Consider the following 115,343-nt stretch of genomic DNA (forward strand, 5'->3'; position numbering starts at 1 on the left):
ATGTCGACCTTGGTCTTTTCCAGGCCTTTGAACCAGCTCAAGTCCATGCCCGGCGCCGCGGCCTGGATCACTGACAAGGGAGGGTTGGAGCGGTAACGGTCGTACAACCCGCCTTTGAGGACCGGCACCGGGTGGCCTGCGATGTCGATCACCGTGGTCTCGGCATGCTTGGGGATGCCGGTGGTGTCCGCCAGGGCGGCGTTCGCAGTGGGCACCAGGAGTGCACTTGTCATGGCGACGACGGTTCCGAGTTTCACTTTTCAGTCTCTCCAGAGAGTTGCATCACGCTTGATGAGTACGGCAAGGCACTTACCTTAACTTTAAACTTAACTTTAATGTCAAGGGCGGAGATAACGGCTTTTTCACCTCGAGCACAGGCGCCCTTTTCGAGGGGCGCCGGCTCACTGGCTATGTCTGGATCGAGGAGGTGCTGGCAGGGGTTGCCAGCAAGGTGGCGTACAACGCCGAGCAAGAAATGAAACGCCGTGGCGCGCGTTACGAAAAGGCCTTGCTGCCGTTTACGTCCAAGGTCGTGGTCGATGGGCGACTGCACATTGGGGCCGCTGTGCAGCCCATCGCAGGCAAGCCAGCTCCCACAGATACCGCGCAGATCTCAAGCTTTGCGCAGTCCCTGTGGGAGCCCATCGCCGGCCAGCTCCTACAGGTACCGCGCAGATCTCAAGCTTTGCGCAGCCCCTGTGGGAGCCCATCGCCGGCAAGCCAGCTCCCACAGGTACCGCGCAGATCTCAAGCTTTGCGCAGTCCCTGTGGGAGCCCATCGCCGGCAAGCCAGCTCCCACAGGTACCGCGCAGACCTCAAGCCTTGCGCAGTTCCTGTGGGAGCTGGCTTGCCAGCGATGGGCCGCACAGCGGCCCCAAATGGCGCTTACCCACGGTTCTTGCGCTATCGCCATAGCCTTGTTCGAGTGCCACCAGCGCGGGCATGTCGAGAATCTCCACGAGCCTGCCACGTAGGCTGACGATGCCTAGCGTACGCAAGCGGGCGACTGAGCGGCACACGGTTTCCAGCCTTAATCCCAGGTATGAGGCCATGTCTTCGCGGGACATGCGCAGCATGAAGCCATGGGCAGAATAGCCGCGGCTGACAAAGCGCCTGGACAAGCCCAGCAGGAAGTTGGCCAGGCGCTCCTCGGCGGTGAGGTTGCAGAGCATCAGCACGCGTTCATGCTGGCGAACGATTTCCTTGCTCATCAAGCGATTCAGGCTTTGCTGCAAGACAGGAAAGTCATGCGCCAGGGCTTGTAGCCGGCGATAGGGGACAGGACAGACCTCACTGTCTTCCAGGGCAATGGCGTCGCACACATGACGCTCGGTGGCGATGGCATCGAGCCCCAGCACATCGCCCGACATCCAGAAGTTGATCACCACGCCTTGGCCTTCAGCCGTATTGAGGCTGGTTTTGAAGCTGCCGCAATGAACGGCATACAGCGTGGTCAGTGGGTCGTTGGCGTTGAACAGCGCCGCGCCTTTGCGAACGCGCATGCGCGGGCCGATAAGCGCGCCCAGGCAACTGTTGTCGTGTATGGGCAACCCGGTGGGCAAGCACAGGCCGCTGACACGACAGTCTTGGCAAAGGGTTGCCAAGGGCTTCAGATGAATCGGGTTTCCCGAGCACGACGGTACCGGCTGGTCGAAGAGGGTGACTTTCAGTTGATCGGGCATCTTCAGGCCTCTCGATGCAAAGCGAAGGCATCCCTGCTGGCAGCGGACTCAGGGGGTGATCGCTACTTTCATCACCCCGTCGCGCTGGTTGGCGAACAACGCGTAGGCGGCTTCGATGTCATCGAGCCGAAACCTGTGGGTGACCAAGGGCGAAACGTCCACCCGGCCACTGGCGACGACCTCCATCAGCCGACGCATGCGCTCCTTGCCGCCCGGGCAAAGGGTAGTCACGATGCGGTAATCGCCCAGGCCGGCGGCGAACGCACCCAGGGGGATGCTGAGGTCGGCGCTGTACACGCCCAGGCTCGACAAGGTGCCGCCCGGGCGCAGCACGCGCAGTGCCGATTCGAAGGTGGCCTGGGTGCCCAGGGCTTCAATCGCCACATCCACGCCGCGGCCATCGGTGAGCGCCATGATCTGCTCCACCACGTTGCCCTGTTTGAAGTCGACCACGTAGTCGGCGCCAAGCCGGCGGGCAACGCTGATTCGCGCTGCAACCGTGTCGACGCCGATGATGGTGGTCGCGCCCAACATTCTGGCACCGGCGATGGCGCACAGGCCGATCGGCCCCAGGGCAAACACGGCCACCGTGTCACCGACGGTCACACCGCCCCGTTCCGCGCCGGAAAAGCCGGTGGACATGATGTCGGGACACATCAGCACCTGCTCGTCAGTGAGCCGGTCGGGAATAGGGGAGAGGTTGGCCATGGCGTCCGGCACCCGAACGTATTCGGCCTGGCAGCCATCGATGACATTGCCTAGCTTCCAGCCACCGATGGCCTTGAAACCATGCAGGGTGCCGGCGCCGTCCTGGGAGGCGCAGCCACACAGGCAGGCATTGCTGTGGCCGCTGGGCGTGATGGCGCCGGCGATCACCCGTTGCCCTTCATGAAAACCCTGGACCTGCGAGCCCAGTTTCTCGATCACGCCCACAGGTTCATGGCCCACGGTCAGGCCTTTGGCCACTGGGTATTCGCCCCGCAGGATATGCACATCGGTGCCGCAGATCGTTGTAGTGGTGATGCGAATCAATGCATCCAGTGGCCCGATGTCAGGGACCGGTTTGTCATCCAGCACGATGCGATTCTTGTCGACAAAAACCGCCGCTTTCATGAGTGCCATGGCATGCCTCCGGGGCATTGCGTGGTGGTGGTTGATTCAGGCTAGCGTGCGCTGGAAATACGTCGAAGCGTTGATCCGCATCAACTTTACGCGCCATTTGCGTGGCCGTTCGTCTGCCGAGCGCTGCAGTTGATAAACATCAAGTTCGGCAGTCGCTGATGGCCGATGATCGAAGCACGCTTGCAAACCGTAGAGGTGTGCCATGGACAACCCGCAAAGACTCCTGCTTCTCGCGTCCCCCCTGATGCGCCGTACCCCGGTCTACGACCGCGCCGCAGCGCTGGCCAAGGCCAAGGGCATGGCGTTGCACATCGTTGCCTTCGACTACCTCGAGGGGCTCGCCACGGCGGGCCTGGTCAATGACCAGGCTCTGGCGGTCATGCGTGACGGGTACGTTCAGCAGCACCGTGAGTGGCTGGAAACCCAGGCGCTGTCGATGCGGCGCAATGGTGTGACGGTTACCACCGAAGTGGTGTGGGTGCAGCATCCGCTGGATGAGGTCCTGGTACACCTGCGCGAGCAGCCGTTCGCCATGCTGATCAAGGCATTCGAGCATGAACCCTGGTGGATGCGCGCCATGTTCACGTCGCTGGACATCCAGCTGTTGCGGGAAACCCGCATACCCCTGCACCTGGTACACAAGGCCAGCAATGCGTTGCCGCGCAAGATACTCGCGGCCGTGGACCTGTCCCGCCCCGAAGACCAGTATGAGGGGTTCAACGACCAGATCATCAGCGAAGCGCTGAAACTGGCGCTGCAATGCAATGCCCAGATCGAATTGTTGTACGTCTACGACCTGGGCTCCATGTATCTGGACGCGGGAGGCAGCCGGGAACACTCGTTCCTGTTCGATTCGAACCTTGCCCAGACGCTTCACGACGTTCAGAGCAATGCCTTCCAGACGCTTGCCGAGCGCAACGGGATCGCCATCGAGCATCGCCATATGCGAGTAGGGGACCCAGCCAAGGTCCTGGCGCTGTTCATGGAGCACAACGATATCGATGTGTTGGTCATGGGCAGCTATCACCACCGTGGCATTGGCTGGTTCATCGGCAGCACCGCGGAGCGGGTGATGCATCGGTTGAGCAGCAGCGTGCTGGTGATTTCGCCCGAGCGTTCCCAGGGCTGAGATGCAAGGCCCGAAGGGGCAATGCCAGTCAATTGGTAGTGCATCGGGCTGGGAAGTGCACGCCGTGGCATTTGCATCACCTGGCCGAGCGCCGCCCGCGAACACCGGCAAAGCCGGTGCCATCCACCGCGCTGGATTCTTCGCGGGCAAGCCCGCTCCTACACAGGTACTGTGCAGGCTTCGGGCTCACGCTACCCGTGTAGGAGCGGCTTTAGCCGCGAACACCGGCAAAGCCGGTGCCATCCATCGCGTTGGATTCTTCGCGGGCAAGCCCGCTCCTGCACAGGTACTGCGCAGGCTTCGGGCTCACGCTATCCGTGTAGGAGCGGCTTTAGCCGCGAACACCGGCAAAGCCGGTGCCATCCATCGCGTTGGATTCTTCGCGGGCAAGCCCGCTCCTACACAGATACTGCGCAGGCTTTGGGCTCACGCCTGTGGGAGCGGCTTTAGCCGCGCGGGCAGCGCTCGATTTGCGCACTCCCTCTTTCAGGTGCGCAGGTCAAGTTCGTGAAGAATCTCACTGACATCGCCACCCAGGTAGCGTGAGGTGAACCCCAGCGCCTTGGTCAGCCGGTGCATGGCGTAGTTGTTCGCCAGGTCCCTGGAGGTCATGCAGTGATAGCCATTGCGCCTGGCGGCTGCGATCAGGTGTTGCAGCAGTAGCTTGCCCAGCCCCTTGCGTTGCCAATCTTCGCTCACTGCCACCGCGCATTCGCAATGCTGGCTGCCGGGCACCCCGGCATAGCGGCTGATCCCGACCTGCCGCAGCTGGCCGTCTTGATGGGCAAGCGCCACATAGGCCATGCGTTGTTGATAATCCACCGGCATCAGCTGCACATCCAGGTTCGGTAAGCCGCCACTGAGCCCGGCGATGAAGCGGAAGCGCCGGGCCTCATAGGCGATCGTGCTCAGGAAGCGCTTGTCCCTCTCGTGGTCTTCCTCACGCAGCGGGCGGATCAGTACCGCAGAGCCGTCCGCAAGGTTCTCTATCCAATGCTCGCCCGCGCTTGGCTGTTCAGTTCGCTGCCCGTTCATGTCGCCTCCCGATTACCCGGTCGATGCTATATGCAGCCGTTTTACCGTGGCGGGCCGGTTCGATTCTGACAATCGTCAAGTTCATGCACGGATGGCGGTTTTCTGATCTGCATCAAGCGGCAAGGGGCCGGACTTCCGAAGATCGTCTACATCATCACGCCCACCGCGCAAGCCTGGAGGCTCACCATGGGGCAATATCGACAACTGCTGGTGCTACTCACCGACGCCGATCGGCATTCGGCTGCCCTGCGCAGGGCCCTTGCCCTGGCGCATGTCAGCGGTGCCAGCGTGCATGTGCTGGGGGTGTTCGAACCTTCGGAGGAACACCTTCTGCGCGAAGAACGGCTGAACGAGGCCGATATCAAGCGCCAGTTCGCGCAATACCGCGAGCGGCTCGCGGGACTACTCGAGCGGCATCGCGGCAACGGCATCTCGCTGACGGTCGATAGCCTGAGTGCAGACGACATTCGCCGCCAGGCCATCGACTACATCAGCGAACTGCAGCCAGATATGGTCATCAAGGACAGCGAAGTGGTACCGGCCCTGACGCGACTGTTCGGTACACCACTGGATTGTGCGCTGATGCGCGGGTTCAACGGGGTCACGCACTTCGTGCCAGCGACGGCGGTGGCGTTGCCCAAGCGCATCCTGGTCGCCGTGGACACCTCACCCAGCGATGCTCCAGGCGCCCAGGCGCTGTTCAATCGCGGGCTTGTTCGGACTGCGCAAGCGCTGGCGCTGCAATGCGACGGGCAACTGCATTTGCTCTCGGCCTACAGCCTGAGCGGGATGTTCGCCGCGGACATGAACGTCAGCCAGGCATGCATCGATGAGATGCGTGACGCCCTCCAGGCGCCTTTCGATGCCTTGGCAGAGGCCGAAGGCGTACCGCTCGATTGCCGGCATTTCGAGGAAGGTGGCCCGGTGCAGGTGCTTCGTCAGCAGGTGGCGGCGCTGGACATTGACGTAGTGGTCATGGGCGTCGTGCAGCTCAAGGGGCTGAACAAGCTGCTGGGCGATACTACCGAGCGCATCGTCAGCCGCCCGCCCTGCAGCGTCCTGACAGTACACCCCCATGTGATCGAAACCTGGGAGCCGCAGCCATGCAACTGACCTTCCTTGGCGGTACCGGCACCGTGACCGGCAGCAAGTTCCTGCTGACCCGTGATACTACCCGGGTATTGATCGACTGCGGGTTGTTCCAGGGTTACAAGCAACTGCGCCTGCGAAACTGGCAACCGTTGCCCGCGTCACTGCGTGCCCTCGATGCCGTGGTACTGACCCATGCCCATCTTGACCACAGTGGGTACCTTCCGGTACTGGCACGGGAAGGCTACGCAGGGCCGATCTATGCAACCCCGGCGACCTGTGCCCTGGCCGAGATCCTCCTGCTCGACAGCGCCCGGTTGCAGGAAGAGCAGGCTGCACATGCCAATCGGCATGGCTATTCCAAGCATTCGCCTGCATGTCCGCTTTATACCGAAGAGGATGCAAAACGGGCGCTGGCGCTGTTTCGCCCTGTGGAGTTGCATCGCACTACGCCGATTGCAGCGGGCATGGACCTGCTGATGCGCACGGCCGGGCACATACTGGGTGCCGCGACGGTACAGATCAGGGCCGATGGCCAGACCTTGCTTTTTTCGGGCGACCTGGGGCGTCCGCAAGATCCGATCATGCGCGCGCCTGAACTGGTCGGCACGGCGGATGTGCTGCTGGTGGAGTCCACCTATGGAGATCGCACGCACCCTGTAGAACTGCCTGAGCAGTTTCTGGCCCGGGTCATCAACCAGACACTCCTGCGCCATGGCATCACCTTGGTGCCATCCTTCGCCGTAGGCCGTGCCCAGCTATTGATGTACTACCTGTACAAGCTCAAGCGCGACGGGTTGATACCGGACATTCCGGTCTACCTCAACAGCCCGATGGCCACCGATGCCACCACCCTCTACCAGCGGTTCAGCAGTGAGCATCGCCTGACACAGGCGGAATGCGCTGCGATGTGCAGGGGCACGCATATCATCCGCTCGGTCGATGAATCCAGGCACCTGGACCAGTTGCGTGAGCCGGCGGTGATCATCGCCGCCAGTGGCATGGCGACCGGTGGGCGGGTATTGCACCACCTCAAGGCGCTGGCACCCAACCCACGTAACAGCATCCTTTTTTCCGGCTTTCAGGCTGGCGGCACACGCGGTGCCGATATAGTCGCCGGTGCGCGTAGTGTGCGCCTGCATGGCGAAGATGTGCCCATCCGGGCGCAGGTGCATGCCATGGAGAACCTTTCTGCACACGCCGATGCCGATGAAATCATGGAGTGGTTGCGCGGGTTCACCCGACCGCCACGTCAGACCTATGTCATTCATGGCGAACCACACGCAGCCGACACCTTGCGGCGGCGGATCAGCATTGAACTCGGTTGGCAGGTTTGCGTACCTGAGTATCAGGAAACCGTGGCCATAGACGCTGTACGCTAGGGTGGGACGTAGATCGAGCGCCGCGCGGGCGGCGCTCGATCTGACAGGCGCTGACACATTCTCCAAACACCGCTCAGGTCAGCGCGAGGCGATGAATGACCTGGGCTGGGTCATCCGGGTCGGTGGCCGTGGTGAACCCTGCCGCCTTGGCCAGGTCGCGCATCGCCTGGTTGGCTGCGGAGTCGATCGAATACATCTGCCGGAAGCCCTTGGCCCGTGCATGGTCGGTCAAGTGCTTGAGGAGCAAGCGGCCAAGGCCATGATGCTGCCAGCTGTCGAGGACCGTGACAGCACATTCGCACTCATCCTTGCCCGCGCACGCGGCGTAACGGGAAATACCCACCTCCTGCAGTTCACCATCCACATGGGCAAGGGCGACGAAGGCAGCCTGTCGGTCCTGATCGACCGTCATCAGTTGGTCGAGCATCGCCTCACCCGGTTCCTTCAGTTGGCACAGGAAGCGAAAGTGCCGCGACTCTGGTGACAGGCGCTCGATGAAGGCCTTTTCGCGCTGTCGATCCTTGGCCTGCAAGGGCCTGATCAGTACATGAGTGCCATTATCGAGTGCTTCGATCCAATGCTCACCCGAAGGCACTGGAAACGAGGGAGCGGCGCTTTGGTGGGTCGTATCGGCGGGAGCCATGGCAGTTTCCTCACATATCGCAACGGAGAATGGAGGTTCAGTTTCAGCGCGCAGCCCCTGGCTGACTTGATAGTTGTCAATTGCTCGGTTTCTTCAGTAATCCAGCCACTCCAGTTCACCAATCAGCTTTTTGCCGGTGATACGCGTCAACACGAAGGTCATCACTTCGATATTGTTGTCGAAGGAACCATGGGATGACGGTATCTGTTGCCCATTGCGTGTGGTGCGAACCCAGGGCGATTTCCAGATACGCAAGCGGTCAGGTTTCGTTGGCCAGTTTGCCTGCCACTTCTGTACAGCGTGCAGGGTGTTTGCATCCCACTGGTCTTTGTCGTTGGCGTAAAGCGGGTCCAGGGCCCGAGCCATGCCCAGCAAGGGCTGTTTGCGAACGTCTTCCAGTGCTCGCGATACCAGGTAAAGCAGTGACTTGCCATACGCGGGTAAGCTCGGTGTCGGCAAACCGTCCGATTTCTCGTTTTCGTCGCTGAGCACATCCAGCCACACCTGATCCAGACCGAGCACACCTCTGGCATGAGCATTCAGGTAATGCTCGATGGCAAAGCCGGATGAACAGGCTGCAGCGAACAACTCGCAGCTCTGAACCTTCAACGGGCGGGCAGGGTTGCTGCCAAGAACGTCCAGTAGATGGCCAAGGAGTATCGACCCGGCGGAATGGCCAACGAAGTGCAGTTCCAGCTTGGCGCCCTGGGCCTGCAAGGATTCGGACAGTGCCAGCAGCGCTTGCGCCACCAGGGCCAGGCCGTGCCCGGGCCGAGTGCTGTCGCGAGCGTTGCTGCGCATTTGTGACCAGATGCCGGTGCCCAGTACATGTGCCAGCGCCTCTATGGCGCGGTCCTTGGCCTCCTCGAACACATCGCCCAGGCCAGTCGCTCGGTCTGTGTCTGCCCCAAACAGTTTGTGCAGCCAGTCTTCCGCCATGCCGGCGAGGGTTTCGCCGGGGCCAGTCTTCCAGGTGATGAACAGCGGGTATACGCCGTTGGCGAGAAAATACGGCGCAAGGACACGAATCCGCTGTATTGACTCGTCTTCATTGTTGAGCCCGCCATGTGCGTAAATCATTAGCCGAAGGGTTTTCTGTTGCGCTTGTGTCTTGAGCCAGTCGAGTGGCCGCTGCTCGACGATCTCTTGCACAAGGCCCGCGCGATCCAGCGGGCTACGGGTGAAGTCGGTAGGTACGATCTCGCCGTCATTGCCGGTGACCAAGGTGAGCTCATAGGCGCGCCGTGTCGTTATCGGTTGATAGCGTGGCTCGTTGAACGGATGGTCGAATGGCCATGGATCATGCGCGGGATTGGCCGCGACCCGAGCCGAGCGGTCGAGGCTGGTGAGAGACCGTCCCGAGCCTACGCGAAACGCCGAAGCGGCCTGCTCATGCAAGGCCGAAGCCGCGCCCTTGAGCGTATCTGGTATGGCCAGCGCCAGAGGGACACCGAGCGCACAAGCCCAGGCATCAGTGCCGTGGACCACCCAGTCCTCATACGGCAGCACTGCGAACCCAGAGCAGCCCCAGCGCTTGCCCCAAGAGTTCTGCACGACGAAGCCACGCTGGTCATAGCCAACCAGGGCGAATGCATGCCGGCCGAGCAGGCCGGGGTGCCGGGGCGCAGGAATGACCGGCAGATGTTCGTGGCCTTTGGGTATTGGCGCAGTGCGTTTACGCATCAGGGTGTCCCAGCCATCATGGACGCTGGCGGACACATAGATGGCGCCAATGTTCAGAATGGCTGCCTGCAAGTCAACGACCGACTTGCGCTCGATTCGATAGTAGACACCCAGGGGCCTGCGCGGTGCATCGGTGTCCCAGCCAGGCAGCGGCCTGATGAATGCGTTGATGGAAAACGGCCAGAGCGTTTCGCTGCATACGCCGTGCTTGTGCCATCCCTTGAGGGCGCCACGGCAGCTTGACCCTTCGTAGTCGTCGCCAGGCCATTCATCGTAGCGCCGGGCCAACTCGTAGAGCATCCTCGGGCTGACCGGTTCGAACCTGCCGCCGTCCTCACCGAGCTCCAGGTGCTGTAGCCACAGCAGGTAGTTGACCACACCGGCAAGCCCAAAGCCGGTACAGGCGCCCTCGGACCCCTGGTTCAGAACCAGACCATGGGCCACATAGCCCTTGATGGCGTCTGTCAGGTTGGCTTGCAGGGGCCAACACGGTGGCAGGGAGCGTAGCGGCGGGGTGTAGAGCAGGTCGCGAAAATCCAGGCGGTCGGGACGAGCATCCAGCAGTCGGCCGGCGATCGGCGTGTGGCTGGTTGGCGCGGCGGGTTGTGGCGGGTCTTTGATTGCAGGTTTGGATCTCGCCGGGTTGACCGCGCTGCTTTTAGCCTTGCCCATGGCAACTGCTCCGTGATGAAACCCATTTGAGTATGGGCAGGAAAGCAGCGAGTGCCAGTGTGGGAGGGCGATTCAAGACGCTATCGAACGGTGGGGCCCCCGCCTCCGGTGAAGGAGGCGGGGGGACCCGCTACTGGACCACTACCTGCGCCGTGCGCACGGTCCCAAGCGACGAGCGGATCGTGGCTGTCGGGTTGGCGCTTGGCACTACTGTCGTCGTAGTGACCGACATCCGCCAGCGGCCGTTGGCCGGTACATTGGTGCTGCCCAACGTTACCGGGCCTGCGGGGGTGGTCACTTCAACGGTGATGGTATTGCCGGTCACGGACGAGGTGGTTCCGGACAGGTCCCAAGTGAAGCGGTTGTTGGAGCGTGCCGTTACCTGGGCGCTGGCCACCACCAGGTTCTCCTGAGTCGCCAAGGGGGTGACTTGCACAGTGACGGTAGCCGGTGCCGACAGCGCACCCTGGGCATCCCTGGCCTGGTAGGTAAAGGTGGCGGTGAAGGGCGCGGTGATGGTTTGCGGTGCGGTGTAGGTCACCACCGTGCCGTCGGTGCTGACACTGCCCTGGCCCGGCGCCGGTTGGGTCAGGTTGACCACGCTCAAGGGCGTGTTGCCATCGACATCGGTGTCGTTGTTCAACACGTTGAGCGTGAGCGTTCCGCCTTGGCTGGCACCGCTGTCGTTGGTGGCGACCGGTGCCTGGTTCGGGCTCACGTTGACCGTGACCACTGCCGGGTCCGACGTCAGGCCTTTGCTGTCGCGGGCGATGTAACTGAAGGTCGCCTGCAGCGGGACATTGGTCGTCGGTGGTGTGTAGGTCAGGCTGGTGGTGCCGTTGAGTGCCACCGTCCCCTGGCCGGCCGCCGGGGGCACGAAGCTGTCGATGGTCAGCGGCAGGTTGTCGTCGGGGTCGCTGTCATTGGCCAGGACGTTGAGGGTGATCGGCACGCCCGAGCTGGTGCTGGCGGTATCGGCCACGGCCACGGGCTTCTGGTTCTCGGCCGGGGGCTCGGCGATACCTGCGACGGCCACTGGCTCGCTGTCCACCCCACCGGCAGCCGACTTCACTGTCACGCTTTCCGGCGGTTGCGCCAGGTCCTGCACCACCAGCGTCCCGTTTGCTGGCAGAGGGCCGAACCCTTGGGCGACAAGGCTTGGGTTGAGCACTTTGTCGCTGGAGCTTGCGCTGATGGTCAGGCGCTGATTGGCCGCATCGTATCGGGCGGTACTGACTTTCACCACATCGACTGGCGTACGGGATACCGAGGTCGGTTTGTTCGCACCGCCCAGTTCGCTGGCGGTCAACACCACCACTGATGGCGGGGCGGCGGGTGTCGCGAAGCTGGTGTAGAAGTAGCCGTTGTTGTCGGTCAGCAGATTCGCGTTGGGCAGGCACGGTCCCGGTGGCGTCCCAGTGGGGGCCAAGGTGTCGCGGTAGCATATTGTCGAAGCGGCTGGCTCCTCTGCCTGTGTACTTGGGTTGGTACGCAGCGAGTCGGCGAATATTTCGACGCGCGAGCCATTGCTGTCACGCTGGTAGGTGATGCGCTCCACCTCTACTGGCGTCTGGGTGCGGTCGTCGAAGATCTTGCCGGAGAGGGTGAACACATTGGTGCGTAGCGTGCCCGCCGGGCCGGAAATCTCCAGATAGTTCTGCGGGTTGCCCTGGGCGTCCAGGACCGGGCTGCCGAGCACCAGGTCATCGATATTCGGATCACCGATGTACTTTTCCTCCAGTTGGGTTTCCGGGTTGGTCTCGGTGAAGTAGCGGGCGATCTCCATGCCCGCTTCGTTGGTCAGGCTATGGGGAGCCGTTGCGCTATACAGGAACGGCCCAAGTGCGCCCTGCAAGGCGCCCGCATAGTTGAGCGTGGCGATGCCGATATCGCTGGTGTCGTTGATTGCCCGCCGCCCGGTCGTGGTCATTACGTACACCTTGGTGCCATACGGATGGCGTACGGTGTACATGCCCGTCGTGGGAACTGCGGCACGGATACGGATGCGGGCGAAGTTGTGTTGTTCCCCATCGATGATCTCGCCTTCGCCGGCCACCGCTTCCAGCCCGGCGACGTACTGCTCGACGCCGAAGGTCCTGTCACCGACTTCTGCTTCGGCGATGAACCAGAAGCTTTCGCCTGGCCAGTTGTTGGGGTAGATGATGGGGTCGGCGGGATTGAAGCCGCCCTCGGCGGGAATGGTGCACATGTAGCCGGGGGCGGCTGCGGTGCCCGGTGCGCGGGAGCTGACGGTCTTGGACGTGCAGAGCTCCAGCTTCACGTTGTTGAAGTCCTGGTACCACATGGGGAATCGGCCGGTGGCGAGGGTGTAGGGCCCCCGGTCGAAATCCTGCAGGGCGGCGTAGGCAGCCCCGTGCATGGCGATGGTCAGGCTCAGCGTGTTGAACATGAAACGTGGCCACTTGTTCATGAAACCTCCTGGCGCTTGCTCCGAATTCGTAGGGGTCATTGGACGATGACCACTTCTTCTGTATCGCTACCGCCGTTCGCCGATGTCACCCGGATGGTCGCCGGTGGAATGGCCCCCACGGTCGGTGACATGGACTTGTCGGCACCGCCGGAGAGCTCACCGATCAGTGCACCACTCTTGCCGGCGTAGGCGGTCATGTTTGGAGGTGCGGTACGGTCGCTGGTCGAAGCCTCGATGGTCAGTCGACCGGTGCTGCGGCTGTATTCGGCGCGGCGGATGGTGACCAGGTCGGTCAGTGGCACTGACACGGTGGTCGGTGGTAGAGCGGTGGGGATTGCCAGATGGTTGTCGGCGGTCACTTGCAAGGTTTTCGGTAGCGACGGGTTGACGGTCGACTGGCCATACCAGCTACCGGTCGAATTGGCTTCGGTCATGGTCACGGCAACCCCGGCGCTGTCGAGGAAGTTGACCGTACCGGGAGGTGGAGGGGCCATGGTGAAGACATCCTGATGCGCGACCACACTACCGGACGAATTTTCCCGCGTGTAGGTGGCCCGCTGGACCAGGGCGGGGGCCGGGAGATCCACGGCGGAGAGCTTGCCGGAAACGGCGAATACGTCGTTGCGGATATCGATGCCGTTGGGCCCCTGGATACGCAGGTAGTTGGTATTGAAGGGGCTGCCGGTAACTTGCTCCTCGATATTCGGGTCGCCGATGTATTTCTCTAGCTGGCCGGTTTCTGGGTTGGTCTCGGTATAGGGGCCATTGAGGCTACGCAGGAAAGGTCCGATGTCACCCTTCAGCGCGCCGGTATAGTCACCGGCCGGGCCGATGCCGATATCGCGGGTCATGTTGATTGCCCGGTCGCCGCCGGTGTCGGCGAACTCCTCTGGCGTGACGTTGAACACGTCGACGCCATACGGGTGGGTGACCGTATAGACGCCGGCAACGGGAACATCCACACGGATGCGAATACGGGCGAAGCTCAGTTGGTGGCCGTCGGCGATCTCGCCGTTGAAGGCTGCTTCGATGGCTGCGACATAGGTCAGGTCGATGCCCCTGGCGGCGTCGGTGATTTCGCCGTCCGCGGCGAACCAGAAGGTTTCATCGGGATAGTTGGTCGGGAAGACGATGGGGGCGGTGTCGTCGAATACCCCCGGTTCCGGGTTGAGGACGCACATATAGGCAGGTGCCCCAGGTGTGGGGGCAACGCGGGAGCTGACGGCCTTGCTCAGGCACAGGTCCAGCGTTCGGCCATGGGTGTCCTGGTACCAGGCGGCATAGCCAGTCTTGTTGCCGCTATCGAGCGGGTAGGGGCGTTCTCCGGGGGTACCCGGGTCCACGGCATAGAGTGCTGCCTGCGGCGCCCCGCCACCGATTGACGCAAGCAGGATCGAGCTTGCCAGTAGGGTCAATCTGTTATGCATGGTTCAGTCCTCTGGAAATGACACCGGCTGGGGGTCGAACGGTGCTGAGACGGCATAAGCAAAAACTGTGTCAGTTCACTCTTGATATTGCTGAACCCCTTGTGGTTAGGGGCTTTGAGCTAGAAATGGGGGGCTGAAACGACACCCCGATTGGGGATTGGCTCTCTTGGAGTGGGGAATTGGGTGAGGAATTGGGTGAGGAATTGGGGGCGCAAATGCCCCACCCGAATAGAGGAGTCATCTTAACCATTTGAATTTAAATACAATTTATTGTGGCTTGGGGTTTGCTTGGCTAGAGGCCAACCACGGTGTTGCTGACCTGGAGGCCAACATGATCTGCGCGCACTTGAATGCTCGACTCGACTTCGATGGCATCCGTCTCTGGTTGAAGAGGCCGGTCAGGGTGGCCTTGCTCACAGGCGTGTGGCTCGGCGGTGGCGAGATAGCCGAGGCAGCGGTGCAATGCCAGCGCACCCTGGTGGCCAATATCGTGGCCATGGACCAGCCGCTGATGTTCAACCGGCTTGGCGCGCACAACCCCAACGGCATGATGTACGCCCTGCGGGGCGATGTGGTCGATAACAATGGGGTATTGATCAGCCAAGGGGGGAATGCGGCACCCGGGCAGGTCACCTTGCGTCCGGACAAACGGCCGCGGCCACTGGTATTGCGCGTCGCCGCCGGCGATTGCCTGCAGGTCAATCTGCAGAACCTGCTGGCGTTCCAGGCCAACCCCAATGGCCAGGACAACGACCATGAGAACGCTGCCAATGGTGAGCTGCACGTCGACGCCCAGGTTGCCGACCGCCATGTGGGGTTCCAGGTCAACGGCCTGCAAGCGTTTGGCTCGATCAACGATATCGCCGCCAACAGTGGGCGCAATGACAACACGTTGCTGGCCCCAGGGCAAAGTCGAACCTACACCCTGTATGCCGAACGCGAAGGCACTTTCGCGGCGACCAGCTACGGTGCCACGTTCGGTAGCGAGGGCTCTTCCGGCAACGTCGGCAACGGCCTGTTCGCCCAGGTGGTGGTGCTGCCCAAAGGTGGGCGGGCCTATCACAATACCGTGACCGAAGAGGACATGCGCCTGGCGACACGCGGGCGCACACCCGCCGGCCAGCCGATCATCGACTACGAGGCGCGCTACCCAGTGCGCGCGCCCTGGATTGCGGAAGGCAAGGCCGGCAAACCGATCCTCAACATGGTCGATGGCAGCGAAATCATTGCCGGCAATGCCGATGCGCTGGTCATGGGGCCCAATGCCGATGGCAGTTTCCCGCCCTCGACCTATCCACTGGAGAGCCATGGCAAGCGCAACCCGAGTCTGCCCAACCGCCTGGAACCGTTCCGCGATTTTGCCGCGGCATTCCACGATCAGTCGGCGGTGATTCAAGCATTTCCAGGGTTCTGGGGCGACCTGGTGTTCGGCCAGGTGCTCGACCCGACCCGCGATGCCTTCATGGTCAACTACGGTTCAGGTGGCATGGGTGCCGAGGTCATCGCCAACCGCGTGGGTGTCGGGCCGATGCATGACTGTCTGTCCTGCGCCTACGAAGAGTTTTTCCTCAGTGCGCATACCACCGGCGATATCGCGATGCTGGTGGACGTGCCGGCCAACACCGGCCTGGAGCTGCTGGGGCCTGGCCAGGTGCCGCCCGCGCAGAGCGTCGGCATCAAGGCAAGCATGGCGCTGTATCCGGCCGAGCCCTCCAACGTTGCCCACAGCTACCTGGGCGACGCGGTGAAGTTTCGCAATATCAGCGTGGGCTACGAGCAGCATGTCTTCCACCTCCACGGGCACCAGTGGCTGTTCAACCCCAATGACGATAACTCCGACTACATGGACGCCCAGGGTGTAGGGCCAGGTTCGGGGTACACCTACGAGATCGCCAACGGAGGCTCCGGCAATCGCAACCGGGTGGTTGGCGATGCGATCTACCATTGCCATTTCTACCCGCACTTCGCCCAAGGCATGTGGGCGATGTGGCGTATCCATGATGTGTTCGAGGAAGGCACGCGCCTGGCGGTGACCCAGGAGGGTAGCGACGGCTTCCACGCCGAGCCGTTCGCCCTGCGCAGCGGTTTGCCGGCCCAGGGCGCCCGGGCCTTGCCTGATGGCGAGATCGTCGCCGGTACGCCGATCCCGGCGATCGTGCCCTTGCCGGGCAAGGCCCTGCCACCGATGCCGGGCAAAGTGGTGGTGGTGCCGAAACTCAGTGGTGAAACGCTGGCGGCAGGTCAAGAGCCGGGCGATGACAGTCAAGCGGCGAACGGGCTGCGGGCTGTCGGGTCCCTGGCCCTGGTCGACCGCAGCGAAGCCAACCGCAACGTCGATGGCAGCCTGAAGAACCCCGGTTATCCATTCTGGATCGGCGGCGTGGAAAGCACCGTCGGCCAACGCCCACCCACGCCACCGCTGGACATGCTCGATGCACAAACGGCCACGGCCTTGCGCGACAGCGGCAAGGCATTGTGGGCGGCGCTGGACCCTGCCCAGGCCGGAGGCTGGGATGGCGGCCTGCCACGTCACGCCCTGGACGGCTGGGCGGCAGGCGGCGAGGCGCAGGTGACCACCAGTGTGCTGGACATGAGCAAGACGCTGGAACGCGCCAAACCGGTGTATTTCCCGGAGGAGGGCACCGAGGTCGAACAGGCGGCCATGGCTTTCCATGCCAAGCCCGAACATCCCAGCTACGCGGTGCTGCCCAGTGGCCAGTTGCAGCCACGCAGCTTCCTCACCAACGGGGCGCCCCCGGTGGCCGGCGCGCCATTTTTCGAGCCGTGCATGGACGATCGGCAAAAGCGTCTGACTCGTAGCGCCGGGGCAGGTGTCTACAACAGTGGCGAGCGCCTGGATGCCCAGACGTTCAGCGGTGCTTCACCGTTCAGTGCCGACCACCCGCGCGTCTACAAAGGTGCCAACATCCAGTTCGACGCGGTCTTCAACAAGGTCGGCTACCACTTCCCGCAAACCCGCATCCTTACCCTGTGGGAAGATGCGTGGCCGGTGATCAACAAACAGCGCCCGCCTGAGCCCCTGGTGATGCGCATGAACACCTTCGACTGCACCCAGTACCAGCACACCAACCTGGTGCCTTCGGTCTATGAGCTGGATGACTACCAGGTACGCACGCCCACCGACGTCATTGGCCAGCATATCCACTTGCCCAAGTGGGACCTGACCTCCGCCGACGGTTCGGCCAACGGCTGGAACTATGAGGATGGCGTGCTATCGCCGGGCACCGTGGTCGAGCGCATCCATGCCATTCGCCGTTTCAACGGCTGTAGCGAGGGCGACCCACGTGAAGGCACCGCGGACTGCCCGGTAGCCAAGTCGCACCCTTACTTCGGGCAGTTCCAGCGGCCCGACTGGCTTGGGGCACGCACTACGCTGCAACGCTGGTTCGCCGACCCGGTGTTGAACGTGCACAACATCGATCGTGGCCTGGGCAATATCTTCACCCATGACCACCTTGGCCCTTCGACCCACCAGCAGGTGGGCATGTATGCCACGGTGCTCGCCGAGCCGGCCGGCTCTAGTTGGTTCCACGCCGAAACCGGAGAGCCCTTGTACAACGGCAGCGGGCGCCAGGACGGTGGTCCGACGTCCTGGCAGGCCGTGATCGCCACCGGTGACCGCGATGGCGACAACAAGGACGACAGTTTCCGCGAGTTCTTCCTTGAGTTCAGCGACTTCCAGCATGCCTATGAAGCCGGTGTCTACGTTGGCGCCGGCCCCGATGGCAGGCCCGATGCGGGGGCCTACCCAGCCACGCCGGACAGCTTCCGCTATGCCATCAACCCGCCAGCGAGAAAGGCGGCGGCCAACTTGCTGGAGTCTGTCCTGGAGGTGGGCGACGGGCAATTGCTGACCTGCCCGACGCGGCCCTGCCCACAAGCGATCTCGGCCTCGGACCCGGGTATCTTCGTCGTCAACTACCGGCATGAGCCGCTGGGCCTGCGCATCTACGACCCCAACAAGGTGGCACCGGACGGCAAGCCCGGCATGCAGGCCGACGGTTTGGCGGGGGATCTCGCCTACGCCCTGCAAAGCCGCACCGACCGTGCGATCCCGGCGCTCAACCTGGCCCCCAGCGCCGTCACTGCGGCGACCGGCCCTACCGGCGGGGTCACGTTGCTGCCCAAACATATCAACCGCGGTGACATGCCGGGCGATCCGTTCACCCCCATGCTGCGTACCTATACCGGCGACAACGTGCGCCTGCGGGTCAATGCCGGGGGGCATGAAGAGGAGCACAACGTGACGTTGCACGGCGTGAAATGGCTGCATTCGGGCAGTGGTTTCGGCAATAGCTCCAACACTGGCTGGAAGTCCTCGCAAATGGTGGCGATTTCCGAGCAGTTCGGTTTCATGGCGCCGGTGGCGATGCTGTCCAGTGCGGCCAGCGAGGCCGGTGACTATCTGTACTCCATGGATGCCTCCTTGGAGGGATACTGGAGCGGCCTGTGGGGCATCATGCGCAACTATTCCCAGCCCCGCGCCGACCTGTTCCCGCTGCCCAGCAACCCCAGGCCGGTGGTCGCCCGCAACACCACGAGCTTCAATGGCGTGTGCCCGCGCACCACTCCCAACCCCACTGGCATCGGTACCCGGCCGACGGTGCAGCGCAACTATGAGGTAGCCGCGGTACTGGCCAACGATGTTCTCGCCAACCCGCTGGGCCTGACTATCGGCGACCCGGCAGGTGTCGGCCAGCATGTTGGCGGACCGCTCGATCCGCTGGGCGGCACCTTGGTCTACAACCCAAGGCCGGTAAGTGTGCCGCTGGTGACGATCGTCGACCCTGAGGATGGCGAGACCTTCACCATTGGCGGTCAGGCCGGCCCGCTGCATGACCCAACCGCCATTCTCTACGTGCGCAAGGCGGACCTGGACCCTGTCACTGGCAAGCTCAAGGCCGGGGTACCGGTGGAGCCGCTGGTGCTGCGTGCCAACGCGGGGGATTGCATCAATATCACGCTGGAGAACCGCCTGCCGCTGGTGATGCCGGACCTGCCGAACTTTGCGGTGATGCAGGGGACGGTCAAGCGCGACCGCTACAGTGCGCAAGGCTCGACCACCTTCAACAACAACCTGATGCGCGCCTCCAGCCACGTTGGCCTGCACGCCCAATTGCTGGCTTACGATGTCACCAAGTCCGACGGCTTCAACGTCGGCAGCAACCTGGTGCAGACCGTGCCGCCACGGGTCGGCAACAGCGGCGCCTGGCCCAGCCGGACTTACCAGTACTACGCCGGCCATCTGCAGCGCGCCGGCCAGCCGAGCGCTTCGCAACTGGGCCGTAACGTCGACGTGATCGAGGCTACTCCCATCGAGTTCGGTGGCCTCAACCTGATGCCGGCCGACCCGATCAAGCAACCGCAAAAAGGCCTGGTGGCGGCCATGTCGGTGCTGCCAGCGGCGGCGACCTGGCAGGAGGATGGCGCATCCCGAGCGTCGGCAACGGTACAGCCGCGCGACGGTGCCAGCTATCGCGACTTCGCCATGGTCTGGCAGAAGTCTCTGAACATGCGCTGGGCCAGTGGCGCGCCAGTGGAAAACATGTCGTCCGAGGGGCCGGGGGTACCCAATGACCCCAAAGACAACTCGGACATGGCCATCAACTACAAGAGCGAGCCGCTGTGGTACCGCTTCGCCCGTGCGCCGGACACACCGTTCGGCCAGGTGGGCGGCAATGGCCTGGGCGCGGTTGCCAACGCCCACATGGCCTACAGCAATGCCCTGGTTGGCGGTGACCCGGTGACGCCGATACTGCGGGTCAAGCCTGGGCAGCCGTTCCGCACCCATGTGCTGATGCCCTCGGGGGGCAGCCGTGGCGCAACCTTCCAGCTGGACGGGCATGTCTGGGCATTCAACCCCTTCCAGGCAGAGCGCGTGGACCTCTACGGCTTTCCACTGAAAGATGCCGGGATCGGCTCGGTACGTTTCGGCTACAACCCCCTGGCCATGTATATCGGCTCTCAGGAAAGCGTACTGCCGGCTGCGCATTTCAGCTTCATGTTCCCCAGCGCCGGCGGCGCCAACGCGGTACCTGGCGACTATCTGTACCGGGACTATGCGGCCTTCGGCAACTTGGGGGGGATGTGGGGGCTGCTGCGGGTCAGTGATGAGCCTGTGCCGACAGTGGCGCAATAGCGGGGTAACCGGGCAAGGAGGGCGACAGGATGGAACGCAGAGGCAAAGCGTACTTGCTGGTGGCACCAGCGTTGCTGGCCGTGCTGGTCGGAGCAGGGCTGTACTTCGAGACGCGTGGTTCACAGCAGGACGCCATGGTGCCCCCGGTTGCCGAAACGGTAGCGTCGAGTGAACGCCAGCGGGTGGTCCGCGATGGTGTTGTGATTGAGTTCGAAGCCTTGCCGGTGAGCGGCGATGGACCATTGGTCGAGGGTAGTCTGGCCGATGTTCGCTTTCACATCCGCGATGCGGCCAGCGGCCAGCCCCTCAGCGGGGCAGCGCCCGGTGCCTGGCTGGACCCGGCGCAAGCGGCCGTCGGCGGTGATGACCGCCAGCTGGGGTGCAAGGCGCGCATCGGTGTGTACCTCAAAGGCGTGATGGGCGCGCGGCCGTTACTGGATCTCAACAGCTATTACCTGTTGCTGTTGAACCAGGACCCGAGCATCACGGTGATCGACCCGTCCATCTCTGTTGGCGGTATCACCAGCACCCTGAGCCGCATCCCGCTCAAGCGATCGCCCATGGACTGGGCGGTCAGCGCCAAGGACAAACGTCTGTATGTGTCGCTGCCCGATGCCGGGGAAATCGCCGTGGTCGATACCGACAGTTTCCGGGTACTTCAGTATGTGGCGGCAGGGCGCCAGCCGGTGCGGGTGGCACTGCAACCGGACGGCCGCTATCTGTGGGTCGGCAACGACGACAGCGATGGCAGCAGCAGCGGGGTGACGGTCATCGATACGCAAACCCGGGAGCGCGTTTTCAGCTACCCGTCGGGGCAGGGCTTTCACGAAATCAGCTTCAGCGACGATTCGCAGCGTGCATTCGTAACCAACCGCGACAGCGGCACGCTGAGCGTGTTCGACATCGCCAACTTGCGTCATGTGAGTGATATCGCCACAGGTCCACAACCGCTGTCGGCAGCCTATTCAGCGCTGGCCCAGGCCGTGTACGTGAGCGACGGCAAGGCCGGTACCGTCAGTGTCATCGATGCCCGCAACTTGGCGATACGCAAGGTGATCGAAGTGAGCCAGGGGGTGGGGCCGATGCGTTTCACCCCGGACGGGCGCTTCGGTTTGGTCCTCAACACTGCGCAGGACCGGCTGTTGGTGATCGATTCGAGCAATGACCAACCTGTGCATGAGTTGCAGGTCACTCCCGAGCCTTATCAACTCACCTTCACCCGGGCGTTCGCCTATGTGCGTGGCCTGGCGTCTTCCCAGGTAAGCATGATCAACCTGTCCTCGCTGGGGGCGGGCAAGCAGCCGATTGTCCAGTCCTTCGAGGCGGGCCCGGCAGCCCCCAAGCTGGCCGGCAACCTGCCGTTGGCAGACAGCTTGGCCCCGGCGCGGGACGAGGCGGCGGTGTTCGTGGTCAACCCGGTCGACAACACGGCTTATTACTACATGGAAGGGATGAACGCACCGATGTCCGGCTACCTCAATCGTGGCCATACCGCACGCGCAGCCACGGTGGTCGATCGTAGCCTGCGTGAGGTGCAACCGGGCGTTTTCGGTGGGCGGATCAAGCTGCCGGCGGCGGGGGCGTTCGACATGGCGTTCATGCTCAACCAGCCGCAGGTAGCACATTGCTTCACTGTCGACGTGCGGGAGACCCCCTCGCTGACCAGGTCCCGCGCGGCTGCGCAGGTGCAGTTCATGTTCGATGCAGCCACCGTGACCGCGAGTAGCGAGCCGATAATGGCGCGGTTTCGCGTGCTTGAAGGCGGTACCGGCACACCTTGGCGTGGCCTTCAGGATCTGCAGGTCCGTTATTACCAGGTGCCTTCTTCCTGGCAGGCCACCGTGGCGGCCCGAGAGGTCGAAGAAGGCATCTACGAAGCGCCGTTGCAGCTCGAGCGCGCAGGTGCCTATTACCTGCAAGTGCGCTCGACCTCGGCACGGCTGGGCGGCAATGGGCAGAGCTTTGCCAGCTTGCGTGCATTGCCGTCGCCGCAGCCCTGAACAAGGCCTTCGCAGCCCTGGAGACGGCGCACGCCTGAGCTGATCGTGGAGTCAGTGCATCGCGCCAGCGAGGAGCGCCAACAGGGCGTTGGCGTCCAGCTTGGCGCTGACCTCACCGCCCTCCAGCAGGCTGTCGGCCAGGTCTCGTTTGCGCGCATGCAGGGCGACGATCTGTTCCTCGATGGTGTTCTCGGCTACCAGCCGGTAAATGGTCACCGGGCGCTGCTGGCCAATGCGGTAGGCACGGTCACTGGCCTGATCTTCCACCGCTGGGTTCCACCAGGGATCGAGGTGGATCACATAGTCGGCGCTGGTGAGGTTCAGGCCACTGCCGCCAGCCTTCAGGCTGATGAGGAAGACTTCACCTGCTCCAGCCTGGAAGGCATTGACTCGGCTTTCCCGATCCTTGGCGGGTACGCTGCCATCGAGGTACTGGTAGGCGATGCCTTTTTCAGCGAGCCAGCCACGGACGATGCTCAGGTGATCGACGTACTGGCTGAAAACCAAGGCTTTGTGGCCATTGTCCAAAAGCTCTTCAACGATGGCAGTAAAGGCCTGGAATTTGCTGCCTGGCAGGGCCGATTCCGGCACTACCAGTGTCGGGTGGCAGCAGAACCGGCGCAGACGAGTGATTTCGGTCAATATCTGAAAAGACTTGCCTGCTCCGGGAGACAAGTCGGAGACATTATTTACCGCTTGCTGGCGAAGGGCTTCGTAGAGGTGAGCCTCCTCGTCGGAAAGCGGTACTTTGTAGGTGATCTCTGTGCGTGCGGGCAGTTCGTCGAGGACCTGGCTTTTGAGGCGGCGCAGGATAAAGGGCTGGATGAGTGCTTTCAGAGCCCGTCGGGCTGCTGCATCGCCCTGTTCGATGGGGGTGGCGAAACGGCTGTTGAAACTTTCCTGGTTACCGAGCAGGCCCGGATTGATGAAGCGGAACAAGTTCCACAGCTCGCCCAAGTGATTTTCCAGTGGGGTGCCGGTGGCGACCACGCGGAAATTGGACTGCAAGGCCATTACGGCTTGGGAGCGCTTGGTCTGGGCATTCTTGATCGCCTGGGCTTCGTCCAGCACGACGCTGTTCCAGCAACGGGCGGCGAAGGCTGCACTGTCCTGTTGCAACAGGCCATAGCTGGTGATGACCAGGTCGCCGGGGCCGAGGTCGGCCAGATTGCGCTCTTGCTGGTACAGATGCAGTTTCAGTTGCGGGGCGAAACGCCGGCTTTCAGCCTGCCAGTTGAGGGTTACCGAAGTCGGCGCCACCACCAATTGCGGGCCGTCGGCGGCGCGCTGCAGCAGCAGGGCCAGTATCTGTACTGTCTTGCCCAGGCCCATGTCGTCGGCCAGGCAGGCACCGACACCCCATTGAGCCAGGCGTGCCAACCAGATGAAACCCTCATGCTGGTAGGCGCGCAGGTCTGCCTGCAGGGTGCGGGGTAGCTGAGGTTGGTAAGTGCGCATCGACTGCAGTTTTTCGAGGTGCATGCGCCAGCTTTCATCGGCATTGAACTCGCCCACCTCTGTGGCCAACTCGGCCAGCAGCGGTGTGGTCAACGGGCTGAGGCGAAGGCCTTGGTCGGTGACCCGGTCAGCCAGATGCGCCAGTTCATCCAGGCGTTTGCGCAAACTCTTGTCCAGTGCCAGCCAGTCGCGCTCGTTGAGCTTGAGGAAGCGTCCCGGGCTGGCCTTGAGCAGTTGCAGAAGCTGGCGCAGCTGCAGCACCTTGCCGTCATCGAGTGCGACTTCACCTTGCAGGACGAACCACTCGCCCTGTTTGCGCAGGCCCACCTTGAGTTCGTTCAACTGCAGGCGGCCTTTTATGCGCAAGCGTTCGCCTTCTGGCCAGACGCAGTGCAGCTGGTCGCCATCCAGTGCATGCAGTTCGCCGAGTACCTGCAAAGCATCCTGGGGCTGATCCAGTTGCCATTCCTGGCCATCGCTGCTGGCGTTGGCCAGGCCGGGGCAGGCCTGCAGCACCTGTTGCAGTGCCTGGCGTTCGCCCTCCAGGTCGCGGCACACCTGCAATGGCTTGCCGTTGCGCTCGCCGAGTACGTTTTGCGCGCCTTGGCCTGGGCGAAACCAACTGCTCTCGGCCAATGGGCGCACCAGCAGCTGCAAGCGAAAACCCTCGGCAAGTGGCAACAAATGGGCGTACAGGCGCGTATCGGCAAGTTCTTGCTCGAGGTGCACCGCAAGTTCGGGCAGGTCCGAATGGACGGGCAGCAGCGGGGCGATGGCAGCGATGGCTTCGATCAGTTGCGCCTTGCCCGATTGCGGTACGCGCAGGCCGTCGCCGATGATCTTGGCGATCTGCCGCAGATCGCCGTTGACCGGGTATATCTGCAGACGGGTCGGCGTTTGCCGGTGCAGGTAGTAGGTGTCGTCGGTGACGATACCCTGTGGCTCGAGGTGCAGATGAATCTGCCCCTCCTGCGTCTGAAGGTGCAGGCTGACTTGGCCTGTCTGGAGCTCGATACGTGTGTCAGGGGCGTCGTGCCAGAACAACGCCGGATGGCCGACCAACCTGGGCAGGGCCACGCCGAGAGGCAATTCGTACTCGGCGGAATAGAAGTACTTACTGGCCTGGATCACGCTGATCACCTGGTGATCTTGCTCGCAAAGGAAGTCCAGGCTGTCGCCTTCTTCCATCAGCCGTTTGAGCGCCACCGGGCGGCCTTTGCTCCACTGCCCCTTGGCGCCAAGCTTCTGCTCACGTGGCTCAAGCTGGTTGGAGAAGTGATTGAGATCCAACAGCCACGCCAGGCGGGTGCTCTTCTTGCCAGTCGGGCCGCTCTGCGCAGTCGCCGGCCTGAGCTGACTCAGTGCGCTGAGTGCATGCTGCCAGGCTTCCTGGCGCTGATGCTGCGCAACCAGTGGTTTGAGACCTTCGTCGTGATGCAGATCGTGAAGCTGCCGTGGCACGCCGAACTGCACCGCGATCAGGGCGTCGAATTCCGCCGCCAGCCAGTGGTAACCCAACCGATCGAGCTCACCCCGGTAATCTTCCAGGCTTGTGCGCCAATCAGGCTCGCGCGCGAAAGGGGCATCCAGCCAGTACAGTGCCAGGGAAAGCAGCAGGCCATCCAGGCCATTGAGCTCGTTCGATCGCAAGTACGAAAGTTCTGGCTTGTTGCCTTGCAATCGCTCGAACACCTGATAGAGCGCCGGGTAGGCCCTGCCGTAGTTCTGCTTTTCGCCCAGGGCCAGTGCCTGCTTGAGCGCGGCGCGGTGCTGGCTGTCGTTTTCAGCGATGAGCGCCAGGCAATACAGTGCATTGAGCAGCGGTGGCAGGTCGATCTTGCGCTTTTTGGTCTGTCTGCGCTGTTCGGTAAGCCAAGCCCGCAACAGTTGCAGGGCCTCGTGGGGTTGGCCGCGCAGCATCGACTGCAGGCTCTGGGTGGTCAGCGGGTCCTGCCCGCCGTAGTGCTGCAGCGCTTTCCAGTCGCCGCGCCAGAGTGCCTGCAGCAGCAATTGCTGGCCCAGCTTTGGGGACGGCCTGAGCGCCATCTCGTGCTGGGCCAATGCATAGCTGCCAGCGACCGGCCCCAGCAGGCTGTTGTTCAAGCGCAGGTGATCCTCCAGCAGCAGCCGACGCACCGTCTCGTCCAGTTGGCCGATCACTTCCAGGCCGGTCGCGTCGGACTGCAGCAGTTGCATGGGGTGCTGGGCGAGCCATTCGCTCACCGGCAGTAGCCTGCTCGACAGGTGCAGCCACTGCTGCAATCGCTCGCTGTCACCGCTGAGCAAGCTCAGCCAGAGTTCTTGCAGTGCTCGGGGTTTGCCAGGGACTTGCCATTCTCCAAGCGCAGGCAGACTGGCGTTGATCTGCTGCAATCGCAGGCTACCGGCGGTTGTGCCCAGCAGGCTTAGCAATACGCTGTTACGACCGTGTGCAGCCAGGACGAAATATTGCCCTTCGTTGCGCCGCTCAACTTCGACCCAGCCTTGGCTTTGAAGCCTCTCCAGCAAACCGGGCAAGGTGCTGACGTCAAGCAGATTACCGTCGTGGTCACGGATACCCATGATCCGCAGCAGTTTGAGCAGCGACGTTTTACCTTTGCCAGGGAACGACGTTGCCAGTGCATGGAGCACGGCCTGGCAATGGTCAGGCAGAGAATCGGGGCGAAGGGACATCCAGGACCTCGGTGGTACGGTTATGGCGTGGGGGCGGGTGCCATGGTTCAAGTTATCTTGTGGCCGCCCATGTTCCTTATCCGGGGGCGGTTTGTCGAGCTTTGCAATGACAGACTGAGTTTCCTCTGTACCTGTCGTGCAGGCAGCCCACAAGCTGTTGCAGAGCCTTCTGGGAGGTGAGGTTGAGGGCTTTCGACGAGTTTGCCTCGATGCATTACAATAGGCACATGTGCCTACGAGGCTTTCCATGTACCCTAAAGACAAGCTCCTGTGGCTTATTGAGCAATCAGGCGTCACTCAAGCCCAAGCGGCTGAACTCATTGCCCAAGAAACCAAGCGTCCGTGTAGCGTACGTAGTGTACGAGCTTGGCTAGCGGCCTCAGATAAATCCAGCGCAAGGACATGCCCAGCCTGGGCGGTCATCGCATTGGAGAGTCGATTGCTTTTCCTCAAAATGATTGCTTGATGATAGGTATAAGCACCTTGTTGCCGGACAGCACCCAACGGTTTTGGGGGCATCCTATTGCGCCTATGGGTCGGCGCCTGAATGATTGGAGACACCGCCCATGCTTAAGAACCTGACGTTTGAAGGTGTTGGCCCTGCAGAGAGGCTCGCCATCGACTTCACACCGCGCCTGAATTTCCTGACCGGCGACAATGGTCTGGGAAAAAGTTTTGTTTTGGACATTGCCTGGTGGTCACTAACGCGTACTTGGCCCAGAGATGGCATAGCCACTCCGCGTAAGGGCGCCAGTCAGTCGAGCATCGCGTACTGCTATGAAGGAAGCACCGGCGAGTTTGCCTACAAAAGTAATTTTGACCATGAGTCCCAGCAATGGTCGGTCAAGCAGAGTCGTCCGGCGATTCCTGGGGTAGTGATCTATGCAGGTGTTGATGGCAGCTTCTCAGTGTGGGACCCGGCCCGTAACTACTGGAAGGGAGATCGGGGGGAGGCCGCAGCACCGAACCGTCCACGTAGCTTCGACTTTTCACCTGATGCGGTTTGGAATGGCTTGCTTTCCAGCGACGGTAAAACCCAACTCTGCAACGGGCTGATCAGTGATTGGGTTCTGTGGCAGGAAGGTAGCAAGCCCGCTTTCGATGATCTGGTCAAAGTGCTGGATGCTCTATCACCTTCTGGTGTGGAAAAAATGAAGCCAGGGCAGCCGATGCGTGTGGGCGATAGTGTTCGTGACATTCCCTCACTGCGCATGCCTTACGGACAAGATGTACCGTTGACTCAGGCTTCGGCTGGAATGCGTCGTATCGCGGCATTAGCTTACCTTCTGGTATGGACCTGGCGAGAGCATCAACTGGCTTACGAGCGTTATCGGGTTCAACCGGCCAGAGAGATCATCTTTCTCATTGATGAAATCGAGTGCCACCTGCATCCGGAATGGCAACGCCGTATTGTCCCAGCGCTGCTCAATGTCATGAATGCACTGACCGGCAGCCGTGAGGTACCTGTACAGCTATTGGCGGCGACTCACTCGCCGTTGGTGCTGGCTTCGGTCGAACCTGATTTTGACGGTTCGCGTGACTGCATCTGGGATTTCGATCTTGTCGGCACCGAAGTGCAGGCATCGCTCTATCCGTATTCGCGTAAAGGAGATGTGAATGCCTGGCTATCTTCCGAGGTTTTCAACCTGAAGGAGCCAAGTTCTGTAGCTGCCGAAGAGGCATTGGGGCGTGCCCGGACATTCTTGCGGGAAGTCAGCCTACAGAAGGAGCCTTTGACAGCTGAGCAGAAGAGCACACTCTGCGATATTGACTCGGCACTTCGGGGTAGCCTGAGTGATGTCGATTCTTTCTGGATTCGCTGGAGCCATTTTCGCGAGCAGCGGGTGGGCCACGGATGATTCGAGTCGAGCTGGTGGATGAGCCTGAGAGCTTTGATGAGACAGTAAGAAAACCAGGGCTTCGCGCCATTGCCGAACTGGTAGGTGAAGAGGGCTTGTCTGCGCGCAGAGGGCGGCCCAGGAAGGTAGTGGCGCCAACACGGGAAGATATTCCCGCTGACAAGTTTCCAGCTGTGTGGACCAATGCCCTGCCGGACTTGATGGAAGCATACGGCCGTCTCTGCGCTTACATCTGTATCTATATTGAGCGAGTCACAGGCGGTGGTTCAGTGGACCATATGCTACCCAAGTCTTGTTCATGGCAGGATGTATATGAGTGGAAGAACTACCGCTTGGCCTGCACTCTTATGAATGCCCGAAAGAACAACTATCAGGATGTGCTGGATCCTTTCGAGGTCGAGGATGGGTGGTTCCGTATTGAACTGGTCAGCTATCAGGTCATCCCCGGCGAAGGTCTTGACCCGATGACCAAGGCGCAAGTGCTCGCCACTATCGAGCGCCTGAAACTGAACGATCACGATTGTTTGAAAGTTCGTGAGGAATACGCAACAGCATTTTTCGATGGTGACATCAAATTGGACTATTTGCGGCGACGTGCGCCGTTTTTGGCTAGGGAGATAGAGGGGCGTGCTGATGAAAGGATACTGGGCGCCTAACACGTCGGTTGACGCCTCGCTTGGTTGTCAGACGAAGCGTAGCGACAATGCCATGTCTACAAGACAGCTCAATGAGCTCCATCAGGCGAGAACAGGTGCAGTTGAAATGTTTACGGCGCATTGTCTTATCATCGATGCTCCTGCCACCGTTCGAGACCGCCGTGTTCAACTTCCTGGTGATTGTCTTCCCACACTTCAACGCCGCCGCGACCACCGCGTTCGTCGACCCGTTCCGGGCCGCCAACTACCTTAGCGGCGAGAGCCGCTTCCATTGGGCGTTCGCTTCGGTCGAGGGCGGTGGCATCCGTGCCTCCAACGGTATGGACCTGTTCACCCAGTCGCTGGCCAACGTGCGTGATCAGGTTTGGGACCTGGTGATGCTTTCGTGTAGTTGGGCACCTGAGCAGCACCACAGCAGTTATTTGCAGGGGGCGCTGAGAGCCTGGGCGAGCAAGGGTTGCCTGCTCGGTGGCCTGGACACCGGCACCTTCCTGTTGGCCGAAGCCGGGTTGCTCAAGGGGCGGCGGGCCACTGCGCACTACGAACACATAGATGCCCTGCAGGAGCTCTATGCCGATGTCACCATCGTCGAAGACTTGTATGTGTTCGACCAGCAACGCATTACCTGCTGCGGCGGCGCTGCGGCTACCGACACCGCGTTGCAGCTGATTCGCAACCTGCATGGCGAGACCTTGGCCAATGAGGCGGCGCGCTATGTGTTTCATCAGCAGTTCCGGCCAGGCAGCGCCCAGCAGAACCCGGAGGCGCAGCAGCCGCTGGGGCATACCATCCCGTTGCCGGTACGCCAGGCGATAAAGCTGATGGAGCGGCACCTGGAGGAGGTCATCGGCATTCCGGCGCTGTGCGAACAGGTGGGTATTTCCCAGCGCCAGCTCGACCGCCTGTTCCGCCAGGTGGTGCACAAGAGCCCGGCGCTGTACTACCGCGACATTCGCCTGGACCGGGCGCGCGGGTTGGTCACCCAGACCGACCTGGCGCTGACCAAGGTCGGCGTCGCTTCGGGTTTCCCTAATCAGTCGCATTTCTGCCGCGTCTACCGCGAACGCTTCGGCCTGACCCCGCGCCAGGACCGCCAGGAGGGCAGGGTGCCATTCGACTACCGGGCCTGGCCGATGCACCAGCGCGGTGTGACACGGCCATAACGGTCGTTTCCAGGCGGCACTTACCCAAAAACGACAATGTCCAGAACAGAATAAAATACGGCGTATTTTGCACATTTAACCGATCGGCCCCAGACCATCATCAACCCCACAGAACGGGCAAATACCCTTTGCCCGGTACAATAAAAGGGCCGTTGATATGTCTGAGTTGCTGCATCCTCGCCAATTCGAATCGATCAAACAGGGCTACGACCCGGATCCTTTGCTGTCCCAGTCGCTGCGTGCCGAAGCGTACGTTGAACCCGAATGGTTCCGCCTCGACCAGCAGGCCATCCTCGCGAAAAGCTGGCAGTGGGTTTGTCACGTCGAGAAGGTTCGCGAACCTGGCAGCTACACCACCGTCGATATCGCCGGGCATCCGATCGCCGTAGTCCGTGACCAGGACGGCAGCCTGCGTGCGTTCTACAACGTCTGCAAGCACCGTGCTCATCCGGTGCTGCAAGGTGAAGGCAAGACCCGCCGGATCGTCTGCCCTTACCATTCCTGGTGCTATGGCCTGAACGGCAACCTGGTCGCGGCCCCGCATGTCGGCGGCTTGAAAGACTTCAACAAGGAAGAGATCCACCTGACGCCGGTTCAGGTCGAGGAATTCTGTGGCTTCGTCTACGTCAACCTGGACCCACAGGCTGCGCCCCTGCGCGAGCAATCCGGTGACCTGGCCAAGGAGATCCTGCACTGGGCGCCGGACATCGAGAAGCTCACCTTTGCCCACCGCCTGACCTACGAGATCAAGTCCAACTGGAAGAACGTGGTCGACAACTTCCTCGAGTGCTACCACTGCCCGACCGCGCACAAGGACTTCTGCACCCTGGTCGACATGGACACCTACAAGGTGCAGACCCATGGCATCTACTCCAGCCACATGGCCGAAGCCGGCAAGGGCCAGAACTCGGCCTACGACGTGTCCAAGGCTAGCGTGCGCACCCACGCGGTCTGGTGGCTGTGGCCCAACACCTGCCTGATGCGCTACCCAGGTCGCAGCTCGATGATCGTCCTGAATATCGTGCCTATGGGCCCGGACCGCACCTTTGAAACCTATGACTTCTTCCTGGAGACGCCCGAGCCGGACGACATGGAAAAAGAGGCCATTCGTTACCTGGATGAGGTGCTGCAGGTGGAGGACATCTCGCTGGTCGAGAACGTTCAGCGCGGCATGCAAACCCCTGCATTCGATCAGGGACGCATCGTCACTGACCCGAATGGCTCCGGTAAATCCGAGCATGCCTTGCATCACTTCCACGGGCTGGTGCTCGAGGCTTACGCACGCTGTGTGAAGCCATGAGCGGCGGCGGCCTGAACGGGAAGATCGCCTTTGTCAGCGGCGGCACGGGCGGCATTGGCAGGGCTGTGTGCGAGCGATTGCTCAAGGAAGGGGCTGTGGTCTATGCCGCCGACCTTGCGCAGCAGCATCCTGTGCCAGGGGCGACGCCGGTGCCGTTGAATGTCGCCGACGAAGCGCAGGTGCAGGCGGCGATGCAGCAGGTGGCCCGGGAGCATGGGCGGCTCGATGTGCTGGTGAATGCCGCCGGCATCGAGGTCGAGCACAGCATCGAGCACACCACCCTGGAGGTGTGGAACCGGGTATTCGCGGTCAACGTCACCGGTACCTTCCTGGTCAGCAAGCATGCCTTGCCGTTGCTGCGCGAAAGCAACGGCGCCAGCGTGATCAACTTCGGCTCCTATGACGGCTTCATCGCCGACCCAGGGCTGGCGGCCTACTGCGCGAGCAAAGGCGCTGTGCATGCCCTGACCCGTGCCATGGCTTGCGACCACGGCCCCGAAGGGATCCGCGTCAATGCCGTATGCCCCGGTTACATCGACACGCCGATGCTGCGCAGTTTCTTCCAGGGCCATGGCGACATCGCCAGCCTGGAAAGCGCGGTGCGCGACGTACACCCGACCCGGCGCTATGGCACCCCGGACGATGTCGCCAACCTCGTGTACTGGCTGGCCAGTGACGAGGCCCGCTATGCCAGCGGGCAGCTGTGGATCCTCGACGGCGGCCTGACCGCCCAAGTCCAACAAATGAAACTGTGAGCCTCGCCATGCCAAAATCCGTCATCATCACCTGCGCCACCACCGGTGGCGTACACACCCCGACCATGTCGCAATACCTGCCGATCACCCCTCAGCAGATCGCCGATTCGTCCATTGAGGCCGCCAACGCCGGCGCGTCGATTATCCACTTGCATGCCCGTAACCCTGAGACCGGCAAACCCGATCCCCGTCCAGAGCTGTTCCAGGACTTCATGGGGCAGATCCACCGCCAGAGCGATGCGGTGCTGAACGTGTCCACCGGCGGTGGCCTGGGCATGACCCGCGAAGAGCGTCTTCGTGCTGCCTTGGCGGTCAGCCCGGAAATGGCTTCGCTGAACGTCGGCTCGATGAACTTCGGCATCTTCCCGATGAAGGCCAAGTACTCGAACTGGAAGCATGACTGGGAGCCAGCGTTCCTCGACAGCACCCGCGACTTCATTTTCCGCAACACCTTTGCCGACATCGAATACATCGTCAAGGAGCTGGGCGACGGCCATGGCACCCGCTTCGAGTTCGAATGCTACGACCTCGGCCACCTGTACAACCTGGCGTGGGTCATCGACCAGGGCTGGGTCAAGCCACCGTTCCTGATCCAGATCGTGTTCGGCGTGCTGGGTGGCGTGGGCGCGGACCTGGACAACCTGATGCACATGCATACCGTGGCGCAGAAGCTGTTCGGCAAGGACTACGAGTGGTCGGTACTGGCCGCGGGCAAGCACCAGATGGCATTCGCCACCCAGGCGGCGATGCTCGGCGGCAACGTGCGGGTCGGCCTGGAAGACAGCCTGTTCATCGGCGCCGGCGAGAAGGCCAAGAGCAATGCCGAGCAGGTGCTGAAGATCCGCTCGATCGTCGAGAACCTCGGGCTCCAGGTAGCCACGCCCGCAGAAGCCAGGGCGCGCCTTGGATTGAAAGGTCGCGACCAGATCACCTTGTGATTCGTGATTGGGGATACGCCATGCATACCAGAATGTTGATCAACGGCGAGCTCGTTGAAGGCGCCGCTGCGCCCCTGGCTGTCATCGACCCGTCCAGCGGGGAGGAAATCGTCAGCGTTCGCCAGGCTGACGAAGCACAGTTGGACTGTGCCGTGCGCAGCGCGCAGGAAGCCTTCGAGCGCTATTCGAAGACCACCCCGGCACAGCGTGCCGGGCTGTTGCAGGACATTGCCGAGGTGATCGGGCAACATGCCGAAGAGCTGGCTGCGCTGGAAAGCCAGAACGTTGGCAAGCCCTGGCCATCGGCACTCGAGGATGAGATGCCGCTGACCCTCGATACCTTCCGTTTCTTTGCCGGCGCGGCGCGCACCCTGGCCGGTGTGGCGGCTGGCGAATATGTGGCAGGGCACACCAGCCTGATCCGGCGCGACCCGATCGGCCCGGTGGCGGCCATTGCACCGTGGAACTACCCGCTGATGATGGCGGCCTGGAAGCTTGCGGCGCCGCTGGCCGCCGGTTGCAGCGTGGTGCTCAAGCCCTCGGAACTCACCCCGCTGTCGACCTTGCGGCTGGGGCAATTGTTGGCAGAGGTAGTGCCCAAGGGGGTCGTCAATATCGTGCACGGGGTGGGCAGTTCGCTCGGTGCCCGCCTGATCAATGCCGACGGCATCGAAGCCGTGAGCATCACCGGCTCGCCAGCTACCGGCAGCGCGGCCATGCGCGCCGCGGCACAGCAGATGCGCCAGGTGCATGTCGAGCTGGGCGGCAAGGCCCCGGTGATCGTCTATGAAGACGCCGATATCGACAAGCTGGTCGCCACCTTGCGCGCCACGGCGTTCTTCAATGCCGGCCAGGACTGCGCCCAGCCTTGCCGGGTGCTGGTGGCCAGCAAGGTCTATGAGCGGGTCGTCAGTGCCCTGGCCGAAGCCGCCTCGTCGATCAAGGTCGGCGCACCGCGGGCAATCGGCACCGAGATGGGGCCACTGGTGAGCGAGCTGCACCGGCAACGGGTGGCGGGGTTCGTCGACCGCGCCCGGGCCTATGCCGAGGTGGTCACCGGCGGCACGGTGCAGCCCGGCGGCGGTTTCTTCTACAGCCCGACCGTGGTTGCCGATGTCGACCATCACGCTGAAATCGCCACCCAGGAGCTGTTCGGCCCGGTGATTTCGCTGTCGCGCTTCACCCCGGATCAGGACCCGGTGGCGATCGCCAATGCCACCCGTTATGGCCTGGCTTCGTCGCTGTGGACTCGTGACAGTGGCCGCGCCATGGAGGCCAGCAGCCGGCTGCGTTACGGCTTTACCTGGGTCAATACCCACGGCGTTGCCACGCCGGAAATGCCCTGGGCGGCCATGAAAGGTTCAGGCCACGGTTGCGACATGTCGGTGTTCGCGCTGGACGCCTACACCAGTGTCCGCCACGTCATGCTCGCACACGGGTGATCAGCATGGACCAATCAGCCGTGATCGTAACAGGTGGCAGCCGCGGTATCGGCTTGGCCATCGTCGAGAAATTCGTGGCGCTGGGGCGGCAGGTGGTCACCTGCGGGCGTGGCGCCAGGCCCGGGCATCTGGATGGTTCGGTGGAATGGGTGCAGGCCGATGTATCCCGCGCTGCAGATGCCCGCTACATCGTCGAGCGCGCCGAGCAGCGCTGCGGCCGGGTGGGCGTGCTGGTCAACAACGCGGGTGTGCAGGTCGAGAAGACCGTGCTGGAAAGCACCGATGCCGATTGGGACGAAGTCATGGGGATCAATGCCCGCGGCACCTTCAACCTGTGTCGGGCGGTGTTGCCGGGCATGCTCGAACAGGGTGGCTCGATCATCAACCTGGGCTCGATCTCCGGGCAGACCGCCGACCCGTCCATGGCGATCTACAACGCCTCGAAAGCGTTCGTGCATGGGCTGACCCGCTCCATCGCGGTCGACCACGGCCCGCAGGTGCGCTGCAACGCGGTGTGCCCGGGCTGGATCATGACGGCGATGGCCGAAGATGCCTTCGCCATGGCGGCGGACCCGGCAAGCGCCAAGGCCGACGCCCTGGCGCGCCACCCGGCCGGCCGCTTTGGCCAACCTGAGGATATTGCCGAGACCGTGGCTTGGCTGGCCTGCGACGCGGCGCGCTTCATTACCGGGCAGTGCATCGTCGTCGATGGCGGCCTGACCAGTGCATCCCCTCTACAACCGAGGTTTTTCTGATGAGTGAATTTCAAAATGTCGCAGTGATTGGCGCGGGCGTGATCGGTGCCAGCTGGGCTGCGCTGTTTCTGGCATCCGGGCGTAACGTCGCCGTGTATGACCCGTCGCCGACCCTGGAAGCCGATGTGCGTAGCTACATCGACAATGCCTGGCCGACGCTGCGTGAGCTGGGCCTGGCGAATGCCGAACCGGGCCAGTTGAGCTTCCATGGCGATGTCGCCAGCGCCGTACAGAACGCCGATTTCGTGCAGGAAAGCGTACCGGAGCGGATCGCCATCAAGCACGAGCTGTTCGCCAAGCTGGAAGCCGCCCTCAAACCCGGTGCCATCGTGGCTTCGTCCGCGTCCGGCTTGCGCCTGGGCGAGATGCAGGCGGGGTGGAACAACCCCTCGCATTTCATCCTTGGCCATCCGTTCAACCCACCACACCTGATCCCGCTGGTCGAGGTCATGGGCAACGACAAGACCGCTGCGGGCGTAGTCGAGCAGGCCGAGCGGTTCTATGAACTGGTCGGGAAAGTGACGATTCGGGTCAACCGCGAAGTGAAGGGGCATGTCGCCAACCGCCTGCAGGCTGCGCTGTGGCGGGAAGCCATTCATCTGGTCAAGAGCGGCGTCGCCAGCGTGGAAGACGTCGATAAAGCGGTATGGGCGGGGCCCGGCCTGCGCTGGGCAGCGATGGGGCCGACCCTGCTGTTCCACCTCGGCGGCGGCTCGGAAGGCCTCACTTCCTTCTGCCAGAAATACACCGACAGCTTCAACGGCTGGTGGGATGACCTGGGCGATCCACGCCTGGATGCCGAAACGGCCGCGATGCTGGTGGCGGGTGTCCATCAGGAAGCCGGCACCGACAGCTGGGCATCACTCGCGACCCAGCGGGATGACTTGATCACTCACATGTTGAAGGCAACCGCGCCAATGCGGCGCCGTTGAGTTTGGGCCCGAGACGCATACCGTCTCGGGCCAGTTTGCCGTTGCGTGAGGTTTGCCATGCCTGATGACGTTTTGACCTTACAGATAACTGACCTGATTGCCGAAGCCAAGGGCGTCATGGTCATCGAGCTGCGCTCTGCTTCGGGCGAAGCGCTGCCGTCGTTCAAACCCGGCGCCCATATCGAACTGCATTTGCCTGGGGATATCGTTCGCCAATATTCCTTGTGCAACGACTCACGAGAGACTCACCGCTATTGCGTGGGGGTTGGCCTGTCTCCCACCAGTCGCGGTGGTTCCCGGCATGTGCACCGATCCCTTCGCGTGGGCGACACGCTCAAGGTCAGCCCGCCCCGCAACCATTTTCCATTGGAAGAAGATGCGTCGGGTTTTGTGTTCTTCGCCGGTGGTATCGGCATTACGCCGGCGTGGTCGATGATCCAATGGTGTGAAGCCAACAAGCGTCCTTGGCACCTCTTCTATCTTGTGCGCAGCCGGCAGCGTGCGGCCTTCCTGGAGGAGCTTGGTGCTTTTGGCGAGCGGGTGACCTTGCACGCCGATGATGAGGCCGGTGGGTTGTTCGATATCACGGCCGCGATCGGCCAGCAGCCGTCCAATGTTCACTTCTATACCTGCGGGCCCACTCCATTGATGCTTGCCGTTGAAGCAGCCGCGAGCGGCTTTCCTGAGCAGCAGGTGCATTTCGAATGGTTTACGCCGAAGGAGCCGAAAAGCTCAGGAGCGGATAAAGCCTTCACTGTCCAGCTCGCCAGAAGTGGCAAGTCGTTCGAAGTGCCGGCGGACCAAAGCATTCTCCAGGTACTCGAGGCGAACGGCCTTCGCGTGGAAAGCTCTTGCCGGGAGGGCACATGCGCCTCGTGCGAAATCTGCGTGCTGGAGGGTATCCCGGACCATCGCGACAGCGTGCTGACAGCAGCCGAACGCAACAACAACGACGTGATGATGATCTGTGTTTCCCGGTCGCTTTCAGAACGCCTCGTTCTCGATCTCTGAAATGCTCCCATGACTTCTGGAAGGACTTATTCGTGAATAACCTGCTGCTGATTCACCAGGCCACCATCGTTGAAGACTGGATCGATTACAACGGCCACCTGCGCGATGCCTTCTATTTCCTGCTCTTCAGCCATGCCACGGATGCATTGATGGATCACATCGGTCTCGACGTGGAGGGCCGAGCGATCTACGGGCACACGCTGTACACCCTGGAAGCCCACATCAACTACCTGAGTGAAACCCGGTTAGGGGAGCAGGTGCAGGTATTTACCCAGGTGATCGACCATGACAGCAAGCGCCTGCACATCGTCCATCACTTATGTCGCCCCAAGGATGGAGAGCTCCTGGCTGCCAGTGAGCAGATGCTCATGAACATCGCCAGTGAAGCCGGGCGTGCGGCGAAGTTCGCCACGTCCGTCGAAGCGAAGATCAGCGCGATTTTCCAATCTCATCGATCGCTGCCGCGCCCCGGCTACTGCGGGCGTGTGATTGGCATTCGTCGCTGAAGCATCAGCTGCTGCACCTACAACAAGACTGCGTTGCCTCTGAATAACAAGAAACTGCCGCTTCCCATGGCTGCCACAGAGAGGATTTGCGTCATGAAAAATGCACTGCGCGTGATGTTCTGTTCCACCTTGGCCTTTTGCGTAAACAGCTATGCCGCAGAGCCGTCCCAGTGTCGGCTGGTGCGGATGTCCGATCCCGGCTGGACCGATATCCAGACCACCACCGCCATTGCCACCACGCTGCTGAAAAGCCTCGGCTATCAGACCAAGTCCACCCTGGTAGGCGTGCCGCTTACCTTCAAGGCATTGGCCGATGGCAAGAGCATGGATGTGTTCCTGGGCACCTGGCTGCCGACCATGGAGCCGGATCTCAAACCGCACCGTGATGCTGGTGCCATCGATATCGTGCGGGTCAACCTGCAGCATGCCAAGTACACCTTGGCAGTGCCGCAGGCCTTGTGGGACCAAGGGCTCAAGGACTTTGCCGACATCGCGAAGTTCAAGCACCAGCTGGGTGGCAAGATCTATGGCCTGGAGCCCGGGGATGGCGGCAACAATGCGGTGCTCAAGGCGATTGGCGACAACGCTTTCGGCCTGAAGGACGCGGGGTTCTCGGTGGTCGCATCCAGCGAGTCGGGGATGCTGGCCCAGGTCGAGCGCGCGCAGCGGCGCAATCAGGCGATCCTGTATCTGGGCTGGGAGCCGCACCCGATGAACACCCGCTTCAAGATGAAGTTCCTCACCGGCGGCGACGACTACTTCGGCCCTGACTTCGGCGATGCCACGGTCTACACCAGCACCCGCAAAGGCTATACCGACGAGTGCCCGAACGTGGGGCAACTGCTCAAGAACCTGAGCTTCACCCTGGACATGGAGAACCACATCATGGGCTCCATTCTTTACGACAAGATGGAGCCGGAGGCGGCTGCCAAGGTTTGGTTGAAGCAGAACCCGCAGGTGCTCGATGATTGGCTGGCAGGTGTGACGACATGGGATGGCCAGCCTGGCCTTGAGCAGGTCAAGGCGCAGATGGCGCCATGAGCAACCCTGTCGGGGCCTTGCAGGTGCAATGTTTGCCCCGTAAAGGCTCGCTTGATGAGAAGGACAATAAAAAATGAAGATCGAGAAGCGAAGTATCGAGTTCGTACCGCACAGTGAGCGCTACGGCAGGCCACGGCGGTTGTTCACGGTATGGTTCAGTTCCAACCTGCAGGTGACAGCCTTGATGGTCGGTACATTGGGTGTGGCTTCGGGGCTGAGCCTGATGTGGACACTGGCGGGGTTACTGCTTGGCTGCATGCTGGGCACCATCTTCATGGCAGCGCATTCGGCGCAAGGGCCGCATCTGGGCGTGCCGCAAATGATCCAGAGCCGCGCCCAGTTCGGCGTTTTCGGTGCTGCCATTCCGTTGCTGGTGATGGTCACGGCTGCAGTGCTGTTCATGGCCGCCAGTGGTGTGTTGATGCGAGATCCGCTAAAGGCGCTGATCCCGGTCAGCGACAACCAGGCAATTCTGATTGTCGGCATCATGACCTTCCTGATCGGCGTCGTTGGCTATGAACTCATCCACCGCATGGGCGCATGGATGAGTTTGCTGTCGTCATTGGTGTTCGGTGCCGCTCTGGTATTGATACTGGTGCGAGCGAGCGCATCCGGGACCCTCCACGTCGATGCGGGCGGTTTTTCGATGCCGGTGTTCAACCTGGTGATCGCCCAGGCGGCGTCCTGGACGCTGGGTTATGGTCCTTATGTGGCGGATTACTCCCGCTATTTGCCGGCCGATGTTCGCACCAGGGATACCTTCTGGACGACCTATTTTGGCTGCGCACTGGGCTCTCTGGGCATGATGGCGTTGGGGGCGACACTGGCCGCAGTCGTGCCATCGGCGCTCGATGTCGACCCAGGGACGGCGATTGCCAGTCTGTTCGGCCCTTGGGCGAAAGCCGCGTTGTTGGTGGTCGCGCTTGGCGTGATTCAGTACAACGTGTTGTGCCTCTACAGCGCCTACATGTCCACTACCACGATTTTCAGCGGCTTCGCCAAGTTGCTGCATGTTCGCCAGGGCGCCAAGACATTGCTCATGGCGCTGCTCTCGGTGCTGGCCTGTGCCATCGCTGTCCAGACGCAGTATCACTTCGACACGTTCTTTGCCGACATTCTGATTGGCCAGCTCTATTTGCTGATCCCGTGGAGCGCGATCAATCTGGTGGATTACTACGTGGTTCGACGCGGTAGCTACAGCATCGACGATCTCTACGACGCCCAAGGCCGATATGGCCGTTGGAACAGGAAAACCATGATCGTCTATGGCGTCTCGATCATCGGCACGGTGCCGTTCATGAAACTCTCGTTCTTCGAAGGCTACCTTGCCCAGCTGATAGGCGCAGACATCAGCTGGATCGCAGGCCTGGTACTGGCTGGTTTGCTCTACTTCATCTTCCACATGAATCGCGCTCCGGCGGAAAACGGATTGCTGGCCAAGGGGCAGCGAAGTGGTACCAGCACCGCGCCTTGATAGATTCTTCAGGCGGGGTAGCCCGTAGTGCCTGTCAGTTGAGCGATTTGGGGTGGGTAGGTGCCCGCCATAGCAGTTTCAGCGCCTGTGAGATCGAGCGCCGCCCGCGCGGCGCATCGCGAGCTGGCGCTCGCTCCTACGTTTGTTTCGGGCCAGTGAGGCCTGTGGCAGGCGCGCGCGACCGCCTTGTTCGTACGGTGCGATATCGAGCCATGCGCCAAGGCGTTCGCGCGCAAATCCCATAGGAATAATTGGCCTGAAACAAACGTAGGAGCGAGCGCCAGCTCGCGATGCGCCGCGCGGGCGGCGCTCGATCTAGGGCAAAGTACTCATCTACCAGGCCGGCTCGCCTCGAAGCTGATGATCTGATCGCCCTTGCGGGGTTGGCGTCCATGTTGGTAATCACCCGACACCACTACATCCACAAAACCCGCTTCGCGCAACGCGAATGCCAACTCCTCGACACCCCACCAGCGCAAATGAAATAGATCAAGTTCTGCCGACAGTAACGCGCCATCCCGCCAGTGTTGGTAGTGCAGATGAGAAAGGGTCGTTTGTTTGACGTAATCAATCTCGGCTCGATGACCGGTCATCGTCAGTAAATCGCCATTTCCCACCGCCCAACTGCGCGCGGAGCTCGTTTCTCCAACGATGCTTTCGATGGGATCGATGTCCACGATTAGCCTTCCACCCGGTAGCAGATAATCCCAGAACCGCTTGAGCACCGCCCTTGCCGAGGTGGTCTCGGTAATCAACTGAAACGACCCCGCGGGCAGAATGATGGCCGCGAAGCGTCGGTCGTAGCTGAATTGCTCGAATGTCTGGCATGTCAGCGTAGTAGGAAGGCCCCGACTCAGGCATTCCTGTCGACAGTACTCGAGCATGTCTTGTGATGCGTCAAAACCTTCGATGGCCAGGCCCATCTCAAGCATGGGTATGAAGATCCGGCCATTGCCGACCGCAGGTTCCAGGATGGGACCATCACACCCCGTCAGACGCTGCCGGTAGTACTCCAGATCGCCGAAGGAGTGACCAATGGGCTTGTCCAGGTGATAGATCCAGGAAGCGAGCTTTCCGTACCTGTTTTGCATTTTTACCCTCCATGTCAAGTCGAGAAGGCTACCTGATGTGACTTGGACATGAATACAAACCTGGCCGCAGCAAACAGCGTCTTGCTTTGAATAAGGTAGGGCGGCTCACGCTTCATTGCCCTAGGGCGACGGTCGAGGCAGGACCGGCATAAATCCAGTAAAACGTGCCTTATTTTCATTTTATTGAGTTTAAGGCACTAAATATGGGGATTAGCTGGCTTGATCGAAACGCCAATTTGCAAGCATCGCCGACAATCTCTACCCGCAGGTTATTACGCAAGATACCCTGCGCACGATCCAAGGCCGCATCGACCAGAACGTTGCTCTGTTGCGCCAACGTCACACGGGCCGTAGTCGCAGGTGATCATCCCCCATGGCTTCTCTGTGCCCCTGGCGCAGATGCTGCCCCCCGAACCGTGCGTTTGATGAACCGTCTGTTCGGCGCCGAGATGGTGGCCGAAGCGAGTGTTCACGTAATAGAACGCAGAGGGTCATTTTCAGCCCCTACCGCCGGCTGGGTTGTGCAATTACCGTTAACGCCTACCGTCGTCGCGGCAGAGGCCGAGCCATGAACAAGATCCTGGGTGTATACGCAAGCGCTGCCTTGCTCTTGCTCGATTATGCCGGACCAAAAGGTTTCGCACCAACCACGCCCCGTAGAGGCGTCGGGCAGCTGTGGGTCAACCTGCCCATCCAGGGAAAAATGTCATCCCCGCGTTATCAGACCCTCCTCTGAGCGAGAAACCCATGAACAGCGGCACCGAGATCCTGCAGGCGCTCCAGGACTTGCGGGTTGGGCGATTCGGCCAGCGGGACGACTGACGGTCACGGTGCAACCGAGGTGTTCACCTAATCTGATAATCCCCACGAGGGATATGTGGCCGTGTCTGCAGTGATCGGCAGGACGGCCTTCACCCGTGAAAGAGGAACGCATCATGAGTAATTTTGGACAAATCGCCAACTTCAATGGCCAGGTCCCCCGGATCGACCCTGACAATGCCGCGATGCTGTTGATCGATCACCAAAGTGGTTTGTTCCAGACGGTCAAGGACATGCCCATGACCGAGCTGCGGTCCAACGCCATTACCCTGGCCAAGGTCGCCAGCCTGGCCAAGATCCCGGTGATCACCACTGCCTCTGTCCCGCAGGGCCCCAATGGCCCGTTGATTCCGGAAATTCACGAAGCCGCGCCCCATGCCCAGTACGTTGCCCGCAAGGGGGAAATCAACGCCTGGGACAACGCCGAGTTCGTCGCCGCCGTGGAACGGACCGGGCGCAAGCAACTGATCATCGCCGGCACCATCACCAGCGTGTGCATGGCGTTCCCCAGCATCAGCGCCGTGGCGGCCGGCTATCAGGTATTCGCCGTCATCGACGCATCGGGGACCTACTCCAAGATGGCGCAGGAAATCACCTTGGCGCGCATAGTCCAGGCCGGCGTGGTGCCGATGGACACCGCCGCTGTGTGTTCCGAAGTGCAGCAGACCTGGAACCGCCCGGACGCCGCCCAGTGGGCCGAAGCCTACAGCGCTGTGTTCCCGCATTACCAACTGCTGATCGAGAGCTACATGAAAGCCCAGGCTGTCGTGGCCAACCAAGAGCAATTGGATTCCGAGCGCAAGTAACCTTCCTTCTCTGGTAAACAAGGAGCACCATCATGGCTTTCCAATACAAGCGTCTGGACAAGAACAACGCCGCGGTTCTGTTGGTCGACCACCAGACTGGCCTGCTCTCGCTGGTGCGGGACATCGAGCCTGACCGTTTCAAGAACAACGTGCTGGCCCTGTCGGACCTGGCCAAGTACTTCAAGCTGCCGACCATCCTCACCACCAGCTTCGAGAATGGCCCCAATGGGCCGCTGGTGCCCGAGCTCAAGGAGCAGTTCCCCGACGCGCCTTACATCGCCCGCCCAGGCAATATCAATGCCTGGGACAACGAGGACTTCGTCAAGGCGGTGAAAGCGACCGGCAAGAAGCAACTGATCATCGCTGGCGTAGTGACCGAAGTGTGCGTGGCCTTCCCGGCGTTGTCCGCCCTGGAGGAGGGCTTTGATGTCTTCGTCGTCACCGACGCGTCCGGTACCTTCAACGAACTGACCCGTGACTCGGCCTGGCGCAGGATGGAAGCCGCCGGTGCGCAACTGATGACCTGGTTCGGCGTAGCCTGCGAGCTGCACCGCGACTGGCGCAATGATATCGAGGGGCTGGGCGCGTTGTTCTCCAATCACATCCCCGACTACCGCAACCTGATGACCAGTTTCAGCTTGCTGAATGCGTCCAAATAAGTCTGGGCCGAAGCGTCGTATCTTGGCGTATGGCTGCTCGAACCGATGAGTCGGTGAAACGACTTTCAATCGAGGAGTTTCAATGGCTGAGCCTATCGTCCACGCCTCTTATGGAGGCGTGGCGTCAGGCAATACCCGAGGCAACTCCAGCGCGGATGAGTACTGGTTGATCGCCGATTATCCGCTCAGCCTGTTTTGAGGCGCCTGATGGATCCCTTGATTTCCTATTTCAAACTGGCTCTTCACCCAGGCCGTGCGGTGCTGTTCTTCGCCTTGCGCACCATCGTCGCGGGCCTGCTGTGCCTGTACCTGGCGTTCATCTTCGATCTGGAGCAGCCAAAGTGGGCGCTGATGACGGTGATCATCATCAGCCTGCCGCTGGCCGGCATGACCCTCAAGCGCAGCTTCGCCCAGGTGCTGGGGACTGCGGCGGGGGCGGCGGTGGCCGTGGCGATCATGGCGTTGTTCCCCCAGGCCCCGATGCCTTTCCTCGTCTGCCTCGCCCTGTGGCTGGCCTTCTGCACAGCAGGGGGGACCCTGCTGCGTTACACCGACTCCCATGCGTTCGTCCTGAGTGGCTTCACCGCCGTGGTGGTGGCGATGCTGGCGGTCCCGGAGCCGGACGGCATCCTCATGCTGGCCATCACCCGGCTGACCGAAACCCTTCTCGCGGTGGCCTGTGTCGCGGTGGTCAGCCTGTTGACGGCGCGCCCCCAGGCTGTGGCGCAGGGGTATTTCAGCAAGGTCGACAGCTTGGTCAAGCTGATCGCCCGGCATGCCGCCGAAGTGGTTAGGAGCGAGGAAGATGACGGCGCATTCAGTCAGCGTCAGGCTCACCTGATCGCGGAGATTAGCGCCTTGGAAGGCCTACGCCGGCATCTTTATTTCGATGCCCCGCACTTGCGTAGCGCCGACGGGCTGGTGCAGTTGCTGGCCAACCAGTTGGTGTTGCTGGTGTCGCGCCTGCAGGTGTTGCGTCAGCAACGTGAGTTGATCAAGCAGCACTGGCAAGGGCCGTTGCCGGCGGACATCCAGCTCTTGCGTCAGGCTGAGCTGGACAGCCTGGACGCACTCGCCCGTGATGGTGTGGCACTGTCGATGTCGCGTCGCGAGGCGATCCGCGGGTTGCAGCAACGCTTCGACGAAGCCGCCGACCGCGCCGAGTACCTCAACGAGCCGTTGCCCTCGCGCATGCGCCCGTTGGCCTGGGCATTGCGCTGGGAACAGGCGCGCCTGCTGGAGCAACTGGACGAACTGATCGAACTCAACGAAGCGATCCAGCAGGGCCGGACGGCCAGTTGCCCTCAGGTGCAAGGGCAGGTCAGCGCCTTGCACCTGGATTTTCGCCTGGCCGGCATGAATGCGGTGCGGGCCTTCCTGGCGCTGTTTCTCTCCGGCTGGCTGTGGATCGAGACGGCCTGGGACGGCGTGCGTTCAGGCGTGATCCTGATGGGCGTCATGTGCTCGCTGATGGCGACGTTGCCAAGGCCCTTGCTGGCCAGCCAGAACTACAACCGCGGTCTGCTGGTGGCGATGGTGTTGTCGGCCGTCTACCAGTTCGCCCTGCTGCCGCTCTTCACCGATTTCGAAATGCTTGCCCTGTGCCTGGTGCCACTGCTCTATCTGGCTGCCGTGGGCCTTGCCAGCCCTATGACCGCAGGTATCGGCATGGGCATCGGGCTGATTGGGCTGTTGATGATCGGCCCGCAGAATATCGGCACTTACCACAATACGGCCATCCAATGGTTCGAGTTCGCAGGTGGGTACGCAGCTGCCGGTGTGTTGGCCATGGTGGTGTTCGCCCTGGTGTTTCCATTCAACCCGCAAAAGCGTATGGCCCGGTTGTTCGGCCTGCGTCGCGAGGACGTGTACCAGCAGGTGACGGCACCTGCCAGCCTGGTGCGCCAGTTCGATTTCGAGAGCCGTATGCTGGATCGGCTCTCGGCGATGATCGGCGTGCTGCCGGCCACCAGCGACGCCCGCTCCCGGGCATTGTTCGAGTGCGCTCTGGTGTGCCCGGTACTGGCCATTGCGTTGATGCAGGCGCATGCCCAGTGCGCCGCCAGCGAGGCGCTGCCACAAGGCATGAAATCGCGTTTGCGCCTAGTGTTGCAGGAGACGGCGGAGGTAATCGGCGCTCGCCGGCACCTGGACATCGATGCCTTGCTGCAAACGCTGGATGAACTTGGCGAGGCCCTGGACGCGTTGCACCAGATGCATTTCGATGCTGGCAGGGAGGCCCTGCGCCGGTTGTTCATCCTGCGGGTCGCATTGGCAATCGCCGGCCAGTTGCTGCGGCGCTATCGAGTGGTCCTGGCGCCGGGTACAGCGGCAGAAGAGGAGGGCGCCTATGCCCATTGATTTCGAGTTTGGCGGTGTTTACCTGCCGCCGATCGCCCAGGCCTTGTTGCTGGCCTTGCCCCTGTTCCTGATCGCAGACGCCGTGTTGCGCCGGGTCGGCGTGCTGGCGCTGGTGTGGCACCCGGCCCTGTTCCAGGGGGCCCTGTATGCCGCGATCTGCGCGGCGCTGGTGTTGTCGATGGGAGTGAGCCTGTAAAGATGCCTGTGTTGAAACCTGTTCTTTCCAAGGCCCTGACCCTGGCGGTCCTGGTGCTCGCGCTGGTGCTCGGCTGGTTTGCCTGGGATTACTACACCCGTGCACCCTGGACCCGTGACGCGCGGGTGCGGGCGGATGTGGTGACCCTGTCGGCCGAGGTCTCCGGGCGCATCATCGAGCTGCCGGTACACGACAATCAGTTCGTCCGCCAGGGCGACCTGCTGTTGCAGATCGATCCTGCCCGCTATGAGCTGGCCGTGCTGCATGCCGAACGTGCCGTCGAGGTGGCGCGCGCCGCCCTGGGACAGTCGCAGGCTGCCATCGTCGCCAATGAGGCCTTGCTCAAGCAGCGGCGCAGCGAGGAGCAGCGGCGGCGCAAGTTGCAATCGCTGTCGGCGATCTCTGCCGAGGAATGGGAGAAGTCCGGCACCGACGTGGCGGTGGCCCAGGCCCAGCTGCTACGCGAGCAGGCCAATCTCGGCCTGGCCCAGGCCAATGTGCAACTCGCCGATGCCACCCTGAAACAAGCGCGGCTCGACCTCGAGCGTACCCGGGTCAGCGCCCCGGTCAGCGGCTATGTGACCAACTTGTTGACCCGTCAGGGTGACTTCGCCCAGCCGGGTACCCCCGCTGTTGGCCTTGGTGGACAGTGCCTCGTTCCACGTCAGTGGCTATTTCGAAGAAACCAAGTTGCCGAAGATCAAGGTGGGCAGCCGCGCGCGTATCGCCTTGATGAGTGGCGAGGTGCTGGAGGGCACGGTGGAGAGCATCGCCTACGCCATCACTGATCGCGAGAACCAGCCGGGTAACCGCTTGCTGGCCAACGTCAACCCTACCTACACCTGGGTCAAGCTCGCCCAGCGGATCCCGGTGCGCCTGCGTTTGCAACGTAGTGCCGATGCAGTGCCGCTGCGGGCCGGCACTACCGCGACAGTCACCATCTTGGAATGAAATTCATCGCATGTTCGATCTGAATGATCTGTATCTCTACACCAAAGTCGTCGAGCACGGCGGTTTTGCCCCGGCGGGCAGGATCCTCGGCTTGCCGAAGTCGCGCTTGAGCCGCCGTGTTGCCAAGCTCGAAGAGCGCTTGGGGGTGCGATTGATTCAGCGCTCCACCCGCCAGTTCGCGGTCACCGAAGTGGGGCTCGAATATTACCAGCACTGTGTGTCGATGATGGACCGAGCGTTGGCGGCAGAGGATGCAGTCGAACGCAGCCGGGCCGTACCCAGTGGGGTCGTGCGCCTGGCATGCAATACGTCATTGCTGGATTCGCGACTGGCGCCGATGTTGGCGCGCTTCATGGCTCAATGCCCGGTGGTGGAGTTGCTGGTCAAGAGCTTCAACCGACGGGTGGATGTCATCGGTGAAGGCTTCGACCTGGTCCTGAGCGTGCACCATGGCCCGCTTGAGAGCAGCGAACTGGTGATGCGCAAGCTGGCCGAGAGCCGTCATTGTCTGGTGGCCTCGCCACGCTTGCTCGCCAGTCATGACCCTTCGCAGCTGCCTGCGGACCTCCTGGCGCTCCCGAGCCTTGGCTGGGGGGCCGCCGTCCAGGAATACACCTGGGACCTGGACGGGCCGGACGGTGTCGCAACATCCATTCGCTTCCGGCCCCGGCTGGTGTCGGACGACTTGGCCGTACTGCATCAGGGCGCATTGGCGGGTGTTGGGGTGGTGGTGCTACCGGAAGAGCTGGTGCGTGCGGATCTGGCGAACGGACGGCTGGTTCACGCACTGGAGGGCTGGAGTCCGCAAAATGGGGAAGTTGTAGCGCTGTTTCCGTCGCGACGTGGATTGATGCCGGCGGTGCGCAAGCTGATCGACTTTCTGGTGAATGAATTTGACGAGATAACCCGTACTTCATGAATCAGGCATTCAGGCTTGAGCACATTGCGTGTGCTGGACGGTGCAGGTGGTGGTGGGTGGCGATCGGTCCGCTAAATCCGGGTTTATCGATTATGTGAGCCAGAACCTGCTGCTCTCATGAGCCGCACGCTGCCGCAGGCGCTCGCCCATAAAAAACCGCCAGATGCCTGACTCTTCATCTACTGGGCGTATTTCTTGGCCCCGGCAACGCAGATGACAGCGCCTAGCGTCACCACAAGCATCATCCAGCTGACGTGCTCGTGCAGAAGCAACGCTGCTAGTCCAAGCCCCATGAACGGCTGAAAGAGTTGCAGTTGGCCCACTGCCGCAATGCCACCCTGGACCAGCCCTCGGTACCAGAACACAAACCCGATCAGCATGCTGAACAGTGAAACGTAGCCGAAGCTGAACCACGCAGGGGTGCTTACCTTGGCGAAGGCATCAGGCGCTGGAAAATTAGCGATAGTTAGCAGCAGCATGAACGGCAATGCTACAAGCAATGCCCAACTGATCACCTGCCAACCACCCAATGTCCGTGAGAGACGCGCCCCTTCCGCATAACCCAACCCACAAACGACTACCGCAGCCATCATCAGCAGATCTCCCACCGCCGACGCTTCTCCTCCATTCATCAACGCATAGCCGGCGACTAGCCCGGCACCTGTCAACGAGAACAACCAGAACATTGGCCGAGGTCGCTCACCGCCCCGCAGAACGGCAAATCCTGCGGTACAGAGTGGCAGGAGCCCGACAAAGACAATGGAATGAGCAGAGGTGACGTGCTGGAGGGCCAGTGCCGTCAGTAGGGGGAAACCGATAACAACCCCAAGCGCTGTTACCGCCAATGACGACAGATCACCACGTTTAGGTCGGGGCTGCCGTAGCACGATCAAAAAAAGCGCACCCAATATGGCGGCAATCGTTGCCCTGGCACATGTCAGAAACGCAGGTTCGAAGGCCGTCACTGCCACACGGGTTGCCGGCAACGAGCCCGCAAAGATTGCGACGCCTATGAAGCCGTTGATCCATCCGCTTGTTGATTTTTCCATCGGTAAGTCCTCGACAAGTCAGGGCTCAGTACATCACTGACGGGCTCATCAAGGCCATGTACAATCAAATACAGTTTAACCAAACTGTTATGCATATAAGTCCAGCACAGCTGAGGGTGTGATGAAACGGAGCGGAACGCGAATTCGCACGGTCATGGCTGAGATCCAGTCCAGGATAGCCTCTCGAACCTACACACCTGGTACGAGAATTCCTTCAGTCCGGGCAATGGCCCAGACCATGCAAGTATCGGTTTCTACCGTCCTTGAGGCCTATGAGCGGTTGATGGCAGAGGGTGTACTTAGCTCTCGCCCTGGCTCCGGCTTTTACGTAGCTGGGCCAGTGGCGCCGTTGGTACTGACCGAACTCGGCCCCAGACTTGATCGTGACGTCGACCCGCTGTGGATCTCGCGCCAGTCTCTTGAAACCTCCAGCGATGCGTTGAAACCAGGGTGTGGGTGGCTACCTGCATCCTGGATGTACGAAGCGGGCATGCGTAAAGCGCTTCGAAATGTTGCCCGTTCGGACACTATGAAACTGGCTGAGTACGCTTCACCGCTTGGACATCCGCCTCTCAGGCAATTCTTGTCGCGACGACTGGCAGGAAACGGGATCGAAGCCCCTCTGGAACAGATCATGCTCACTGAGTCTGGCACCCACGCCATCGACCTGATTTGCCGTTTTCTGCTGGAGCCGGGAGACACTGTCTTGGTCGACGACCCCTGCTATTTCAATTTTCACGCATTACTGAAAGCACATAGGGTGAACATCGTAGGAGTACCCTACACTGGAACGGGCCCAGACATCGATGCGTTCGGCGCTGCCCTGCTCGAACATTCTCCCCGGTTGTACATAACGAATTCCGGCATCCACAACCCGACCGGGGCCAGCATGTCTCCGGTCACGGCACACAGGCTGCTAAAGCTGGCCGACACCTCTAGCCTGGTGATTGTAGAGGACGACATCTTCGGGGATTTCGAGAATACTCCCGCTCCACGACTGTCAGCCTTCGATGGCCTCTCTCGTGTCATCCAGATAGGTAGCTTTTCCAAGACCATCTCCGCTTCAATTCGATGCGGCTACATCGCTGCTCGTCGTGAATGGATCGAGAGCCTGGTCGATCTCAAGATTGCGACTACATTCGGGGGTGGACGCTTGGCCGCGGACATAATCCATCAAGCTATTACTGATAGCGGGTACCGAAAACACATGGAAAGTGTCCGCCTCAGGTTGGCCGAGGAAATGGACAGAACGGTAGCGAGGCTTCAGGCCATTGGTATCAAGCCTTGGATGATTCCCCAGGCTGGGATGTACGTCTGGTGCCAACTCCCTCAAGGTAAGGATGCGGCAACGCTGGCTAGAGCTTGTTTGAATGAAGGTGTAGTGCTAGCGCCCGGAAATGCTTTTAGCCAGTCCATGACTTCGGGGGATTTCCTCCGCTTCAACGTTGCACAATCTGGTGACGCCAAAATCTACGAAGTGTTGAAACGGGCTCTGAGTGCTTAGTCGTGAGACCAATTGACAGCAGGGAGCCTGGCAGCGCCGGGACTAGCCCCCAGTGACCGGCGGAAAGAAGGCGATGTCGTCGCCATCGCACAACGGCTCATCCAGGGTACACAGTGCCTGGTTGCGCGCGCACATCAGGTTGGCCTGGCCGAGGGTTTGCGCCCACAGCTCGCCACGGCTGACCAGCCGCTCACGCAGGTCGCGCAGGCTGGCCAGCGCTGGCTCCCATTGCAGCGTCTCCTGCTCGCTGCCCAGCAGTTCGCGATAGCGCGCGAAGTAGTTCACCTGGATCATGGCGCTACCTCGGCCTGGTACAAGCCCGAACGCCCACCGGACTTGCGCAGCAGGCGCAGCCAGTCGATCTGCAGGCTGCGATCGACGGCCTTGCACATGTCGTACTGTGCGCATGGCCGCCGCTGTCCAGGTGGGTCAGGAGGCAGAGGGGCGCGGGCGTGTCGTTCATGATAGTTCCAGAGGCGTGGGGGTGGGCTGCTGTTGCGAACAGAGCAGCAGGCGGGCTTCGGCGAAGCACTGCTGGGCGAGGGCCGAGCGTGGCTCGCTGCGACGCAGCAGCAGGCCGACCGGGGCGAAGATGCTGGCGTCGGTGATCGGCAGGATGTGGAGGTGTCCGCCCAGGCCCTCGAGGCCGTGGTCGAGGGGCATGATCGCGCAGCAAAGACCCGCGCAGACGCCTTGCATCAGCTGGTAGGTGGAGTCGCTTTCGAGGATCGACAGCGGGTGCAGCCCACGGCTGCGAAAGCTCAAGTCGATGGACTGGCGGTAGTGCATGCCCTGGGACAGCAGCCCCAGGGGCAGATCGGCGATGGCTTCCCAGGACAGGCTCGGGCTGTCGAAAGCGAACTGCCGGGTGTCGTACAGCAGGCCCATGCGCGTGGCGCCCAGTTCGATCACGTCGAAGTGATTACGGTTGATCTGGTCGAGGTAGCAGATGCCCAGGTCCAGCTGGTTGCGGCTCAGGCCGTCGGTGACCTGTTCCGAGCTCAACGACGACAGCTGCACCTGCAATTGCGGGTAGCGGCTGATCAGCGGCTTGAGCAGGTCCATCAGGTTGAAACTGGATAGCGGCACCATGCCGATACGCAGGCTGCCGACAATGCGCCCCCGGCAGTTGGCGGCCTCGGCTTGCAGGCCGTCGTAGGCAGCCAGCAGGGTGCGGGTCCAGGCCAGGATTCGTTCGCCGGCTTCGGTGAAACCCTCGAAACGCTGGCCACGGGTCACCAGCATCAGGCCAAGCTCGTCTTCCAGGTTGCGCAGGCGCATCGACAAGGTCGGCTGGGTGATATGGCACAAGGCAGCGGCCTGACCGAAATGTCGGGTCTGGTCCAAGGCAATCAGGAACTTGAGCTGTTTGATATCCATGGGGGCGCCTTGCCGATAGAGTTTGAATATATGAAATCATTGAGGCGTGGCACTTTGAACGTGTGAGCGCGGCCAGGCTTCAAGGCGACGAAAAGTAAAGTGAAGAGCGACCATCGTCCAATGGGAAATAACGAAGAAGTGATAGAGAAGACTGATGATGAAGTGTGATAGATGGCGCTTATTGACTATTGCGTATTATCGATTGGACGCGCTGTGGGCAGCACTTTAGTTTCTGGAGCATATTGCCAAGTTGCCAGAGTGCCAAGACATGAGTGCCAAACCCGATGCCGTGTTCGTTCCATTGAATATTGCCGTGCTGACGGTCAGCGATACCCGCACGTTCGAAACCGATACATCTGGCGAGTTGCTGGCCAGCCGCGCGGTGGACATGGGCCACCGCCTGGTGGTCAGGGCGTTGCTCAAGGACGACCTGTACAAGATCCGCGCCCAGGTGGCCAACTGGATCGCCGATGAGGGCGTGCAGGTGGTGCTGATCACCGGTGGCACCGGCTTTACCGGGCGCGACAGCACCCCAGAGGCGGTCAGCTGCCTGCTGGACAAGCATATCGATGGCTTCGGTGAGCTGTTCCGCGCCCTGTCGATCCTGGATATCGGCACCTCCACGGTGCAGACCCGCGCCTTGGCGGGCCTGGCCAATGGCACTTTGGTGTGCTGCCTGCCGGGCTCCACGGGTGCCTGTCGTACCGCCTGGGAGGGCATCCTGGTCGAGCAACTGGACGCCCGGCACCGCCCTTGCAACTTCGTGCCACACCTGAAGGCAGCCAACCTGTGCGGGACGCGCTCGTGAGTGCGTTGATGGCGGTCGGCGAGGCCCTGCGCCAGCTGTTGGCGATGGCTAGGGCGACGCCGTTGGTGGCGTGCGAGCTGGTCAGACTGCGCCAGGCCGACGGGCGTGTGCTGGCCGAGGATCTGTGCGCCGCCATCGACTTGCCGCCGTGGGCCAATAGTGCCATGGACGGTTACGCCTTGCGTTTCGACGACCTGGCGGCCCAACCGCTGCCGGTGTCGCAGACTGTGTTCGCAGGCAATGCCCCTGGTCCGTTGCAGCCAGGCACCTGCGCACGGGTGTTCACTGGCGCGCCCGTGCCAGCGGGCGCCGATTGCGTGCAGTTGCAGGAAAACTGCACGGTCGATGCGCAGGGCCGGGTGAGCGTGCTGACCCCGCTGCGAGCGGGCGACAATATCCGCCCGCAGGGCAACGAGATCCGCGCTGGCGCGCCTTTGCTGGCAGCCGGCACCGTGCTCAACCCGCTGGCCCTGGGGGTGTTGGCCGCGCAAGGTGTCAGCCAGGTGTCGGTGTTGCGCCGGCCCAGAGTGGCGCTGCTGTCCAGTGGTGATGAGTTGGCTGGTGAGGGGGCAACCTTGGGGCCGGGGCAGATCCACGACAGCAACCGCGTGGTGTTGGCGACGCTGCTCGAACGCCTGGGTTGCGAGGTGATTGACCTGGGCTGTGTGCCTGATGATCCGCTGCTGCTGCGCGCGGCCTTGGCCGCGGTTGAAGGTGCCGAGCTCATCATCAGCAGCGCCGGGGTGTCGGTGGGTGACGCCGATTGCATCGGTGCGCTGTTGCGCGAGGCTGGCGAGGTGAGACTGTGGAAGTTGGCGATCAAGCCGGGCAAGCCCTTCACCTTTGGCCATATCGGGGCTGTGCCGCTGCTGGGGTTGCCTGGTAACCCAGGGTCGGCATTGGTCACCTTCCTGCTGCTGGCGCGGCCCTATCTGCTGGCTCGAATGGGCGTTGCACGGGTAGAACCCATGCGGGTACCGGTGGTGGCGGGGTTTGCCTGGCCCAAGGCCGGCAAACGCCAGGAGTACCTGCGGGTGCGGCTGGATGGCGGACGGGCGCGGTTGCTGGAAAACCAGAGCTCGGCGACCTTGCTTAGCGCGGTGCAGGCGGACGGGTTGCTGGAAGTGCCGGCGGGGGAGACCTTCGAGGCCGGGGATGTGCTCGATTTCATTTCATTCGATGGTGTGATGGGTTAGCGCTGGTAGCCTTGCAGGCTGCGCTGTGGCTGGTACCGCGGGGCCGGTGTCCCCGGTTTGTCCGCGGGCAAGCCCGCTTTCACAGAACAAATGCTAACTCATTGATTCCGCAAAGCTACTGTGGGAGCGGCCTTGTGTCGCGAAAGGGGTGCGAAGCGCCCCCAGGATTTCAGCTTCGCGGCATAAATGGCTGGGGCCGCTTTGCGGCCCTTTCGCGACACAAGGCCGCTCCCACAAAGACCGCATAGGCCTCAAGCCCTGTGCAGTACCTGTGGGAGCTGGCTTGCCGGCGATGAGGCCAGGTCAGGCAATAGCGCAGCCCATCGGCCTGGGTAATCGATCATGAAAATACCCGCGGGTTCCTGGCCAGGCGCGGCAGCAGACTATGACGATTATGGAACAACGTCCAATCATGATTAATGACCAGTTGATCGGTGTTTTCTATCACCACGCTTTGATAGAGATCGCCGATCAAACCGTCATGACTTTTGATTGGACGCTGGTACCCACGCGAACTTAGTCTGCACCGGTCAATAGTGTCGAAGTGGTTGTTCAGACACTCTGAAACTTCGAACTTGTTATTGTACTGCGGCAATCAAGGGTGACCCTGGTGAACGAAGAAGAACATATTAAAAGTTACAATGGACCGGCCGCTGGCTGGGGTGCGCTGATGGGCGTGACCAAGGCCTGGTTGGGCAGTGAAAACGCGGTCAAGAACATCCGTGCAATGCTCAAGACCAACCAGAACAACGGGTTCGACTGCCCCGGCTGCGCCTGGGGCGAGTCGCCCGAGAACGGCATGGTCAAGTTCTGCGAGAACGGCGCCAAGGCGGTCAACTGGGAGGCCACCGGCCGCTCGGTGGACCCGGCGTTCTTCGCCAAGTACAGCGTCAGCGCCTTGCTCGGGCAGAGCGACTACTGGCTCGAATACCAGGGCCGGCTGACCCACCCCATGCGCTACGACGCCGCCACCGACCATTACGTCGAAATTAGCTGGGACGACGCCTTCGCCCTGATCGGCAAGCACCTGAACAGCCTCGAATCGCCCGACCAGGCCGACTTCTATACCTCGGGCCGGGCCAGCAACGAGGCGGCGTTCCTCTACCAGCTGTTCGTGCGCAGCTATGGCACCAACAACTTCCCCGATTGCTCGAACATGTGCCATGAGGCCAGCGGCCTGGGCATGTCCAGCACCCTGGGGGTGGGCAAGGGCACCGTGGTGTTCCATGACCTGGAGCTGGCCGACGCGATCTTCGTCATCGGCCAGAACCCCGGCACCAACCACCCACGCATGCTCGAACCGCTGCGCGAAGCGGTGGAGCGGGGTGCCCAGGTGGTGTGCTTCAACCCGCTGAAAGAACGTGGCCTGGAGCGCTTCCAGCACCCGCAGCACCCGTTCGAGATGCTCAGCAACGGTTCCGAACCGACCAACACCGCCTATTTCCGCCCGGCCCTGGGTGGCGACATGGCGGCGCTGCGCGGCATGGCCAAGTTCCTTCTGCAGTGGGAGCGCGAAGCCCAGGCCAATGGTATGCCGGCGGTGTTCGACCATGCCTTCATCAAGGCCCATACCGATGGCATGGAGGCGTATCTGGCCCAAGTCGATGCCACCTCCTGGGAACACATCGTCGAGCAGTCGGGCCTGAGCAAAGCCGAGATCGAACTGGCCGCGCGCATGTACCGCAAGGCCGAGCGGGTGATCATGTGCTGGGCCATGGGGGTCACCCAGCACCGCCACTCGGTGCCGACCGTGCAAGAGATCGTCAACCTGCAACTGCTGCGCGGCAACGTCGGGCGGCCGGGCGCTGGCCTGTCGCCGGTGCGCGGCCACAGCAACGTGCAGGGCGACCGTAGCATGGGCATCGATGAAAAGCCGCCGACCTGGCTGCTCGACAACCTCCAGCGCCGGTTCGGTATCGACGTGCCACGCGGCCACGGGCATAACGCCGTGCTGGCGATCCAGGCCATGGAACAGCAGCGCACCAAGGTATTCATCGCCCTGGGGGGCAACTTCGCCCAGGCCACGCCGGACACCCCGCGTACCCATGCGGCGCTGCGCAACTGCGAACTGACCGTGCATATCTCCACCAAGCTCAACCGCTCGCACCTGGTCACTGGCCGTGACGCGTTGATCCTGCCGTGCCTGGGCCGTACCGAGATCGACCTGCAAGCCGAAGGCCCGCAGGGCGTGACCGTGGAAGACACCTTCAGCATGGTGCATATCTCCCATGGCCAGCTGAAACCGCGTTCGCCGCTGCTGCGCTCGGAACCGGCGATCATCGCCGGCATGGCCAAGGCGACCCTGGGCGATCGGCCGATCGACTGGGAGTGGGCGGTGGCCGACTACGCACGCATCCGTGACCTGATCGCCGACACCATCCCCGGCTTCAGCGATTTCAACGCCCGCCTGCAGCACCCCGGTGGCTTCTACCTGGGCAACGCCGCCGCCGAGCGCGAGTGGAACACCTCCACTGGCAAGGCGCAGTTCACCGCCACCCAGTTGCCGACGCAACTGGTCAACGAAGCGGTGCTGGCACGTGGCGACAAACCCGACCTGATCTTGCAGACCCTGCGCTCTCACGACCAGTACAACACCACCCTGTATGGCCTGGACGACCGCTACCGCGGGGTGTTCGGCTTGCGCGAAGTGGTGTTCGCCAATGAGGCCGACATCCGCCGCCTGGGCCTGGTGCCGGGTGACAAGGTGGACATGGTGTCGTTGTGGGAGGACGGCCTCGAACGGCGAGTGCACGGCTTCACCCTGGTGGCCTACGACATTCCCGCAGGCCAGGCGGCCGCCTATTACCCGGAGACCAACCCGCTGGTCCCTCTGGAAAGCTATGGCGACAAGACCTTCACACCCACGTCGAAGTTCGTCGCCATTCGCCTCGAGCGCGCACAGCCGGATGCCTTGATCCACGCCGTCGCCGAATAACCTTCAACTTCCTTCATTCATCGACTGCAGGCCCGCGGGCGTGCGGCGCCCTGGTGGCTGCCGCCCGGGCAGGGGCCTGCCTGTCCACAAGGATATTGTCATGTCGAATCTGAGTGCACTGGACCTGGCGCGGCTGCAGTTCGCCTTCACGGTCTCGTTCCACATCATTTTCCCGGCCATCACCATTGGCCTGGCCAGCTTCCTGGCCGTGCTCGAAGGCTGCTGGCTGAAAACCGGCAACTCGGTCTACAAGGACCTCTACAAATTCTGGTCGAAGATCTTCGCCGTCAACTTCGGCATGGGCGTGGTCTCGGGCCTGGTAATGGCTTACGAGTTCGGCACCAACTGGGCGCGTTTCTCCGATTTCGCCGGCAGCGTGACCGGCCCCTTGCTCACCTACGAGGTGCTGACCGCGTTCTTCCTCGAAGCGGGTTTCCTGGGGGTGATGCTGTTCGGCTGGGGCCGGGTAGGGCGCAAGCTGCACTTCTTCGCCACGATCATGGTCGCCATAGGCACGCTGATCTCGATGTTCTGGATTCTCTCCTCGAACAGCTGGATGCAGACGCCACAGGGCATTGAGATCATCGATGGCCGGGTGGTGCCGCTGGACTGGTTCAAGATCGTCTTCAACCCGTCGTTCCCCTATCGCCTGGTGCACATGGCACTGGCTGCATTCCTGTCCACCGCGTTCTTCGTCGGTGCGTCGGCCGCCTGGCACCTGCTGCGTGGGCACAACACCCCGCAAGTGCGCAAGATGCTGTCCATGGCCATGTGGATGGTGCTTATCGCCACGCCGGTGCAGGTGGTGGTCGGTGACGCCCACGGCCTGAACACCCTGGAGCACCAGCCGGCGAAGATCGCCGCCATCGAGGGGCACTGGGAAAACAAACCGGGTGAAGCCTCGCCACTGGTGCTTTTCGGCCTGCCGGACATGGCTGCTGAAACCACTCGCTACAACATCGAGGTACCGTACCTGGGCAGCCTGATCCTGACCCACAGCCTGGACAAGCAGATCCCGGCCTTGAAGAGCTTCGCCAAGGAAGACCGCCCCAACTCGACGATCATTTTCTGGAGTTTCCGGGTCATGGCCGGGCTGGGCATGCTGATGCTGGCCTGCGCGCTGCTGGCCCTGGTATTGCGCCGCAACGCCGCGCTGTACCGCAACCGTGCCTTCCTCTGGTTCGCGCTGCTGATGGGGCCGTCGGGGCTGATCGCCTTGCTGGCCGGCTGGTTCACCACCGAAGTGGGCCGTCAGCCATGGGTGGTCTACGGCATGTTGCGCACCACTGATGCGGCGTCCAACCACAGCGCCGTGCAGATGAGCCTGACCCTGGCGGCATTCGTGGTCATCTATTTCTCGGTGTTCACCGTCGGGATCGGCTACATGATGCGCCTGGTGCGCAAGGGGCCGACCATGCACGACGTTCACCCGATCCCTGGGCAACCGGATTCGCTGGCCACCGCACGTCGCCCGCTGTCCGTCGCCGACTGAGAAGGAGCAGGACAATGGCAATTCAAGGTATTGACCTGTCGGTCATCTGGGGCGTGATCATCGCCTTCGGCCTGATGATGTACGTGATCATGGACGGCTTCGACTTGGGGCTGGGCATCCTCTTCCCGTTGATCAGCGACTCCAGGGATCGTGACGTGATGATGAACACCGTGGCGCCCGTGTGGGACGGTAACGAGACGTGGGCAGTACTCGGTGCGGCGGCGTTGTACGGCGCCTTTCCACTGGCCTACTCGGTGATCCTCGAAGCCCTGTACCTGCCGCTGGTACTGGTGCTGGCTGGGCTGATATTCCGTGGCGTGGCCTTCGAGTTCCGCTTCAAGGCCCACCCGAGCAAGCGTCATCTGTGGGACAAGGCGTTCATCGGCGGCTCGGTGCTGGCGACCTTCTTCCAGGGCGTGGCCATCGGCACCTACATTTCCGGCATCCCGGTGGTGGACCGCCAGTTCGCCGGCACGGGGTGGGACTGGCTGGCGCCGTTCCCGCTGTTCTGCGGTGTCGGCCTGCTGCTGACCTACGCGCTGCTGGGCAGCACCTGGCTGCTGATCAAGACCGACGGCATGCTCGAATCGCGCATGCGTCACTACAGCCGGCCGCTGACCTACCTGCTGGCATTGGTGATCGTGGTGATCTGCGCCTGGACCGCCTGGCTGCATGATGACATCGCCCAGCGCTGGTTCGGCGCCAGCCACGGGTTACGCTCGGCGCTGATCGTGGTGCTGGCGGTGGTGGCCGTGGTGGTAATCCAGAAGACGCTGCGCAAGCGCCACTCGCACCTGCCGTTCATTGCCGTGGTGGGGCTGGTGTTCCTGGGTTACCTGGGGCTGGCGATCAGCATCTGGCCGAATATCGTGCCGCCCAGCGTGACCTTGTGGCAGGCCGCTGCGCCGCTGACCAGCCAGTTGTTCGCCCTGATCGGTGCGCTGTTCATCATCCCGATCATCCTGGGCTACACCTTCTGGAGCTACCACGTATTCCGCGGCAAGGTGCAGGCAGGGGATGCCTATCACTAGCTATCGAACGGTCAAGCCCACGGGTGCAGGGTGTGCATCACCTGCACCCGTGGGCTTGACCGCGAGGCTTCATTGCAGCCCGCACTCTTCCTGTGCAGGTGCACCGTAGGACACGTAATACGCCAGCCCCACGAAGATAGCCCCGCCCACCGCGTTGCCGAGGAACACCGCCACCAGGTTCTCCAGCAGCAGTCCCCAGCTCAAGTACCCTGCAAAGATCGCGGCTGGAATCAGGAACATGTTGGCCACCACGTGCTGGAAACCGATGGCGACGAAAGCCATGATCGGGAACCAGATGCCGAGAATCTTGCCGCTCACCTCACGGCTGGCATACGACAGCCACACTGCCAGGCACACCAACCAGTTGCAGCCGATGCCGGACACGAAGGCGTGCAGGAAGTCGGCGTTGGTCTTGCTGGTCGCGGCCGTCAACGTCTTGTTCAGATAAGGCCCCTCGGTCAGGCCCAGCAGGTGACCGAAGCACCCCGCGACGAACAGCGCACCCAACAGGTTGGCCATCGTCACGAGCAGCCAGTTGCGTGCTACGGCAAGTGGGCCGATACGCCGGGCGAACATGGCCAACGGCAAGCTCATCATGTTGCCGGTGAGCAGTTCGCCACCGGCCAGGATCACCAGGATCAGGCCAATGGGGAATACCGCCGCGCCCAGCAAGGTACCGAACGAGGCCCACTGCACCGGGATCATGGTGCTGACGTGGATAGCCAGGAGAAACCCCAGCGAAATGAACGCACCTGCCAGAAAACCCAGGACCAGTGTCGCACGGGTGGATAAATGGGCTTTTTTGGTTCCGCTCTCAATGACTAGCTCGGTGATACGGGTGGGGCTATTGACGGACATTTCTCAAACTCGAACACAGTGACGGTGGCGCAGCCGGCAGGCGCGCCATGCTAGGACTTGATTAGTACGGAGATAGGGCTGCGAAGTTGAACAAGAGGTGTAACGTATACCGCAGGGGCAACTTCGAAGAGGATAGGCAAACTACATGAGACAATTTGCCGCGGTCAAATCGATAGAATGGATGAGTTGATAGATCTGATCGATGATGAAGCTCTATAGATAAGTCTGATGGCGCATTTGGAACTATCGATTAGACGAAAGTTTTATTCTGCTATAGCTTCTGTCAGCGAAGACGTAAATCAATGAAAGCGAGGGAGTTTCATGAACAAGGTGGGTGGTATGGATACGCACGTAGGTGAATCCATGGGCTCGGTGTTCAGGCGGGCGGCTCAGTTTTTCCTGATGTTGATGATGGGCATGATGGTATTGCTGTCAGCGGGGCTGCTCATGATGCAGTTCGCCCACGGGTAAATGCCATTGAATTGCGAAAAGATAGAAGCTCACCATGTCTGATGAAACAAAAAGTGCCCGTGCATATTTGGGGCACGAGCATGATGTGGATGCTCAACATGACGAGTTTGTGCAGAACTTGAAGGAGCTGATGGGGTGGTACGGGAAAAGTGTCAAGGATGTGGTTACCATATTGGCAACCGAACCGTCTCTCGGCAACGTGCAGAGCTCATCGGTCAATGCACCGCACAGCATCCATTGACTGGCCACGTGGCAATGCGCCTTGCTGGCGCTTCTCACCTGTGCCACCCGGTAGCGGCTCATCGGTCACCTGTTTTCTCGTAAATACTTGACTTTAAGGTCAGCTTTTGGCGTCATGCACGCCGTCTAGACGATCCCATTTCCTGTCCGCCCTCAGGCAGTGCTTGCAAGGGAACCGTCATCAGGCACCTCGTTATATACAAAAATATATAGCCGTGTCGGCAGGCAGGGCTATTGGAACCACCAAAACAAGCAATGCACATCGGAGCACACGGAATGACCAGAAACACCCTGGCGCTCGCCATTGCGGCCAGCTCGCTCGGACTCCTCACTCAGTCGGCCCAGGCAGCCGGTTTCATCGACGACAGCAAAGCCGGCCTGACCTTGCGCAACTTCTACATCGACACCGACTATCGCAACGGGACTGGCGTCAGCAAGCAGAATGAGTGGGGGCAGGGCTTCATGCTCAACTACGCCTCCGGCTTCACCGAAGGTACGGTGGGCTTTGGTGTCGACGCTCTGGGGCTGCTGGGGGTGCGTCTGGACGGCGGCGGCAAGGCCGGCAAACCAGGCATCGAGCGTCAGCCGGGGACCATTTTCCCGTTGGAGAGCGACGGCAGCGCGGTGGATGAGTTCAGCAGCCTGGGCCTGACGGCCAAGGCCAAGGTGTCGAAGACCGAGTTCCGCTACGGCACCCTGCAACCCAAACTGCCGGTGGTGGTCAGCAATGATGCCCGCCTGCTACCCATGACGTACGAAGGCGGCCAGTTCACCTCTACCGATATCGACAACCTGACCCTGACCGGCGGCCAGCTCACCCATACCAAGGGGCGCAACTCCACCGACTGGCGCAGCATGTCCATTGCCGGCGCCAACGGCAGCAGCCCGCAATCCCGTGACAGCAACAAGTTCTACTTTGCCGGCGGCGACTACAAGGCCACCAAGAACCTGACCCTCTCGTACTACTACGGTGAGCTGGACAACTTCTACAAGCAGAACTATCTCGGCCTGGTGCACAACTGGGGCATTGGCCCAGGCACCCTGAAGTCAGATATCCGCGTGTTCATCAGCGACTCCGACGGCAACAACGGCAGTGCCTCCGGCCGCGCCGACGGCTACGTAAGCAGCGGTTACTACGGCGGCAACACGGTCAAGGGCGAAGTGGACAACAACGTCTACAGCGGTATGTTCACCTACGCCTTGGGTGGCCATAGCATCGGCGCTGGTTACCAGGTCCTGACCGGTGACAGCGACTTCCCCTACCTGAACCGAGGCGACGGAGAAGGCACCAGCACGTACCTGATCTCCGACGCCCAGCTGTTGAAGTTCAACCGCGCCGGCGAGCGTACCTGGATAGGGCGTTACACATACGACTTCGCGGCTGTAGGTGTTGCGGGCCTCACTTTCAGCGTGCTCTACCTCAATGCCGACAACATCGATACCCGCCAGGGCGATCAAGGCGAGTGGGAGCGTGATATCTCGCTGGGCTACGTGGTGCCGCAAGGCACCTTCAAGGGCCTGGGCCTGGCGTGGAAAAACGCCAGCATGCGCAGCAGCCTGCCGACAGCCAGCACCCCAGGTTCTGCCACCCAGCGCGATCAGGACGAGAACCGCCTGATCGTCAGCTACACCGTTCCATTGTTGTAACGCAGGGCGTGACGGAGGGCTGCGCAACGGGACCGATCCAGCCAGCCCTGCCGGGTAATGCCAGTCAGTTAAGCCTTAGTGGCAGCCATTGGGGCTGCTTTGCAGCCCATCGCCGCGGTTCGTCGCCACGACAAGCCAGCTCCCACAGGGACTGCGCAAAGCTTGAGGTCTGCACTGCTCCGGTGGGTGCCCGGCTTGTCGTGGCGACGAACCGCGTCGATGGGCCGCAAAGCGGCCCCAATCGCTTAACTGACTGGCATTAGCCCTGCCGGGGGCATTTTCTGCGGTTTTTGAGGATGTGTCAGGGCTGGCATGTGTTCGTCGTGAACGGTGTAGCGCCTGTCAGATCGAGCGCCGCCCCTCAGAACTGAAGACCTGAGCGTTTTAGAAAGTCTTGCCCACGGAGGCCACTACCGTGGCTGAGCAAACATCCTTGAAGCCCATGTAGCTGCTGCATTCGGCCCTGGACAAATCGGTATCGATGTAGCTGACCGACCAATCCAGCGATAGCATGCTGCGGCTGAAGCTCACAGCCCATTCGTGATAGGCGTTCCGGCTGGAGCCGTCGTTGGCGAACCAGCTCGGGTCCTTGTAGTCGTTGCGCCCGTAGCGTACTTCCAGGCCTACGTCGTACGGCAGGCGCGTTGCGTAGCCGACATAGCTGTAGAGCATCGATTGATCGCCGTTGAAGTTGTCCGAATAGTTACCACCGAGCAATACGCCCCAGGCGCGTAGTTCGGCATGGTATTCGCCGTAGTTGAGGTCGCCTTGGCGCGGGTAGACGTACTTGATGTACGAGGTATCGAGGGTGACGTCGTCGCTGATCTGCCAGAAGTAGCCCGCGTAATAGTCCAGCTCTTGCCGGGTTCGGCTATCGAAGCCGAAATCGACGTTGGAACTCCACACCCCGGCGTACAGGCCACTGGCGTGGGCCAGGGTCAACGAGCCTTGCAGGGCCGGGTCGTTCTGGGTCTGGGAGATGCCGCGGGTGCGGTAATCGCTGAAGATCCCGGCCTTGGCTTCGAGGCTGAAATCGTCGTTGAGGTCGATGGCGTGGACCAGTGGGGCACAGGCGAGCAGGGCGCCTGCAATGAGGTAGCGTGGGGTCATGTTATGTGTTCCGTTATTGTTCTTGTGAGTGTTGCCGCGGTGTGTCGGTGGCGACCCTGCGGGCACAGCGTGAGCTCGAAACCTGCACAGTACCTGTGGGAGCGGGCGAGCCCGCGAAGCATCCAGCGCGGTGGCTGGCACCGGCCTTGCCGGTGTTCGCGGCTAAAGCCGCTCCCACAGAGGCTGCATCGCGTTTTCGAAAGGGCGGCCTGCAGCCACGGGTAAACGCAGGCTCAGCGCGCGTAGATCTGCTTCCCGGCAAACCAGGTCTGCAGCACCTGGGTATCGCGCAGCGCCTCGGGCTCGACGGTGAGCACGTCGCGGTCAAGGACGATCATGTCGGCCTGTTTGCCGACCTTCAGCGAGCCGACCTGCTGCTCCAGGCGCATTGCCCGGGCGGAGTTGAGGGTATAGGCCTGGAACATCACCTGGCGGTCGATGGCTTCATCGGCATTGAGCACACCCTTGGGCCCCTTGCGGCTGACGGCTTGGTAGATGGCTTTCCATGGCTCGGGGGTGGTGATCGGCCAGTCGCTGGCGCCCGAAATTGTCGCGCCATGCTTGAGCAGCGAATGCGCCGGGTAGGTGTGCATGAAGGCCATAGCGCTCACATACGGCTTGACCAGCTCCATGTTGGTTTCGTCGGCGCTGGCCCAGTACAGCTGCATCGAGGCGATCACGTCGAGTTTCTTGAAACGGGCGTACTCCTTCGGGCTGACCATCTGCAGGTGGGTAATGGAATGGGGGATACCGCTGTGGCGATCACGCCGGGCTTGCTCGATGCCATTGAGCGTCTCGCGCACGGCACGGTCGCCGATGGCATGCACGTGCACCAGCCAGCCGCGGGCATCGGCGGCGCTGACCAGCTCGCCGAAGTGTTTCGGGTCCAGCAGCAACTCGCCGTTCTGCCCGGAGTTGCTGTAGGGTTCGAGCATCGCCGCAGTCTGTGCTGGCGCCTCGGCTACGCCGTCGGCGAATACCTTGATGCCCGGCAGGGTGAGGTTGTGCACGTTGAGGAATTGTCGACGCACTTCGTCCAGTTCGTCCAGGTCGGCGGGACGGGCCTTGGAGTCGGCCATCAGCAGGGCGGCGACGTGGGCGGTCAGCTCTCCGCGTTCGGAGAGGTCCTTGTAGACGGGCAGCACGCCGAGTGAATCGTTTTTCACATCGGCCCCCGGCAGCTCGTTGGCCAGCGGGTCCATCCAACCGGTGATGCCCAACTGCTTGTAGTAGTCCAGGGCCATGCGCCCCGCGGCCATCAGGGTGTCGTGGGCCAGCGGTGGCAGCAGGTCGGTCACCGGGTAGTAGCTGGCATCGGCAAGGAAACCGTTGGGGGTACCGTCTGGGTGCTGGCCGATGGTGTTGCGCGCCTCGGCGGGCAGCGCGGCGATGGTCTTGGCATCGATCCCGGCGCGTTCGAGCATGGCTTGGTTGGCCCAGCCGGTATGCATGTCGTTCGCGGCGAAGAGTATCGGTTGCTCGGCCCACTCGCCGTGGTTGAAGCGCTGCTGCAGGGCGGGGATGTCATCCCAGTAGGTGCCCGGCACGCCACCTACGGAAAGGAACTCGCCGCGCACGGCCTTGCCATCCTGGCGCCATTGGCGCAGGCGCTGCTCCAGTTCGTCCAGCGGGATCTGCTCGCCAGCCAGATCGGCCAGCTTCAATTGCAGGCCGCCCTTGATGGCATGGGAATGGGAATCGAGCATGCCGGGCATCAGCACTTTGCCGCCCAGGTCGATGACCTGCGTGCCATCGGCCTTCAGGCGCAGCACGGCCTGATCGGAGCCCACCGCGACGATCTTCTCGCCTTCGACCGCCACGGCCTGCTGCAGCGGCTGGCCTGGCTCGGCGGTGTAGACCTTGGCGTTGTGCAGGATCAGGTCCACTGCCGCGAAGCTCGGCAGGGCGGTGCTGGCCAAGCCCGCACTGATCGCTATGTTCAGGAGGTGCTTCATTGGATGCCTCGTTCTTGTTGTGAGGAGCCGCAGCCTAGCCAAGGTGCGAAAGCGGTTAAATGCGTTCACAGGCACAACTTTTTTCGTCTTTGGGAAACAATCTCCTGAGGCATTGCGTGACATGCTTTGAGGCTGCTGCGCAGCCTTTCGCGGGCACGCCCGCTCCCACAGGTTTGGCGCTGAGCTTTGGAAATGCGCGGTCCCTGTGGGAGCGGGCGTGCCCGCGAAGGGCCGCAGAGCGGCCCCAATTGCCGGCTTGATGAAAAGACGCGGATACTCCCCGTGCCTCGCTTGTGCCGAACAGGAAAAACCATGGACAAAATGACCGCCCTGACTATCTTCGTCGCCGCCGCCGAGCACGGCAGTTTCAGCCGGGCGGCCGAGCAATTGGGCAAGACGCCTTCGGCCATCACCAAGGCCGTCGCCCACCTTGAGAGCGAGCTGGGCGTGCGCCTGTTCGAGCGCACCACCCGGCGCATGGCGCTTACCGAAGCCGGTAACCTGTACCTGGAGGGCGCCCGACAGGCGCTGATGCACCTGCAACGGGTGACCGAGGAGGTGGAGCAGCTGCAGCACGAACTACGCGGCACCCTGCGCATCACCGCGCCGCCGTCGTTTGGCCCGGCGTTTCTCAACCAGGTTTGTTGCCGCTTCATGCGCGAGCACCCGCAGGTGCGCCTGGAGGTCAACCTCAACGATGCCAATGAAGACCTGATCGACGGCGGCTATGACCTGTCGCTGCGCGACGGCCCCACCGACCAGCCGGAGTTGATCGCCCAGCCGCTGATCGAGAACCGCGTGATTCTCTGCGCCAGCCCCGCCTACCTGGCCAATCACGGCGCTTCGATCACCCTGGAGAACTACGCGCAACATGACTGGCTGTTGTTGCGCCATCCGCTGCTCAACCGCAGTTTCTGGTGGATCGAGCACGAGGGCCAGACGCTACGTGTGCGCCAACCCACGCCGCGGCTGCTGAGCGACAATTTCGACTTCCTGCTGGCCTGCCTGCTCGATGGTCAGGGCCTGCAGTTCGTGCCTACCTGGTGCGCCGCGCCTTACCTGGCCAGCGGGCAACTGGTGGAAGTGATGCCCGACTACTGGCGCGCGTTGAGTGCCTTCGGGCCTTGGGTGCACGTGCTGTACCTGCCGCATCGGCGCAATACGCGCAAGGTGCAGACATTCATCGCCTTGCTCCACGAGCACCTGCGGGGGCAGGGGCTGCAGGTAGCCGCGCGCAACTGAATTGTTCCGCTTGGGCACAAAAGTTGTGCGGGCAGTGGCGATGATCGACCGTGGGTAGGTCGCTAGGCTAGGAGCGGTTGCTTTAACACAGCGGCCGTTTCGCGCCTCGTTGGCGAGGCGCAGCGGCTGTGCTCTTTCCAGCACAGCAACGATGCCCAGAGCCTGCTGCACCAGGAGTTCCCCGCAGTGAAGATCCACACCCTAGTCACCGATATCCGTAACCCCCTCGAGCGTGGTCGCCAGATCGGCGAGCGTTTCGCCGAGCAGATCCGTACTACCACCGCGCTGTACCTGGACTTCTTCCCGCGGGTGGGCGTGTCCCTGCGCGAGGCCCAGCGCATCGGCGAGAACAGCCTGGCCGCCCTGGAAGCCTGGAGCCCTGGCCTGGCCGCCGAAGTGATCGGCAAAGCCAGCGGCGCCGACCTGCCGCTGTGGCAACTGGCAAGCCTGAACGCTCGCACCGAGGTGCTGGCGGCACGCACCCGTCACAGCGAATGCTCCACCACCGTGCATGCTCCGCGTGGCCCACGCGCACCACAGACCCTGCAGACCTGGGACTGGCACGACAGCCTCTGCCCCCATGGCCTGATGCTGGCGCTGCATACCGCGGGTGGCATGAACGTCAAGCTGTTCTGCGAGTTCGGCATGCTGGCCAAGCTGGGCGTGAACAGCGCAGGCCTGGGCCTGCACTTCAACATCTTGCACCACGCCAGCGACAACGACAGCGGCGGCGTCCCGGTGCACGCCATTGCCCGCCGCCTGTTGGAAGAGGCCAGCAGTGTCGAGGAGGCCATCGAGCTTGCCCGTTCGGCGCGGGTCAGCGCCTCCACTGTACTGACGGTGTTCTCCCGCCAGGACAGCAGCCCGCGCGCGGCCAGCATCGAGCTGAGCCCCGAGCGCACGGCGCTGGTGCTACCCCGTGAGGACGGCTGGCTGCTGCATACCAACCACTTCCTCGACCCGCAACTGAGCCAGGGCGAGCAGGTCGCCGACCGTGCCGATACCCAGTGCCGCCTGGGCCACCTGGAGCAGGTGATCGGTCAGATGGGCAGCGCCGACCTGCGCGCCCGTGCCGAAGCCATGTGCGGCGCCGAGGGCGACAGCGCGCCGATCTGTTTCCACCCGGACATGGCCATGCCCGACACCGAACGTTGGGAAACCCTGCTTAGCGTCGGCATCGACACCGAGCGCTGTGCCCTGGAATACCTGGCAGGCACGCCGATGCAACTGGCCAAGGCCGGCTTCGAAACTTTCTGAGCCAAACCCGGTTACCGACCGTCGAGTCGGAAGGCCCCCACTGAGCGAGAACAACAACAATGCATGCGCAACATTGCCCCCCTGCGGCATCCCGGTCCGCGTTCCGCACCTTCTGCGTCTCTGGCCTGGGTACAGCGCTGGAGTTCTATGACTTCATCATCTATGGCACCGCCGCCGCGCTGGTGTTTCCCCAGGTGTTCTTCCCCCAGATGGACCACCTGACCGCCACCTTGGTGGCCTTCAGCGCCTTTGGCGCGGGCTTTTTCGCCCGCCCCTTGGGCGGCCTGGTGTTCGGCCATTTCGGTGACCGCATCGGCCGGCAGAAGGTGCTGGTCGCGACCTTGCTGCTGATGGGCCTGAGCACGTTCCTCATCGGCTGTCTGCCAAGCCATGCCAGCATTGGTGTGGCAGCGCCGATCCTGCTGGTGCTGCTGCGCCTGGTCCAAGGCTTCGCCGCGGGGGGCGAGTGGGGCGGTGCCGCGCTGTTCGGCATCGAGTCCGCGCCGCCTGGCCGACGAGGGCTGTGGGGCAGCTTCACGAGCATGGGCATCGGCGTCGGCGGCATTCTTGGCGCGGCGGTGTTCGCCATCGTCAGTGCGGCCTTCAACGACAACCTGGTGGACTTCGCCTGGCGCATTCCGTTCTGGCTCGGTGGCACCTTGGTGCTGATCGGCCTGTACGCTCGCCTGAAGGCGCCGGCACCGGTTGCCGTACCTGTGGCCAAGCCGGTACGCGCGCCGCTGGCCGAAGCCCTGCGCCAGCGTCCGCGTCAGTTGCTGCTGTGCACCGGCATCGCCTTTGGCTACTGCACCATTGCCTACATCGGCAGCACGTTCTTCCTGACTTATGCCACCCAGGTGGGTTATGGCAGCACGCAGGCGTTGATGTTCGACCTGACATTGTCCATTGCCATCGTGGTTTCCGCGCCGCTGTTCGGTTACCTGTCGGACCGCCTGGGCCGGCGTACGGTGATGGTGTTCGGTGCCGTGGTCATGGCGCTTGGGCTGTTCGCTTTCTTCCACCTCGTCGGTATGAAGAGCTTCGGCATCGCGCTGTTCGCCTACAGCCTGACTGGCCTGCTGATGGGCGCGACCCAAGGGCCGATACCGGCGTTCCTGGGCGAGCAGTTCCCGCGGAGCATGCGCTATTCGGGCATCTCGGCCAGCTACCAGCTTGGTGCGGCGCTTGGTGGTGGCACGGCGTCGAGTATCGCCACGGCTATCCTTATCCTTACCGACCACAACCCGTTGGGTGTAGCGCTGTATGGGGCAATGGCACTGGCGTTGGTGGCGGTGTGTTCGCTGATGCTGCGAGAGACCTCGCGGTTGAGCATGGCAGAGATTGACGAGTCGCCTTCAGTAGCTGGAGGGCCTGCCATTCCGTGTTCAGCCAGGACCATGCCGAATAGGTGATCGACTCGCGCGGAATCATCAGAGGCTTCGAGCTATCGACCCACTGGCTAAATCCGCGCCAGCGCCTGGGCCAGGTCGGCGCGCAGGTCTTCGACATCTTCCACCCCCACTGACAAACGCACCAGCGCATCACCAATACCGAGTTGCGCGCGGGTTTCTGCCGGGATGCTGGCGTGGGTCATGATCGCCGGGTGTTCGATCAGGCTTTCCACCCCACCCAGGCTCTCGGCCAAGGCGAAGATCTGCACGCCTTCAAGGAAGCGTCTGGTGCCGGCCAGGTCGCTGTCCAGATCAATGGAAATCATCCCGCCGAACCCGTGCATCTGCCGCCGTGCCAGTTCGTGCTGCGGGTGCGACGGCAGGCCCGGATAATGGACGCGCGCCACCTGCGGCTGACGTTCAAGCCATTGCGCCAGCTCCAGCGCGTTGCTGCAGTGGCGCTCCATGCGCAGTGCCAACGTCTTCACGCCGCGCAGGGTAAGGAAGGCGTCGAACGGCCCGGCAATAGCCCCCACCGCGTTCTGCAGGAAGCCCAGGCGCTCGCCCAGTTCTGCGTTCTGCCCGACCACCGCGATGCCGCCGATCACGTCAGAGTGGCCGTTCAGGTACTTGGTGGTCGAGTGCAGCACGATATCGAAGCCCAGCTCCAGCGGCCGTTGTACCCAGGGGCTGGCGAAGGTGTTGTCGGCCACACAGATGATGCCTCGCTCGCGACAGGTGCGCGCGACGGCGGCGAGGTCAGTGAGGCGCAGCAAAGGATTGCTCGGTGTCTCCACCCAGACCATCCGCGTGTCGTCCTGCAGCGCCGCCTCGAATGCCGCCAGGTCAGACAGGTCGACGAAGCTGAAGCGGTGCCCGGCGCTGCGTCGACGCACCCGTTCGAACAGTCGGAAAGTACCCCCGTACAGGTCATTGCCGGATACGATGTGCGCGCCAGCGTCGAGCAGTTCGAGCACGTTCGAGATCGCCGCCAAGCCGGAGGCGAAGGCGAACGCCTGGGTGCCGCCCTCGAGGTCCGCCACGCAACGCTCCAGCGCCCAGCGCGTGGGGTTGTGCGAGCGCCCGTAGTCGAGGCCCTTGTGCACCCCGGGGCTCTGCTGCGCATAGGTGGAGTTGGCATAGATCGGCGGCATCAGGGCCCCGGTGGAAGGGTCGGGCGCCTGTCCTGCATGGATTACCCGGGTGGCGAAGGCGCGTGCTGCGCTGGTTTCATCGTGCTGGCTCATGGCAGGACCCTACGTAGGTGGTTGAGCAGGTCGACGCGGGTAATCACGCCGTGGAAGCCTGCAGCATCTTCGATGATTGCCACCAGCCCACGGTCGAGTTCGGCCTGCAGTTCAGCCAGACTGGCGCTGGCAGGCAGGGTTTCCAGCTTGTCGGTCATCGCGTTGGCCACGCTCATGTGGAAGTGCGAAGCGTCCTGGTGCACGCCAAGCAGAATATCGGACTCGTCGATCACGCCGACCAGGCGCTGTCCGTTCACCAGCACCGGCAGTTGCGACACATCGGCCAGGCGCATGCGCTGGAAAGCGGTGAGCAGCGTGTCGTCCGGGCCCACGCTGATCACCCGGCCATCTTCGAAGCGCCGCGCAATCAGGTCGCGCAGATCGCCGTAACGCTTGCGCGCAAGCAAGCCCTGATCGGTCATCCATTGGTCGTTGTAGACCTTCGACAGGTAGCGGGTACCGGTGTCGCAGACGAAGCTGACTACCCGCTTCGGCTCGGTTTGCTCGCGGCAGTAGCGCAGTGCCGCCGCCAGCAATGTGCCGGTTGAAGAACCACCCAGAATGCCTTCGGCGCGCAACAGCTGGCGGGCATGATCGAAGCTTTCCTCGTCGCTGATGGAGTAGGCCTGGCGCACACTGGAAAGGTCGGCGATAGACGGAATGAAGTCTTCGCCGATGCCCTCCACCGCCCAGGAACCGGGGGTGCCGAGGGTGCCGCTGCGGCTGTATTCGGCAACCACCGATCCGACTGGGTCCGCCAGCACCATCGCCAGGTTCGGCTGCAGGCGGCGAAAGAAGCGAGTCAGCCCGGTAAGCGTGCCGGCTGAGCCGACGCCGACCACGATGGCATCCAGGTCATGCTGGGTCTGCGCCCAGATCTCCGGAGCGGTGCTGCACTCGTGGGCCAACGGGTTGGCCGGGTTGTTGAACTGATCGGCGAAGAACGCGTCGGGGATCTCCTGTGCCAGCCGCCCGGCAACATCCTGGTAATAGTCCGGGTGGCCCTTGCCGACGTCGGAACGGGTGATGTGCACCTCGGCGCCCATCGCCTTGAGGTGCAGGACTTTCTCGGTGGACATCTTGTCCGGTACCACCAGCACCACCCGGTAACCCTTGGCGCGGCCGACCAGGGCAAGGCCCAGGCCGGTGTTGCCTGCGGTGGCTTCGACGATGGTGCCGCCGGGCCGCAGGCGGCCGTCGCGCTCGGCAGCGTCGATCATCGCCAGGCCGATACGATCCTTGATCGAACCTCCCGGGTTTTGCGATTCGAGCTTGAGGAACAGCGTACACGGACCGGTATCCAAGCGGCTGACACGCACCAGTGGCGTATTGCCGATCAGTTCGAGCACGGCAGGGCGGGAGTCGTTCGGCATGTCGTCACCTCGCTGCGGCAATTCGCACTGGATGGACGGTAACCTGCGGCGCTGCGTTGCCTGTCAGTCGCAGGCAAAGCCTCGCTTGGAACATAAGCCCGGATCGCGCCACCCGCAACCGTACCCAGCCGGCCGGTTGCGTTACTGCCGATTACCAGCGGTAAGTCAGGGTCGCGAGCAGTGTCCGCCGTTGGCCGTAGTAGCACTGCAGGGCGTTCTGGCAGAACCCGACGTAGCGCTTGTCGAACAGGTTATTGGCGCTCAGGCGCAATTCGGTGCCGTCCAGGCGAGTGTCCGCCTTGCCCAGGTCGTAGTGCAGGCTGGCATCGAACAAGGTACGCCCCGGCATTTCCAGGGTATTGGCTGCATCGCCGTAGGCCTTGCTCATGTAGCGTGCGCCGAACCCTGCGCCAGCGCCCTGCAGCGGCCCTTCGCCCAGGGTATGGTCGAGCCATAGCGAGGCCTGGTGGGCCGGGACCTGCACCAGTTCGTTGCCTTCGAGGTTGGCACCGTTGGCCGCGGCATTGGCCTTGGTGACCTTGGAGTCCATGTAGGCATAGGACGCCAGCAGGTCCAGGCGCTCATGCAGGCTGGCCTTGGCGTCGATTTCCAAGCCGCGTACGCGGGCCTCGCCGGTCTGGACATTGAAGCCGACATGGGTGGGGTCTGGGTCCGGCGTGGTGATGTTCTCCTGAGTCAGCTCGAAGGCAGACAGGGTCACGAAACTATTGCTGCCTGGGGGCTGATATTTCACGCCTATCTCGTACTGGTCGCCTGTCATCGGCTTGAACGGCCGGCCGGAGAAGTCGGTGCCGTCCAATGGCTCGAACGAGGTCGAATAACTCAGGTAGGGCGCCAGGCCATTGTCGAACAGGTAGGCCAGGCCAATGCGCCCGGTCGGCTTGTTTTCGCGCTGTTTGCTTCTGTTCTCGCCATCGAGGCCGCTTTCATTGCGGGTCGAGACCCAGTCCTGGCGTGCGCCGAGGGTCAGTACCCAGTTATCCAGGCGGATCTGGTCCTGCAGGTAGAGGCCGGTTTGCTCGCGATGCTGGTGATAGTCGATACGGGGAATCAGGTCAGGGACAGCTTGGCCATAGCGCGGTGCATAGATGTCCAGGGGCGTGGTATACAGCCCGGAAGCGAACTGGTAGTTGTCCTTGAGCGACAGGTAGTCGACGCCCATCAGGAGCGTGTGGCCGAGTGGCCCGGTGGTGAAGTCGGCCTGAGCGAAGGTGTCGACGGTGACGCTGCGTGCCTGGCCTTCGCCGCGGCTGGCGACACGGCTGAGCTGACGGCCGTCGGCGCTGAGCAGGTAGCCGGGGCTGGCGCGGTTGTCGACCCGTGCGCTGTTGACCTGCAGGTTTTGCTGCACGCTCCAGACGTCGTTCAAGCGGTGCTCGAGCAAGTAGCCGAGCGAGAATTGTTCCCGTTCATAGCCGTCGAATCCCGGCTCGCCGAGGTAGCTACTGCGTGGCAGGCGTCCGTTGGGGCCGGCGTGCAGGCTGGCGCTGGCTGGCAAGGCGACGTAGTCGGAAATGTTCTTGTCTTTCTGATAATGGCTGAGAAAGGTCAGGCGGGTATCCTCGCTCGGCTGCCAGGTCAGCGCCGGTGCGATGAACGTACGCTTGTCATAGCCATGGTCGACTTCGCCCTGGCTGTCACGCCACAACCCCGTCAGGCGGTAGGCGAGGGTACCTTCATCGTCCAGGCCGCCACCCAGGTCGAGGGCGCCTTGGGCACGGTCGTTGCTACCGGCTTGCAACTGGATTTCGTGCAACTGCGAGAAGGTCGGGCGTTTGCTGATCAGGTTGGCCAGCCCGCCTGGGGTGTTCTGGCCATACAACACCGATGCTGGCCCCTTGAGCACTTCGATGCGCTCCAGGCCGTAGGGCTCGATGCGCATCATCGCTGCGCTGTAGGCACCGTAAGGCAGGCGCGAACCGTTGAGGTTGTAGCGCAGGAAAAACCCACGGCTTTGCAGGACATCGTTGCGGCTATCGCTGTCACCGAAGGAGGCGATCACCCCAGGGGTGTAGCGGACCGCTTCAGTGACGTTCTGCGCCCCTTGGGCCTGTACCTGGCCATGGGTCACGACATTGACGGTCTGGGGGATCTCGAGCAAGGCAGTGTCGCTTTTCGAACCCGTAGCGCTTCGTGTCGCCACATACCCTGCGACCGGCCCCCAGGCCGTTTCCCCGGCCGTGGCATCGATCATGACCTCGCCGAGGTTGACCTGATCCGTCCCTTGCCGATCCAGGGTCAGGATGCCGCCGGGGGTGACCAGCAGTATCAGACCGGTGCCGGAGAGGGCATGGGTGATGGCCTGTTCCGCAGTCATGTGCCCACGCACGGCCGGGGCGGATAGGCCTCGCGCCAGCTCCGGGGCATAGACGATGGTGCGGCTGCTTTGCCGGGCGATCTGGTCGAGGGTGACCGCCAGGGAGGCGGCGGGCAAGTCGAATTCCAGGGCGAGCTGTCGGCTATCGGCCTGGGGCGCGGCGGCTGTGGCGCTCGCTGCAAAGCTACAGGCAAGTGCCAGGCAAAGCGGTGCCAGCGGGAAAAGATAGCGTGGGGACATGAACGGGCTCCATAGGTCTAGGCAGATCCGCGTTTTCGAGCGGCTTCAGGTCCTATGTGCGACGAGAGCGCGAAAGCGATATAGGCACACGAAAAAAAAACCTAGGTGTGCCGTAATGCCGGTCAGTTAAGCCTACAAGGCACATTGGGGCTGCTTTGCAGCCCATCGCAGGCAAGCCAGCTCCCACAGGGATCGCGCAATTCCTGAATTCTGCGCGGTACTTGTGGGAGCTGGCTTGCCTGCGATGGGCCGCAAAGCGGCCCCAAATGTTTAACTGACTGGCATTAAGGTATGCCGTAACTCGATGCGGGTCCACCACCCGAAGGGGTGCTCGATCTTCACCGGCATGGTCTGTTCCAAGGCACGCAGGGCACTGTCGCTGTCATCCAGCGGGAACAACCCCGACACACGCAACCCAGTGGCCTGCGGCGCGACTCTCAGGACGCCCCGGCGATAAGGGCGCAGGGCCTCGACCAGTTCGCCCAGGCTCCAGTCGTCGACGCTGAGCCAGCCGCCTGTCCAACTGCTTTCGCCCTGTCGACGGTCGGCCAGGCGCTGGATACCCAAGCTATCGAAAGATGCGCCGTGGCCTTGGTCGACTGTCGCCTCGGTGCCGCCGAGGGTGCTGATGGTCGCGCTGGCGCGCTGCACCCAGACCCGACTTGCCTGTTCCTGCAACGCGACCGTGAACCGTGCGTCCGCCGTTTGCACGCGGCCCGCCGGGGTGCGCACGATGAAGGGGCGGGCGTCGGCGACGACCTCCACTTGCAGCTTACCCTTGCGCAAGTGGAGCTCACGCGTCTGGGTATCGAAGCGCAGGTCGACGGCGCTGCAGGCATCGAGCAACAACTGGCTGCCATCGGGAAGCAGCCTGGCGACCCGTTCGGCGGTACCACTGCGTATATCGGCGGCCAGTTCCGCTGGCAGCCCTGTCTTCCCGAGCAGGTAGCCGCCAAGGCCGAGCCCGGCGATTGCCAGGGCGCCACGCAGCAGGTGCCGACGGTCGATGGACGAGGGCGCCTGCAAGCTACGGCGCAGCGCCGGTCCGCCATCGGCAAGGGGTGTCAAGGCCCGCGCCAGGTGCCCCTGGACGCTGCACCAGGCCTGGACATGGGCCGGATCTGCGGCGAGCCAGGCCTTGAAGGCGCGTTGCTCGCTCGCTGATACCTCGCCGGAGCGCAGGCAGGCGGTCCATTCGATCGCCTGTTCGATCGCCTGACTCATGGTTGCAACAACTCCTTGCAACACAGTTTGAGCCCCTTGGCCACATATTGCCGGACCCGAATGGTCGATACGCCGAGCTGCGCGGCGATGTCGGCATACTTCATGCCATCGAGCTGGCTGCAGAAGAACGCAGCGCGTGCCTTGGGCGACAGGCCCTCGAGCAGGGCATCGATCGCGAGCAGCGTTTCCATCGCCATCACCCGCTCTTCTGCGGAAGGGGCCATGGCTGCGGGCTCCTGGGCCAAGGCTTCCAAGTACGCGCGCTCCAGGTCACGCCGCCGCCAACTGGCGTAGACCAGTCGTTTGGCGATGGTGGTCAGGAAGGCACGGGGTTCGCGGATACTGTGCGGTGTGGGGTGGGCGGCGACCTGGACGAAAGTTTCGGCTGCCATGTCCGCCGCGTCGTGGCTGCACCCCAGGTGAGCCCGCAGGCGCCCCAGCAACCAGCCGTGATGCTCGCCAAACAGGCGATGCAGGACTTGTCGACGTAGTGTGAGGCTAGGGTGCGAGGACATGGAGAAAAGAATGGCAATTAATGAGAACTATTATTGTTTATTCTCTGCGGCCAGACAATAGGGGTGGAAATACCCCAGGCACAGTTAAGCCTGTAAGGCACATTGGGGCTGCTACGCAGCCCATCGCCGCGGTTCGTCGCCACGACAAGCCACCCCCCACCTCGACCGCATTCGCCTCAGGCCCTGTGCGGCCCCTGTGGGAGATTCTATGGTTTCTGGCAAGGGCACCAGGGTTGCCAGGTGCTCGCCACTGCATCTGTCAGTCCGGATGCAATCCCTGTGGGAGCTGGCTTGCCGGCGATGAGGCCAGTCCAGGCAGTACAAGACAGTCGCTCCCACAGGTACCGCGCAGAACTCAGGCATTGCGCGATCTCTGTGGGAGCGGGCTTGCCCGCGAAGAGGCCAGTGCAGCGGGCAAAGATTCAGGCCGTGCGCGCAGGCCCCGACCTTCTGCTGGGCAACTCGTGCGCGAATGCGCGGGATCAAGTCCTGCCCGTATTCCACCGCATCGCGCAACTGGCCAAACCAGAGTTCAGCGCCGCGCGGCAAGCTGCTGCGGCGCCAGGAAGGCATCGTGGAAGTAATTGCGCACGGCCTGCATCGCCGGGCTGAACGCCCGCTCGCGATGCCAGGCCAGCCCCACGCTCATGGGGGTTACCGGGTCACTGATCGTCACCGTCTCGATGCGCTTGCCCTCCAGCGACCAGGGCCGGTGTACCAGATCCGACAGGATCGCCACGCCACTGCCATTGGCGACCATGCTGCGTACCGCCTCCACCGAACTGGTCCGCACCCGCACGCTCGGCCGCTGCCCGGCCTGTTGCCAATAGCGCATGGCGCTTTGCTCGGCTTCGTCCACGGTCAGCAGGATGAACGGCTCGCACGCCACATCGGCCAGGCTCACCGCCGAGCGCTCGCATAGCGGATGGTGCCCGGGCAACCACAGCCGGCGTTCGGAGTTGAACAGGGTTTCCGAGAAGATATCGGGGTGGGTGAGGTTGGCCGTGAGCACCACCGCCATGTCGAACCGTCCCTCCAGCAGGCCCTGCTCGATGGCACTGCGTTCCTGCTCGTATAGCTCCAGGGTCACGTCCGGGTGCCAGTGCTCCAGCCGCTGCAGGTGGTGCGGCAGGAAGTAGCCGATCACCGTATAGCTCGCCGCCAGGCGCAGCAGGCCACTGGCGCGCACATCCGGCAACGGGCTGTTCAGCGCATCGTCGACGCTGCGCAGGATCACGTAGGCGCGGTTCAGGAAGTGCCGGCCCGCCTCGGTCAGGCTCATGCCTTGGGCCGAGCGCTGAAACAGCAATACGCCGAGCATCGCTTCCAGCTCCTTGATGGCCGTGGTCACCGCTGACTGGGAGATGTTCAGGTGAATCGCCGCCTGGGAAATCTGGCCAATCTCGGCGGTGGCGACGAAATAGCGAACCTGGCGCAGGGTCAATGACACGGTCGGCTCCCGGGGTATCTGTTTTTCCGAAGACACCCTATCTGTTTATAGATCTTCCCAAGGGGGTACGGAGAATTTAACGTGACTCGTATGCAGTCACAAGCGCCAGGAGAGACAGTCATGCAGGTGGTGGATTTCAACTCGGACATGGGCGAGGGCTTTGGCCCGTGGACCATCGGCGATGGCGTCGACAACGAGCTGATGGGCTACATCAGCACCGCCAACATCGCCACCGGCTTCCATGCCGGCGACCCTGGCACCATGCGCCGTACTGTCGAACGGGCCAAGGCCCTGGGCGTAGCGGTGGGGGCACACCCAGGTTTCCGCGACCTGGTTGGCTTCGGTCGCCGGCACATCAACGCCCCGGCCCAGGAGCTGGTCGACGATATGCTCTACCAGCTGGGCGCACTGCGTGAAATCGCCCGCGCCCAAGGCGTGCGCCTGCAGCACATCAAACCGCACGGGGCGCTTTACATGCACCTGGCGCGTGACGAAGAAGCCGCCCGGCTGCTGGTGGAAAACCTGCGGGTGATCGAGCCTGCGCTGCTGCTGTACTGCATGCCGGGTTCGGTGATCTGCCGTATTGCCCAGGACCTCGGGCAGCCGGTGATTCGCGAGTTCTACGCCGACCGCGAGTACGACCTCAGCGGCTCGATCGTGTTCACCCGCAATGTGCGTGGCCATGAACCCCAGGCGGTCGCCGAGCGGGTGTTGCGGGCTTGCCAGCAAGGCGTGGTGCGCACGGTGGAGGGCCAGGACCTGGCCATCGCCTTCGATTCCATCTGCCTGCACAGTGATACCCCGGGCGCGCTCGGCCTGGTCGAGGCCACGCGCAAGGCGCTGGACGCTGCCGGCATTGTGGTGCGTGCGCCACGCTGAGCCGGCCAGGCATCCGGCGTGCACAAGCCGGAGCCCGTGCATTTTGCTTTCGCCTGCCTTTCTATAAAGACTCCAAGAAAAGGAACAGTCATGGCCGAACCGCTTGCTACAACCCCGATTCGCTACAGCTTCGGCGCCGACGAGCATCTGTTTGCCGAGGTCAGCGACAGCATGTCGCTGGAGGCGTTCTTCAAGGGCATGGCCGTCACCCGCGCGGTGGAGCGGCTGGCCTTGGATGGCGTGCTGGACGTGTGCCTGGCCAACGCCTCGTTCCAGATCCGCTTCGACCCGGACCGTATCGCGCCGCAGGCGCTGCTTGCAGCGGTGCGCGGCGCTGAAGCGCAGGCGATAGCCGAGCGCTCGCTGCAAACGCGGATCATCGAGATCCCGGTGCTGTACAACGACCCCTGGACCCATGAAACCCTGATGCGCTTTCGTGACCGCCATCAGGACCCGGACAGTACCGACCTGGAGTATGCCGCGCGCATCAACGGCCTGGCCGATGTCGAGGCGTTCATCGCCGCGCACAGCGGCGCGCCCTGGTTCGTGTCGATGGTCGGTTTCGTTGCCGGCCTGCCGTTCATGTTCCAGATGGTCGAGCGCGAGCGGCAACTGCAGGTGCCCAAGTATCTGCGCCCGCGTACCGACACCCCCAAGCTCACCCTTGGCCATGGCGGCTGTTTCGGCTGTATCTATTCGGTGCGCGGGGCCGGCGGCTACCAGATGTTCGGTGTCACCCCGGCGCCGATCTACGACCCGCAGCAGACGTTGAACTACCTCAAGGAGCACATGGTGTTCTTCCGCCCAGGTGACATCGTGCAGTTCAAGCCCATCGACCGCCGGGCCTATGACCAGGCAGTGGCGGATGTGGAGGAGGGGTGCTTCGACCTGCGTATTCGGCCGGTGGAGTTTTCCCTGGACGCCTTCCTCGCCGACCCGGTCGGTTACCCCAAATCGCTGCAGGAGGTGCTGGCATGATCAAGGTACTCAAACCGGGCCTGGCGACCTCAGTGCAGGACCTGGGCCGCGAAGGCTACTACCATCTGGGCATCCCGCCATCCGGGGCACTCGACCAGTATGCCTTGAGCGCGGCCAACCACTTGGTGGGTAACCCGGCCGGTGCCGCGGGCCTGGAGTGCGCGCTGGTGGGGCCGGAGCTGGAGTTCCAGCGGGATGCACTGGTGGCGGTGTGCGGTGCGCAGATGCCAGCCCTGCTCGATGGCCGTGAGCAACGCCCAGACACAGCGTTTGCCGTGCGCGCCGGGCAGGTGCTGCGTTTCGGCTTTCCCACTGCCGGTGCCCGGGCGTACCTGGCGGTGGCTGGCGGCATCGATGTGCCGGAGGTACTCGGTAGCCGCTCAACCTATGCGCTGGGATCCTTGGGTGGCTTCCATGGGCGCAAGCTGATGGCGGGCGACCTGCTGCCAGTCGGTGTGCCCAGCGGCAAGACCCGCGCCGGTGCAAGCTTGCCCATGGCCCTGCGCCAGGCCCTTGGCGGTGAGGTGGTGTTGCGGGTGGTGCCGGGGCTGTACTTCCACCGCCTGACCGACGCTGCGGCGCAAAGCTTTTTCACCGAGGCCTGGACCGTCGGTTCCGAAGCGGACCGTATCGGCTACCGCTACAAGGGCGGCAGTGCCTTGAGCTTTCAGCCGCGGGAGCAGCCATTCGGTGCCGGCTCGGACCCTTCGAACATCGTCGACAGCTGCTACCCGATCGGTTCGATTCAGGTACCAGCGGGGTTGGAGCCGATCATTCTGCACCGCGATGCGGTATCGGGCGGCGGCTACGCGATGATCGGCACGGTGATCAGTGCCGACCTTGACCTGATCGGGCAGATGCAGCCCAACCAGCAGGCGCGGTTCCTGGCGGTGAGCCTGGAGCAGGCGCTGGAGGCGCGACGCTCGTACAAGAAGAAACTCGGCTGCCTGGCCAGGCTCTTCGCCTGACTTTGAGGCGACGCCGTGCGAGGGAGCGGCTTTAGCCGCGAACACCGGCAAAGCCGGTGTCATCCATCGCGCTGGATTCTTCGCGGGCGCGCCCGCTCCCACAGGTTGCTGTGCAGCTTGGGGCTAACGCTATACCTGTGGGAGCGGGCAGGCCCGCGAACACCGGCGTAGCCGGTGCCATCACCGCCCTACAACGACCGCATAGGTTTGCTGATTTGTTTGCCGGCTTGGGAGGCTACTTCGTGGGCCTGGCCGTCCCGCTGCTTGCCTTCTGATTGCAAGTGTTTGTGCGCCAGCCATACCCGACTAAATCCGTCAGCTAAGCTTGTGGCTGAATTAATGGATAGCAACGAGGCGCGGGAGAGGTTATGAAGATCACCATCAAGCCGGAACTGGCCCTGGCCGGGTTGGCCTTGGCATTCGGCATGCTCAATGCCCAGGCTGCCGAGGCCAGAAAGGTCGATGTGATGCTGGTGGGCGGCGGCATCATGAGTTCCACCCTGGCCGTGTGGCTCAACGAACTGGAGCCGGGCTGGTCCATGGAAATGGTCGAGCGCCTGGACAAGGTAGCCGAAGAAAGCTCCAACGGCTGGAATAACGCGGGCACCGGCCACTCGGCCCTGGCTGAACTCAACTACACGCCGGAAAAAGACGGCAAGATCGACATCAGCAAGGCGGTGGAGATCAACGAGTCGTTCCAGGTCACCCGCCAGTTCCTCGCTTGGCAGGTGAAGCAGGGCGTGCTGAAGAATCCCCACTCGTTCATCAATACCACCCCGCACATGAGCTTTGTCTGGGGCGATGACAACATCCGTTTCCTGAAAAAGCGCTACGAGGCACTGCAGGCCAGCCCGTTGTTCAAACCCATGCAGTATTCCGAAGATCACGAGCAGATCCGCAAGTGGGTACCGCTGATGATGGAAGGCCGCGACCCCAACCAGAAACTGGCCGTGACCTGGACGCCGATCGGCACCGACGTCAACTTTGGCGAGATCACCCGGCAGTACGTGGGTTACCTGCAAACCCGGCCGAACTTCGACCTCAAGCTGTCCACCGAGGTGCAGGAAATCACCCGCAACGACGATGGCTCCTGGCATGTCGAGTACAAGAACCTGAAGGACGGCAGCAAGGCCGCCACTGACGCTAAGTTCCTGTTCATCGGTGCTGGCGGTGCGGCGTTGCCACTGCTGCAGAAGTCTGGAATAGACGAGGCCAAGGATTATGCCGGCTTCCCGGTCGGCGGTTCGTTCCTGGTCACCGACAACCCGGCCATCGCCCAGCGCCACATGGCCAAGGCCTATGGCATTGCCGCCACCGGCGCACCACCGATGTCGGTACCGCACCTGGACACCCGGGTGCTCGACGGCAAGCGCATGATCCTGTTCGGGCCGTTCGCCACCTTCTCGACCAAATTCCTCAAGCAGGGCTCGCTGCTCGACCTGCTTGCCAGCACCAGCGTGCACAACGCCTGGCCGATGGTGCGGGTTGGGGTTCGCGAGTTCGACCTGGTGCAGTACCTGATCGGCCAGGTGCTGCAATCCGACAATGACCGCTTCGAGGCATTGCGCACCTACTTCCCCGAGGCGAAGAAGGAAGACTGGCGGCTGTGGCAGGCGGGCCAGCGGGTGCAGATCATCAAGAAAGACGAGGCACTGGGTGGTGTGCTCAAGCTTGGCACCGAAGTGGTGGCATCCAAGGATGGCAGCATCGCCGGGCTGCTGGGGGCCTCGCCTGGCGCCTCGACCGCACCACCGATCATGCTCGATGTGCTGAACAAGGTATTCAAGGACAAGGTAGCGTCGCCGCAGTGGCAGGCGAAGATCAAGCAGATCATCCCGTCCTACGGTATTCGGCTGAACGACCACCCGGACGAGGTAGAGAAAGAGTGGGCATATACCAGCGAAGTGCTGCAACTCGCTCCACCTGCCAGCAGCGTTGCACCTTGACGGCACGTGGTTGAGTCAGCGAGGCCGTGCCGGTTGTACCTGGCCACGGCCTATGCCGTAGTAGGTAAGGCCGGCAGCGGCCATATGCTTGGGTTCGAACAGGTTTCGGCCGTCGAACACCACTCGGTCGGCCAACTGCTGCGGCACCGTGTCCAGGTTGAGGACCCGGTAATCCTGCCACTCCGTGGCGATCACCAGAGCATCTGCACCCTGTAATGCGGCGTCCTTGCAGGGCACCAGCTGCAGGTCGGCCCGCGGGCCATAGTGACGCTGGATTTCTTCCATGGCCTGCGGGTCATGGGCTTGCACCCGTGCACCCGCTGCCCACAGCGCTTCCAGCAGGACCCGGCTGGAGGCCTCGCGGATGTCATTGGTATTGGGCTTGAACGACAACCCCCACAGGGCGAAGACCTTGCCCCGCAGGCCGCCGGGGTAGTGCCGCTGGATCTTGCTGAACAGCCGGCCCTTTTGCTGCTCGTTGACCGATTCCACCGCGCGCAGCAGTTGCGGTTCGAAGCCTTCGGCCTCGGCAGTGCGGCGCAAGGCCTGCAGGTCCTTGGGGAAACACGAGCCACCAAAGCCGCAGCCGGCGTAGATGAAGTCGTAGCCGATGCGTGGGTCGGAGCCGATGCCGCGGCGTACCATTTCGATGTCGGCCCCCAGGTGTTCGGCCAGGTTGGCGATTTCGTTGATGAAGGAGATCTTGGTCGCCAGCATGCAGTTGGCCGCATATTTACTCAGTTCGGCGCTGCGTGCATCCATGACCATGAACTTTTCCCGGTTGCGGCTGAATGGCAGGTAAAGCTCGCGTAGCAGCGCCTCCTCGGCCGGCTCGGCGCCGCCGAGGATGATCCGGGCCGGGCGCATGCAGTCGTCCACTGCAGCACCTTCCTTGAGGAACTCAGGGTTGCTGATCACCTGGAAGCGATGGGGCGCGGCCACGGCCTGGGCAATACGAGCCTTGATACGGTCTACGGTGCCGACCGGCGAGGTGGATTTGTTGACGATCACCTTGGGTGCCTGGGCGTGTTCGAGAATGCTGTCGACCACGGCGAAAACGTGCCGCAGGTCTGCGCTGCCATCGGCTTGCGGCGGGGTGCCCACGGCGATGAACTGCAACCTGGCGTAGTTGCTCGCCTCTCCGGCATCGGTGGTAAAGCGCAGGCGGCCGCAAGCCAGGTTGCTTTCCAGCATCGGCGCAAGGCCGGGTTCGAAGATCGGGCAATGGCCTTCATTGAGGGTGGCGACCCGCTTGGCGTCTATATCCATGCACAACACCGAATGCCCAACCTGGGCCAGGCACACTGCCTGGGTGAGGCCGACATAGCCGGTACCGAAAACTGTGACTTTCATTCAACAGCTCCTTGGCGAGATAGCTGAAGAAAAATGTCACATCGTTGTTTAGATCGTGTTACCTGCACGGTTCGCCAGCGGTGCCAACGCAATGCTGGAAAAGTCGGGCGAGCGGGCAAATCGCACCGATTGGAGCATCTAGACTTACCAATGGTCTGCTGCTGCGTTCAGTTCGGCAGGCCTACACCATTCAATCGACCACCGCCTACCCGGAGCGGACGTCCCTCGCTGGCGATGGCCTTCTTGCAGAGGAGGGCAGGTCATGGACGAGGCAAGGCTTCACGACTTCATGGGTAAACTGGTGGGCGACATGGGCGCGGCGGCGACCCTGGCCAATGTGATTCTTGGCGACGAGCTGGGGCTGTACCGGGCCATGGCCGACAGCCAGCCGACCACCCCCGAGGCGCTGGCGGAAAAGACCGGCTGCCACCCGCGGCTGGTGCGCGAATGGCTGAACGCTCAGGCGGCATCGGGCTATATGGTGCATGACAAGGGCTGTTTCGTGCTGCCCGAAGAACAGGCCATGGCCCTGGCGCTGGAGGATTCCCCGGCCTACATGGCCGGCGGCGCGGCAGTGGTGGCGGCGCTGTTCCATGACAAGGACAAGCTGGTCGCGGCCATGCGCGGCGATGGCGGGCTGGCCTGGGGTGACCACCACCCATGCATGTTCAGCGGCACCGAACGGTTTTTCCGGCCGGGTTACCGCACCTTCCTGGTGGCTGAGTGGCTACCGGCGCTGGAGGGTGTAGTGGCCAAGTTGCAAGCGGGCGCCAAGGTGGCGGATGTCGGCTGTGGGCATGGCGCTTCGACGCTGGTCATGGCCCAGGCGTTTCCGGCGTCCACCTTCGTTGGTTACGACTACCACGGGCCTTCCATCGCCACCGCCAATGAACGGGCGCGTGAGGCGGGGTTGGCGGAGCGGGTGAGCTTCCAGCAGGCCAGCGCCAAGGAATACCCGGGGCATGGCCATGACCTGGTGTGCTTCTTCGATTGCCTGCACGACATGGGTGACCCGGTGGGGGCAGCCAGGCACGCCTACCGTGCGTTGAAGGCCGACGGCACGGTGATGCTGGTGGAACCGTATGCCGAGGATTCGCTGGAGGGCAACCTGACCCCGGTTGGGCGCTTGTTCTATGCGGCATCGACGTTCATCTGCACGCCGAATTCGTTGTCGCAGGAGGTAGGGCTGGGGTTGGGCGCGCAGGCAGGGGAGGCGCGATTGCGGGCGGTGTTCGAGGAGGCGGGGTTCAGCCGCTTCCGGCGGGCCACCCAGACGCCGTTCAACCTGATTCTGGAGGCCCGGAAATAGGGGTAAGCCTGTAGCGGCCTCTTCGCGGGTGAACCCGCTCCCACAGGGGCACTACGGAGCAACGGTCTTTATTACCTGGACTGGCCTCATCGCTGGCAAGCCAGCTCCCACAGGTACTGCACAGAGGCTTGAGGCCTATGCGGTCGAGGTGGGAGCGGGTTTACCCGCGAAGAGGCCGGGCCTGCAAAAACAGAGGGGGTGCCTTGTTGGCGCCCCCTCTGACTTGCTGCTTAGGCTTCAGCGTCCCAAGGACGATCGCCTTTTTCATCCTTGACACGGGTCGGCAGGCCCATCACGTCCAGCGCCTTGAGGAACGGCTCGGCTGGCAGCTCCTCGACGTTGACCATGCGCTTGGCATCCCACTCGCCACGGGCAACCAGCAGGGCGGCTGCCACTGGCGGTACACCGGCGGTGTAGGAAATGCCTTGGCTGTCGGTCTCGGCGTAGGCTTCTTCGTGGTCGGCCACGTTGTAGATGAACACTTCGCGCGGCTGGCCATCCTTGGTGCCTTTGACCAGGTCACCGATGCAGGTCTTGCCGGTGTAGCCAGGGGCCAGCGAGGCCGGGTCCGGCAGTACGGCCTTGACCACTTTCAGCGGCACAACTTCAAGGCCTTCGGCGGTTTTCACCGGTTGCTCGCTGAGCAGGCCCAGGTTCTTCAGCACGGTGAACACATTGATATAGTGCTCGCCGAAGCTCATCCAGAAGCGCACGTTCGGCACATTGAGGTTCTTCGAAATCGAGTGAACTTCGTCGTGACCAGTCAGGTACAGGTTTTGCGAGCCTACCACTGGCAGGTCATCGGTACGCTTGACTTCGAACATGGTGTTGCTGGTCCACTGGCTGTTCTGCCAGCTCCATACTTGCCCGGTGAACTCGCGGAAGTTGATTTCCGGGTCGAAGTTGGTGGCAAAGTACTTGCCATGCGAACCGGCATTGACGTCGAGGATGTCGATCGAGTCAATGCTGTCGAAATACTGTTGCTGCGCCAGCTTGGCGTAGCTGTTCACCACACCCGGGTCGAAACCGACGCCGAGAATGGCAGTGATGTTCTTTTGTTGGCACTCTTCGAGGTGTTTCCACTCGTAGTTGCCGTACCACGGCGGGGTCTCGCAGATCTTGCCCGGCTCTTCGTGGATGGCGGTGTCCAGGTAGGCGACACCGGTATCGATGCAGGCACGCAGCACCGACATGTTGAGGAAGGCGGAACCAACGTTGATCACGATCTGCGATTCGGTTTCGCGGATCAGCGCCTTGGTTGCCTCGACATCGAGGGCATTGAGCGAAAAGGCCTGGATGTCGGCGGGTACCTTGAGGCTACCCTTGGCCTTGACGCTGTCGATGATGGCCTGGCATTTGGAGATGTTCCGTGACGCAATAGCGATACGACCCAGTTCGTCGTTATGCTGCGCGCACTTGTGGGCCACCACCTTGGCGACACCTCCTGCACCAATGATAAGAACGTTCTTCTTCAATTTATCCCTTGCTCCTTACTGAAAGCCGGTCTTACGACAGGCTGGAAACGTAGTCTTCGAAACCGAACTCGCGCACCACTTCGACGCTGCCGTCGAGTTGCTTGACCACGATGGATGGCATCTTCAAACCGTTGAACCAGTTTTTCTTGACCATGGTGTAACCCGCCGCATCAACGAACGACAGGCGATCGCCGATGGCCAGCGGACGATCGAATTGGTACTCGCCGAAGATGTCGCCGGCCAGGCACGATTTGCCGCAGACCATGTAGGTGTGCTCGCCATCGTTGGGGGCCATCTTGGCGTTGAGGCGGTAGATCAGCAGGTCGAGCATGTGCGCTTCGATCGAGCTGTCGACCACCGCCAGGTGCTTGCCGTTGTACAGGGTGTCGAGCACGGTCACTTCCAGCGAGGCGCTTTGGGTGATCGCCGCTTCGCCCGGCTCCAGGTAAACCTGCACGCCGTACGTTTCCGAGAAGGCTTTCAGGCGCGCGCAGAAGGCGTCCAGCGCGTAGCCTTCTCCGGTGAAGTGGATGCCACCACCGAGGCTGACCCACTCGACCTTGTGCAGCAGGTGGCCGAAGCGCTCTTCGATGTGCGTCAGCATCTTGTCGAACAGGCCGAAGTCGCCGTTCTCGCAGTTGTTGTGGAACATGAAGCCGGAGATCTGCTCGATCACCTGCTCGATTTTTGCCGGGTCCCACTCGCCCAGGCGGCTGAACGGGCGCGCCGGGTCGGCCAGCAGGTAGTCGGAGCTGCTGACCTGCGGGTTGACGCGCAGGCCACGGACTTTGCCTTCGGACTGTTCGGCGAAGCGCTGCAACTGGCCGATCGAGTTGAAGATGATCTTGTCGCAGTTCTCGAGCATTTCCTCGACCTCATCGTCGGCCCAGGCCACGCTGTAGGCGTGGGTTTCGCCGGCGAACTTCTGGCGACCGAGCTTGAGCTCGTACAGCGACGAAGAGGTGGTGCCGTCCATGTACTGTTGCATCAGGTCGAATACCGACCAGGTGGCGAAGCACTTGAGGGCGAGCAGTGCCTTGGCACCGGAGTGTTCGCGCACGTAGGCGATCTTCTCCATGTTGCCCAGCAGCTTGGTTTTATCGATGAGGTAGTACGGCGTCTTGATCATTTAAAGGCCCCCGGCCAGGCCGGCCAAAAAAAGGACACGCATTGTGCCTTCACTTGCCGCAGATCGAAAGGGTGGGATACGCATTTCGTCCAGGTTGCTGACGGTGCGAGGGTTTTTTCGATTGCGGCGGGCTCAGTAGAGCAGGTGTATGTGACACCCTTGCGCGTTGGATGCACGGGCTGCGCCCGTGTTCGCGGGTGAACCCGCTCCCACAGACACTGCGCCAGCTTCAACGCCAGTGCAATGCCTGCGGCACCTACAGGATCAACCAGGATTCGAAGCCAACGAGGGTACCTGTGGGAGCGGGTTCACCCGCGAAGAGGCCGGTACAGCCAACCTCAATCGACCTGCTTCAGCCACGCTTGAATCTGCTCCAGCGTCGCCGTAGCCCCGCCACAAACCACTACCAGCACATTCTGGAAATTGCCCAGCGCGCTGGCATCATAGGCCAATGCCAGCGCTGCCCCACACGCTGGCTCGACCAGCACACGGTGGTCCAGCAGGAACCGCTCGCAGGCCTCCAGTGCCGCGCGGTCACTGACCAGGTGGCTGTGCACCGGATGCTGATGCGTGCAGGCCAGCGCCTGTTCCGCCACCCGCTTGGCACCGAGCGAGCTGGCGACCGAGGCAATGCGCTGCAGTTCGACCGTGTGCCCGGCTTGCATGGCGGCGTGCAGCGAGGCAGCGCCGCAGGTCTCCACGGCCAGCACCGGCACATCTGTCCAGCCATTGCGCTGCAGCCCCTCGACCACGCCGCTGAGCAGCCCACCACCGCCCACCGACAGTACTACCGCATCAGGCTTGAACCCAGCCGCTACCACTTCGTCAACCAGGCTGGCATGCCCAGCCCACAGCAGCGGGTCATCGAACGGGTGGATGAAAGCATCGCCAGGGCCTACCAGGGTCAGTGCCAGTTCGTTGGCTTCTTGCCAGGAGCTACCGTGCACCACCACCTTGGCATCCTCCAGGCGCAGCAACTCCTTGGCCCGTTCAGTGGTGGTCTCGGGCACTACCACGGTCACTGGCACACCCAGTTTGCGCCCGGCATAGGCCACCGCCAGGCCGGCATTACCCCCGGAGGAAGAAACAAAATGACGTGCGCCACGGCCATGGTGCACTTCGCAGGCATGGCCCACCCCGCGCAGCTTGAACGAGCCGCAGGGTTGCAGGGCATCGAGCTTGAGCCAGACGTTGCGGCCGGCGGCCAGCGACAACGGGCGGGATTCGATCAGGGGGGTATGGATATGCAAGGTCATTGGCTGGCTCCGCGCAGTTGTTCAAGGTAGTTGTAAATGGTGTAGCGAGTCACCCCCAGGGCGCTGGCCGCCTTTTCCACGCCACCCTTGACGATGAACAGGCCGCGTTCCTGCATCACCCGCACGGCCTCGACCTTGGCCTGCTTGTTCATCCGACCCTGGCCACTGCGCTGCAGGGAGGCCTGGATGATCTCGCTCATCAGCAGCTCCATGTCAGCGGGTTCACTGACGGCAGGCGCGGCCCCCAGCGGCTGGAGCTGTTGGAGAAAGCGCATGGCGGCGTCCAGGTCGGTGACATCGGTGTTGACGCAGAGGCTGGCGAAGGGGTGGCCGCTGCTGTCACGGAAGATCGCCGTGGCGCTGCGCAGGGTGCGGCCCTTGAGCATGGTGGGGTAGTCGGGCAGCACTACCGGCGCGGAGCCTTGCTGGTCGGCCGAGGCCTGCATCAGCGCCTTGAAGCCCTGGTCCTGTTCCGGGGCGGCGAGGATCGGGCTGCCGATGCTGCGGCCGGAAAGGTGGCCGTTGACGATCGCCACCACGGAGTGCTCGGGGTGGTCGAGGTCGTGCAGGAGGATTTCCATGTTACGCGCGGCGACGCTGCCCAAGGCCTGGATGGCGGCCTTGAGGACGGTGAGGGTGAGCTGGCGTTCTTCGCTAGGGGTGATGGGCATGGTAGAACACAAAATCAACTTTTTGTGTATTTTTACACATAAAGTTGAATTTTGCGATCTTGGGTGGGGCCACTGGCCCTATCGCCGGCAAGCCAGCTCCCACAGGGATTGCATCAGGGCTGACAGGTGTTTGCCACAAGATATGCGGCGCCTGTGGCGAGCACCCGGCAACCCTGATGCCCTTGCCAGAAACCATGGAGTCTCCCATAGGTTCTCCACTATCGTTGAGAATTGTGGAGTACTTGTGGGAGCTGGCTTGCCGGCGATGGGCTGCGCAGCAGCCCCAATTCTTAGCCCAGCGCTGGCGTACGTGGCGGGATCATCCGCCGCGATCCGGTGGCTTCAAAGGCCGCACCGAAGCTCAGCAGCGCATTGTCACTGTAGGCCCGGCCGGCGAAGGTCAGCCCCACCGGCATACCGATATCGGCCATGACGCCCATCGGCACGGTCACGGTCGGCACACCCAGGTGACGGATCGCCAGGTTGCCGTTGGCCACCCAGATACCGTTGCTCCAGGCGATGTCCGCCGAGGCTGGGTTGACGTCGGCATCGGCCGGGCCTACATCGGCCACGGTCGGGAACAGCACCGCGTCCAGGCCCAGGTCGTCCATCCAGTCTTCCAGGTCCATCTTGCGGGTCTTTTCCAGGCCGCGCAGGCCGTCGGGCAAGGTCTCGATCTGGTCCCAGGTCTTCAAGCCGCGTTTGGCCATGTTGACGTATTCGTCCATGCCGGCGGCCAGGTCATCCTCACGGTTGGGCAGGGTGCCTGGGTCGTGGGGGAAGATTTGCGGGCCATCGACATCGGCCAGGCGGTTGAGCTTGGGGTCGCCGTTGGCACGCAGGAAGTCGTCGAAGCCCCAGCCCGACAGTTCCCACAATTCGTCATGCAGGAACTCCTTGCTGACGATGCCACGGTTGTACACGGTCGGTGCGCCGGGGCGGTCGCCTTCGCAGTTGGACACCAGCGGGAAGTCCACTTCCAGTACTTCGGCACCGGCCGCCTCCAGGGCCTGGCGCGCCTGCTGCCACAGGTCGATCACCGTGGCACGGGTGTTGATGCGCTGGCCAGTCGGGCCGCCGATGCCTGGTTTTTCCGAAGTACCGGCCTCGGCATCGGCATTGATGTACATGCGTGGTACGCCAAAGCGCTTGCCCTTGAGCGCGCTGGCGTCCACCGCCAGGTCCAGGTACGAATCCGGGCGCACTGCCGAGGCGGCTGGGATCGGCACCCAGGGTTGCAGGCGCCACAGGTCGCCGCGCTTGTCGGCGTCATCGGCCACCACCACGTCGAGGATCTCCAGCAGGTCGGCCATGGTGCGGGCATAAGGCACCACTACGTCCATGGTCGGTGTCAGCGGCCAGTTGCCACGGACCGAGATCACCCCGCGCGAAGGGGTGTAGGCGCACAGGCCATTGTTGGATGCCGGGCCACGGCCGCTGGACCAGGTTTCCTCGGCCAGGCCGAAGGCACTAAAGCTGGCGGCAGTGGCGGTACCGGCGCCGTTGGAGGAGCCGGAAGCGAATGGCGCGGTCAGGTAATTGGCGTTGTACGGGCTTTCGGCGCGGCCGTAAACGCCGCGCTGCATGCCGCCGTTGGCCATGGGCGGCATGTTGGTCTTGCCCAGGCACACGGCGCCGGCGGCGCGCAGGCGTTCGATGGTGAAGGCGTCGCGCTGGGCCACCAGGTCCTTGAATGCCGGGCTGCCGGAGGCGGCGGTCAGGCCTTTGACCAGATAGCTGTCCTTGGCGGTATAGGGGATGCCGTCCAGCGGGCTCAGTACCTGGCCTTTGGCACGGCGGGCGTCGGAGGCTTCGGCCTCCTTGAGCGCTTCTGGGTTGCGCACCACTACGGCGTTCAGGGCGGTGGCAGTGTCGGCGCCATCGTAGGCGTCGATGCGCGCCAGGTAGGCTTTGACCAACTCGACCGCCGTCGTGCGACCCGACTCGAGTGCGTCGCGCAGCTCGGCAATGGAAACCTCGGTTACCTCGATCATGCGTTCACCAAAAAAATGTGCAGGTAGGGGCTAATGCGAGGAGTGTACAAGAAGGGCTTGGCGGGCGCAGGTTTGCGCGGGGGCAAATGGTTTTATGCAGGCGGGCATTGTTGGGGCCGCACAGCGGCCCCGATCGTGGCTTAGTCCAGGTCCGCCGCCGCATGTCGCTCCGGCACTTGGCTGTCTTCATCCCCCCAGGTGCGGTTCACCCGGGTGCCGCGTTGCACCGCCGGACGCAGGGCAATTTCCTCGGCCCAGCGCTGTACATTGGGGTATTCATCCACCGCCAGGAACTCGGCCGCGTCATACAGGTTGCCGCGCACCAGCTGGCCATACCACGGCCATACGGCGATATCGGCGATGCTGTATTCCTCGCCACCCAGGTAGCGGCTTGCGGCCAGGCGGCGGTCGAGCACATCTAGTTGGCGCTTGGTTTCCATGGTGAAGCGGTTGATCGCGTACTCGAATTTTTCCGGCGCATACACATAGAAGTGGCCGAAGCCACCGCCCAGGTAAGGCGCCGCGCCCATCTGCCAGAACAGCCAGTTCAGGGTCTCGGTGCGCGCAGCCGGCGATTTGGGCAGCAGGGCGCCGAACTTCTCCGCCAGGTACAGCAGGATCGAGCCCGACTCGAACACCCGCACCGGAGGCTCGACGCTGCGGTCGAGCAGGGCGGGGATCTTCGAGTTGGGGTTGACCTGGACGAAGCCGCTGGAAAACTGGTCGCCCTCGCCGATGCGGATCAGCCAGGCGTCGTAATCGGCGCCGGCGTGGCCCAGGGCAAGCAGTTCTTCAAGGGCAATGGTGACCTTGACGCCATTGGGCGTGGCCAGCGAGTACAGCTGCAGCGGGTGCTTGCCCAGCGGCAGTTGCTTGTCATGGGTCGGGCCGGCAACCGGGCGGTTGATGCTGGCGAACTGGCCGCCGGATGCTGCGTCGTTGCGCCAGACCTTGGGTGGCACGTAGGCGGGCTTGCTCATGCATGAATCTCCTTCAATGGCGCGAAACGGTCACCTAACCAGGTGGACCTGCATCTATGCCACGGGTTCGGCGAAAAGCGCAAATGCATAGGGCGCGAGCACGAAGTGCATGGCCACGGTTTCATCCAGTTTTCATCTGACGCAGGCCAGGCCGGTCTTATGCTGGACTATCTCTTCGCCCTGCCAGGAACCGCTGGCCGATGAATATCCCACGTCGCTTATTGGCACTGGCCCTGTTCGGCGGCCTGCTGGTCCATGCCGAGGCCGCGCCATGGGATGCCGGCTTGCACCACATGACCCTAGCCGACCCGGTCGATGCCCGCCCCATGCAGGCCCTGGCGTTTTACCCGGCCATTGGCAAAACCCGCAGCAGCCGTATGGACGACTACCCGATAGACGTGGCTGAAGAAGCGCCAGTGGCGTTGGGCCAGTTCCCGTTACTGGTACTGTCCCACGGCAATACCGGCAGCCCGCTGGCCTTGCATTACCTGGCCACGGCGCTGGCGCGCCAGGGCTTTGTCGTGGTGGCGGTGGTGCACCCGGGGGACAACGCCCGTGACCACAGTCGCCTGGGCACCCTCAGCAACCTCTATGGTCGGCCGCTGCAGCTCAGCGCGGCAATCACGGCTGCCCGTGATGATGCCTTGCTGGCGCCCTACCTGAGCGACGGCAAAGTGGGGGTAATTGGCTACTCGGCCGGTGGCGAAACCGCGTTGATCTTGTCTGGCGCGCGTCCTGACCTGGACCGCCTGCGCCAGTATTGCCTGGAGCGCCCGAACGACGCCGACGCCTGCAAGACCCACGGTGTACTGATTGCCGACCGTAGCGAGCTGGCGCCTGAGGCCGATCAGCGGGTGGGGGCGGTGATGCTGATGGCGCCGCTGAGCCTGCTGTTCGGGCGCCATGCGTTGGCCGGGGTGCAAGTGCCGGCGCTGATCTACAGCGGCGACAGTGACCAACTGGTGGCCGTGGACCGTAACGCCCAAGCCCTGGCCCGCAAGCTGCCCGTCACGCCGAACTACCGCCTGTTGGCCGGTGCCGGGCACTTCGTGTTCATGGCCCATTGCGACGCTGAGCAGTACGCGCGCATGCCGGTGCTGTGCAAGGACGCCGAAGGTGTGGACCGCCGGCATATCCATCGCTCGCTGCAACGCGAAACGGCAGTATTCTTCAGCCAGGCCCTGGGTGCACCACAGCCGGCCGAGCGATCAGCCGCGACCAGCGCGCCGCGCCAGCAACAGCGTTAGGCCCACCCCGGCCAGGGCGAGCATTGCCGCTACACAGAAGATCGAGGCATAGCCCAGGTGCACGGCCACCGCGCCCATCACCGGCCCGGCGATGGCCAACGCCATGTCGAAGAACACCGCATAGGCGCCCAGCCCCGCGCCACGGCTGCTGCTGGGTACCTGCTTGATCGCCTCGACGCCCAGCGCCGGATACACCAGCGACAGCCCGAACCCGGTCAGCCCGGCGCCAACCAGGGCCCAGGGCGGCGAGGGTGCCAGCCATAGCAGGCTCAGGCCGAGCACTTCGGTGGCCATGCAGGCGACGGCGACGTTGTAGCCACCAAAACGGTTGACCGCATTGACGAACAGCAGCCGCGAAATGATGAAGCACACGCCAAAGGAGCTCAGGCACCAGGCCGCGCCAGCCCAGCCTCGCTCCAGGTAATACAGGGTGACGAAGGTGGTCAGGGTGCCGTAGCCGATCGAGGCCAGGGTCAGGCCCAAGCCGCACGGCGCGACCCGGCCGAACGCCGACCAGAAGGGCAGGCGCTCGCCGCGTACCACCACCACCTCGGGGCGTTTGCGCAACACCAGCAGGGCAACAAGCGCCAGCACCAGCAAGGCCGGCCCCAGTACACTGAAGTCCAGCCCGTCCACGGCCAGTACACCTAGTGGTGCGCCGATGGCGATGGCGCCATAGGAGGCGATACCGTTCCACGAGATCACTCTGGCGGTATGCTCGGGGCCGACCTGGCTGATGCCCCAGCTCAAGGTGGCCACACCGATCAGCCCTTGGGCGATGCCCAGCAGCAAACGCCCGCCGAGCAACAGCGCCAGGCTCAACAGCGGTATTGTCAGGGTCCAGGCCGACAGCAGCGTCAATATTCCGCAAGCGGCAATCCCCAGCAGGCCGAAGCGGATGGCCTGCTTGCCGCCCAAGGTATCTGCCACCTTCCCGGCAAACGGGCGACTGAGCAGGGTGGCCAGGTACTGCAGGCCGATGGTCACCCCGGCGATCACAGCGCCAAAGCCCAGTTGGTCGTGCACATAGCTGGGCAGTACCGCAATCGGCAGGCCGATGCAGAGGAAGGCAATGAACGTATAGAAAACGATCGACAGAATCTGCAGGGTGATGTGCAGCGTGTTGCTGGCGGGGGCGGGTTGTTGCGCGGTCATGGGCTCTTTCGCGGGCGGGCGGTTGGGCGTGGTTCCATCATGGCCGTTGCGCGAAGGAAATGAAAGCAGGCTAACGAATTATTCGTCGGACAGTGCCAGCCTGTGGGAATGGTGGTGGGTTCTTCGCGGGTAAACCCGCTCCCACACATGCGATACCTGTGGGAGCGGGTTTACCCGCGAAGAGGCCGGCCCAGCCACTGCAAATGGCCAGGCCTTATCCTTCAAATCAGACCAGCACGCCCTGGCTGCGCAGGTAATCGTCATAGGTGCCGCTGAAGTCCACCACACCATCTGCCGACAGCTCGATAATGCGGGTGGCCAGCGACGACACGAACTCGCGGTCGTGGCTGACGAACAGCAGGGTGCCCGGGTAGTTTTCCAGCGCCAGGTTCAGCGCCTCGATCGATTCCATGTCCAGGTGGTTGGTTGGCTCGTCCATCACCAGCACGTTCGGCTTCTGCAGGATCAGCTTGCCGAACAGCATGCGGCCTTGCTCACCCCCGGAAATCACCTTCACCGACTTGAGGATCTCGTCGTTGGAGAACAGCATGCGCCCGAGGGTGCCGCGGATCACCTGCTCGCCGGAAGTCCACTGGCCCATCCAGTCGAACAGGGTCATGTCATCTTCGAAGTCGTGGGCGTGGTCCTGGGCGTAGTAGCCCACTTCGGCGCTGTCGGTCCACTTCACTTCACCCTTGTCCGGGGTCATTTCCCCGACCAGGGTGCGCAGCAGGGTGGTCTTGCCGATGCCGTTGGGGCCAATGATGGCCACGCGCTCGCCAGCCTCGATGGTAAAACCGAGGTTCTTGAACAGCACCTTGTCGTCAAAGGCCTTGGCCATCTTCTCGACGGTGACCGCCTGGCGGTGCAGCTTCTTGGTCTGCTCGAAGCGGATGAACGGGCTCACCCGGCTTGACGGCTTGACCTCGGCCAGCTGGATCTTGTCGATCTGCTTGGCCCGGGAGGTGGCCTGCTTGGCCTTGGAGGCGTTGGCCGAGAAGCGGCTGACGAAGGTCTGCAGCTCGGCGATCTGGGCTTTCTTCTTGGCGTTGTCCGACAGCAGCTGCTCGCGTGCCTGGGTGGCGGCGGTCATGTATTCGTCGTAGTTGCCTGGGAACACGCGCAGCTCGCCGTAGTCCAGGTCAGCCATGTGGGTGCAGACACTGTTGAGGAAGTGGCGGTCGTGGGAAATGATCACCATGGTGCTGTTACGCGCGGTGAGGATGCTTTCCAGCCAGCGGATGGTGTTGATGTCCAGGTGGTTGGTCGGCTCGTCGAGCAGCAGCACGTCCGGGTCCGAGAACAGCGCCTGGGCCAGCAGTACACGCAGTTTCCAGCCGGGTGCCACTTCGCTCATCGGGCCGAAGTGCTGTTCCAGCGGGATACCCAGGCCCAGCAGCAGTTCACCGGCGCGGGATTCGGCGGTGTAGCCGTCCATCTCGGCGAACTCGGTTTCCAGCTCGGCGACGGCCATGCCGTCTTCCTCGGTCATTTCCGGTAGCGAATAGATACGGTCGCGCTCGGCCTTGACCTTCCACAGCTGGCCGTGGCCCATGATCACCGTGTCGATCACGGTGAATTCCTCGTAGGCGAACTGGTCCTGGCGCAGCTTGCCCAGGCGGGTGTTCGGTTCGAGCATGACCTGGCCTGCGGACGGCTCCAGGTCACCACCGAGGATTTTCATGAAGGTCGACTTACCGCAACCGTTGGCGCCGATCAGGCCGTAGCGGTTGCCGTTGTTGAATTTTACAGAAACGTTTTCGAACAGCGGCTTGGAGCCGAACTGCATGGTGATGTTGGCGGTGGAGATCAAGGAGCTTACCTATCAATAACTTACGTGGCTTCTTCGCAGCTACGGACCAATTTCGGACCAATCTGGAGCTTTTCCAGCTCCTGCCAGTCGTTAGACGAGTTAATCCAGCGCGCATAAGTCGATAAGAGCATCTGCACGCTATGCCCGAGCTGTTGGGCGATAAATGCGGGGTTGAGACCAGACATTAAGCATATTGTCGCATAGGTGTGGCGGCAGTTATACGGGGGTGGTACCTGATCCCCAAACCTTTCAGGATCGGCCGCCATTGGTGATGCGGATCCGACGTCTGCTTGACGTGCTCCCCATTCTTCCGGGCGGGAAGACTAACGGCGATTCCTTGGCCGCCACATCGCGGCAGTGAATAGAGGGGAGAGGGGGGATCACCGATTGTCTGATTCAGATCACAGACGAGGTCGGCAGATTTGCGTAAAACTGGGTATTCGCTATGGTGGCAATACAACACCTAACTACAACTAAAGTCGTAGGAGAACGGCATGAGAATTCGCGGTGATGTTTTTTGGGATTGGGCAGACCCCACTTTGCACCATCGCACTCATGACGAAACGCTGAGTGACGGCACCTTCATTGATGTCCAGGTGCGGCTGTCGCGCACAGGTAACACCCAGATGTTCATTGGGATATACGCAGCCAGCGGGATGCCCCTCCATGAAGAGGCTTTCGATTCTCGCCCTGGCGAATCGATGACGAGGGCGCTGGTCTGGGGCGTGGGCCGCGCTCGCCGTATAGCAACCGAAGGTGTTCCTGCCGCTGACCGCCTCGCTGCTTCGAAATAGAGGGGAGAGGGGTTACAGCTGGTTCGCCCTGGCCATCGCATATCTCGCAGCTCTCTGCCGGCTCGTCCAGCTCGAGGTATTCGGGGCACTCGCGCGTGCTGCTCAGCCCTCAGGCGGAGTGATACCGCACAGGAATTCATTCGAGCCAAGGCGGTGAGAGCCGTACTCCACAACGTAGCCATCACCGCGGCGTTCCGCTTCTGCCTTTGCTGTCTTCTGGTCGGCATAGACGTCGACAAAGTGCCATGGATGCCTATCCCGTAGCACGCCCCACCCAAGCACCCAGCCTTCCTTGTCGGGATCTGGAGGCAGGTTTTTCGCCAAGCTGCGAATGGTCATGCGTCGCTCCTTGAAAGGGGTCAACTGCAACCTACTATGCCCGCTGGCGGGCCAGTTACTGGGTTTCCGTCCAGGGTGGATGGGTGGACAGCGCAGGCGTCGTGGCGACTTGCGTCGGGCGACAACTGACAGCATGGAAGGTGAACCCCTTGTCGAGGAGGTCATTCCGTCGCTGGCAGAAGTACAAAGCAGTTTGCGCATAGCGCTCGGCAGCCCCTCACACAGGCTTTGGCCGAGCAGTAGAATTGCCGCCTCCAGCCCTTGCCGGCTGGAGGCGGGTCAGGCGCAGTTGTGCTATTCGTGGTGCGGCTCACCCAGGAAAGTCAATGAACTGAACAGACTTTGTTGGGCCACGGGCTAATGCCAGTCAGTTAAGCCTTAGTGGCATTAGGCCACGGGCCCCGTTTCGGCCATCGGTAGGGTGGCTTGGAGCATAACGCAATGGCGCAAGAGGGTTGGCTTGCCTGCGTTGCAGATACAAATGCTTCGCGTTACTATTGAAATGTTATTTTATAACCTAACGGATACTCTCATGAAACCTGGCATCCACCCCGACTACCGTCCTGTCCTGTTCCACGACACCTCGACGAACGTCTTTTTCCTCATCGGCTCAACGGCCGAAACCGACCGGACCTACCAGCACACGGATGGCAAGTCTTACCCATACGTTCAACTGGACGTGTCGAGCGCCTCGCATCCGGTGTATACCGGCCAACAGCGCCAGACCAAGACCGAAGGGCGCATCGCCAACTTCAACAAGCGCTTTTCCGGGTTTGCTGGCAAGCCGTAAGCGTTTGTTGCGCGTGAAGAGGCCTAGCATTACGCACTCTGGAGTCTGCGGCCCGTGAGGCAGGCCGCCAGAGGCGTTCAAGGCAGGATCATGCGCTAGTGCGCCGGGGCCTGGGGGACGGACCAGGCCGACGCATCGTGCGGGTGCAGGCTTTCCAGGTGGCGAACGTGGACCTGGGTGTCGCGGTACTCATGCAGGCTGGCCTGGATGCGCCGCGCAGCGTCCTCCACGAACATCAGGTTCTGGCCGTTGAGTGCTGCGAAAGCCTGTTCGTCCGCCCGTTTCACCGCGGTCTGCACCGGCGTGCGCAAGGCGCCTTCGACCTTGTCGATCAGCGCCAGCAGCCCCAGGCCCGGGGCATCCACAGGCACGGCAACACGCACCCGTGCTTCGCTGCGTTGGCTGTGCGGCGTGGCCAGCGAAGCGTTGCTGCGCAGCCATTGCGCCACTGCGCTCGCTTCGAGCAGGGGTTGCCCCTTGAAGGTTTGCAGAAAGCCATCTTCGATCAGTTGTCGAGAGAGGGCGGCCGAGCAAGGGCAGGTAGACGAGTAGCCGATCTTGACCTCGATGCTCAGGTTCAGCGTACCGCCTACCTTCGAAGCGAGTAGATGAACAGGATAGGACTTCCAGCCAGAGAGGCCATCGGTAACCAGTGCCGGACGACGAACCAGCAGGTCGAAATCGAGGCGCAATCGGGCATTGCGGCTAGCGCAGTCCTGGTGGCTGTCGATCATCTCCTGCAGCAACTGAAAGAGGTTCGCCGGTGAAACCGCGGCAGCCTGGCCCCAGGCGTCCAGCAGCCGATACAGCCTGGACATGTGAATGCCTTTGACGTGGGGCGCCGGCAGGTCGACCTGGACATCCGCCCGTGCGTGCACTTCGCGAAGGTAGGTCGATTCCTCGATCCGTATTGGCAGGTCGATACCTTGCATGCCGACCCATTGCAGCGGGCTGAAGCTGGAGGCCAGGTCTGTGACGGAGACGTCGGGTAATGCTGAACTCATCGTGTCTATCCAATGGTAAGAGCCTTCGGCTAAGAGAAGGCCGTAAGTATCAATTCCAGCCAGGGCAGGGATTTGCGAACTTCACCCGGCCGTTCAGGCCCTGGGCCAGCAGACAGGCATCGAAGCGTTCACGCAGTGCCGCCTCGTCCGTTGCCAAGCTGTCCCGTGCGCATTGGCGTGTTATAACATAACATTTAAGGCAGATTCCAAATCATGTTTCTTGCCCTTGAGCAAGCGCCATCCCCTTTCATTGACCTGAGCGCACCTGCAATGACAGAACAAGAGCTGCTATCCCAACCTGAAGACGCTTACATGGACGCCGCGCAGCAAGCGTTCTTCCGTGAACTGCTGCATGCCCAGCGCAAGGAACTTCAGCAACGAATCGCTGAGGAGTTCGAAGTGATCCGTGACTTCGAGCCCACCAGCGACCCTTCCGACATCGGCACGGCAGAGGAGCACCGCCAGTGGCAACTGAGGCTGCTGGAGCGGGAGAAGAAACTGCTGGACAAGATTGACGAAGCCTTGGAGCGCGTCGCCCGTGGGGAATATGGCTGGTGCAAGCAAACTGGCGAACCGATAGGCCTCAGGCGTTTGCTGTTGAGGCCGACGGCAACCCTGTGCGTTGAGGCCAAGGAACGCCAGGAGCGGCATGAGCGGCACATGCGCGATGGCTGATCTTGTAATTGCGGAATGGGAATGATTTGCGTTAATGTTATGTTATTACGTAAATGGAGATCATCATGCAAGTATTGTCATCGCTCAAGCAGGCCAAGCTTCGTCACCGCGACTGTCAAGTCGTCAAGCGACGTGGGCGGATCTACGTAATCTGCAAATCCAACCCACGGTTCAAGGCGCGCCAGGGAGGGGTGAAGAAGAAGCGCGGTTAATCGGCGTGCCGCCTGCATTGCCCTGATTACATCATTGGCGTTGCCATTGCGTTGTTCTCTGCGGCACCAACATCAAGCCCTGTCAGGTGGTTGCTTTGGTAGCAGACCGTGCTCTTCGTATGCCCCACGCACCCCAGGTCAAGCCAAGCGCGGCCGCTATCACCGAGGCGGATAGCACGCCGAGTTTGGCTGCCCCTAGTGAGCCAGGGTCGACGAAAGCGAGATTGGCGATGAAGATCGACATGGTGAAGCCGATGCCGGCCAGCAGCCCGATCAGGGTAATGCTGCGCCAGTTGACCCCTGCGGGAAGTGCGCACCAGCCCAAACGCACCATCAGCCAACTGATGCTGACGATGCCCAAGGGTTTGCCAGCTACCAGCGCTACAGCGACGGCGATCATTACCCACTGGGGGCCCTCAGCGGACAGATCGACACCCGAAAGGCTTACCCCGGCATTGGCCAAGGCAAACACCGGCATGATGCCGAAGGCTACCCAGGGGTGCAGGGTACCTTGCATGCGCACCACCGGCGGCACCAGTTCGCGCTGGGCCAAGCGCAGGCGTTTCAAAGGGTCCATCAGCTCGCTGGCATCCTGCCCAGGTGCCTTGGCACGTCCCAGCAACTCTCCGGTGAAACGGGTAATTGCATCCAGTGGGCGCTCACGCATCGGCATTGCGCGCACAGGTGTCATCAGCCCCAGCACAACGCCAGCGAGGGTCGGGTGGGCGCCGGTCATCAAAATGCCCAGCCAGGTAACCGCGCCAGGAATGATATAAGCATAGGCAGAACCTACACCGATCTTCTGCAGCCCGATCACCATTAGCAGGCCGATCACGGCAACGGCGAAACCGTTGTAATCGAGGCCACCCGAATAGAAAAATGCGATGATCAGCACCGCGATGATGTCATCGATGATCGCCAGAGCCAGCAGAAACACACGGACGTTCGACGGGATCGACTTGCCGAGCAGGGCCAATACACCAACCGCAAAGGCGATATCGGTAGCGGTCGGTACGGCCCAGCCTTGTTGATCGGCCGGCGCGTGGCCAAAACCCAGGTAGAGGAGTGCGGGCACAACTACCCCGCCGACGGCGGCTGCCATGGGTAGCGTGGCTTGGCGCAGGCTGGACAGTGCGCCCTCGTGGATCTCGCGGCGGATCTCCATGCCCACGACCAGGAAGAAGATGGTCATCAAGCCATCATTGATCCAGAAATGCAGGGACTGCGAATAGACCAGCGAACCCACGCCGATCGTCAGCGGGGTATGCCAAAGGGCGTCATAGCTGTCGGCAGCCGGGGAATTCGCCCAGATCAGTGCAGCAACAGCGGCAATCAGTAGAACAATGCCGCTGACCGCTTCAATGTGCAAAAAGCGTTCAAGGTTGGCGAAGGCACGCTCGGCCAGTTCCTGGGCGCGAGGCAATTCCTTGTTATGCATAGGCGCAAGTACTCCCGCATGGCGGCCCGACCTGCGCTGTTCTTTAACCTGCCTCACTGCACTATGCAGCTGACACCCGCCCGTAGTCTACCGAACAACCATCCTCAGATGAAAGTGGAGCTTGGTCATCAGAATCACGCACTTCGGCCGTGTGGCGCACAGGATGCAGGTGTCTTCGAACCACGGGTCAGTCGAGGCGGACATCGAGGCCGCCCAAGGCTTGGTCAGGTCATGGCCAACGTCGTGAAACGGATATAGCGAACAAGAATATTGCTCTGCCGACATTGGGCAGTACCATAGGCGAACAATCAAAAAAGGGCATTCTGCTTGGCAACACTTTCCCAAGTTCTCGATGGGGCCGCAGGAGCGTGTCGCGTGAAGAGCTCAAGATCGGTAGCAGGTGCAATACTCATGTCCGCTTTTGCCACAATGTTCATGGCAGGCTGCGCACAAAACCCTGATGTGCGTGACGGCCATGACTATACGTCTGGCACCACGGAGAAAAGCCCGACAGCGTACCTGGGATGCGTCAAAGGTGAACTTCAAGGGAATGTGAAAACCTACCAGGTTGATGGCGATAATTCGGTCAGACTGTTCATCGACAGCACCGACCCCAACAAGGCGGATGGTCTCGTCGAGCTGCGGGGTACGGGAAGCGATCACCAGTTCACTGCCTATCAACGCGATGCCTGGTACGACCACGGCAGGTTGTTGGATGCGGCGCTGATGTGTGCAAAAGCATGATCGACCGGGCTACGCAGTCGATGAGCGGCCTTGTGTCGCGATGGGCTGCGTAGCAAGCAGCACCAATATCGGCGCCTTTTGCATTTGCCGGCCCCGCCCGCAATAATCCGCCCATTTGAAAGGAGAGCACCTGGGTGGAAGCAAGAAGCGTTGTCGCCGAAATGTTCATTGGAATCCCGACGCATTTCTGGCTGTTGCCGGTCGCCGGCCTGATTGCCTACTTCGGCTTGAAGTGGGCTGAGCAATCCTATAACCGCGCCACCATGCTACGGGCTGTGACCTACCTGCTGCTCATTGCACTGGCCGTGTTGCCCAACGGCTTCTATGCCCTGTTTCCCCCTTCGCCCGATATGCCCGAGTTGCTGTTGAAGCGCGAGCCGCTACCCAGTTACGAAGGCCGTTTCTATCTGGATGCGTTCTATGTATTCAGTGGATGGGCGTTGAGCAAGGTGGCCAAACTCAAGTTCAGCTAACACTGGAACAGTAATTGCTCGCCCCCTGAAAACCGGTCTATTTGGGGGACACAGCAATGCTGCCGGAAGATCACTACTTCATGTTCCTCTTTGTCGCGGCCGTACTGGTGCTCGATGTGGTCGCCATCATGCTGTATCGGGGTGCCAGGCCGTGACCCCGGGTTTGGGTAAAGCCACGCCCTGGACCCAATGTGCGCGGAGCAATTATTTTGCCCAAAGCGCTTGGCGCAAGGCGGTCGCTGTTATCAAGATCGCTGAGGACACCGAGCCAAACAGTGCAGGCAAGACCTTGGTTGATTAGTATCGGCTCGCAACCCTCGCTAGAATGCAGCGTATCCTCAACGGCCAATTGCAAATGCCTACTTTTCGTATCTTTCTCGCCTTCGTGTTAGTTACCAGTGTTGCCGGCTGCGCAACCCCTGGCAAACCCACGGCCAGCAAACTGACCCACAAGTCGCCCCAGCAGTACGCAGCCTGTGTACTGCCCAAGTGGCAAGCGCTGGCGCCAAAGGCCACGCAGAAGTCGATTGCCCACGGCTACCGATTGACGGCACCTAGCGCTGTGGCATCCGACGATGTGCTGGACGTGGTCGACTCTGGTGAGGGCAGCCGCGCGACCTTCTATAAAGGCAGCTTCCTGTCTGGCGACAAACTGCGCGAAGCTGCCAGGCAATGTCTGGACTGAGTCAGTAGCCCCTTACCCAGCCTCACCGCGCTTGTTCAGTTGTTCGCACTGCACCTGCGCATCCGTCTTGCTCGGATAACTGGGCTTGAGCCGTTCTTTGGCTTGGTTGTCGTAAATGTCGAACCCCCCGCAAACGGTAGCGGCGTAATAGCGGCTACCCACGCGGAACGACTCCTTTTCGATCGGCACAGCGGGAACGATAACGAATCTCGGTTGCATGTTTCGTGCCTCCCCAGGCAGAGACTTAAGTATTAGTCTGGCCGCAGATAAGCATCAAGCAGGTTCATGAAGAAAACAGCTTCGTGAACAACGGGGGTGATGACCGCGCTGTCATCAAATGAAAACCCGCTGTCGTCCGATGCGAAGCACCCTGCACACCAAGGGCATACAGTCCAATCACCCAGAACTGACGCCTGGCGTCCAGATCGATGATTGGAGAGACAAGCATGTCCAAAGTCGTACGTTTCCAGCAGACCGGCGGCCCCGAGGTATTGCGCTACGAGGACACCGAGGTCGGTGAGCCCGGCCCGGGTCAGGTGCGTTTGCGCCAGGTGGCGGTAGGCCTGAACTACGCCGACACCTATTTCCGCAATGGCACCTATCCGATCCCGTTGCCCAACGGTATCGGCGTGGAAGCTGCCGGCGTGGTGCAAGCGGTGGGCGAGGGTGTAACCCAGGTGGCGGTCGGCGATCGGGTTACCTACACCGGCTTCCTGAATACGCTGGGGGCCTATTGCACCGAGCGCCTGATCTCCGCCGCAGCGCTGATCAAACTACCGGAAACCATCGCTTTCGAAACCGCCGCCGCCATGACCATGCGCGGCCTGACCTCTGCCTACCTGCTTCGCCGACTCTATGATTTCAAGCCCGGCGACAGCCTGCTGCTGCATGCTGCCGCTGGCGGCGTTGGCCTGATCGTCGCGCAATGGGCCCGGCTGTTGGGGCTGAACGTGATCGGCACTGTGTCCACCGAGGCCAAGGCCGAAGTGGCGCGCGCCCATGGCTGCAACCACATCATCAACTACAGCGTCGAGGACGTGGCTACCCGCGTGCGTGAGTTGACCGACGGAGTAGGGGTGAATGTGGTGTTCGACAGCGTCGGCAAGAACACCTTCATGGGCTCGCTCGACTCGCTCAAGCGCCGCGGCCTGATGGTTTGCGTGGGTACGGCATCGGGCACCATACCGCCGTTCGACCCGCAATTACTGGCGATCAAGGGCTCGCTGCAGCTCACCCGCCCAGCCTTGGCCGACTTCATCGCCGACCCGGCAGAAAAGGCCGACCTGGCCGGCGAGTTGTTCGACCACGTCAGCAGCGGGCGCATCCGTATCGAGATCAACCAGCACTACGCCTTGCAGGATACCGTCCAGGCCCACCGCGACCTGGAAGCCCGCAGGACTACTGGCTCGTCGATCTTCGTCATCTGAAGAGGACAACAGCATGCACATCGAACAACTGACCTGCGCGATCGGTGCCGAGGTGAGTGGGGTCAATCTGGCCGATGCGATCAACGACGACGACCTGTTCGCTCAGTTGCGCGAACAGTTGCTCCAGCGCCGTGTGTTATTCCTGCGCGACCAGCACTTCAGCCGTGCCGAGCACGTGGCCTTCGCCCGCCGCTTCGGCGAACTGGAGGACCACCCGGTGGCCGGCAGCGACCCGGAGCACCCGGGCCTTGTGCAGATCTACAAGCGCCCGGACCAACCCAACGATCGCTATGAGAATGCCTGGCACACCGACGCCACCTGGCGCGAGGCGCCGCCCATGGGCTGCGTGCTGCGCTGCATCGAATGCCCACCGGTGGGCGGCGACACCATGTGGGCGAACATGGTGCTGGCCTATGAAAACCTGCCAGGCGATGTGAAAGCCAAGATCGAAGGTTTGCGCGCCCGTCACAGCATCGAGGCCAGCTTTGGCGCCGCCATGCCACTGGAAAAGCGCCTGGCGCTGAAGGCGCAGTTCCCCGATGCCGAGCACCCGGTGGTGCGCACCCACCCGGAAACCGGCGAGCAGGTGCTGTTCGTCAATGCCTTCACCACCCACTTCAGCAACTACCACACCCCGCAGCGGGTGCGTTTCGGCCAGGACGCCAACCCCGGCGCCGCCGACCTGCTGCGCTACCTGATCAGCCAGGCCTACCTGCCCGAATACCAGGTGCGCTGGCGCTGGAAGCCCAACAGCGTGGCGATCTGGGACAACCGCAGTACCCAGCATTACGCCGTCATGGACTACCCGCCGTGCCACCGCAAGATGGAGCGCGCCGGGATCAAGGGCAGCCGCACGTTCTGAGGAGGTCGCCAGCGTTGGCGGCAACCGCACAATAACAATAGCGAGGACCACAGCATGCAATTCTTCGACGATTCGTTGCACCCGGAAAACATGGAAAAGGTGGTGATCACCGTGGCGCCCTATGGCCCGGAGTGGATGCCCGAAGACTTTCCCGAAGACATTCCCCTGACCATGGACGAGCAGGTGCAAAAAGCCGTCGATTGCTACGAGGCAGGTGCCACCGTGCTGCACCTGCACGTACGTGAGCTGGATGGCAAGGGCTCCAAGCGCCTGTCCAAGTTCAACGAGCTGATCGCCGGGGTGCGCGAAGCGGTACCGGACATGATCATCCAGGTGGGCGGGTCGATTTCCTTCGCGCCAGAAAGCGAAGGCGAGGCGGCCAAATGGCTGTCGGACGACACCCGGCACATGCTTGCCGAGCTGACGCCGTGCCCCGACCAGGTGACCGTGGCCATCAACACCACGCAGATGAACATCATGGAGTTGCTGTACCCGGAGTACCTGGAAGGCACCTCGCTGGCCAGCCCTGCGATCCATGCCGCCTACAGCGAGATGACCGTGCCAGCCGGCCCGGCCTGGGTCCGTGAGCACCTGCGCCGCCTGCAGGCAAGCAATATCCAGCCGCATTTCCAGCTGACCGGCATGCATGCCCTGGAAACCCTCGAACGCATCGTCCGCCGGGGTGACTACATGGGCCCGCTGAACCTGACCTGGATCGGCATCGGTGGCGGCTTCGATGGCCCCAACCCGTTCAACTTCTTCAACTTCATCCACCGCGCGCCAGATGGCTGCACCCTGACCGCCGAATCGCTGCTCAAGAACGTGCTGCCGTTCAACACCATGGCCCTGGCCATGGGCCTGCACCCGCGCTGCGGCAACGAAGACACCATCATCGACCAGCACGGCAAGCGTTTTACCTCGGTGCAGCAGATCCAGCAGACCGTGCGCGTGGCCCACGAGCTGGGCCGCGAGATTGCCAGCGGCAAGGAAGCGCGCGCCATTTACCGTATTGGCCAGCAGTACCAAAGCATCGAGCAAACCCTCAAAGCCAATGGCATGGCGCCGAATCGCCAGCCGGGTGAGAAAGGTGTGCCGCAACGCGCCTGATAAAGCAGGGCTGGCCTCTTCGCGGGCTCGCCCCACAGTCCCTGTGGGAGCGGGCGAGCCCGCGAAGAGGCGACAAGAGCAACATGAGTTCTGGCTGTTCCCCATAACAACAAAAACAACACTCAAGCCCCACACCCAAGGAGGCAGCATGGCCACCTATCTCGCCAGCGCCACAGATGAAGGCGCTGACATAGCCCACAGCATCCCCCGGCGCTATGCCTGGGTGGTCTTCGCCCTGACCTTTGGCCTGTTGATCTCCGATTACATGTCGCGCCAGGTGCTCAATGCCGTGTTCCCGCTGCTCAAGGCCGAATGGGCATTGAGCGACAGCCAGCTCGGCCTGCTCAGCGGTATCGTCGCGCTGATGGTCGGCCTGCTGACCTTCCCATTGTCGCTGCTGGCCGACCGCTTCGGCCGCGTCCGCAGCCTGGTACTGATGGCGGTGCTGTGGAGCCTGGCCACCCTTGGCTGCGCCGTGGCAGAGAACTACCCGCAGATGTTCATCGCGCGTTTCCTGGTCGGGGTCGGCGAGGCTGCCTACGGTAGTGTCGGCATCGCCGTGGTGGTCGCCGTGTTCCCCCGTGACATGCGTTCGACGCTGGCCGGTGCGTTCATGGCTGGCGGCATGTTCGGCTCTGTGCTGGGCATGGCCCTGGGCGGTGTGCTGGCCCAGCACTTGGGTTGGCGCTGGGCGTTCGCCGGCATGGCGCTGTTCGGCCTGGTGCTGGCTGCGCTGTACCCGCTGATCGTCAAGGAAGCGCGTATTGCGCCCAAGTGCGCGCAGCAAGTGCAGGGCAAGGCCAGCCGGCCATTGCGAACCCTCTACAGCAGCCGTTCGGTCATCGCCGCCTATATCGGCAGCGGCCTGCAGCTGTTCGTCGGTGGCACCGTGATCGTGTGGATGCCCAGCTACCTGAACCGTTACTACGCCATGAGCACCGACCGGGCCGGGGCGATCGCCGCCATCATCGTGTTGTGCAGCGGCGTTGGCATGATCCTCTGCGCGATGCTGTGTGACCGCCTTGGGCGCCAGCGCCCAGACCGCAAGATCAGCCTGGCCATCGCCTACTGCCTGGGTAGCTGCGTGCTGTTGTCCATCGCCTTCGCGCTGCCGGCCGGTAGCGCGCAGCTGGTGCTGATCTGCCTGGGCATGATGATCGCCGCGGGCACCAACGGCCCGTCCAGCGCCATGGTCGCCAACCTCACCCATGCCTCGGTACATGGCACGGCGTTCGCAACCCTGACCCTGGCCAACAACCTGCTGGGCCTAGCCACCGGGCCGTTGATTACCGGGCGCGTTTCCGACCTGATCGGCCTGCACGCCGCCTTCCAGTTGGTGCCTTTGATAAGCATCGGCGCGGCGGCCGTGTTTTTCCTCGCCAAACGTCATTACCACCGCGACATGGAGCGTCTGCAAACGCCGGCACAAGGCGATGCCAACGTACCCCAGGAGTTGAAACCGTGAAACAGCTGTTGTCCGTCGAGGTGTTCTTCGATTTCGTCTGCCCCTGGTGCCTGATTGGCCAGCGGCACCTGCAGGCTGCCCTGTTGCGGTTGCAACGCGAGCAGCCACAGGTACAGGTGCATGTACACTGGCGGGGCGTGCAGTTGCTGCCGGGCTTGCCTGCCGAGGGAGTGCCTTTCAATACCTTCTACCGGCAACGCCTGGGCAGCGAACAGGCGGTGCGCGAGCGACAGGACCAAGTGCGTGCCGCCGCCGTCGTGGTGGGCGAGGATATCGATTTTTCGCGCATTCGCCGCATGCCCAACACTGGTAATGCCCACCGGCTGGTGCAACGGGCCGGCGGCCTGCTCACAGCCCGGCAACTGGAAGATTTGCTGGCCCGCCTGTTCATTGCCTACTTCCACCAGGGACGCGACCTGGGTGATAGCGCCACCTTGCTTGGCATCGCCCAGGGTTGCGGGCTGGAGGCCGCACAGGTCATCGACTGCCTGCGTGATGATGGCAGCCCATTCCTCGAAGGGGCAGGGCGTGCAGGCAGCGCCGTGCCGCGGTACCGCTTCAACCAGGGGCCGCTGATTGCCGGGGCGCAGCCTGCCGAGGCGTTGTTCGCGGCCATGACCGAAGCCTTGCGAGAGGCGGAACAAGCATGAGCCGGCGTATCCCATTGGCGCCCAACCAGGTGCCGGAGCGCGATGGCCGGGTGCTGTTGACCTGCGAGGGCCGCAGCGTGGCCTTGTTCAATGTCGCCGATTCGCTTTACGCCATCGACGACAGTTGCCCGCACCAGGGGTCGTCATTGTGTGGTGGACGCCTGGAAGGCCGGGTGATCCAGTGCTGCGCCCATGGCCTGCGCTTCGACCTGGCCAGCGGCTACCTGATCAACTCCAAAGCCTTGAGGGTAGCCAGCTACCCGATCGAGCAGCACGGCGGGCAGGTCTTCATCGTCTTCGACAGCGAAGAGGCCGGGCAATGAACACACTGACGCTGAGCGCTGCCAATCAACGCATCCGCACCCTCGCCCCAGGGGTAGCCGTAAGCCTTATCGTGGGCGCTGCCGCCAGTTTCCTCAGTGAGCATTACGCTGCGCCGGTCATGCTGTTTGCCCTGCTGCTGGGGATGGCGCTGAACTTTCTTGCGGTCGACGGCCCGTGCAAGGCCGGTATCGAATTCACTGCCCGCACCGTACTGCGGCTGGGTGTAGCGCTGCTGGGCATGCGTATCACACTAAGCCAGATTGCCAGCCTGGGCTGGAAGCCCGTGGTCTTGGTGGTAGCCCTGGTGGTGGTGACCATCCTGGTTTCGGTGGTGGTGGCCAAGGCACTGGGCTTTTCACGTTTGTTCGGCATGCTTACCGGCGGTGCCACGGCCATTTGCGGTGCCTCGGCTGCGCTGGCATTGGCGGCCGCCTTGCCCCAGCACCCGCGCAAGGAGCATGCAACGCTGTTCACCGTGATCGGTGTGTCGGCGCTGTCGACCTTGGCGATGATCCTCTATCCGATGATTGCCCAATGGCTGCATCTGTCGCCCACGCAGGCTGGGGTCTTTCTGGGCGCGACCATCCATGATGTGGCGCAGGTAGTAGGGGCGGGCTACAGCATGTCCACCGAGACCGGCGACATCGCCACGGTGGTCAAGCTGATGCGAGTGGCCATGCTGCTGCCGGTGATCGTCTGTGCGGCAATGATCACCCGCCGGCAGGGCCTGGAAGCCGGCGGCCAGCGGCCGCCATTGCTGCCCTGGTTCGCGGTCGGCTTCGTGCTGCTGGCGTGCGTCAATAGCACGGGCTGGGTGCCAGCGGCGGTGCAGGGCGGTATCAATGAGCTGTCGCGTGGTTGCCTGGTGGTGGCGATCGGTGCCTTGGGTATGAAGACCCAGCTCAAGGCACTGGCTTCGGTCGGGCTCAAACCCATTGCGTTGATGGTGGGCGAAAGTGTGTTTCTGGTGTTGCTGGTGTTGGCGTTGATGCATTGGGTAGGTTCGGCTTGAGGCTTTGTGGCGCCTGTGAGATCGAGCGCCGCCCGCGCGGCGCTCGATCTCACAAACATCACAAACCTCACCTCAAACACCTGGCGGCCCTGACGCGATCTGCTCAGCATTCTGCGCCCGCCAACTGGCCGGTGGCATGCCGAACTGGGCGATGAACCAGCGGGTGAACGAACTGGGCATCGAATAGCCCAGCATGTCGGCAATGCGCCCCAGCGAATAGTTGGGGTTCTCCAGGTAGCGCATCACCAGGTCACGGCGCACGCTGTTGATCAGGTCCTTGAAGGTCAGCCCGTTTTCTTCCAGGCGCCGCTGCAGCGTGCGCACGTTCATGCCCTGGGTTTGCGCCACCTGCTCGATGGTGGCGCGGCCCATGGGCAGCAGCAGGTAGATGGTCTTGCGCAACTCCAGCTCCAGGGACGGCACGCCACCCGCCGGCAGTGTGTCCAGGTAGCGCCGCGCCAGGCGGGCCATGGCTTCGTTGGCTTGCGGGCTGGCGGTATCGAGGTCGGCTGCCGGGCAGACGATGCCGTTGAATTCACTGCCGAACACCAGGGTGCAGCCGAAAATGCGTCGGTGGATAGCCAGGTCGGCGGGAGCCGCATGGGTGAAGTTGGCGCTGATCGGGTGCCAGTGGGCGCCCAGCAATGCCGCGCACAAACGCATCATCACACCGATCGCCAGCTCGGTGGCCTGGCGGCTGCACGGGGCGCGTTCGTTGATCACCTCTTCGCGGATGATCACGGCCTTGCCGGCTTCCTCGATATGGATGGCCAGGGCGTCGTTGAGCAGGTGGCGGTACTGCACGATCACCTGCAGCGCATCGCGCAGGGTGCGTTGGTGGCTGAGCAGCAGGCTGATTTCGCCGAAGTCCGACAACTGGCGCAGCTCGGCCATGCGCAGGCCGAAGGTTTCACAGCCGCTGACGCGAGCGGCCTCTTCCAGCAGGTTGACCACTACGTTGACCGCGATGCGTTGGTTGGGGTCCTCCAGCACGGTGGCACTGAGGCCGGCCTGGGTCAGCAGGCTGTGCGAGTTGAGGCCCAGGTGGCGGGACACTTCCAGAAAGTTGGTCAGGCTGGCGGCACGGACTGAAGCTGGCATTTTTATTGTTATCCATATTGTTCAAACAACCTGTAGCCAGCACCACCACAGGTACTGCACATGGCTTGAGATCCATACGATCGATGTGGGAGCTGGCTTGTCGTGGCGACGAACCGCTGCGATGGGCTGCATAGCAGCCCCATTGACGCTCTCTGACAGGTTCATTGTTTTTATAGACTGCGTGTCATGAATTGAAAAGCAAAGCCCTGTTTGGGCCCATGTCATCAAATGAAAAGCCCCTGACGCCCAATGTGAAGCACCCATTGGGTGGGCTGTTTACTGTGAGCCTCAAGAGCTACACCGCACACGAGGTTCACCGTGGAAAAACTGCATACCACCGCCACCGTGCTGATCGTCCCCGGCCTGCGCGGGCATGTCGCCGAGCACTGGCAGACTTTGCTCGCAGACCGCCTGGCCAAGGTCCACAGCGTGCCACCACTGGAAGTCGACGGGCTTTGCTGCAAGGCCCGTGTCGAAGCGATCCAGCGCGAACTGGAACAGATCGACGGCGAGGTGGTGCTGGTGGCGCACAGCGCCGGGGTATTGATGGTCGCCCACTGGGCGGCCCGCTACCGGCGGCCGATCAAAGGCGCGCTGCTGGCGGCGCCGCCGGACCTCGGGGCGCAATGGCCGGCTCACTACCCAAACCCGGCCAGCCTGGCCGAGCAGGGTTGGTCGCCATTGCCGCTCGACCCGCTGCCGTTCCCCAGCATCGTCGCCGCCAGCAGCAATGACCACCTGGCCAGCTACGCCGCCGCCGGCGAGCTGGCCCGCCGCTGGGGTAGCGAACTGATCAGCCTGGGCGCCGTCGGCCACCTCAACCCAGCTTCCGGTTTCGGGCCCTGGCCGCTGGCCGAAGCCCTGGTCCGCCGACTGGACAACCCCAACCTGCAATAGCGCATGGACGCCCCAGCCACGCCCGCAAAAGACGGGCGGCGTTAAAAACAATAACAATACGTGGAGCCATCGTAATGCCAGAACACCGCATTCACCGTGCTGTGAAGCCACAGCGCTGCCTGCTCGCCTGCGCCATCAGCCTGCTCACGCTGCCTGCCGCGCATGCCTTCGAAGTCGATACCGGCAACGAAAACTGGGCCGTGCGCTTCGACAATACCGTCAAGTACAACTACGGCGTACGCACCGAAAGCGCCGACAAGCGCCTGTTGGCCACGCCCAACAGCAACGACGGTGACTACAACTTCCGCAAGGCCGGCACCAATATCACCAACCGGGTCGACCTGCTGACCGAACTGGACGTGGTCTACCAGGGCAACACCGGCTTTCGCCTGAGCACCGCCAGCTGGTACGACAAGGCCTACGACAACACCGGCTCCAACAGCAACCCGTTCGTCAATGGCAACGGTGACCAGTCCGGCATCAACCCCAGCCTCAATGGCCTGCCGGGTACTGGCGTGCCGCTGGGCAGCCCGCACCTGAGCAACTACGCCCAGCGCTACTACAGTGGCCCGTCTGGCGAAGTGCTCGATGCGTTCGTGTTCATGAGCCGTGACGTGGGCGAGGCCTCGCAGGTCAGCGCCAAGCTGGGCCAGCACAACCTGTTCTGGGGCGAGACCCTGCTCAACCCGGTGCACTCGCTGAGCTATGGCCAGTCCGGCCTTGACCTGGCCAAGCTGGCTGCTTCGCCCGGTACCGAGGCCAAGGAGCTGTTCGTACCGCGCAACCAGCTGTCGACCTCGTTCCTGGTCAACTCCGAACTGACCTTGGGCGCCCAGTACTTCTTCGACTGGGACGCCGCCAGGCTGCCCGAAGCCGGCACCTACTATGGCGGCTCGGACGTGGTAGGCGAGGGCGCCCAAAGCTTCCTGCTCGGCCATACCGGCACCCCTGGGCTGATCCCGGTACGCGGTGCACTGACCACCATCCGCCGTGGTCACGACCTTACGCCTGGCAAAAGTGGCGATTGGGGCGTCATGGCCAAGTGGTCGCCCGAATGGCTGGGCGGCACCCTGGGCTTCTACTACCGCAAGACCTCCGAGATCCTGCCCCAGGCCTGGCTCGACGCGCGTGGCATGACCGTGGCCAGCGGCCCGTTCGGTAGCCCGCCGGGCAGCCGCCAGGCGGCCGTCGGCAACCTGTACAACTCGCTGCAAAGCACCACCTACCAGTTCGCCTACGCCGACAACATCGACATCTATGGCCTGAGCCTGTCCAAGGACGTAGGTGGCATCAGCGTCGGCAGCGACCTCAACATCCGTCACAACATGCCCCTGGCCAGCATCCCGGCAATCGTCAGCGCCCCCGGCCAGGGCGGCCTGGGCGGCGGCTTCGGCCTGCTGCCGGCGCGCCTGCCCAGCAGCGGGGTGATCTACGACGTACCCAAGGATGGCGACGGCCTGGGTGCTACCGGCGACACCCTGCACTGGACCCTCAACGGCCTGATGACTATTGGCGACACGCCGCTGTTCGACTCGGCGACCCTGCTGGGCGAGCTGTTCTACAGCAACCTGCTCAAGCTCGATAGCCACAACGAGGCTTTGTACAAGGGCAAGAGCAGCTACCGCGGCATCGACAAGGCCACCCGCGACAACTGGGGCATCGCCGTCAACTTCACCCCCACCTGGTACCAGGTACTGCCCGGCGTGGACCTGAGCATGCCGCTGTCGGTCAACGTCGGCCTCGATGGCGTCTCGCCGGTGCAGGGCGGCGGTGCCGAAAACACCGGCAACTACGCGGTGGGCGTGAGCGCGGCGATCTACAACCAGTACTTCGTCGACCTCAAGTACGTCGACAGTTTTGGCAAGACCAAGTCCTGCAAGGACGGCCAGACCGACGGCAGCACCCCCAACGCCCTGGATGGTGAACAGGACTACACCTGCTACGGCGGCGGCTATGCCTCCTTCTCCGGCGGTGGGGCTACCACCGAAGACCGTGGCGCCCTGTACCTGACCCTCAA

The 115,343-nt window shown here is 62.4% G+C and carries 94 protein-coding genes and 5 pseudogenes (2 of these 99 cut by a window edge); 61 read left to right on the plus strand and 38 right to left on the minus strand.

Features of this window, described 5'->3' with window-relative positions; genetic code table 11:
• On the minus strand, nt 1-233 hold the beginning of the coding sequence (locus TZ03_RS00960; protein ID WP_152645342.1) for an acetoacetate decarboxylase (ADC). It extends 751 nt beyond the left edge of the window; 233 of the gene's 984 nt are visible here — the first part of the coding sequence; its start codon is at nt 231-233; its stop codon lies off the left edge, out of view.
• Between the two features lie 149 nt (nt 234-382).
• Between TZ03_RS00960 and TZ03_RS28085 the strand changes: the two are divergent.
• Nucleotides 383-559: pseudogene (locus TZ03_RS28085) on the plus strand (type 1 glutamine amidotransferase domain-containing protein); the annotation flags it as partial.
• 257 nt (nt 560-816) lie between these two features.
• Here the strand turns inward: TZ03_RS28085 and TZ03_RS00965 are convergent.
• Both TZ03_RS00965 and TZ03_RS00970 read right to left on the minus strand, forming a co-directional pair.
• Entirely contained in the window at nt 817-1,683 is an 867-nt protein-coding gene (locus TZ03_RS00965; RefSeq protein ID WP_082056502.1) for a helix-turn-helix domain-containing protein, read from the minus strand.
• A 48-nt stretch (nt 1,684-1,731) separates the two neighbouring features.
• Nucleotides 1,732-2,805, minus strand: coding sequence for an NAD(P)-dependent alcohol dehydrogenase (locus TZ03_RS00970; protein ID WP_051095138.1), 1,074 nt, complete (start codon nt 2,803-2,805; stop codon nt 1,732-1,734).
• A 202-nt stretch (nt 2,806-3,007) separates the two neighbouring features.
• On the opposite strand from TZ03_RS00970, the gene TZ03_RS00975 reads away from it, so the two are divergent.
• A complete protein-coding gene (locus tag TZ03_RS00975) occupies nt 3,008-3,934 on the plus strand; it encodes a universal stress protein (protein WP_051095140.1) in 927 nt (308 codons plus the stop codon).
• 486 nt (nt 3,935-4,420) lie between these two features.
• On the opposite strand, the gene TZ03_RS00980 is transcribed toward TZ03_RS00975, so the two are convergent.
• Nucleotides 4,421-4,969, minus strand: a complete 549-nt coding sequence (locus tag TZ03_RS00980; protein WP_051095143.1) for a GNAT family N-acetyltransferase — start codon at nt 4,967-4,969, stop codon at nt 4,421-4,423.
• Between the two features lie 186 nt (nt 4,970-5,155).
• On the opposite strand from TZ03_RS00980, the gene TZ03_RS00985 reads away from it, so the two are divergent.
• Entirely contained in the window at nt 5,156-6,082 is a 927-nt protein-coding gene (locus TZ03_RS00985; RefSeq protein ID WP_051095145.1) for a universal stress protein, read from the plus strand.
• On the plus strand, nt 6,073-7,440 hold the full coding sequence (locus TZ03_RS00990) for an MBL fold metallo-hydrolase RNA specificity domain-containing protein (protein ID WP_051095147.1): 1,368 nt from the start codon (nt 6,073-6,075) through the stop codon (nt 7,438-7,440). Before TZ03_RS00985 ends, TZ03_RS00990 begins: the two co-directional genes overlap by 10 nt.
• A gap of 73 nt (nt 7,441-7,513) precedes the next feature.
• Here the strand turns inward: TZ03_RS00990 and TZ03_RS00995 are convergent, their stop codons facing one another.
• The 4 genes from TZ03_RS00995 to TZ03_RS01010 form a co-directional block, all read right to left on the minus strand.
• A complete protein-coding gene (locus TZ03_RS00995) occupies nt 7,514-8,083 on the minus strand; it encodes a GNAT family N-acetyltransferase (RefSeq protein WP_051095148.1) in 570 nt (189 codons plus the stop codon).
• Nucleotides 8,084-8,176: 93 nt separating this feature from the next.
• Nucleotides 8,177-10,438, minus strand: a complete 2,262-nt coding sequence (locus TZ03_RS01000) for a C1 family peptidase (protein WP_053388379.1) — start codon at nt 10,436-10,438, stop codon at nt 8,177-8,179.
• Between the two features lie 130 nt (nt 10,439-10,568).
• A complete protein-coding gene (locus TZ03_RS01005; RefSeq protein WP_051095149.1) occupies nt 10,569-12,869 on the minus strand; it encodes an Ig-like domain-containing protein in 2,301 nt (766 codons plus the stop codon).
• A gap of 35 nt (nt 12,870-12,904) precedes the next feature.
• On the minus strand, nt 12,905-14,296 hold the full coding sequence (locus TZ03_RS01010) for a hypothetical protein (RefSeq protein WP_051095150.1): 1,392 nt from the start codon (nt 14,294-14,296) through the stop codon (nt 12,905-12,907).
• A gap of 331 nt (nt 14,297-14,627) precedes the next feature.
• Here TZ03_RS01010 and mnxG point away from each other — a divergent pair, with 331 nt between their 5' ends.
• Nucleotides 14,628-20,456, plus strand: a complete 5,829-nt coding sequence (gene mnxG, locus TZ03_RS01015) for a manganese-oxidizing multicopper oxidase MnxG (RefSeq protein ID WP_082056503.1) — start codon at nt 14,628-14,630, stop codon at nt 20,454-20,456.
• A 29-nt stretch (nt 20,457-20,485) separates the two neighbouring features.
• Nucleotides 20,486-22,456 carry a cytochrome D1 gene (locus TZ03_RS01020; RefSeq protein WP_053388380.1) on the plus strand — a complete coding sequence of 657 codons (1,971 nt, stop codon included), beginning with the start codon at nt 20,486-20,488 and terminating at the stop codon, nt 22,454-22,456.
• A 51-nt stretch (nt 22,457-22,507) separates the two neighbouring features.
• Here TZ03_RS01020 and TZ03_RS01025 read toward each other — a convergent pair whose 3' ends face one another.
• On the minus strand, nt 22,508-26,587 hold the full coding sequence (locus TZ03_RS01025) for a DEAD/DEAH box helicase (RefSeq protein WP_051095151.1): 4,080 nt from the start codon (nt 26,585-26,587) through the stop codon (nt 22,508-22,510).
• A gap of 566 nt (nt 26,588-27,153) precedes the next feature.
• Between TZ03_RS01025 and TZ03_RS01030 the strand changes: the two genes are divergently transcribed.
• From TZ03_RS01030 to TZ03_RS01090, 13 genes are all read left to right on the plus strand, one after another.
• Nucleotides 27,154-28,446, plus strand: a complete 1,293-nt coding sequence (locus TZ03_RS01030; RefSeq protein WP_051095152.1) for an AAA family ATPase — start codon at nt 27,154-27,156, stop codon at nt 28,444-28,446.
• Nucleotides 28,443-29,102 carry a hypothetical protein gene (locus tag TZ03_RS01035; RefSeq protein ID WP_051095153.1) on the plus strand — a complete coding sequence of 220 codons (660 nt, stop codon included), beginning with the start codon at nt 28,443-28,445 and terminating at the stop codon, nt 29,100-29,102. Before TZ03_RS01030 ends, TZ03_RS01035 begins: the two co-directional genes overlap by 4 nt.
• 134 nt (nt 29,103-29,236) lie before the next feature.
• Nucleotides 29,237-30,265, plus strand: coding sequence for a GlxA family transcriptional regulator (locus TZ03_RS01040; protein WP_051095155.1), 1,029 nt, complete (start codon nt 29,237-29,239; stop codon nt 30,263-30,265).
• Between the two features lie 157 nt (nt 30,266-30,422).
• Nucleotides 30,423-31,565 carry an aromatic ring-hydroxylating oxygenase subunit alpha gene (locus TZ03_RS01045; protein ID WP_051095157.1) on the plus strand — a complete coding sequence of 381 codons (1,143 nt, stop codon included), beginning with the start codon at nt 30,423-30,425 and terminating at the stop codon, nt 31,563-31,565.
• Nucleotides 31,562-32,320, plus strand: a complete 759-nt coding sequence (locus TZ03_RS01050; RefSeq protein WP_051095159.1) for an SDR family NAD(P)-dependent oxidoreductase — start codon at nt 31,562-31,564, stop codon at nt 32,318-32,320. Before TZ03_RS01045 ends, TZ03_RS01050 begins: the two co-directional genes overlap by 4 nt.
• A gap of 8 nt (nt 32,321-32,328) precedes the next feature.
• The gene (locus TZ03_RS01055; RefSeq protein WP_051095417.1) at nt 32,329-33,258 is read left to right on the plus strand and encodes a 3-keto-5-aminohexanoate cleavage protein; all 930 of its coding nucleotides are present in this window, start codon (nt 32,329-32,331) and stop codon (nt 33,256-33,258) included.
• Nucleotides 33,259-33,278: 20 nt separating this feature from the next.
• Nucleotides 33,279-34,700 carry an aminobutyraldehyde dehydrogenase gene (locus TZ03_RS01060; RefSeq protein ID WP_051095161.1) on the plus strand — a complete coding sequence of 474 codons (1,422 nt, stop codon included), beginning with the start codon at nt 33,279-33,281 and terminating at the stop codon, nt 34,698-34,700.
• Nucleotides 34,701-34,705: 5 nt separating this feature from the next.
• Nucleotides 34,706-35,455: an SDR family NAD(P)-dependent oxidoreductase gene (locus TZ03_RS01065; RefSeq protein WP_051095418.1), complete on the plus strand. Its 750-nt coding sequence runs from the start codon at nt 34,706-34,708 to the stop codon at nt 35,453-35,455.
• Nucleotides 35,455-36,387: a 3-hydroxyacyl-CoA dehydrogenase NAD-binding domain-containing protein gene (locus tag TZ03_RS01070; RefSeq protein ID WP_051095162.1), complete on the plus strand. Its 933-nt coding sequence runs from the start codon at nt 35,455-35,457 to the stop codon at nt 36,385-36,387. Before TZ03_RS01065 ends, TZ03_RS01070 begins: the two co-directional genes overlap by 1 nt.
• A gap of 57 nt (nt 36,388-36,444) precedes the next feature.
• Nucleotides 36,445-37,398: a PDR/VanB family oxidoreductase gene (locus tag TZ03_RS01075; RefSeq protein WP_051095163.1), complete on the plus strand. Its 954-nt coding sequence runs from the start codon at nt 36,445-36,447 to the stop codon at nt 37,396-37,398.
• 32 nt (nt 37,399-37,430) lie between these two features.
• Complete coding sequence (locus TZ03_RS01080; RefSeq protein ID WP_051095164.1) at nt 37,431-37,904, plus strand: thioesterase family protein; 474 nt, start codon at nt 37,431-37,433, stop codon at nt 37,902-37,904.
• Between the two features lie 93 nt (nt 37,905-37,997).
• Nucleotides 37,998-38,945 carry a choline ABC transporter substrate-binding protein gene (choX, locus tag TZ03_RS01085; RefSeq protein ID WP_051095165.1) on the plus strand — a complete coding sequence of 316 codons (948 nt, stop codon included), beginning with the start codon at nt 37,998-38,000 and terminating at the stop codon, nt 38,943-38,945.
• 73 nt (nt 38,946-39,018) lie between these two features.
• Entirely contained in the window at nt 39,019-40,419 is a 1,401-nt protein-coding gene (locus tag TZ03_RS01090) for a purine-cytosine permease family protein (protein ID WP_051095166.1), read from the plus strand.
• Nucleotides 40,420-40,748: 329 nt separating this feature from the next.
• Here the strand turns inward: TZ03_RS01090 and TZ03_RS01095 are convergent, their stop codons facing one another.
• Complete coding sequence (locus TZ03_RS01095; protein ID WP_051095167.1) at nt 40,749-41,510, minus strand: class I SAM-dependent methyltransferase; 762 nt, start codon at nt 41,508-41,510, stop codon at nt 40,749-40,751.
• Between the two features lie 232 nt (nt 41,511-41,742).
• Here TZ03_RS01095 and TZ03_RS31370 point away from each other — a divergent pair.
• The 8 genes and pseudogenes from TZ03_RS31370 to TZ03_RS01125 form a co-directional block, all read left to right on the plus strand.
• Nucleotides 41,743-41,874, plus strand: a pseudogene (locus TZ03_RS31370) (type II toxin-antitoxin system HipA family toxin); the annotation flags it as partial.
• Between the two features lie 204 nt (nt 41,875-42,078).
• Nucleotides 42,079-42,246, plus strand: coding sequence for a hypothetical protein (locus TZ03_RS31065; protein WP_160297733.1), 168 nt, complete (start codon nt 42,079-42,081; stop codon nt 42,244-42,246).
• 199 nt (nt 42,247-42,445) lie between these two features.
• Nucleotides 42,446-43,135 (plus strand): hydrolase, encoded by a 690-nt coding sequence (locus TZ03_RS01100; RefSeq protein ID WP_051095169.1) that lies wholly within the window; start codon nt 42,446-42,448, stop codon nt 43,133-43,135.
• 32 nt (nt 43,136-43,167) lie between these two features.
• A complete protein-coding gene (ycaC, locus tag TZ03_RS01105; protein ID WP_051095171.1) occupies nt 43,168-43,794 on the plus strand; it encodes an isochorismate family cysteine hydrolase YcaC in 627 nt (208 codons plus the stop codon).
• A gap of 207 nt (nt 43,795-44,001) precedes the next feature.
• Nucleotides 44,002-46,155 carry an FUSC family protein gene (locus tag TZ03_RS01110; RefSeq protein ID WP_051095173.1) on the plus strand — a complete coding sequence of 718 codons (2,154 nt, stop codon included), beginning with the start codon at nt 44,002-44,004 and terminating at the stop codon, nt 46,153-46,155.
• Nucleotides 46,145-46,351, plus strand: a complete 207-nt coding sequence (locus tag TZ03_RS01115) for a DUF1656 domain-containing protein (protein WP_051095176.1) — start codon at nt 46,145-46,147, stop codon at nt 46,349-46,351. The genes TZ03_RS01110 and TZ03_RS01115 overlap by 11 nt, the downstream gene beginning before the upstream one ends.
• Before the next feature lie 2 nt (nt 46,352-46,353).
• Nucleotides 46,354-47,302: pseudogene (locus tag TZ03_RS01120) on the plus strand (HlyD family efflux transporter periplasmic adaptor subunit).
• A gap of 10 nt (nt 47,303-47,312) precedes the next feature.
• Nucleotides 47,313-48,221: a LysR substrate-binding domain-containing protein gene (locus tag TZ03_RS01125; protein WP_051095178.1), complete on the plus strand. Its 909-nt coding sequence runs from the start codon at nt 47,313-47,315 to the stop codon at nt 48,219-48,221.
• A gap of 179 nt (nt 48,222-48,400) precedes the next feature.
• Here TZ03_RS01125 and TZ03_RS01130 read toward each other — a convergent pair whose 3' ends face one another.
• Entirely contained in the window at nt 48,401-49,270 is an 870-nt protein-coding gene (locus TZ03_RS01130; RefSeq protein WP_051095180.1) for a DMT family transporter, read from the minus strand.
• Between the two features lie 121 nt (nt 49,271-49,391).
• On the opposite strand from TZ03_RS01130, the gene TZ03_RS01135 reads away from it, so the two are divergent.
• Complete coding sequence (locus tag TZ03_RS01135; RefSeq protein WP_051095182.1) at nt 49,392-50,774, plus strand: PLP-dependent aminotransferase family protein; 1,383 nt, start codon at nt 49,392-49,394, stop codon at nt 50,772-50,774.
• Between the two features lie 42 nt (nt 50,775-50,816).
• On the opposite strand, the gene TZ03_RS01140 is transcribed toward TZ03_RS01135, so the two are convergent.
• The 3 genes and pseudogenes from TZ03_RS01140 to TZ03_RS01145 form a co-directional block, all read right to left on the minus strand.
• The gene (locus tag TZ03_RS01140) at nt 50,817-51,068 is read right to left on the minus strand and encodes a MoaD/ThiS family protein (protein ID WP_051095184.1); all 252 of its coding nucleotides are present in this window, start codon (nt 51,066-51,068) and stop codon (nt 50,817-50,819) included.
• Nucleotides 51,065-51,172, minus strand: a pseudogene (gene moaC, locus TZ03_RS28100) (cyclic pyranopterin monophosphate synthase MoaC); the annotation flags it as partial. The pseudogene moaC and the gene TZ03_RS01140, both read right to left, overlap by 4 nt.
• 61 nt (nt 51,173-51,233) lie before the next feature.
• Nucleotides 51,234-52,154 (minus strand): LysR family transcriptional regulator, encoded by a 921-nt coding sequence (locus TZ03_RS01145; RefSeq protein WP_051095186.1) that lies wholly within the window; start codon nt 52,152-52,154, stop codon nt 51,234-51,236.
• Nucleotides 52,155-52,422: 268 nt separating this feature from the next.
• Here TZ03_RS01145 and moaB point away from each other — a divergent pair, with 268 nt between their 5' ends.
• The 5 genes from moaB (at nt 52,423) to cydB (ending at nt 59,616) form a co-directional block, all read left to right on the plus strand.
• Nucleotides 52,423-52,962: a molybdenum cofactor biosynthesis protein B gene (gene moaB, locus TZ03_RS01150; protein ID WP_051095188.1), complete on the plus strand. Its 540-nt coding sequence runs from the start codon at nt 52,423-52,425 to the stop codon at nt 52,960-52,962.
• A gap of 8 nt (nt 52,963-52,970) precedes the next feature.
• Complete coding sequence (gene glp, locus TZ03_RS01155) at nt 52,971-54,158, plus strand: gephyrin-like molybdotransferase Glp (protein ID WP_051095419.1); 1,188 nt, start codon at nt 52,971-52,973, stop codon at nt 54,156-54,158.
• A gap of 610 nt (nt 54,159-54,768) precedes the next feature.
• Complete coding sequence (locus TZ03_RS01160) at nt 54,769-57,093, plus strand: FdhF/YdeP family oxidoreductase (protein ID WP_051095420.1); 2,325 nt, start codon at nt 54,769-54,771, stop codon at nt 57,091-57,093.
• Nucleotides 57,094-57,193: 100 nt separating this feature from the next.
• Complete coding sequence (locus TZ03_RS01165) at nt 57,194-58,585, plus strand: cytochrome ubiquinol oxidase subunit I (protein WP_051095190.1); 1,392 nt, start codon at nt 57,194-57,196, stop codon at nt 58,583-58,585.
• Between the two features lie 14 nt (nt 58,586-58,599).
• Nucleotides 58,600-59,616: a cytochrome d ubiquinol oxidase subunit II gene (gene cydB / locus TZ03_RS01170; RefSeq protein WP_051095192.1), complete on the plus strand. Its 1,017-nt coding sequence runs from the start codon at nt 58,600-58,602 to the stop codon at nt 59,614-59,616.
• A 69-nt stretch (nt 59,617-59,685) separates the two neighbouring features.
• Here cydB and TZ03_RS01175 read toward each other — a convergent pair whose 3' ends face one another.
• Nucleotides 59,686-60,474, minus strand: coding sequence for a formate/nitrite transporter family protein (locus TZ03_RS01175; RefSeq protein ID WP_051095194.1), 789 nt, complete (start codon nt 60,472-60,474; stop codon nt 59,686-59,688).
• 321 nt (nt 60,475-60,795) lie between these two features.
• Here TZ03_RS01175 and TZ03_RS31070 point away from each other — a divergent pair, with 321 nt between their 5' ends.
• The 3 genes from TZ03_RS31070 (at nt 60,796) to TZ03_RS01185 (ending at nt 62,832) form a co-directional block, all read left to right on the plus strand.
• On the plus strand, nt 60,796-60,945 hold the full coding sequence (locus tag TZ03_RS31070; protein ID WP_160297734.1) for a hypothetical protein: 150 nt from the start codon (nt 60,796-60,798) through the stop codon (nt 60,943-60,945).
• A gap of 34 nt (nt 60,946-60,979) precedes the next feature.
• The gene (locus tag TZ03_RS01180; protein WP_051095200.1) at nt 60,980-61,186 is read left to right on the plus strand and encodes a hypothetical protein; all 207 of its coding nucleotides are present in this window, start codon (nt 60,980-60,982) and stop codon (nt 61,184-61,186) included.
• A 275-nt stretch (nt 61,187-61,461) separates the two neighbouring features.
• Nucleotides 61,462-62,832, plus strand: a complete 1,371-nt coding sequence (locus TZ03_RS01185; protein WP_152645344.1) for an OprD family porin — start codon at nt 61,462-61,464, stop codon at nt 62,830-62,832.
• 384 nt (nt 62,833-63,216) lie between these two features.
• On the opposite strand, the gene TZ03_RS01190 is transcribed toward TZ03_RS01185, so the two are convergent.
• Nucleotides 63,217-63,942, minus strand: coding sequence for a TorF family putative porin (locus TZ03_RS01190; protein WP_051095202.1), 726 nt, complete (start codon nt 63,940-63,942; stop codon nt 63,217-63,219).
• Between the two features lie 233 nt (nt 63,943-64,175).
• Nucleotides 64,176-65,897, minus strand: coding sequence for an amidohydrolase (locus tag TZ03_RS01195; protein WP_051095204.1), 1,722 nt, complete (start codon nt 65,895-65,897; stop codon nt 64,176-64,178).
• A 312-nt stretch (nt 65,898-66,209) separates the two neighbouring features.
• Between TZ03_RS01195 and TZ03_RS01200 the strand changes: the two genes are divergently transcribed.
• From TZ03_RS01200 to TZ03_RS01210, 3 genes are all read left to right on the plus strand, one after another.
• Nucleotides 66,210-67,139, plus strand: coding sequence for a LysR family transcriptional regulator (locus TZ03_RS01200; RefSeq protein WP_051095206.1), 930 nt, complete (start codon nt 66,210-66,212; stop codon nt 67,137-67,139).
• Between the two features lie 186 nt (nt 67,140-67,325).
• Complete coding sequence (locus TZ03_RS01205) at nt 67,326-68,396, plus strand: C45 family autoproteolytic acyltransferase/hydolase (protein ID WP_051095208.1); 1,071 nt, start codon at nt 67,326-67,328, stop codon at nt 68,394-68,396.
• 59 nt (nt 68,397-68,455) lie between these two features.
• Nucleotides 68,456-69,808 (plus strand): MFS transporter, encoded by a 1,353-nt coding sequence (locus TZ03_RS01210; RefSeq protein ID WP_051095210.1) that lies wholly within the window; start codon nt 68,456-68,458, stop codon nt 69,806-69,808.
• 47 nt (nt 69,809-69,855) lie between these two features.
• Here the strand turns inward: TZ03_RS01210 and TZ03_RS01215 are convergent, their stop codons facing one another.
• The 6 genes from TZ03_RS01215 to TZ03_RS01240 form a co-directional block, all read right to left on the minus strand.
• Complete coding sequence (locus tag TZ03_RS01215; RefSeq protein WP_051095212.1) at nt 69,856-71,034, minus strand: cystathionine gamma-synthase; 1,179 nt, start codon at nt 71,032-71,034, stop codon at nt 69,856-69,858.
• Complete coding sequence (locus tag TZ03_RS01220) at nt 71,031-72,407, minus strand: pyridoxal-phosphate dependent enzyme (protein WP_051095213.1); 1,377 nt, start codon at nt 72,405-72,407, stop codon at nt 71,031-71,033. Before TZ03_RS01220 ends, TZ03_RS01215 begins: the two co-directional genes overlap by 4 nt.
• Before the next feature lie 151 nt (nt 72,408-72,558).
• Nucleotides 72,559-74,985, minus strand: coding sequence for a TonB-dependent siderophore receptor (locus TZ03_RS01225; RefSeq protein WP_053388381.1), 2,427 nt, complete (start codon nt 74,983-74,985; stop codon nt 72,559-72,561).
• 270 nt (nt 74,986-75,255) lie between these two features.
• Nucleotides 75,256-76,209, minus strand: a complete 954-nt coding sequence (locus TZ03_RS01230) for a FecR domain-containing protein (RefSeq protein ID WP_051095215.1) — start codon at nt 76,207-76,209, stop codon at nt 75,256-75,258.
• On the minus strand, nt 76,206-76,724 hold the full coding sequence (locus tag TZ03_RS01235) for a sigma-70 family RNA polymerase sigma factor (protein ID WP_051095218.1): 519 nt from the start codon (nt 76,722-76,724) through the stop codon (nt 76,206-76,208). Before TZ03_RS01235 ends, TZ03_RS01230 begins: the two co-directional genes overlap by 4 nt.
• A gap of 532 nt (nt 76,725-77,256) precedes the next feature.
• Nucleotides 77,257-78,174, minus strand: a complete 918-nt coding sequence (locus tag TZ03_RS01240) for a LysR family transcriptional regulator (protein WP_051095221.1) — start codon at nt 78,172-78,174, stop codon at nt 77,257-77,259.
• Between the two features lie 120 nt (nt 78,175-78,294).
• Here TZ03_RS01240 and TZ03_RS01245 point away from each other — a divergent pair, with 120 nt between their 5' ends.
• The 4 genes from TZ03_RS01245 (at nt 78,295) to mqo (ending at nt 82,945) form a co-directional block, all read left to right on the plus strand.
• Nucleotides 78,295-79,053 (plus strand): 5-oxoprolinase subunit PxpA, encoded by a 759-nt coding sequence (locus TZ03_RS01245; protein WP_051095224.1) that lies wholly within the window; start codon nt 78,295-78,297, stop codon nt 79,051-79,053.
• A 90-nt stretch (nt 79,054-79,143) separates the two neighbouring features.
• Complete coding sequence (locus TZ03_RS01250; RefSeq protein ID WP_051095227.1) at nt 79,144-80,031, plus strand: 5-oxoprolinase subunit B family protein; 888 nt, start codon at nt 79,144-79,146, stop codon at nt 80,029-80,031.
• Nucleotides 80,028-80,999: a biotin-dependent carboxyltransferase family protein gene (locus TZ03_RS01255; protein ID WP_051095229.1), complete on the plus strand. Its 972-nt coding sequence runs from the start codon at nt 80,028-80,030 to the stop codon at nt 80,997-80,999. The genes TZ03_RS01250 and TZ03_RS01255 overlap by 4 nt, the downstream gene beginning before the upstream one ends.
• Before the next feature lie 368 nt (nt 81,000-81,367).
• Entirely contained in the window at nt 81,368-82,945 is a 1,578-nt protein-coding gene (gene mqo, locus TZ03_RS01260) for a malate dehydrogenase (quinone) (protein WP_051095231.1), read from the plus strand.
• 15 nt (nt 82,946-82,960) lie between these two features.
• Here mqo and TZ03_RS01265 read toward each other — a convergent pair whose 3' ends face one another.
• On the minus strand, nt 82,961-84,298 hold the full coding sequence (locus TZ03_RS01265) for a UDP-glucose dehydrogenase family protein (RefSeq protein ID WP_051095233.1): 1,338 nt from the start codon (nt 84,296-84,298) through the stop codon (nt 82,961-82,963).
• Nucleotides 84,299-84,560: 262 nt separating this feature from the next.
• On the opposite strand from TZ03_RS01265, the gene TZ03_RS01270 reads away from it, so the two are divergent.
• On the plus strand, nt 84,561-85,607 hold the full coding sequence (locus TZ03_RS01270; RefSeq protein ID WP_051095235.1) for a class I SAM-dependent methyltransferase: 1,047 nt from the start codon (nt 84,561-84,563) through the stop codon (nt 85,605-85,607).
• Between the two features lie 230 nt (nt 85,608-85,837).
• Here TZ03_RS01270 and TZ03_RS01275 read toward each other — a convergent pair whose 3' ends face one another.
• The 6 genes from TZ03_RS01275 to yghU form a co-directional block, all read right to left on the minus strand.
• Complete coding sequence (locus tag TZ03_RS01275; protein WP_016394970.1) at nt 85,838-87,082, minus strand: saccharopine dehydrogenase family protein; 1,245 nt, start codon at nt 87,080-87,082, stop codon at nt 85,838-85,840.
• Nucleotides 87,083-87,113: 31 nt separating this feature from the next.
• Nucleotides 87,114-88,211: a carboxynorspermidine decarboxylase gene (nspC, locus tag TZ03_RS01280; RefSeq protein ID WP_051095236.1), complete on the minus strand. Its 1,098-nt coding sequence runs from the start codon at nt 88,209-88,211 to the stop codon at nt 87,114-87,116.
• 338 nt (nt 88,212-88,549) lie between these two features.
• A complete protein-coding gene (locus tag TZ03_RS01285) occupies nt 88,550-89,467 on the minus strand; it encodes a pyridoxal-phosphate dependent enzyme (protein ID WP_051095237.1) in 918 nt (305 codons plus the stop codon).
• The gene (locus TZ03_RS01290) at nt 89,464-90,138 is read right to left on the minus strand and encodes a transcriptional regulator (RefSeq protein ID WP_051095238.1); all 675 of its coding nucleotides are present in this window, start codon (nt 90,136-90,138) and stop codon (nt 89,464-89,466) included. Before TZ03_RS01290 ends, TZ03_RS01285 begins: the two co-directional genes overlap by 4 nt.
• A 290-nt stretch (nt 90,139-90,428) precedes the next feature.
• Complete coding sequence (locus TZ03_RS01295) at nt 90,429-92,132, minus strand: amidase (RefSeq protein WP_051095239.1); 1,704 nt, start codon at nt 92,130-92,132, stop codon at nt 90,429-90,431.
• Nucleotides 92,133-92,272: 140 nt separating this feature from the next.
• Nucleotides 92,273-93,112, minus strand: a complete 840-nt coding sequence (gene yghU / locus TZ03_RS01300; protein ID WP_051095240.1) for a glutathione-dependent disulfide-bond oxidoreductase — start codon at nt 93,110-93,112, stop codon at nt 92,273-92,275.
• 200 nt (nt 93,113-93,312) lie between these two features.
• Between yghU and TZ03_RS01305 the strand changes: the two genes are divergently transcribed.
• Nucleotides 93,313-94,359, plus strand: coding sequence for an alpha/beta hydrolase family protein (locus tag TZ03_RS01305; RefSeq protein WP_051095242.1), 1,047 nt, complete (start codon nt 93,313-93,315; stop codon nt 94,357-94,359).
• Here the strand turns inward: TZ03_RS01305 and TZ03_RS01310 are convergent.
• The 3 genes and pseudogenes from TZ03_RS01310 to TZ03_RS31375 all read right to left on the minus strand — a co-directional run.
• On the minus strand, nt 94,321-95,514 hold the full coding sequence (locus tag TZ03_RS01310) for an MFS transporter (protein ID WP_051095244.1): 1,194 nt from the start codon (nt 95,512-95,514) through the stop codon (nt 94,321-94,323). The two genes, TZ03_RS01305 and TZ03_RS01310, sit on opposite strands and share 39 nt — an antisense overlap.
• 226 nt (nt 95,515-95,740) lie before the next feature.
• The gene (locus TZ03_RS01315) at nt 95,741-97,327 is read right to left on the minus strand and encodes an ABC-F family ATPase (protein ID WP_051095246.1); all 1,587 of its coding nucleotides are present in this window, start codon (nt 97,325-97,327) and stop codon (nt 95,741-95,743) included.
• Nucleotides 97,328-97,347: 20 nt separating this feature from the next.
• A pseudogene (locus tag TZ03_RS31375) lies at nt 97,348-97,663 on the minus strand (site-specific integrase); the annotation flags it as partial.
• 158 nt (nt 97,664-97,821) lie between these two features.
• On the opposite strand from TZ03_RS31375, the gene TZ03_RS01320 reads away from it, so the two are divergent.
• Nucleotides 97,822-98,121 (plus strand): hypothetical protein, encoded by a 300-nt coding sequence (locus tag TZ03_RS01320; protein ID WP_051095248.1) that lies wholly within the window; start codon nt 97,822-97,824, stop codon nt 98,119-98,121.
• A gap of 102 nt (nt 98,122-98,223) precedes the next feature.
• Here the strand turns inward: TZ03_RS01320 and TZ03_RS01325 are convergent, their stop codons facing one another.
• Entirely contained in the window at nt 98,224-98,460 is a 237-nt protein-coding gene (locus tag TZ03_RS01325; RefSeq protein WP_051095250.1) for a hypothetical protein, read from the minus strand.
• 532 nt (nt 98,461-98,992) lie between these two features.
• On the opposite strand from TZ03_RS01325, the gene TZ03_RS01330 reads away from it, so the two are divergent.
• Complete coding sequence (locus TZ03_RS01330; RefSeq protein WP_051095252.1) at nt 98,993-99,250, plus strand: type B 50S ribosomal protein L31; 258 nt, start codon at nt 98,993-98,995, stop codon at nt 99,248-99,250.
• Nucleotides 99,251-99,345: 95 nt separating this feature from the next.
• Here TZ03_RS01330 and folE2 read toward each other — a convergent pair whose 3' ends face one another.
• Nucleotides 99,346-100,254, minus strand: coding sequence for a GTP cyclohydrolase FolE2 (gene folE2, locus TZ03_RS01335; RefSeq protein ID WP_051095254.1), 909 nt, complete (start codon nt 100,252-100,254; stop codon nt 99,346-99,348).
• A 270-nt stretch (nt 100,255-100,524) separates the two neighbouring features.
• Here folE2 and dksA point away from each other — a divergent pair, with 270 nt between their 5' ends.
• Both dksA and ykgO read left to right on the plus strand, forming a co-directional pair.
• The gene (gene dksA, locus TZ03_RS01340; RefSeq protein WP_051095423.1) at nt 100,525-100,929 is read left to right on the plus strand and encodes an RNA polymerase-binding protein DksA; all 405 of its coding nucleotides are present in this window, start codon (nt 100,525-100,527) and stop codon (nt 100,927-100,929) included.
• Nucleotides 100,930-100,994: 65 nt separating this feature from the next.
• Nucleotides 100,995-101,141, plus strand: a complete 147-nt coding sequence (ykgO, locus tag TZ03_RS01345; RefSeq protein ID WP_051095424.1) for a type B 50S ribosomal protein L36 — start codon at nt 100,995-100,997, stop codon at nt 101,139-101,141.
• An 82-nt stretch (nt 101,142-101,223) separates the two neighbouring features.
• Here the strand turns inward: ykgO and nhaA are convergent, their stop codons facing one another.
• A complete protein-coding gene (gene nhaA, locus TZ03_RS01350; RefSeq protein WP_051095256.1) occupies nt 101,224-102,579 on the minus strand; it encodes a Na+/H+ antiporter NhaA in 1,356 nt (451 codons plus the stop codon).
• A 411-nt stretch (nt 102,580-102,990) separates the two neighbouring features.
• On the opposite strand from nhaA, the gene TZ03_RS01360 reads away from it, so the two are divergent.
• From TZ03_RS01360 to TZ03_RS01370, 3 genes are all read left to right on the plus strand, one after another.
• Nucleotides 102,991-103,323 (plus strand): hypothetical protein, encoded by a 333-nt coding sequence (locus TZ03_RS01360; RefSeq protein WP_236692751.1) that lies wholly within the window; start codon nt 102,991-102,993, stop codon nt 103,321-103,323.
• A 161-nt stretch (nt 103,324-103,484) separates the two neighbouring features.
• A complete protein-coding gene (locus TZ03_RS01365; RefSeq protein WP_051095262.1) occupies nt 103,485-103,796 on the plus strand; it encodes a hypothetical protein in 312 nt (103 codons plus the stop codon).
• Nucleotides 103,797-104,121: 325 nt separating this feature from the next.
• The gene (locus TZ03_RS01370; RefSeq protein ID WP_051095264.1) at nt 104,122-104,481 is read left to right on the plus strand and encodes a hypothetical protein; all 360 of its coding nucleotides are present in this window, start codon (nt 104,122-104,124) and stop codon (nt 104,479-104,481) included.
• A 12-nt stretch (nt 104,482-104,493) separates the two neighbouring features.
• Here the strand turns inward: TZ03_RS01370 and TZ03_RS01375 are convergent, their stop codons facing one another.
• Complete coding sequence (locus TZ03_RS01375) at nt 104,494-104,700, minus strand: hypothetical protein (RefSeq protein ID WP_051095266.1); 207 nt, start codon at nt 104,698-104,700, stop codon at nt 104,494-104,496.
• 227 nt (nt 104,701-104,927) lie between these two features.
• Between TZ03_RS01375 and TZ03_RS01380 the strand changes: the two genes are divergently transcribed.
• The 7 genes from TZ03_RS01380 (at nt 104,928) to TZ03_RS01410 (ending at nt 111,328) form a co-directional block, all read left to right on the plus strand.
• Nucleotides 104,928-105,908, plus strand: coding sequence for a quinone oxidoreductase family protein (locus tag TZ03_RS01380; protein ID WP_051095268.1), 981 nt, complete (start codon nt 104,928-104,930; stop codon nt 105,906-105,908).
• Nucleotides 105,909-105,921: 13 nt separating this feature from the next.
• Entirely contained in the window at nt 105,922-106,770 is an 849-nt protein-coding gene (locus TZ03_RS01385; RefSeq protein WP_051095270.1) for a TauD/TfdA dioxygenase family protein, read from the plus strand.
• Nucleotides 106,771-106,824: 54 nt separating this feature from the next.
• Nucleotides 106,825-107,877: a 3-keto-5-aminohexanoate cleavage protein gene (locus TZ03_RS01390; RefSeq protein WP_051095272.1), complete on the plus strand. Its 1,053-nt coding sequence runs from the start codon at nt 106,825-106,827 to the stop codon at nt 107,875-107,877.
• Between the two features lie 148 nt (nt 107,878-108,025).
• Nucleotides 108,026-109,342: an MFS transporter gene (locus TZ03_RS01395; protein ID WP_051095274.1), complete on the plus strand. Its 1,317-nt coding sequence runs from the start codon at nt 108,026-108,028 to the stop codon at nt 109,340-109,342.
• Entirely contained in the window at nt 109,339-109,992 is a 654-nt protein-coding gene (locus TZ03_RS01400; RefSeq protein ID WP_051095276.1) for a DsbA family oxidoreductase, read from the plus strand. Before TZ03_RS01395 ends, TZ03_RS01400 begins: the two co-directional genes overlap by 4 nt.
• Complete coding sequence (locus tag TZ03_RS01405; protein WP_051095278.1) at nt 109,989-110,315, plus strand: Rieske (2Fe-2S) protein; 327 nt, start codon at nt 109,989-109,991, stop codon at nt 110,313-110,315. The genes TZ03_RS01400 and TZ03_RS01405 overlap by 4 nt, the downstream gene beginning before the upstream one ends.
• Nucleotides 110,312-111,328: a YeiH family protein gene (locus TZ03_RS01410; RefSeq protein ID WP_051095280.1), complete on the plus strand. Its 1,017-nt coding sequence runs from the start codon at nt 110,312-110,314 to the stop codon at nt 111,326-111,328. The genes TZ03_RS01405 and TZ03_RS01410 overlap by 4 nt, the downstream gene beginning before the upstream one ends.
• A gap of 72 nt (nt 111,329-111,400) precedes the next feature.
• Here TZ03_RS01410 and TZ03_RS01415 read toward each other — a convergent pair whose 3' ends face one another.
• On the minus strand, nt 111,401-112,429 hold the full coding sequence (locus tag TZ03_RS01415) for an AraC family transcriptional regulator (protein ID WP_051095282.1): 1,029 nt from the start codon (nt 112,427-112,429) through the stop codon (nt 111,401-111,403).
• Between the two features lie 318 nt (nt 112,430-112,747).
• On the opposite strand from TZ03_RS01415, the gene TZ03_RS01420 reads away from it, so the two are divergent.
• Nucleotides 112,748-113,326 carry an RBBP9/YdeN family alpha/beta hydrolase gene (locus TZ03_RS01420; RefSeq protein WP_051095283.1) on the plus strand — a complete coding sequence of 193 codons (579 nt, stop codon included), beginning with the start codon at nt 112,748-112,750 and terminating at the stop codon, nt 113,324-113,326.
• A 74-nt stretch (nt 113,327-113,400) separates the two neighbouring features.
• On the plus strand, nt 113,401-115,343 hold the 5' portion of the coding sequence (locus TZ03_RS01425) for a DUF1302 domain-containing protein (RefSeq protein WP_051095284.1). Its footprint extends 13 nt past the window's final position; 1,943 of the gene's 1,956 nt are visible here — the first part of the coding sequence; it begins with the start codon at nt 113,401-113,403; its stop codon lies off the right edge, out of view.

Origin of the sequence: Pseudomonas sp. 10-1B (assembly GCF_000935045.1) — a bacterium.
Taxonomy (GTDB): domain Bacteria; phylum Pseudomonadota; class Gammaproteobacteria; order Pseudomonadales; family Pseudomonadaceae; genus Aquipseudomonas.

What these genes read in the sequence shown, in the direction of transcription:
- TZ03_RS01075 (WP_051095163.1), top strand. Translation starts at nt 36,445, where the DNA reads ATGCCTGATGACGTTTTGACCTTACAGATAACTGACCTGATTGCCGAA.
- TZ03_RS01195 (WP_051095204.1), bottom strand. Translation starts at nt 65,897, where the DNA reads ATGAAGCACCTCCTGAACATAGCGATCAGTGCGGGCTTGGCCAGCACC.
- TZ03_RS01290 (WP_051095238.1), bottom strand. Translation starts at nt 90,138, where the DNA reads ATGCCCATCACCCCTAGCGAAGAACGCCAGCTCACCCTCACCGTCCTC.
- yghU (WP_051095240.1), bottom strand. Translation starts at nt 93,112, where the DNA reads ATGAGCAAGCCCGCCTACGTGCCACCCAAGGTCTGGCGCAACGACGCA.
- TZ03_RS01115 (WP_051095176.1), top strand. Translation starts at nt 46,145, where the DNA reads ATGCCCATTGATTTCGAGTTTGGCGGTGTTTACCTGCCGCCGATCGCC.
- TZ03_RS01010 (WP_051095150.1), bottom strand. Translation starts at nt 14,296, where the DNA reads ATGCATAACAGATTGACCCTACTGGCAAGCTCGATCCTGCTTGCGTCA.
- TZ03_RS01125 (WP_051095178.1), top strand. Translation starts at nt 47,313, where the DNA reads ATGTTCGATCTGAATGATCTGTATCTCTACACCAAAGTCGTCGAGCAC.
- TZ03_RS01000 (WP_053388379.1), bottom strand. Translation starts at nt 10,438, where the DNA reads ATGGGCAAGGCTAAAAGCAGCGCGGTCAACCCGGCGAGATCCAAACCT.
- TZ03_RS01235 (WP_051095218.1), bottom strand. Translation starts at nt 76,724, where the DNA reads ATGTCCTCGCACCCTAGCCTCACACTACGTCGACAAGTCCTGCATCGC.
- TZ03_RS01005 (WP_051095149.1), bottom strand. Translation starts at nt 12,869, where the DNA reads ATGAACAAGTGGCCACGTTTCATGTTCAACACGCTGAGCCTGACCATC.
- TZ03_RS01265 (WP_051095233.1), bottom strand. Translation starts at nt 84,298, where the DNA reads ATGAAAGTCACAGTTTTCGGTACCGGCTATGTCGGCCTCACCCAGGCA.
- TZ03_RS01360 (WP_236692751.1), top strand. Translation starts at nt 102,991, where the DNA reads ATGTCCGCTTTTGCCACAATGTTCATGGCAGGCTGCGCACAAAACCCT.
- TZ03_RS01070 (WP_051095162.1), top strand. Translation starts at nt 35,455, where the DNA reads ATGAGTGAATTTCAAAATGTCGCAGTGATTGGCGCGGGCGTGATCGGT.
- TZ03_RS01310 (WP_051095244.1), bottom strand. Translation starts at nt 95,514, where the DNA reads ATGACCGCGCAACAACCCGCCCCCGCCAGCAACACGCTGCACATCACC.
- TZ03_RS01095 (WP_051095167.1), bottom strand. Translation starts at nt 41,510, where the DNA reads ATGCAAAACAGGTACGGAAAGCTCGCTTCCTGGATCTATCACCTGGAC.
- TZ03_RS31070 (WP_160297734.1), top strand. Translation starts at nt 60,796, where the DNA reads ATGAACAAGGTGGGTGGTATGGATACGCACGTAGGTGAATCCATGGGC.
- TZ03_RS01375 (WP_051095266.1), bottom strand. Translation starts at nt 104,700, where the DNA reads ATGCAACCGAGATTCGTTATCGTTCCCGCTGTGCCGATCGAAAAGGAG.
- TZ03_RS01305 (WP_051095242.1), top strand. Translation starts at nt 93,313, where the DNA reads ATGAATATCCCACGTCGCTTATTGGCACTGGCCCTGTTCGGCGGCCTG.
- TZ03_RS01020 (WP_053388380.1), top strand. Translation starts at nt 20,486, where the DNA reads ATGGAACGCAGAGGCAAAGCGTACTTGCTGGTGGCACCAGCGTTGCTG.
- TZ03_RS01055 (WP_051095417.1), top strand. Translation starts at nt 32,329, where the DNA reads ATGCCAAAATCCGTCATCATCACCTGCGCCACCACCGGTGGCGTACAC.
- TZ03_RS01365 (WP_051095262.1), top strand. Translation starts at nt 103,485, where the DNA reads ATGTTCATTGGAATCCCGACGCATTTCTGGCTGTTGCCGGTCGCCGGC.
- TZ03_RS01215 (WP_051095212.1), bottom strand. Translation starts at nt 71,034, where the DNA reads ATGAGCCAGCACGATGAAACCAGCGCAGCACGCGCCTTCGCCACCCGG.
- TZ03_RS01045 (WP_051095157.1), top strand. Translation starts at nt 30,423, where the DNA reads ATGTCTGAGTTGCTGCATCCTCGCCAATTCGAATCGATCAAACAGGGC.
- TZ03_RS01040 (WP_051095155.1), top strand. Translation starts at nt 29,237, where the DNA reads ATGCTCCTGCCACCGTTCGAGACCGCCGTGTTCAACTTCCTGGTGATT.
- TZ03_RS01255 (WP_051095229.1), top strand. Translation starts at nt 80,028, where the DNA reads ATGATCAAGGTACTCAAACCGGGCCTGGCGACCTCAGTGCAGGACCTG.
- TZ03_RS01250 (WP_051095227.1), top strand. Translation starts at nt 79,144, where the DNA reads ATGGCCGAACCGCTTGCTACAACCCCGATTCGCTACAGCTTCGGCGCC.
- TZ03_RS01220 (WP_051095213.1), bottom strand. Translation starts at nt 72,407, where the DNA reads ATGCCGAACGACTCCCGCCCTGCCGTGCTCGAACTGATCGGCAATACG.
- TZ03_RS00970 (WP_051095138.1), bottom strand. Translation starts at nt 2,805, where the DNA reads ATGGCACTCATGAAAGCGGCGGTTTTTGTCGACAAGAATCGCATCGTG.
- TZ03_RS01245 (WP_051095224.1), top strand. Translation starts at nt 78,295, where the DNA reads ATGCAGGTGGTGGATTTCAACTCGGACATGGGCGAGGGCTTTGGCCCG.
- TZ03_RS01145 (WP_051095186.1), bottom strand. Translation starts at nt 52,154, where the DNA reads ATGGATATCAAACAGCTCAAGTTCCTGATTGCCTTGGACCAGACCCGA.
- TZ03_RS01385 (WP_051095270.1), top strand. Translation starts at nt 105,922, where the DNA reads ATGCACATCGAACAACTGACCTGCGCGATCGGTGCCGAGGTGAGTGGG.
- TZ03_RS01030 (WP_051095152.1), top strand. Translation starts at nt 27,154, where the DNA reads ATGCTTAAGAACCTGACGTTTGAAGGTGTTGGCCCTGCAGAGAGGCTC.
- ycaC (WP_051095171.1), top strand. Translation starts at nt 43,168, where the DNA reads ATGGCTTTCCAATACAAGCGTCTGGACAAGAACAACGCCGCGGTTCTG.
- mnxG (WP_082056503.1), top strand. Translation starts at nt 14,628, where the DNA reads ATGATCTGCGCGCACTTGAATGCTCGACTCGACTTCGATGGCATCCGT.
- TZ03_RS01190 (WP_051095202.1), bottom strand. Translation starts at nt 63,942, where the DNA reads ATGACCCCACGCTACCTCATTGCAGGCGCCCTGCTCGCCTGTGCCCCA.
- ykgO (WP_051095424.1), top strand. Translation starts at nt 100,995, where the DNA reads ATGCAAGTATTGTCATCGCTCAAGCAGGCCAAGCTTCGTCACCGCGAC.
- TZ03_RS01175 (WP_051095194.1), bottom strand. Translation starts at nt 60,474, where the DNA reads ATGTCCGTCAATAGCCCCACCCGTATCACCGAGCTAGTCATTGAGAGC.
- TZ03_RS01065 (WP_051095418.1), top strand. Translation starts at nt 34,706, where the DNA reads ATGGACCAATCAGCCGTGATCGTAACAGGTGGCAGCCGCGGTATCGGC.
- TZ03_RS01295 (WP_051095239.1), bottom strand. Translation starts at nt 92,132, where the DNA reads ATGATCGAGGTAACCGAGGTTTCCATTGCCGAGCTGCGCGACGCACTC.
- TZ03_RS01330 (WP_051095252.1), top strand. Translation starts at nt 98,993, where the DNA reads ATGAAACCTGGCATCCACCCCGACTACCGTCCTGTCCTGTTCCACGAC.
- TZ03_RS01130 (WP_051095180.1), bottom strand. Translation starts at nt 49,270, where the DNA reads ATGGAAAAATCAACAAGCGGATGGATCAACGGCTTCATAGGCGTCGCA.
- TZ03_RS01225 (WP_053388381.1), bottom strand. Translation starts at nt 74,985, where the DNA reads ATGTCCCCACGCTATCTTTTCCCGCTGGCACCGCTTTGCCTGGCACTT.
- TZ03_RS01370 (WP_051095264.1), top strand. Translation starts at nt 104,122, where the DNA reads ATGCAGCGTATCCTCAACGGCCAATTGCAAATGCCTACTTTTCGTATC.
- TZ03_RS01050 (WP_051095159.1), top strand. Translation starts at nt 31,562, where the DNA reads ATGAGCGGCGGCGGCCTGAACGGGAAGATCGCCTTTGTCAGCGGCGGC.
- TZ03_RS01325 (WP_051095250.1), bottom strand. Translation starts at nt 98,460, where the DNA reads ATGACCATTCGCAGCTTGGCGAAAAACCTGCCTCCAGATCCCGACAAG.
- TZ03_RS01110 (WP_051095173.1), top strand. Translation starts at nt 44,002, where the DNA reads ATGGATCCCTTGATTTCCTATTTCAAACTGGCTCTTCACCCAGGCCGT.
- TZ03_RS31065 (WP_160297733.1), top strand. Translation starts at nt 42,079, where the DNA reads ATGAACAAGATCCTGGGTGTATACGCAAGCGCTGCCTTGCTCTTGCTC.
- TZ03_RS01270 (WP_051095235.1), top strand. Translation starts at nt 84,561, where the DNA reads ATGGACGAGGCAAGGCTTCACGACTTCATGGGTAAACTGGTGGGCGAC.
- TZ03_RS01035 (WP_051095153.1), top strand. Translation starts at nt 28,443, where the DNA reads ATGATTCGAGTCGAGCTGGTGGATGAGCCTGAGAGCTTTGATGAGACA.
- nspC (WP_051095236.1), bottom strand. Translation starts at nt 88,211, where the DNA reads ATGATCAAGACGCCGTACTACCTCATCGATAAAACCAAGCTGCTGGGC.
- TZ03_RS00990 (WP_051095147.1), top strand. Translation starts at nt 6,073, where the DNA reads ATGCAACTGACCTTCCTTGGCGGTACCGGCACCGTGACCGGCAGCAAG.
- TZ03_RS01410 (WP_051095280.1), top strand. Translation starts at nt 110,312, where the DNA reads ATGAACACACTGACGCTGAGCGCTGCCAATCAACGCATCCGCACCCTC.
- moaB (WP_051095188.1), top strand. Translation starts at nt 52,423, where the DNA reads ATGAGTGCCAAACCCGATGCCGTGTTCGTTCCATTGAATATTGCCGTG.
- TZ03_RS01210 (WP_051095210.1), top strand. Translation starts at nt 68,456, where the DNA reads ATGCATGCGCAACATTGCCCCCCTGCGGCATCCCGGTCCGCGTTCCGC.
- TZ03_RS01380 (WP_051095268.1), top strand. Translation starts at nt 104,928, where the DNA reads ATGTCCAAAGTCGTACGTTTCCAGCAGACCGGCGGCCCCGAGGTATTG.
- TZ03_RS01025 (WP_051095151.1), bottom strand. Translation starts at nt 26,587, where the DNA reads ATGTCCCTTCGCCCCGATTCTCTGCCTGACCATTGCCAGGCCGTGCTC.
- glp (WP_051095419.1), top strand. Translation starts at nt 52,971, where the DNA reads ATGGCGGTCGGCGAGGCCCTGCGCCAGCTGTTGGCGATGGCTAGGGCG.
- folE2 (WP_051095254.1), bottom strand. Translation starts at nt 100,254, where the DNA reads ATGAGTTCAGCATTACCCGACGTCTCCGTCACAGACCTGGCCTCCAGC.
- TZ03_RS01405 (WP_051095278.1), top strand. Translation starts at nt 109,989, where the DNA reads ATGAGCCGGCGTATCCCATTGGCGCCCAACCAGGTGCCGGAGCGCGAT.
- TZ03_RS00965 (WP_082056502.1), bottom strand. Translation starts at nt 1,683, where the DNA reads ATGCCCGATCAACTGAAAGTCACCCTCTTCGACCAGCCGGTACCGTCG.
- TZ03_RS01060 (WP_051095161.1), top strand. Translation starts at nt 33,279, where the DNA reads ATGCATACCAGAATGTTGATCAACGGCGAGCTCGTTGAAGGCGCCGCT.
- TZ03_RS00975 (WP_051095140.1), top strand. Translation starts at nt 3,008, where the DNA reads ATGGACAACCCGCAAAGACTCCTGCTTCTCGCGTCCCCCCTGATGCGC.
- dksA (WP_051095423.1), top strand. Translation starts at nt 100,525, where the DNA reads ATGACAGAACAAGAGCTGCTATCCCAACCTGAAGACGCTTACATGGAC.
- TZ03_RS00995 (WP_051095148.1), bottom strand. Translation starts at nt 8,083, where the DNA reads ATGGCTCCCGCCGATACGACCCACCAAAGCGCCGCTCCCTCGTTTCCA.
- TZ03_RS01090 (WP_051095166.1), top strand. Translation starts at nt 39,019, where the DNA reads ATGAAGATCGAGAAGCGAAGTATCGAGTTCGTACCGCACAGTGAGCGC.
- choX (WP_051095165.1), top strand. Translation starts at nt 37,998, where the DNA reads ATGAAAAATGCACTGCGCGTGATGTTCTGTTCCACCTTGGCCTTTTGC.
- TZ03_RS01135 (WP_051095182.1), top strand. Translation starts at nt 49,392, where the DNA reads ATGAAACGGAGCGGAACGCGAATTCGCACGGTCATGGCTGAGATCCAG.
- TZ03_RS01395 (WP_051095274.1), top strand. Translation starts at nt 108,026, where the DNA reads ATGGCCACCTATCTCGCCAGCGCCACAGATGAAGGCGCTGACATAGCC.
- TZ03_RS01180 (WP_051095200.1), top strand. Translation starts at nt 60,980, where the DNA reads ATGTCTGATGAAACAAAAAGTGCCCGTGCATATTTGGGGCACGAGCAT.
- TZ03_RS01415 (WP_051095282.1), bottom strand. Translation starts at nt 112,429, where the DNA reads ATGCCAGCTTCAGTCCGTGCCGCCAGCCTGACCAACTTTCTGGAAGTG.
- TZ03_RS01320 (WP_051095248.1), top strand. Translation starts at nt 97,822, where the DNA reads ATGAGAATTCGCGGTGATGTTTTTTGGGATTGGGCAGACCCCACTTTG.
- TZ03_RS01185 (WP_152645344.1), top strand. Translation starts at nt 61,462, where the DNA reads ATGACCAGAAACACCCTGGCGCTCGCCATTGCGGCCAGCTCGCTCGGA.
- TZ03_RS01100 (WP_051095169.1), top strand. Translation starts at nt 42,446, where the DNA reads ATGAGTAATTTTGGACAAATCGCCAACTTCAATGGCCAGGTCCCCCGG.
- mqo (WP_051095231.1), top strand. Translation starts at nt 81,368, where the DNA reads ATGAAGATCACCATCAAGCCGGAACTGGCCCTGGCCGGGTTGGCCTTG.
- TZ03_RS01200 (WP_051095206.1), top strand. Translation starts at nt 66,210, where the DNA reads ATGGACAAAATGACCGCCCTGACTATCTTCGTCGCCGCCGCCGAGCAC.
- cydB (WP_051095192.1), top strand. Translation starts at nt 58,600, where the DNA reads ATGGCAATTCAAGGTATTGACCTGTCGGTCATCTGGGGCGTGATCATC.
- TZ03_RS01285 (WP_051095237.1), bottom strand. Translation starts at nt 89,467, where the DNA reads ATGACCTTGCATATCCATACCCCCCTGATCGAATCCCGCCCGTTGTCG.
- TZ03_RS01165 (WP_051095190.1), top strand. Translation starts at nt 57,194, where the DNA reads ATGTCGAATCTGAGTGCACTGGACCTGGCGCGGCTGCAGTTCGCCTTC.
- TZ03_RS01230 (WP_051095215.1), bottom strand. Translation starts at nt 76,209, where the DNA reads ATGAGTCAGGCGATCGAACAGGCGATCGAATGGACCGCCTGCCTGCGC.
- TZ03_RS01140 (WP_051095184.1), bottom strand. Translation starts at nt 51,068, where the DNA reads ATGATCCAGGTGAACTACTTCGCGCGCTATCGCGAACTGCTGGGCAGC.
- TZ03_RS00985 (WP_051095145.1), top strand. Translation starts at nt 5,156, where the DNA reads ATGGGGCAATATCGACAACTGCTGGTGCTACTCACCGACGCCGATCGG.
- TZ03_RS01390 (WP_051095272.1), top strand. Translation starts at nt 106,825, where the DNA reads ATGCAATTCTTCGACGATTCGTTGCACCCGGAAAACATGGAAAAGGTG.
- nhaA (WP_051095256.1), bottom strand. Translation starts at nt 102,579, where the DNA reads ATGCATAACAAGGAATTGCCTCGCGCCCAGGAACTGGCCGAGCGTGCC.
- TZ03_RS00980 (WP_051095143.1), bottom strand. Translation starts at nt 4,969, where the DNA reads ATGAACGGGCAGCGAACTGAACAGCCAAGCGCGGGCGAGCATTGGATA.